This is a genomic window from Mesorhizobium sp. M0088 (assembly GCF_040322895.1).
In the GTDB taxonomy this organism is placed as follows: Bacteria; Pseudomonadota; Alphaproteobacteria; order Rhizobiales; family Rhizobiaceae; genus Mesorhizobium.
In genome coordinates, this window is the sequence record NZ_JAMYUI010000003.1 from 170,861 (window position 1) to 281,723 (window position 110,863).

Here is a 110,863-nt window from a genome sequence, read left to right on the forward strand (position 1 = left end):
CCACGGCACGCCAGCGATGTTGGCATCGAAGCGGACGGTGATCTCGCGGTCGAGCACGCGGCCGGCATACTGCTTCTCGGCACGTTGCGTCGTGCCGCCATAGCCGGTCGCCTGGCAAAACATCTTGTAGAGCGGGACCGCGGCATAGGCCATGCCGATCATGCCGGTGAAAAAGGCGAGGCAGACAGCCGCGACGATGACGTTGCCGTTCTTGCCAGCCGCTTTTTTGGAGGTCTCGACGCTCATCACATCGTGCCCAGATTGTGGCCGAACTTCACGATCGTCGCGATGTAGAAAATGACCACCAGCAGCGCCAGCGCCACACCGATGGCGATAGAACGGCTGCGCTGCGCCTTCTTCTGACGCTCGGTCAACGTGACGGTCTCGAGCTTTTCCTCGATCATGGTCATGCTCCACCCATGGCAAGCGCGCGTTCGACAACGCTGTCGGCCAGATAGGCAGCGAAGATGGCGAAGAGATAAAGCAGCGAATAGGCGAACAGGGCCTTGGCCGGTTTCATGACGCGGTCATCGTCGGCCATGCCAAGCACTTTCCACGCGTACCAGACAAAACCGACTCCCAGAAGCAGGGCGGCCACGCCATAGAACGGCGTGGTGTAGCCAAGCAGCCACGGCAGCACGCCGACCGGGGCCAGCACCAGCGCATAGGCGAAGATCTGGCGGCGGGTCGAAGCGTGGCCGGCGACGTTGGGCATCATCGGAATGCCGGCCTTGGCATAGTCCTCGGACTTGAACAGCGCCAGCGCCCAGAAATGCGGCGGCGTCCACAGGAAGATGATCAGGAACAGGACAATGCTTTCGAGGCTGACTGTCCCGGTCACCGCGGCCCAGCCGATCACAGGCGGAATGGCACCGGCGGCCCCGCCGATGACGATGTTCTGCGGCGTCCAGCGCTTCAGCCACATCGTGTAGACGACGGCGTAGAAAAAGATGGTGAAGGCGAGCAGCGTCGCCGCCAGCCAGTTGACCAGCACGCCGAGCGTCATCACCGACAGCACCGACAGCACCAGCCCGAAGGTCAGCGCTTCGTGCGGCTGGATGCGACCGGCCGGGACCGGGCGGTTGGCGGTCCTGGTCATCACGGCATCGATGTCGGCATCGTACCACATGTTGAGCGCGCCGGAGGCACCAGCACCTATTGCAATAGCCAGGATGGCGATCACCGCCAGCAGAGGGTTGATGGTCACGGGTGCGGCGACAAGGCCAACAAAGGCGGTGAACACCACCAGCGACATGACGCGCGGCTTCAGCAGCGCGAAGAAATCGCCCGCCGTCGCTTCCGACATGCGAAAGCCCGCTTCGTCAATCAATGGTTCGTCGACAAGGGCCATGCGTACTTAAGTCCATCATCCGTTGGCCAAAACCGCCGGCGGACCGGCGGTTTCGTATTCGAGCGGGCAGCCGCCTTACTTGATTTTCGGCAGCTGTTCCCACTGGTGGAAGGGCGGCGGCGAAGGCAGCTGCCATTCGAGCGTCGTTGCGCCCTCGCCCCATGGGTTGGCGCCGGCGATCCGCTTCTTCTGGAAGGCCTCGAACACACCATAGAGGAAGATCAGGACGCCGATGGCCGAGATATACGAGCCGATGGACGACACATAATTCCAGCCGGCGAACGCATCGGGGTAGTCGATGGTGCGGCGCGGCATGCCGGCGAGACCGAGGAAGTGCTGCGGGAAGAAGATCAGGTTCACGCCGACGAAGGTGACCCAGAAATGGGTGTTGGCGATGACGGGCGAATACATGTAGCCGGTCATCTTCGGGAACCAGTAGTACCAGCCGGCGAAGATGGCGAACACCGCGCCCAGTGACAGCACGTAGTGGAAGTGGGCAATGACGAAATAGGTGTCATGCAACGAGCGGTCGAGGCCGGCATTGGCCAGCTGGACGCCGGTGACGCCGCCGATGGTGAACAGGAAGATGAAGCCCAGCGCCCACAGCATCGGCGTCTTGAACGAAATCGACCCGCCCCACATCGTCGCGATCCAGGAGAAGATCTTCACGCCTGTCGGCACCGCGATGACCATGGTGGCGAAGACGAAATAGCGCTGCGTGTCGAGCGACAGGCCGGTCGTGTACATGTGGTGCGCCCACACGATGAAGCCGACGGCGCCGATCGCCACCATGGCATAGGCCATGCCGAGATAGCCGAACACCGGCTTCCTCGAGAAGGTCGAGATGACGTGACTGATGATGCCGAAGCCCGGCAGGATCAGGATGTACACTTCAGGGTGACCGAAGAACCAGAACAGGTGCTGGAACAGGATCGGGTCGCCGCCGCCGTCGGGCGCAAAGAAGGTGGTACCGAAATTGCGGTCGGTGAGCAGCATGGTGATGCCGCCGGCCAGGACCGGCAACGACAGCAGGAGCAGGAAGGCGGTGATCAGCACCGACCAGGCAAACAGCGGCATCTTGTGCAGCGTCATGCCAGGCGCGCGCATGTTGAAGATGGTGGTGATGAAGTTGATGGCGCCGAGGATCGACGACGCACCGGCAATGTGGATCGACAGGATCGCCAGATCCATGGCCGGCCCGGGCTGGCCCGAGGTCGAAAGCGGCGGATAGAGCGTCCAGCCGCCACCGACGCCAAAGGCGCCCGGCGCGCTCGGCACGAACATCGAGGTGAGAAGCAGGATGAAGGCCGGCGGCAGCAGCCAGAAGGAGATGTTGTTCATGCGCGGGAACGCCATGTCGGGCGCGCCGATCATGATCGGAACCATCCAATTGGCGAAGCCGCCGATCAGCGCCGGCATGACCATGAAGAAGATCATGATCAGGGCGTGCGCGGTGGCGAAGGCATTGTACATGCTCTTGCCGCCGTCGATCGCGGCGTCACCGTTCATGCCGTAGACCATCTGCGCCAGACCGCTGAAGATCTGGATGCCAGGCTCCTGCAACTCCATGCGGATGGCGACAGACAAGGCACCGCCGATGATGCCGGCCATGATCGCGAAGATCAGGTAGAGCGTGCCGATGTCCTTGTGGTTGGTCGAATAAACCCAGCGGACCCAGCCGTGATAAGGCTTGTGGTCGTGCCCGTCGTGAGCTGCAGCGTCTGCCATGTTCCGCTCCGTTCCCTAAATCTTGCTAACCCGCGGCATCAGTTGCCGGCGGCCGCTACCTTGTTCTGGCCGTCGACCTCGGCCATCAGCGTCTTGTTGGCGCCGGGCAGATCGGTCTTGGCTGCCGCCAGCCAGGTCTTGAACTGCGCATCGGAGACGACGCGGATGGCGATCGGCATGAAGGCATGGTCCTTGCCGCAGAGCTGCGAGCACTGGCCGTAAAAAATACCTTCCTTCTCCGCCTTGAACCAGGTCTCGTTGGTGCGGCCCGGAATGGCATCGATCTTGATGCCGAACGACGGCATGGCAAAGGAGTGGATCACGTCGGTCGCGGTGACGAGCACGCGGGTCATGGTGTTGACCGGCACCACCAGTTCATTGTCGACCGCGAGCAGGCGCGGATAAACCTTGCGGTCCTCCTTGCCGGCGGCGGCGCGGTCGGTGTCCTGAAGGATCGCGGAATTGAAGGAGAGCGTGTTTTCGGTCTGGTACTCGTAGTCCCAGTTCCACTGGTTACCGGTCGCCTTGACGGTCAGCTTCGCTTCTTCCGGCGGCGTGTATTGCGCGGTCAGCAGCTGGAACGAGGGAATTGCCAAGCAAAGCAGGATGACGACCGGACCGACAGTCCAGATCACCTCGATCAGCGTGTTGTGGCTGGTCTTGGACGGAACCGGGTTCGCGCTCGCACGGAATCTGACGATGCAATAAGCGAGGAGAAGCAGCACCAGGATGGTGATCGGAACGATGAACCACATCGTGTAGTTCCCGAACCACTCGATCTGCCGCATCATGTCGGTCGCCGGCGCCTGGAAGGTTGTCTCCCAGTTCTTGGGCTGGTCGGCATGGGCGGATGCGCCGGCGAAAAACGTGACAGCGGCACAAGCACTTAGAAACTTGGCACTTGCTGGAACCTTGGCGTTTGCCAGGAAATTTCTCATCGCCCTCATCGTCTCCCAGTTCCTCGCTGCGGTACCCACGAGAATAACGAACAATGCCGGGACGGGAATCCCGACAGTTTCAAGGTGGTTCAAACCATACTCTTTTTCCCTCCGCAAGAAAGGAGCGGACGAAACCGTGCGGCATTTTTGCGCGCAAGCCCGGATGTGCCTTTGGAGGCAGCCGCGGCAGCACCCAATCGCCTACAGTGAGCCCGCAGCAGCATTCCCGCGGGCCGCAGGTGCCGAACGTCGCAATTCGGGCGAAATTGGCAGGGAAAAGCGCCCAATTGGCTTTTTCGGGGCAGACCTGGTGCGGTCTCGTCCTTTACTTGGCTTTGGCGCGGCTTAAAGTGCCGTGATTCGCAATGGAGCCGTCATGAATTACTGGCTTTCGAGAAACTCTCGGTTTTCGAGAAACTGGGCGAAGGTCATCTTTCTCGCCGCCCTGTCTGGCATTGGCCTGTCCGCGATCGTGCTGTCCGGCACGGCCAACGCCGCGCAGCCGAGCGGCACCGTGCGTTCGACGCATGGCGCATGGTCGATCATCTGCGACACGCCGGCCGGTGCCACCTCGGAACAATGCGTGATGATGCAGAACGTCGTCGCCGAGGACCGTCCGGAGATGGGACTGTCGGTCGTGGTGCTGCGCACCGCCGACAACAAGGCGGAGATCCTGCGCGTGCTGGCGCCGCTCGGCGTGCTTTTGCCCAACGGGCTCGGCCTCAATGTCGACGGCAAGGACATCGGCCGCGCCTATTTCGTGCGCTGCTTCCAGGACGGCTGCTATGCCGAGGTTATCCTCGAAAAGCCGCTTCTCGACACGCTGAAGACCGGCACGTCGGCCACCTTCATCGTTTTCCAGACCCCGGAAGAAGGCATCGGCATCCCGGTCGACCTCAAGGGCTTTGCCGACGGCTTCGCCGCCCTCCCCTGAAAGCCCGGCGACATCACCGGCTTCAACCAGAAGTGACTTCGACGGGCTGCTGGCAAACCGCTTTTGTCTTCACAATGCGGCAGAGCGATTGTCTCGGCGCGCCTTCGCGCCTACATCGTGGCAAAGACCCATTCCTCCTGTGAACGGATGCGCCATGAACAGCCTGATCGGCCAATTCGACATTTCAGACGATCGCATCAAGCGGATCGTCGCCGATACCATCAACGGCGCCGATGACGGCGAGCTGTTCCTCGAATACAGCGAGAGCGAAGCGCTGATGTTCGACAATGGCCGCCTGAAGACCGCCAACTTCAACACCGACCAGGGGTTTGGCCTGCGTGCGGTTGCCGGCGAAGCCAGCGGCTATGCGCATTCCAGCGACCTCTCCGAAGCGTCGCTGCTGCGAGCGGCCGATGCCGTTTCAACCGTCAAGGGCGGTTATTCCGGCACGCTTGCCGCGGCACCTGCCCGCACCAACCGCCATCTCTATGGCGAAGAGAACCCGATCCCCTCGCCTTCCTTCGAGGCCAAGGCAAAGCTCTTGCAGGAAATCGACGCCTGGCTGCGCGCCGAGGATCCGCGCGTGCGGCAGGTTTCGGCATCGCTCGCCGCATCCTGGCAGCATGTCGAGATCGTGCGCGCCGATGGCCAGGTGGTGCGCGATATCCGCCCGCTGGTCCGCATCAACGTCTCCGTCGTGGTCGGCGATGGCGACCGCCAGGAGAGCGGCTCCTACGGCATGGGTGGCCGCAAGGCGTTTGGCGAATTCCTGGTCGAGGACAGCTGGAAGCACGCCGCCAAGGAGGCGCTCAGGCAAGCTCTGGTCAATCTCGAGGCCATACCGGCCCCGGCCGGCACTTTCGACATCGTCTTGTCCAGCGGCTGGCCGGGCGTCATGCTGCACGAGGCCGTCGGCCATGGGCTGGAAGGCGATTTCAACCGCAAGAAGACCTCGGCCTTCGCCGGCCTGCTCGGCCAGCAGGTCGCCGCCAAGGGGGTCACCGTCGTCGACGACGGCACGATGCCCGAACGGCGCGGCTCGCTGACCGTCGACGATGAAGGCACACCTTCGGCCCGCAATGTGCTGATCGAGGATGGCAAGCTGGTCGGCTACATGCAGGATCGCCAGAATGCCCGGCTGATGGGCATGAAGGCGACCGGCAACGGCCGCCGCGAAGGCTATGCCCACCAGCCGATGCCGCGCATGACCAACACCTATATGACATCTGGCGACATGGAGCCGGACGAAATCATCGCCTCGGTCAAGAACGGCATCTATGCCGTCTCCTTCGGCGGCGGTCAGGTCGATATCACCTCGGGCAAATTCGTGTTCGGCTGCACCGAGGCCTACATGATCGAGAACGGCAAGGTGACGCAGCCGATCAAAGGCGCGATGCTGATCGGCAACGGTCCGGACGCCATGCACCGCGTCTCGATGATCGGTAACGACATGAAACTCGACACCGGCATCGGCATGTGCGGCAAGGCCGGACAGGGCGTGCCCGTCGGCGTCGGCCAGCCGCATCTGCGCATGAACCAGATGACGGTGGGCGGCACCAGGGTTTGATAAGAACAGTCGACGAGCTTACTCGCCCATCTGAGTTGCCCTAAAGCCAGGATGCCGGCGATTTCGGCAGACGACGGTCGGGGTCGACGACCTCCAGGCGCGGCGCGCCATCCTCGTTCCAGCGCCAGAGCGCAACGCAGGTGCCGCCGGGCGACATGAAGGACGGATAGATCACGCCGTTCACCCCATCGGCAAGCAGGCGATCCCGCAGCTTGTGGGTCTCGGGCACAAGGCCCTGATCCAGCATGTCTCGCCATTCGCATTGGTGAATGCCCGCCGTCATGGCCAATTCGCTCAGCATTGCGGCATCGGTCAGATCGGCCAAGCGCGCGCCCGAGAGCTCAAGTTGGGCAATTAACGCCGGATGCTGGACAAAGCCCTGATTGTACTCCGCCCAGGCGGTGGACAATTCGCGCGCCGCATAGATCGTTGAAGCGCCAATTGGATTCCAGCGACCGCCGAAGTGGGCAGCGCCCACGCCCGAAAGCGGCAGATGCGCCCAACGCGGTACGAAGGCCCGCCACAAGGTCAGGCTGATCTCAGGCATACACGCCGGAGCGGACGGCCTCCAGATAGGCAAGCACCTTGTCCGTCTTGCCCTCGCGAACCAGGTCGTAGGCGGTCTTTCCCGCCCAGCCGGGGATCGGCTGGTGCTTAAACCAGATCGCCGCACGTTGCTCGCCGCCGGCCATTTCACCGGCCATCGACAGGATGCGGACGATCGGGCTGAGGGCGGCGTCGACCTTGCGCGCGCCGGCCTTGGCGGCAAGCGTGTTGCGCGCGACCCCGATCAGGCCGGCCAATTCGGTCAGGTTGACACCAAGCTGTTCCGCGACACGCCTTGCCGAAAGGTAAGGCGACCGTTCCTCGCCAAAGCGTGACGCCGGAACTTCGAGGGCTGCGGAGTTCATGACGATTACCTAGCATAGTTTGATGCGTACGGTATCAAAATAGGCCCAATTCACGCGCAACTCAAGCACAAGCGACCTACCGCCTCCGCTTCGGCTTCTCCAGCAACGCCACGGCCTCAACATGCGGCGACCACAGGAACTGGTCGATCGGCGTCACGCTTTTCAGGATGTAGCCGCCGTCTATGAGGATGCGCAAATCTCGCGCGAGCGTCACCGGATTGCAGGACACCGCGGCGACGTACGGCACATTCGAACGGGCGATCTGCTTCGACTGATCCTCGGCGCCAGCGCGCGGCGGGTCGAACACCACACCATCGAAGGCATTCAATTCCTTGAACGTCAACGGCCGCCGGAACAGGTCGCGGCGTTCACCCGTCACCCGCTTCAAGCCAGTGGCGAAACGCGATCCACGGTCGAGGGCCGAAAGGGCTGCCGCATCGCCCTCCACCGCATGGACTTCCGACTTCGCGGCCAGACGCAGAGCAAAGCTGCCGCAGCCGGCGAAAAGATCCGCCACCTTCTTGGCACGCTTCAGATGTCCGCCGACGATATCGGCCATCGCCTGTTCGGCGGCCTCGGTTGCCTGCAGGAACGCGCCCGGGGGCAAGGCGACAGCGACGCTGCCGAACATGACCACCGGCTTTTTCGGCTCGATGATGATCTCGTCATCGATGGACAGCCTGGCAAAGCCCTGCGCCATGACGAAATTGGCAGCGATGCGGCGCTGATGCTCCCCCAGCTTGCCGGATTCGTGAACCGCGACATCGAGACCCGAACCGGTCACGGTGACCGCTAGCCGGAACGATTTGGTGGTTGCGCAGACCAATTCGGCAAGCGCCTTCAAGCGATCAAGCGAAGCGACGATCTCAGGAAGCGAGATCGGGCATTCCGATATGGCTATGATCTCCGGCGACAGATGGCGATGGAAGCCGAGCAGCATGCCTGTATCGGTGCGCCGGGCGGCCAGCACGACACGGCGGCGCGTCTGCGGCGCGCAGGCGACCAGTTCGCCGATCTCGCAATCGATGCCTTTGCCCTTCAGGATGTGCGCCACTTTTTCGCGTTTCCACTGGCGATAGGCTCCGGCTTCGAAATGCTGGAGCGCGCAACCACCGCATTCGGTGAAATGGCGGCAGGCGGGATCGATGCGCAGCGGCGATGATTCCAGCACCGCCATCAGCATGGCGCGATCCCTTTCGCGCGCGGCGGTGACCGTTTCACCGGGCAGTGTGAAGGGAATGAACAGATCGCCTGTCTCGGTCTCGGCGACACCGTCGCCCTGAGCGCCAAGTTTCCTGATGCTGAAGCGCGCGCTCATCGGTCCTTGATCCCACCGAGCAGGAATTCGCGATTGCCGTCGCCGCCCTCGATCGGCGACAAATGCAGCCCCAGCGAGCGCCAGCCGGGAACGGAGTCTAGCCAATCCTGCAGCAGGCCGGCGACACGGGAGGCGTCGTAGGGATCTTTCAACAGACCACCCTTGCCGATCGCATCACGGCCCGCCTCGAATTGCGGCTTGACCAGAAACACGGCCTTGGCGCCAGCCTTCGCCAGACCAAGCGCCGGCGGCAGCGCCAGTTTCAGCGAGATGAAGCTGACGTCGGACACGATGAAATCCGGAATACGCCCGCTGAGATCGGCAACGGCGAGGTCGCGGGCGTTCAGTCCTTCGATCACCGTCACACGCGGGTCGCCGCCGATATCAGGATGCATCTGGCCATGACCAACATCGACCGCGGTGACATGGGCCACGCCGCGCTCGAGCAACACCTGGGTGAAGCCGCCGGTCGAGGCGCCGATGTCGAGCGCTTCAGAGCCGGCAGGGTCGAGGCCGAAATGATCGAGCCCACCGATCAGCTTGAGTGCCGCGCGCGACACATAGCCTTGCGCCGGATCATCGATGGTAACAAGGCATTGCGGCAAAACGCTCTGGCCGGGCTTGCGCGCAATGACGCCGTCGACGGTCACCGTGCCACGCTCGACCGCGTCGCGGGCACGTGAGCGGCTGGCAAACAGCCCGCGCTGGACGAGCAGGTCGTCGAGCCGCTGGCGTGCGCTGGCTGGCAGAGGGGAATTCATCGGCCTTCATGGCGAAAGCCGACGACGATGGCAAGAGCACCGGCCGGAAGCATCTCGTCTCACGTTCCCATCATCACGCCCAGCACATTGGACCGCGGCAATGGTGAGGCGTTCCGTCACGCCGACCACCCTATGAATATCTATCGTTGCGCCGGTTGAGACGGATGACCGCCGAAGCATGAGGTCTCGCCGCCTGCCGATAAGTGCCTAAAATCTAGAAAGCCTCATGATTTCTTAACCAATTTTCATCGCATTTGCTTGAGGACTTCAATGTTATGACCGCGACGACCGGAAAAACCGGATGAAGAGGCGGCAACCTTGGAAATGGCCAGCGATATCGTCTACAAGGTTCTTGACCGGATTTCCGGCGCCGGCCTGCTGGCGACCGGACTTCTGTTGCTGACTGCTTTGGTCAGCGCCCTGGTCGCCTACTGGCGCACGGTCGAGAAAAAGAGCTGGAAAGAGTTCTTCGAGTTCGCAGTCCCGCATGAGGTCATCACGCACCCTTCGGCGAAAGCCGACCTTTTGTTCTGGGTGACGCGGAAGGCGCTGATGCCATTCCTCATGCTGCCCGCCGGCGTCGTCTTCGTCAGCGCCGTCGGCTATGCGACGAACTGGTTGCTCTCCACGCTGCTGGCAATCCAGCCGCCCCTGATCGAAGGACCGGCAGGGCCGGTGACGGTGACGATCTTCACCATCACGATGCTGCTTGCCTACGACATTTCGTACTATCTCTATCACGTCGCCCAGCACCGCTACCCGGTGCTGTGGGAACTGCACAAGGTTCACCATTCGGCCGAGGTGATGGTCGGCATCACCAAGGATCGCGTCCACCCGCTCGACGAATTGATGAACCGGGCCTGGGACGGCGTCATTCCCGGCATCTGCTTCGGCATCTGGTCGCTGGTGTCGCTGAACCTCGTCGAGCTGACGGTCTTCGGCGTCAACGTCTACATCATACGCAACATCCTGATGATGGATTTCGTCAGGCACACGCATTTCAAGATCTCGTTTGGACCGTTGAACAATCTGATCCTGTGCCCGCACTGGCATCAGCTGCACCACAGCACCGACCCGCGCCACTACGACAAGAACTTCGGGCTGCTCTTCTCGTTCTGGGATCGGCTCTTCGGAACCCTGTGCGTTCCGAGACCCGACGAGGACTTCAAGTTCGGTTTGATCGAACGCAACGTGCGCGACTACCAGTCGCTCGCAGGCCTCTATGTCCTGCCGCTGAAGCGGATGTGGCGGCAGATCGCCAGACATTTCCGCACCGACAAGCCCGAGCCACAGCAATCGCCGCAAAGGGGGAAGCCATGAACGGACCCGCCGTGTTCCGGATGCCGCGAACGCACCGGATCGAAATTGCGACCTCGCCAGCGCGACTGGCAGAAATCGCGCCCGCCTGGGCAGCGCTCTGGCAACGCGCCGGCGGCCTCGTTTTCCAGCATCCCGACTGGATCTCGGCCTGGTGGCACACCACACCGCATCAGGACCGTCGCGGTCTCAGGATCGGCCTGGTCTGGAGCGGCGAGCGCCTCGAGGCCGTCATTGCGCTCGCGACCTTCTGGCGCTCGGGCATCCGTATGCTGGAATGGGCGGCGAAAGATCACTGCGACTATGGCGATGTCCTGGTTGCTCCCGATGCCGAGCCACAGATCCTGCCGCAACTCTGGCAACATATCCTCGACGATGGCGGCTTCGATCTTGCCTACCTCAATCGTCTGTTGCCTGATGCCCGATTCCGGACCCTGCTTGGTCCCGCCGCCCCAGGCCAGAGCAATATCTTGCAGCCAAGCCACCGCAGCGAGGTCAGCTATCGAGTTTCCGGCGCCGGGCAACGCGGCGCACAATGGTTTGAAAGCCAGTCGAAGAAAACTCGGCAAAACTATCGCCGTGGCTACAAATTCATGGAGGAAGGCGGCGCGCTGCGTTTCCGCCTGATGGATGCGCACGAAGCCCGCGAGCCGGTACTGGAGCGCGTCGCCGCGCTGAAGCGGTTGTGGCTTGCAAAACACGGCCGCGTTTCGGACCTCTTCGACGAAGGCTCCCCCGCGCTGGCGGCACTGATCTCCGTTCTGGCCAAGCTCGGATTGCTGCGCATCTTCGTGCTCGAACGCGAAGACGAGATCATCGCCATCTCGATCAATTTCGAGCAGCATGGAACGATGATGGCTTTCGTCACCACCTATGATCCGGCCTTCGAACGGGCCTCGCCGGGCATGGTCTTGATGATGGATTACATCCAGTGGTCGTTTGACCGGGGCTTGACCACGATCGATTTTCTCTGCGGCGGCGAGGATTTCAAGCGCCGCTTTGCGACGCATTCAGTGATCTTGTCGTCGGTGGTGGGTGGACGAAACCTGCGCGGACGCCTAGCCGCCCTGGCAGACCGCGCCCGCCACGCGGCGCAATCCTGGCGCCCCGAGAAATCGGCGCAGCAAGCGGAGCTGGTTGCGGCGGAGTAGCATTGCCGACGCTTTTTAGATCGCCTGCACAGCGGCAAGCGCGAAACGATCGGGCAATCCCGATCAAGGCTTGTTGGTCTTCAGCTCAGAATACGGTTCGCGAAACCGGGCGCTCGACGGCTGGAGACAAGCCATCCTCACGGCCGCCCGAAGCTTGCTCGCGTGCAGGCTCGATGGCACCCGCAGGCGCGGGAACAGGGGCCGGCAGAACCACCAATTGCGGCACCTGCTTGAAGGAAAAGCCGCCGCGGATGTCGCCCATCTTGCCGGCGATGATGCCCATCGCCGCCTTTTCAAGGCTGCGGTCATAGCGCGTTTCGGCTGTGGCCGGCGCGATGATAACGGCGCAAAGTGCTGCGCCGCACAGAAGCGTTTTCATTGTTGTTGTCTCCCTGCCTGATCACGATCTAGCAGGGCGCCATTGAAAAACGGCCAAGAGACACGGTAAGCAAAGCGCCAAACGGCAGCGTAAACAATGCCTTAAGATCGCTTGCCGGCAAACTGATTCAAGTCTTTGAGACTTTGATTCAGGCGCGCTGGGATTCAGGCGCGCTGGGCGTGGACTGTGTGCCCGAGTGCCACGAACACGGTGCGCACGATGCCGGCGGCATCGAGCCCGGCATCGGCATACATCTTTTCCGGCTTGGCGTGGTCGCTGAACGCGTCGGGCAGCACCAGCGGACGCACCTTCAGGCCGCTTTCCAGCAGGCCCTCATGGGCAAGGAACTGCAGCACGTGGCTGGCGAAGCCGCCGACGGCGCCCTCCTCCACCGTCACCAGCACCTCATGCGAGCGGGCCAGCCGCCGGATCAGATCCTGGTCGAGCGGCTTGGCGAAACGGGCGTCGGCGACCGTGGTGGACAGCCCGGCAGCCCCTAGCTCCTCCGCGGCGATCAGGCAATCCTGCAACCGCGTGCCGAAAGACAGCAATGCAACCTTGGTACCCTCCTTGACGATGCGGCCCTTGCCGATTTCGAGAACCGAGCCGCGCTCCGGCATGTCGACGCCGACGCCATTGCCGCGCGGATAGCGGAAGGCGATCGGACCCTCATCATAGCTCGCCGCGGTGCGCACCATGTGGCGCAGCTCCGCCTCGTCGGCGGCCGCCATGACGACGAAACCCGGCAGTGTCGCCAGGAAGGTGGTGTCGAAGGCGCCGCAATGGGTCGCGCCATCGGCGCCGACGAAACCGGCGCGGTCGATGGGAAACCGCACCGGCAGTTTCTGGATGGCGACGTCGTGGACGACCTGGTCGTAGGCGCGCTGCAGGAAGGTGGAATAGATGGCCGCGAACGGCTTGTAGCCTTCGGTGGCAAGGCCGGCGGCGAAGGTCACCGCGTGCTGTTCGGCGATGCCGACATCGAAGGTGCGCGATGGGAACGCTTCGCCGAACAGGTCGAGACCGGTGCCGCTCGGCATGGCGGCCGTGACGGCGACGATGCGGTCGTCCTCGCGGCCCTCCTGGACCAGGCTTTCGGCGAACACCTTGGTGTAGGCCGGTGCGTTGGCTGGCGCCTTGGCCTGCGCGCCGGTGATGACGTCGAACTTGTTGACGCCGTGATATTTGTCGGCGGCGGCTTCGGCCGGCGCATAGCCCTTGCCCTTCTGGGTGACGACATGGATGAGCACCGGGCCTTCGCCATTGTCGCGGACATTTTTCAGGACCGGGATCAGGTGCTCCAGATTGTGGCCGTCTATCGGGCCGATGTGATAGAAGCCGAGTTCCTCGAACAGCGTGCCGCCGGTGACATAGCCGCGTGCATGCTCGACCGCCCTTGTGATCGCACGATCCGCGCGCTTGCCGAGATAGGACGTCAGTTTCTTGCCGAAATCGCGCAGGCCGATATAGGCCTTGCCGGAGGCCAGCCGCGCCAGATAGGCGCTCATCGCGCCGGTCGGCGGCGCGATCGACATGTCGTTGTCGTTGAGAATGACGATCAGCCGTGCATCGAGCGCACCGGCATTGTTCATCGCCTCATAGGCCATGCCGGCAGACATGGCGCCGTCGCCGATGACGGCAATGACGTTGTTGCGGCCGCCGGAGAGATCGCGGGCGGCGGCCATGCCGAGGCCGGCCGATATCGATGTCGAGGAGTGGGCGGCGCCGAAGGGATCGTACTCGCTCTCGGCGCGGCGGGTGAAGCCGGACAGACCGCCTTCCTGGCGCAGCGTGCGGATACGGTCGCGGCGGCCGGTCAGGATCTTGTGCGGATAGGCCTGGTGGCCGACATCCCAGATCAGCCTGTCATCGGGGGTGTTGAAGACATAGTGCAGCGCCACTGTCAGCTCGACCACGCCAAGCCCGGCGCCCAGATGACCACCCGTGCGGGACACGGCGTCGACCAGCTCGGCGCGAAGCTCGGACGCCAATTGCGGCAGTTCGCTTTCCGCAAGCGTGCGCAGGTCGGCCGGGATGCGGACCTTGTCGAGAAGCGGCGTATGCGGCGTTGCGTTCACTGTGCTCGGGCTTTCGGTTGATGGGCGAAATAGGCCGCCGGCCGGCGAAAGTAAATGCGTGTCAGTGACGCGGATCAGGCCCTAGTCTTTTGTCTATGCATTTCGTTCTGCCACTTTCGGGCGACAGGCATCAGCTTTCCGGCAGCGGGATGAATTCTTCCTCGTCTCCTGGAACGATGTCGAAGCGGCCCGTCTTCCATTCTTGCTTGGCCTGTTCGATGCGCTCCTTCGATGAGGAGACGAAATTCCACCAGATATAACGCTTCGAACCAAGAGAGGCGCCGCCGAACAGCATGAAATGCGCGCCGGTCAGCGACGACACGACGATCTCGTCACCGGGACGGAACACCAGCAGCCGTTCGGCTGGGAACACATCGCCCGAAATCGAGACCTCGCCTTCCAGCGTGTAAATGGCGCGCTCTTCCGCGTCGGCAGGGATTTTCACGCTGGCGCCGGGCGCCAGGCGCAGGTCGGCGTAGAGCGTCTCCGAGTCGGCCCTGACCGGCGACCGCAACCCCTGGAAATCGCCGATGATGAGGCGCCCGTTGACGCCTTCGGCATCGATCTCGGGAAGCCTGAGCGCTCCTGTGTTCTCGAACACAGGAGCCACCTCTTCCTTGTCGTCCGGCAGCGCCAGCCATGTCTGCAGGCCGGATACCGACATCGGCGCGCCACGCAGTTCCTCCGGCGTACGCTCCGAATGGACGATGCCGCGGCCGGCGGTCATCAAATTCACGTCGCCGGGCTGAATGACCATTTCGGTGCCGAGTGAATCGCGATGCCGGATCTTGCCGTCGAACAGATAGGTGACCGTCGACAGGCCGATATGCGGATGCGGACGGACGTCGAGCGCCTGGCCGGCCCGCAGGATGGCAGGACCCATGCGGTCGAAGAAGATGAACGGCCCGACCAGCCGCCTTTTTGCCGTCGGCAGGGCACGGCGCACCTGAAAACCGCCGATGTCCTTGGCGTTCGGAATGACCATCAATTCGATCTGGTCGCTGGCAAAGGCGTCGCCTGCCTCAGGGTCTTTCCCGGGGAAGAAGCTCATGGACTCTCCTTGTCGGCCGTCGAAGGCCGCCTGGCCGCGTCAGGCAAAGCGGATCGCCGCCTTTGCCCGCAGCTTGGCCGCCACCTCTTCGCGATTACGCGGATGCTGATGGGTTTCCAGGGAATCGAGCAGTTCGCGCGCCGAGGCCGCGATGGCTTCGACGGCATGGTCGAAGGCGTGCTGGTTCTGCTTCGAGGGCCGCGTCGTTCCGCTCAGCTTGCGGACGAACTGAAGAGCCGCGTCGCGCACCTCGTCAGGGGTTGCCGGCGGATCAAAATTGAACAGGGTCTTGATGTTTCTGCACATCGCTTCCGTATCTCCTCTTGTCCTTGAGCTGTTTCAATCGGGACGAGTTATATCCTCGATCATGATCATGTCCAAAAACCGGTGAGGCGAGCCTATGTTCGGACCGGGCCTCAATCCGCGTCGAGCGGCTCCGTTCCGACCGGCTTGCCGTCGCGCGACAGCCTGATCTTCTCGACCTTGTCCTCGGCGGCCTTCAGCAGCCGGTCGCAATGCGCCTTCAGCGCCTCGCCACGTTCATAGATCTTGATCGACTGGTCGAGCGGCACGTCGCCACGCTCCAGATCATCGACGATCTTCTCCAGCGCATCGAGTGCCTGCTCGAAGCTCATCGCCTTGACGTCTTCGTTGGTCTCATCGGCCATCATTCATCCTTTCATCAGTCGCCCGACATGGGCGGCGACCGAAAATGCCAATCCCTGCAGATCGTAGCCGCCCTCGAGCAGGCTGACGAGCCGGTTGCCGCTGTGGCGTGCCGCGCGCTGCATCAGCTGGCCGGTCGCCCAATCGAAATCATCCTCGGTCAGATTGATCTCGGCCAGCGGATCGCGGTGGTGCGCGTCGAACCCCGCCGAAATGATAATCAGGTCGGGCGCGAAATTGTCGAGCGCGGGCAGGACGCGCGACAGGAAGGCATCGCGAAACACCTCGCTGCCAGTCTGCGGCGCCAGCGGCGCGTTGACGATGTTGCCGGCGCCCGTTTCGTTCTTCGCTCCGGTGCCGGGATAAAGCGGCATCTGGTGTGTCGAGCAATAGAGCACCGACGGATCGTCCCAGAAAATGTCCTGCGTGCCATTGCCGTGATGCACGTCCCAGTCGACGATGGCAACGCGTTCGACACCGTGTTTCTTCTGCGCATAACGCGCCGCGATCGCCGCCGTGTTGAACAGGCAGAAGCCCATGGCCGTGGTCTTTTCGGCATGATGGCCGGGCGGCCGGGCGGCGACGAAGACGTTGTCGGCGCGGCCCGAAAAGACGTCATCGACGGCGGCGTTAGCGGCGCCGATCGCGGTGATCGCCGCTTGCCAGCTCTTCGGACTGGCAGTGGTGTCGGCATCGATGCGGGCAATCCCCTCGTCGGGAATGGCGGCGCGCACGCGGGCGACGAAATCGGCGGGATGCGCGTAGAGGATGGTGGCCTCGTCGCCTTCCGGCGCCTGGATACGATCGAGCCCGGCAAAGGCTTCCTCATCGAGCACGCGCTCGATGGCACGCAAGCGGTCGGGCCGCTCGGGATGTCCGGGCGGCGTGAGATGCTCGAGGAAGATCGGATGGGTGTAGAGACGGGTGGTCATCGTCCTAATCTAGTGACCCGGATCGACAAAGGCCATGCACGGGCGGCCGATGACTGGGGAAAATCGCGACTGCGTCCATTCGCGTCGCTGCAAGCATTGGCGTCCTCAGCACTTCGGCGTAAGGTTTTTGGTACTGCCTGGTGCCCGCCGCAAGCGGGAGAATCGGGAACACGGTTGAATTCCGTGGCGTGCCCAACGCTGTGAGGGGGACCGCGCCGGTAAATGCCACTGTCGATGACGGGAAGGCACCGGACGCGGGTTGATCCCGAGCCAGAAGACCGGCCTGGCAGGCATCGTCATCCGCATGGCCAGGCGGATGATATCAATTGCAATCGCAAGGGGACAAGCGATGCCGGAACACCTGACCGCTGCTGTTGGCGACGGATTTGACCAGAGTGCGCGCGATGCGGTCTATCGCGCCATGTTCACACGGCGCGACGTGCGCAGCCATTTCCTGCCCACCGCGATCGATGACGACGTGCTGGCGCGGCTGCTGCTTGCTGCCCATCACGCGCCATCGGTCGGCTTCATGCAGCCATGGAATTTCATTGTCATTCGTGACATCGAGCGACGGGCGGAGGTGCGCGACCTGTTCCTGGCCGCGCGCGAACAGGAACTGCCGGCGATCGAGGCGGAAAAACAGGCACTGTACCGCAAGCTCAAGCTGGAAGGCATCTGCGAAAGCGCGCTCAACATCTGCATCACCTGCGATAGGCAGCGCTCGAAGGGTTCGCCGCTGGGACGCTGGCACAATCCGGAGATGGATCTCTACAGCACCGTCTGCGCGGTGCAGAATTTCTGGCTGGCCGCGCGTGCCGAGGGCGTCGGTGTAGGCTGGGTCAGCATCATCGAAGCGCAGGCGCTAAAGCGGCTGTTGGCCATTCCGGACCACGTAACGCCGATCGCCTATCTCTGCGTCGGCCGTGTTTCCGAGTTCGCTCCCAAACCGGACCTTGAAACGCATGGCTGGGGACGGCGGCTGCCGCTGCCGGAGCTGATCATGAGCGAGACCTTTTCCGGGCAAGGCGAGACACAGCTCAAATCCACCGTGGCGCGCCTCAACACCGTTTCTGCCTCACCAGACATCACCCGCCCGGCCGATCAGGGTGTGGCGCCGGCCGTAGCCCAGCGCGAACCGCCGAAGGAGGCGAGCGCCTTGTCCTTGAGCTCCCTGAACTTCGACGACGCCTCGGCCAGCCGGGCGTCCCAGGCCGGATCCGGCACCTGGCCCGCGATGGTCTTGAAATAGACCTGCATCAGGCAGGCGATGGCGAAGGGTTCAATGAATGCCGCCTTGAATGCCCAGGCGAAGACGATGGCGAGCACAAAAGCCCAGCCGGCGAGCTGGCCAGGCATCAGGAACAGAATCGCGCCGGCAGGCGCCAGCATCATCAGAAAGATGATGAACGACACGCCCCACATGATGACCGCCAGCCAGACGGCGTTCTTGACCATGACCTTGCCGTTCTGGGCATAGAGCACGACGCCCTGGCGCGCCGTCTCGAAGGGCGAGGCTGAATTGATGCGGATGTTGTAGCCGAGGATGATCTCGTCGACATAGGTCAGCGACAGGCGGATCACCGTGTTGATGAAGGAGACCAGGCCGCTCAGGCCCGGTATCGGCAGGAAGGCGGCGATGCCGCCGAGCAGGCCGGTGATGGCGCGGATGGCGCCCTTGACGAGTTGGTCGACGACGAAAAGGATGTTGGCCTCGGCGAAACGCTGGGTCACGATATCCCTGGCATAGGCGATCTGGTCCTGACCGCCGGGAATGTCGCGGCCGTCGATCAGATGAACCATGACGGCGATGTGGCCGGCCTTGACGACATAGAGGATGTATTCGCGGATCCAATACACAGCGATCGAGACGAGGCCAAACCCGACCACGCCGCCCCACAGGGCAAAGGACATGGGCCCGTCGGGATCAGTGGAGATATGGCCGACGCCATAGCCGACCGAGGCGCCGGTGCCCGTCGCCATAATGTAGGCCAGCGTGATGCCGAAATAGACGATCATGCGAAAGACGATGAACGGCCAGGTCCGCATCATGATGGACACCGACCGGCCGATCTCAAAATCCCACATGTGCCCCGAATCTCCGCCTCAGAGATGGTGGAAGAGGATGGACTCAACCCTGCGATTGTCAATTGCCGGCCCTGACGCCAAAAGGCAACGAATTCGGGCTAACGGGTTTCTTCGGAGCCTTCGCCGGCGCGTAGGCTGACGGAGCATCAAACGAAAAACCCGCCTGTGCGGCGGGTCACTGGCGCAAATCAGCACCATGGACGAATATGTACCTTAGCTGAGGTCACCGAGTCAAGAAAAAATTCCTATCGGGAACAGCTGCCGGCACGAAAGCTCCGGTGGGAACTTCAATTCGACTGCGGGTCCGGCTTCTTGAGCAGGCCTTCGAGCAGTTGCTTGAACGCCGTCACCACCTTCTTCGACGTCGCTTCGGGGTCGCTCGAATTGGCGATCCGTTGCGCTGCCTGGCTGCTCGCTCCGTTGATCAATCGCGAGGCCGTCTCGGGGTCGAGGCTGGAGACAACGACCCCCTCGTCCTGCAGCGCGGTCAGATGGTCGGTCATTGAAGCGATGCACGCACTGCAATTCGGCCATTGCGCTGGATCCCCCAGCACGGCCGGGCCATCCCGGAACATGATGCGCTGGATTTCCGGCTCCAGCGCCATCTCGATATAGGTCGAGCACTCGTCGACGAAATGTTGCCAGCGGGTCGGCGCTCTCGACGCGACCTCATTGATGCGCGCCGCCATCTCGCCGTCAATCTGGGCTATGACCGCCTGCAGCAGCCCCTTCTTGTCGCCGAAATGATGATAGAGCGCGCCGCGCGTCAGCCCGGCCGAAGCGGTGAAATCATCCATCGAGGCTTCCGCATAGCCTGTTGTGCCGAAGGCATGACGGGCCGCCGCGATCAGCTTGGCGCGCGTCTCGGCGATCATCTCCTTGCGGGGTCTGTGCATGGCTTCTGGCCCTATTCACATACGCAACGTATGCCAATTGACATACGCGACGTATGGTCTATTTAATGATCATACGCTCCGTATGTAATTGTCCAATCGTCCTTTGTCGAGGAACCAACCGATGCAAAATCCCTACGCGGAAATCTTTCGTGCCCCCGGAGCCAAGGGCTTTGCGGCCGCCGGCTTCATGGCGCGCCTGCCGATCGCCATGGCGCCCATCGGCATCGTGGCGATGCTGTCGCAGACGCGTGGCGAATACTGGCTGGCCGGAGCCGTCTCGGCGACATACGCGCTGGCCAACGCCTTCGTCGCGCCGCAGATATCGAGACTGGTGGACCGCCTGGGCCAGACACGAATCGTGGTGCCCACCACCATCATCGCGGTGCTGGCTTTCGCGGTCCTGATAGCGGCGGCCAACCAGGACTGGCCGGTTTGGACGCTGTTCGTATCGGCACTGCTGGCCGCCGCCATGCCAAGCATACCTGCGATGGTGCGCGCGCGCTGGACGGAGATTTTCCGGGGGCGGCCGCAGATGAACACCGCATTCGCCTTCGAGTCCGTGGCCGATGAACTGGTCTATATCGCCGGGGCATCGCTATCGGTCGGCCTGAGTGCCGCCCTATTCCCGGAAGCCGGCGTTCTGGTGAGCACATTATTTCTCGCATTCGGATCAGCGGCCTTCATCCTGCAACGCTCGACCGAGCCCCGGGTGCGGCCGGTCGACCATAACTCAAGCGGCTCGGCGATCCGCCTGCGGCCGGTTCAGATCATCACCCTCGCCCTGATCTTCATCGGCGCAACCTTCGCGACGACGGAAGTGACCACCGTGGCGATCACCAAGGAGCTTGGCCAACCGGGCGCCGCCAGCCTCGTCATCGGCGTTTATGCGCTGGGATCGTTCGTACTCGGCATCATCGTCGGCGCGCTCAGCCTGAAGGCGCCGCTGCAACGCCAGCTGGCCATCGCAGTCGCCCTCGTCGCGCTCGGCACGCTGTTGCCGCTCACCGCCGACACCGTGCCACTGCTGGCGCTGACCGTGTTCATCAGCGGTGTGGCGATCTCGCCGACCTTCATCACCGCGTTCGGCCTGATCGAGCGGCATGTGCCGGAAGCGATGCTGACCGAAGGCATCACCTGGGTCATGACCGGCATCGGCATCGGCATGGCGCTGGGCTCGTTCGCGGCCGGCGCGATGGTGGATGCGTTCGGCGCCCAGAGCGGGTTCTGGGTGTCGGTGGCTTCAGGCACGATCGCACTGGCCACGGTGCTGCTCGGCCAACGCAGCCTTGCCACGACTGAGTGCGAGATGGACGGATGCGAAGCAGCCGCGATTGCCGCGGAATAGTTCCGGCGCGTCCGGGCTTTAGGACCGGGCGCGCCGCTCTAGGCGGCCGGGCCTGAAATATTGGCTTTTCCCGGGTGCGCCAATGCCAAAAGTATCGTTGGCGCCCCGCGCAGCATCACCTCTTTTTCGAAGGCGAAGCCACATTTCTCCAGCACCCGTCGCGAGGCCGGATTGGCGGGGCGGACGAGGCCGACAACCCGATCGGCACGCAAGGGGCCGAACGCGGTGCGCAGTGCTTCCATCACCAATTCCGTGGCATAGCCATGTCCCCAGGCCGCCGGATGAAGATGATAGGACAGGTTCAGACCGTCGAAATCCGCCGATACCGTGACGCCGCCGAAGCCGATCAACTTTCCATCCGCCTCGACCGCCCAGCGGCCAAAGCCGTGCTTGTCCCAATGACCGATGTCGCGCCTCAGCCGCGCGGCGCTCTGCTGGGCTGTATCCGGAACAGGGTCGGGTCGATGCGCAACAAGCTCCCCGCGCGAAAAGAGATCGATCAGGAAATCCAGATCAGCCTCTGCCGGGCGGCGCAGCAAAAGCCGCTCGCTGCGCTGGCTGGAAGGCAGGGGCGCATTCATCCGTCTTCTCCGGCAACCGGATCGGCGGGAGGCTCAGAGGATCTCGGTCTTGGCGATGTGGATGCCAAAACCTTCGAGGCCGACATAGTGGCGTTCGCGCGAGGCGATCAGGTTGATCGAGGAGATGCCGAGATCCTTGAGGATCTGCGCGCCGAGCCCGATCTCGCGCCACTCGTTTTCGCGGCGGCGGGCCTCTTCGTGATCCTCGCGGTCGCCGCTTGCCGGTCGTTTGCGCTCCTGATGCGCAACGCCGACGGAGCCTTCTCTGAGATAGACGATGACGCCGCGCCTGCGCTCGCCCATTGCCTTCATAATGGCGTCGAGCCGGTGGCTGGTGCCGAACACATCGGTCACCACATCCTCCGAATGCAGGCGCACCGGGACCTCCTCGCCGTCACGAATGTCGCCGAAGACGATGGCGACGTGGTGCATGGAGTCCCACGGCAGCGTGTAGGTGAAGACCTGTGCCTTGCCGCCGAGCGTGTCGATTTCCGAGCAAGCGACGCGTTCGACCAGAGTTTCCTTACGTTGCCGGTAGGCGATGAGGTCGGCAACCGAAACCTGCTTCAGCCCATGCTCCTCGGCGAAAGCCTGCACCTGCGGGCCGCGCTTGACGGTGCCGTCATCATTGACCAGCTCGGAAATGACGCCGACCGGCGGCAGGCCGGCGAGCTTGCACAGATCGACCGCTGCTTCGGTATGGCCGGAGCGCATCAGCACGCCGCCTTCGCGCGCGATCAGCGGGAAGATGTGGCCGGGGCGGACGAAATCCGAGCCACCGACATTGCCGTTGGCAAGATTTCGAACGGTCAAAGTGCGATCTTCGGCCGAGATGCCCGTCGTGGTGCCATGCTTGAAATCGACGCTGACGGTGAAAGCGGTGGTATGGGCGGAATCGTTGTCGGCGACCATCGGCGCAAGGTTCAGCCGCTTGGCTTCTTCGCGCGGCATCGGCGTGCAGACGATGCCGGAGGTGTGGCGCACGATGAACGCCATCTTTTCGGGCGTGCAGTGGACGGCGGCAACGATCAGGTCGCCTTCGTTCTCGCGCCCGTCATCATCCATGACGACGACGATCTCGCCGCGTTCGAAAGCACGCAGGGCTTCGACGATCTTCTTCTGGTCGTAAGGCATAAGTGCTCGCTTTGCTCGCAGGGAATAAGGGAGTAGGGCAGTACGGGAGTAGGGAAAAGCAAAAAGATTTGGCCGGCCGCGCTAAGAGCGCAACATATTCCCTTATTCCCCTATTCCCTTCCCGTCTGTCCCCGATGCCGCAGATAGTGGTCGGCGATCGCACAGGCAACCATTGCTTCGCCGATCGGCACGGCGCGGATGCCGACGCATGGGTCGTGGCGACCCTTGGTCATGATCTCGACGTCCCTGCCGTCCTTGTCGATCGACTTTCGCGGCGTCAGGATCGAGGAGGTCGGCTTGACGGCGAAACGAGCGACGATCGCCTGGCCGGTCGAGATGCCACCGAGGATGCCGCCCGCATTGTTGGACAGGAACACCGGCTTGCCGTCATTGCCGATGCGCATCTCGTCGGCATTCTGCTCGCCGGTGATACGGGCGGCCTCGAAGCCGTTGCCGATCTCGACGCCCTTGACCGCGTTGATCGACATCAGGCCGGAGGCGATGTCCTGATCGAGCTTGGCATAGATCGGCGCGCCGAGGCCTGGCGGAACGCCGTCGGCGACGATTTCGATCACCGCCCCGACCGAGGAGCCCGCCTTGCGGATGCCGTCGAGATACTGGGTGAAGACGGGTACGGAGGCCGGATCGGGGGTGAAGAACGGATTTTCGGCATCGCCGATGAAATTCCAGTTCCAGTTGGCGCGGTCTATGGATTTTTCGCCCATCGACACCAGCGCGCCGCGCACCACAACGCCCGGAACCACCTTGCGCGCCAAGGCACCGGCCGCCACCCTGGCTGCCGTCTCGCGGGCCGAGGAGCGGCCGCCGCCGCGATAATCGCGCACGCCGTATTTGACCTCATAGGTGTAGTCGGCATGGCCCGGCCGGTATTGGCGGGCGATCTCGCCATAATCCTTTGAACGCTGGTCGACATTCTCGATCAACATCGACACCGGCGTGCCGGTGGTGATCATCGTCTCGCCGTCCTCGTCGAAGATGAAGCCGGACAGCACCTTCACTTCATCCGGTTCGCGACGCTGCGTGACGAAACGTGATTGCCCCGGCCGGCGCTTGTCGAGTTCGGCCTGGATGTCGGCTCGAGTGAAGCGGATGCCGGGCGGGCAGCCGTCGACCACGCAGCCGAGCGACGGGCCATGGCTTTCGCCCCAGGTGGTGACGCGGAAAAGGTGCCCGAACGTGTTGTGAGACATGAAATGACCCTGCCCGGCAGCGGAGCCGGCTTGGCGCATGACCCCGAAAATCGGAGCGATTTTCGGAAAGGATCATGCGCAAAATCAACAATGCTACAGCGTCCTTTGCGCGTCCAAGAGGACGCGCGGCGCTGTAGGTTGCCTTCTATTGGCGTTTTTCACAGGGGTCAAACTGTGATCTGGCGGATTTAGTTTTGACACATTCGGTTGGTTTCTGCTCTGCTCCATCCGCCGTTGAACGCCCGCCGCCATGCCGGCGCAATGATAAAGAGGAACGATCATGCGTACCCTGATTGGCGCCATTGCCGCCACGCTGCTGCTTTCCACCGCCGCTTTCGCCGGCCAGACCGAAGGCCTGATCAAGAAGATCGACAAGGATACGGCGACGCTGACGCTGGATGACGGCAAGTCCTACAAGCTGAACGCCGAGCCCGATCTCGACGCGCTGAAGCCGGGCATGGACATCGTCATCGCCTACGATGTGACCAATGGCGAAAACATCGTCACCGACATGGAACTGCCGGACAGCTCTGCCAACTAGAGCTTCCAACCTCAATTGAATGCTGTGTTTGCGGTTCAGCTTTCGCCGAGCCGCCTGCCAATGGCCTAAAGCGTGTCGCGTCTGAACGGATTCAGGCGACCCGCTTTAGGTCTTTGTTTTATGCATGTCGTTCTCCCAAAACCGGGGTCACTTTTGGGCGACATGCATTAAAGCCACTCCAGACTCTTGCCTTCGAGCTTGAGCAGGCGATCCTGCGGTATTTCCAGGTTCGCGGCCTCGTCCTCGGCCAGCCCCAGAACGAAGCGAAACAAGGTGCGCATGACGCCGCCATGGGTCACGCATATCGTCTGGCGTTCGATCGCGTCGAAGCATGGCCTCACCCGTTCGAGCAGCATCTGATAGCTCTCCGCACCTTCGCCGGGCGGCTGAAAGTTCCACTTGTCCAGAGCACGCGTCATGCTCGCTCCGGGATATCCTGTCTCGAGCTCGGGAAAGGTAAATCCCTGCCAATCGCCGAAATTGACTTCGACGAGGCGCGGATCGGTTCGATAGGCATCCGGATCGAGCTTCATCGCGGCGCGAATACGCTGCATCGTTTCGCGCGTCCGTTTCATCGGACTGGCGAGGAAATCGAATTCCCAGGGATTTGGGACCAACGCGGCTAGCCGAAGCCCGTTGCCGGTCGCCTGTTCGCGGCCAAGAGCGTTGAGATCGGTATCGGCCTGCCCCTGAAGTCGCATTTCGGCGTTCCACGCGGTCTGGCCGTGGCGCGCGATATAAACCAGCGGGTACATCAGGTCTTCCGGTGCGGGATCGGGACGGACGACGGTTGGCCGGGCGTTAGTCCTTGACCGTCGAAATATCAGGCGCGTCGACCGCCTTCATGCCGACGACGTGGTAGCCCGAATCGACGTGATGCACTTCACCGGTGACGCCGCGCGACAGGTCGGACAGGAAATAGACGCCGGAATCGCCGACTTCCTCCTGCGTGACCGTCTGCTTCAGCGGCGAATTGTACTCGTTCCACTTCAGGATGTAGCGGAAGTCGCCGATGCCGGAGGCGGCCAACGTCTTGATCGGGCCGGCCGAGATGGCGTTGACGCGGATCTTCTTGGCGCCGAGGTCGACCGCCAGGTAGCGCACGCTGGCCTCGAGCGCCGCCTTGGCGACACCCATGACGTTGTAGTGCGGCATCACTTTTTCGGCGCCGTAGTAGGTCAGCGTCAGCAACGAGCCGCCATCGGTCATCAGCGCCTCGGCGCGCTTGGCTATGGTGGTGAAGGAATAGACCGAAATGTCCATGGTGCGCAGGAAATTGTCGCGCGTCGTCTCGACATAGCGGCCGGTTAGTTCATCCTTGTCGGAGAAGGCGATGGCGTGGACGAGGAAATCAAGCTTGCCCCAGTGCCTGGCGACATTGGCGAAAACCTCGTCCAGGCTCGCCGGATCGGTGACGTCGCAATGGCCGGCGACAAAGGCGCCCAGTTCCGCCGCCAGCGGCTCGACGCGCTTCTTGAACGCCTCGCCCTGATAGGTCAGCGCGATCTCGGCGCCATGGTCGACGCACGACTTGGCGATGCCATAGGCGATCGACCTATTGTTGGCGACGCCAAGAATGAGGCCGCGCTTGCCGGCCATTAGGCCCTGTCCACCCGCCATGTGAGCGCTCTCCGCAAGATTTCAGCTTTGTGGGTTGCCCTATCGCACAGGCACAGAGCCCCTTCAAGCGTCCAAACCGGACAGTTCGGGGGACAAAAGCCGCCGATCAGCCTTTTTGGCCGCGCAACAGCTCTTCGAGCGCGCTGTCGCCGCCTTCCGGCAGCATGATACGCACATGAGCGTAGAGATCGCCGTGGCCGCCGGCCTTTTCCGGCAGGCCTCTGCCCTTCAGCCGCAGGACCTTGTCGGAGCTCGACCAGGCCGGAATGTTGACCGCAAGCCTGCCGGTCGGCGTCTCGACCGGCACCTTGGCGCCGAGCACCGCATCCGCCAGCACCACCGGCAGATCGGCGTGCAGGTCGCGGCCCTCGATGCGGTAGCGTGGATGTCGGCGCAGATGGATCTTGACCAGCGCGTCGCCTGGCTGGCCCGGCCCCTGCTCGCCTTGGCCCTTGAGGCGGATGGTCTGGCCATCCTCGACATAGGCCGGCAGCTTGACCGCCACCTTGCGGCCGTCGGGGAACATCGCCGTCACCTTTTCGGCGGTCGCCGCTTCCTCAATGGTGATGTCGAGCGTCACGTTCAGATCGGCTGCTGTCGTTTGCTGGCGGCGATCGCCCGCGCCGGGACCGCGCGCGCCCGAAAAAGTGTCGCCAAAAATCTGGCTGAAGATGTCGCTGTTGCCGTCGAACGGATCGCCACCCGGTCTGCCGGAGCGGAATTCGAACCGCGAACCGCCCGGACCCTGCTGCCGGCGGAAGCCGCCGAAGGGATCGCCGCCACCGGCAGCGCCCTCAAAGCCCTGGAATCGCGGCTTGCCGTCGGCGTCGATCTCGCCGCGATCGAAAGCGGCGCGATTCTTTTCGTCGCCGACGATCTCGTAGGCCTGGTTGGCCGCGGCAAAACGGTCCTTCGCCTTGGGATCATTCGGATTCTGGTCCGGATGATGTTTCTTGGCGAGTTTCCGATACGCCGACTTTATGTCCTTGGACGATGCGTTCCTGGCAACGCCCAGCACCTCATAGGGGTCGCGCATACTTACTGCCCTGGAGAAGAGTTGAGTCTCTGGTTGCCACCTATATGCGCTCGCATAGGAAGAAATTCCAGTGCTGGAGCAGCATATCAGACGCGGAAAATCAGAGTGCCTTGAAGTCCTGCATGCGCCAGCCGCCGGCGCTGGCCAGGCACAGTTCGCCTTCGAACATGGCAACGCCGTCAAAGCTTTCGCGTGAGGCCTTGAAGCGGCGGCAGGTCTGGCCGTTGTCCTTCAATTCCGCCAGGTCGGTGATGGAACCGCGCGAACCGGTGCCGGCATTGGCCCACGGCACGGCCTGCCCGCCGAGCTGCTCGATATCGGCCGAGGAAACCGCATTGCCGATCGTCGTCTGGTCGGAGTCGCGATCCAAATTGGCCGGCGCGGCCGAGGCCGACGTGCTGCTGGTCAGGATCGAGCGGTCGACTTCGGCTTTTTCCAGGCTGAAGCCGCCGGCGCCACACGCGGCAAGCGGCAAGGCGACCGCCACGATCGCGGCTTTCGCGCTGGCCGAAGCGATAACGCTCCATTGCCTGCTGTCAAAAGCTTGCGCGATACGCGACAATCGGCAACCTCCCCCTTGCTTCGTAAAGAATCTTGGTTTTGTAAGAATCTTGGCTTCGTGACAATTTGAGAAAAACTATGAGTGACACTGAGTTAACAAGCGGTGACTTTACCGAGGCTGCCGAGCCGTTTCGCCTCTTTGCCGCATGGCTGGACGACGCCACGAAAAGCGAGCCGAACGACCCCAACGGCGTGGCTCTGGCGACCGTCGATGCCGACGGCATGCCGGATGTGCGTATGGTGTTGCTCAAGGGGTTCGATGAAAGCGGGTTTGTCTTCTACACGAATTTCGAGAGCGCCAAGGGCCAGGAGATTCTTGGCAGCATGAAGGCGGCGATGTGTTTCCATTGGAAGTCGCTGCGCCGCCAGGTGCGCATTCGCGGACCGGTGGAGATCGTCAGCGACGCCGAAGCCGACGCCTACTACGCGACGCGGCCACGCGGCAGCCGCATCGGCGCCTGGGCCTCGAAACAGTCGCGGCCGCTGGAAAGCCGCTTTGCGCTGGAGAAGGCAGTGGCCGAATACACGGCACGCTATCCGATCGGCGAAATCCCGCGGCCAAAGCACTGGTCCGGCTTCCGCATCGTGCCCAGCACCATCGAGTTCTGGCACGACAGGCCGTTCCGGCTGCACGACCGGCTCGTTTTTACGCGCAGTGCGAAGGACGGCTGGGACAAGACACGGCTTTATCCCTGAGGCTCAGGCCTTCTTTCTCGTCATGAACGCGGTGAGCGCGGCGCGCGCCTCATCGGACTTCAGCCGCTCGCGAAAATGCTCGCTTTCCTCGCCGATGCGGGCGACGAGATCGTCGCGCGAACCACGCATCAGGTTGCGCGCGATCTTCAACGCCTGTGGTGGCTTGGCGGCGATCTGGCCGGCTGCCGCCAATACCGAAGCCTCCAGTGCTGCTTCCTCGACCACCTCGTAGATTAGGCCGGCGGCCTTGGCGCGCTCGGCCGAAAAGCCTTCGCCGAGGCCGAGCAGCGCGAAGGCACCCTGCTGCCCGAGGATGCGCGGTGCCAGCAGGCTCGATCCCGCCTCAGGCACCAGGCCAAGGTCGACGAAAGGCGTCCTGAACACGGTGCGTGGCGTGGCGAAGGTCAGGTCGCAATGCAGGTTGAGCGTCGTGCCGATGCCGACCGCGATGCCGTCGACGCCTGAAATCATGGGCTTTTCGACCTTGGCCAGCGCCATCAGGAAATCCCAGACTTCGGTGCCGCCGTCGCCGCCGGTGGCGACGACCATGAAGTCGGCAAGGTCGTTGCCTGAAGAGAAGGCGCCGGGCACGCCGAGAAAGACATGGACGCGGATGGCCGGGTCGGCGTCGCCCTCGGCCAGGGTTTTTGACATTTTCGCATACATGGCGCGCGTCAGCGCGTTCTTCTTGTCCGGCCGATTCATGCGGATGATCTGGATGGCGCCCTGGCGCTCGACGAGGATATGGTCTGTCACGGTGTTTTCCTTGTGAAACGTCAGGCAGAGACGAGCGTCTTGCCAGCAGCGGCGAGGCTTTCGGCGCCATCAATGACGCGCGCCCTCAAGGCGCTGACCTCGCCGAGCAGGTTTTCGGCAAAGAAACGGCAAAGCGCTATGCGGTTGTGATCGGCAAGAGCACCGCGCGCCAGATAGGCGCCGCCGGCGGCAAGCGAGATCAGCCTGAGATAGGGCGTGGCGCCTGCCAGCGCCTCTTCCGATCGGCCATCGGCCGTCAGTTTTTGCAGGAAGCGGGTCGCTTCGCTGAGATCGCCAAGTGCCGCGTCGAGAGCGTCGGCGGTGCGGCCGAAACCCTGCATGTTCGAGGTCCGCACCGCTGCGGCCATATCAGCCAGTTCGGCGATGTAACCATGCACATGGTCGCCACCGCCGAGCGGCAGCTTGCGCATCACCAGATCGATCGCCTGGATACCGTTGGTGCCCTCGTAAATCGGGGCGATGCGCGCATCGCGATAGAAGGCGGCCGCTCCCGTCTCCTCGATGAAGCCCATGCCGCCATGAACCTGGAGGCCGAGCGAGGCAACCTCGACGCCGATATCGGTCGAGAACGCCTTGGCCAGCGGCGTCAGCAGATTGGCGCGATCGCGCCAGTATGCCGCCTCGTCACCGGCGGAGACACGGGCCATGTCGATGGCGTGGGCACAGGAATAGCTGATGGCGCGTGCGGTCTGGGTCAGCGCCTTCATGGTCAACAGGTTACGCTGGACATCGGGGTGATGGACGATAGGCGCCATACCCGTGCCAGTGTAGCTCGCGGCCTTGCCCTGCCGGCGCTCATTGGCATAGGCGATCGCCTTCTGCGTTGCGGCTTCCGCGACCGCCACCCCCTGCATGCCGACACAAAGCCGCGCATTGTTCATCATGGTGAACATGCAGGCGAGCCCCTTGTTCTCCTCGCCGATCAGCCAGCCGACGGCGCCGGGTTCGGCCCCTTCGAAGCCGTCGCCATAGATCATGGTGCAGGTCGGCGAGGCATGGATTCCGAGTTTATGCTCAAGTCCGGAACAGAAGACGTCGTTGCGGGCACCGAGCGCGCCATCGTCGCCAACCAGGAATTTCGGCACCAGGAACAACGATATGCCGCGCGTGCCGGCCGGCGCATCGGGCAGCCTTGCCAGCACGAGATGGATGATGTTGTCGGTGAAATCGTGCTCGCCATAGGTGATGAAGATTTTTTGGCCGAAGATGCGATAGCTGCCGTCAGCCGCCGGCTCGGCGCGGGCGCGCAAGGCGGCGAGATCCGAGCCGGCTTGCGGCTCGGTCAGGTTCATCGTGCCCATCCACTCGCCGGAGACGAGTTTTTCGAGATATTTGGCCTTGAGGTCTTCGGAGGCGTGTTTGTCGAGCGCCTCGACCGCGCCCATGGTCAGCGTCGGGCCGATGCCGAAGGCCATGGCGGCGGAGTTCCACATTTCGAGCGCGGCGACGCCAAGCATGGTCGGCAGCGCTTGGCCGCCATATTCCTCAGGCCCGGAGAGCGCGTTCCAGCCGCCATCGATCCAGCGGCGATAGAGTTCCTTCCAGCCGGGCGGTGTGGTGACGGCAGCGTCCTTCAGCACCGCACCCTGCCGATCGCCGATCGTGTAGAGCGGTGCGACCTCTTCGGTGGCGAAACGGCCGGCCTCGCCAAGAACGGCATCGACCAGGTCCTCGCCGAGATCGCCGAAGGTGCCGGCATCGAGCGCCGACTTCATGCCGGCCACGTGCTTGAGCGTGAAGGCGATATCCTCGACCGGTGCCCGATACATGCCGCTCACTCCTCCTGATGCCTCGGCCTGCCCAACCCTAGAACCGGTGCCGCTGCAAAACCACCCGCCGTATCAGCGGTCTCCCATCTTTCCTCAAAAACGGCAACTAAGGCTCGCGATACCAGGACTACGAAGACATCGCCGTCCCCGCTAATTGCTCGCTCCCAACACTTTGTCCCACGGCGCGCCCCGCGCCACACCACGAGATCGCTCCGACGACAAACGCGCCGTTGTTAGCGCGCGTCCTTCGCCTTGGCATAGCCGTCGTTCGCGACGCCCATGCCCCGAATGCTTGCTGGCGTCGGGCGTGTAGCTGAACCAACGGCGCGCCGTTGGTAGACTGCGCAGCGCATTCGTGGCGCGAGATCGGCGGCCATGGCCGAAGCATCCGCGCCGTACTCGTCGCGCAGCACCTCCAGGTCGGGCGTATGGGGGCAATGACAGTGGAGGAGATGCGCCATGATCTGCATCCCTGCCTTATCAAATGAGCCGACGTCCAAGCCATGCGGTGAACACAGCGAGAAGATGGCTCGCGATCAACGGAGGTGACTACTTGTGGGTGACCCACCCAACAAATTAACTTCGATCTGCTCGTACCGAAAGCGCCAGAACTTATTAAGACTAGCTCAATCTGCGATAGCAATTGCTGGTTTTCGACTAATGTTGCCTTGCCCACCGCAAAACCCTAAAGACCGATGCTGGCAACCGCTTCGGTGTACAGTTCTTGTTCCATGGTGCCGGTTATCTCGGCGGATAGGTGAGATCGTGACAAAATCAAGATGGACTGCGCCGGAGGATTACGAAATTGGTCCCGCCACGCCATGGCTGAACTCGACCAAACAGCGCAGCTGGATACCAACCAAAGCGGCTCTTTGGCTTGGTCTACTTGGGGCAACGCAGTCATGAGTCCAAAATCCGGCAATGAAATTCGCTCGATATGCATTGTCCAAACAAAATTCCTTGGTGATGTCACGCTGACGTCTGCTTTGGTCCGCAATCTACGCCTCGCCTATCCCAACGCTTCGATAACAATGGTATGCGCGCCTGGCCTTAAGCAGTTCATTGTCGCGCAACAGATTGCCGACGTGGCTGTTGGCTTTGAAACCGGTGGCAGAGGAAGGACTCCGCTTAAGCGATTGACCGACTATTATGCCGTCATTTCTGCTCTGCGCGGTGAAAAATTCGATCTCAGCATCGATCTTACCGATACAAAAACCTCACGGATCATGCACCGTTTGACCGGCGCCCCACTTCGCGTTGGCTTCAATCCTCCCGATCGTCCGTTCAAGTTCTGGGAAATCCAGATGGCAAACGTTCTCGCCGCGCCATTCGGCCATGGTGGGTCCCATTATCTCTACAGATACCTGTCTCCACTGGGCGCCCTCGGATTAGCGATTCAAGATCCAACCCCTCGACTGCGGCCGACAAAGAGTGCCCAAGAGGAGTGTGCCAAGCTTCTTTCGGAAAACGCCTTGGCGAAGAAATCATATGTGGCTGTGCATGCGGGCGCGAGGTCCGAGGGGCGTCGTTGGCCACCGCAACATTTTGCCGCCGTCATCGATGAAATCTACGCCAAAACCGGACTGCGGTCTCTGATCGTCGGTGGCCCTGATGAAAGGCCCGTTGCGCAAAGCATAATTGAAACGGCAACGTCGCCGGTGGCCACCGGCGTCGGAAAGGCTTCGCTTGAAGTCCTTGTCGCGTTGTTGGCAGAAGCGGCAATTTTCCTTGGCAATGACAGCGGCCCAATGCACGTTGCAGCTTCTGTTGGAACTCCGACGGTGGGATTGTTCGGTCTGCAGTCTCCTGATCTATGGGGCCCGTTTGGTGTCCCCAACAAAACGCTCCGGCCGCCCGTGCCTTGTTCATGTGTCGCTCCAGGTGTTTGTAAAGAATACGACCCCGGTGGGGTCCATTGTGTTCAGCGGCTTCAGGTTGCTGAAGTCGCAGAAGCGACATTCGACCTCATCGAGATCATGAACGGCTCTCGACCGACCCAAACTACGATGCACGTACTGCCTCGCATTGATCCCTGACGTCATCGAACAGACGTGCCCCTCGATGCTGTTAGATCATCCACGCGATGCGAGATCGTCTCTTCGGCCGTCTCGTACGTCCGCTCGTCGCCCAGATACTCGGGCAAGCTCTACCTGAACCCATAAACGGCCACGTCGCCGGGCTTCAGAGAAGATATACGCCGTATCCGATCCGGGAGGCAAACTGCTCCCGGAGTATGGTCGTGGCGCGCACATTTTTTACGTACCGTCAAATTTTGTCACGCGGATTTTGCAATCGCGGCGGCGCGTATTAAGTTCAACCCATGCCGGATCAAGTCGACCGGCGATGGATCAGACCAGCCAACCGGAACCGCCCATGCTTGCCAGACCCGACGCCTACCGCTGCATCGAATGCGGCCTGCCCTATCGAGCGGAGGGGTTCTGCTACCATGGGGGCAGACTGGACCACGGTGCCGCCTACTGGTCGGATCGCGGCATTTTGTGCTCGCCGCAATGCTCGCTCGCCCACCACCGCAAACGCGCCGCCGAAGGCACGCTGCGGCAAGAGCCGGCGCCTGACCCGTTTGAATTCTAGCAGCTGATGCGTCGCCAGCTTTTCTGAGGCCAGCCCCCGAAAGCACTTCCTTAACCATAGCCGTTCAGGATTTGTTTTTGATCAACGGGGATTCCCTGTTTTGAAAAGGACGGCGCGCCTCCTTCGCCGCTTGAAGAGTGTCGTACCGACACCCTTCAAGCCTCTGTTTCCTGCGCATGTCGTTGCCCCAAAACCGCTGCATACTTTTGGCCGGCATGCGCTGGCGATCCTCGCTCTTGCGGCGACGATGGCGCTTTCGACGGCGGCAACGGCCTCGGATTTTTCCGAGCCGTGGAAGAACGCCGACCGCGCTCTGGTCGTCGATGCCTACGAATATAATTCCATCGACTGGGCCCAGCTCGCCACCGACAAGCGGGTCGTCGGCTTCATCAACAAGGCCTCCGACGGCATGCCGCCGGCCTATTTCTGCCTGGGCAACGACATTGAGGTAAAGCTTTGCAAGGCGCTGTGGAAACGTCATGCGGTGACGCGCGAACTGTTCCAGACGCGCCGGGTGGTGGCCAAGGCACTCGGCCTGAAATGGGGCGCCTATCACCTTGCCCGTCCCGGCAATCCGGTCGAGCAGGCGAACAATTTCCTCGATTTCGCCGAGCCTGCGCCGGACGATCTCATGGCTCTCGACATCGAGGGCAATGACCCCTCGCAATGGATGTCGCTCGACGATGCCGAGGAGTTCGTACGCCAGGTGCATCGGCGCATCGGCCGTTTCCCGGTGCTGTACACCAACGGCAAGACCGCCCGCTACATTGCCGACAACAGCTACCGATACCGGCTCCTGTCGCGGCTGCCGCTTTGGTATGCGCGCTACACCAACGACATCGACGTGCATTTTCCGATGGGCAACTGGCAAGGCTACGCGCTGTGGCAGTTTTCGGCGCAAGCCAATTGCGGCCGTTTCCGCTGCCCTTACAGGGTTGCCGGCACGCCTATCGACATAGACGTGAATGTCGCGCCGACAGACGCCGCCACGCTGCGCACGCAATGGCCGTTCGGTGGGCTTATCGACGTGCCACCGGACTATCTCGCCTCGATACCGCTACCGGTTTCACGCGAGGCCGGCCTCGCCGGCAATGTCACCATCACCTATGCGTCTGTGGCCGCGCCGCCGACTCTCGAGGACATGGTTACAGCGTTGGGCACACGCTGGTCCCGTTTCCGCGACGGCTTCCGCATGCCAGTCGTGAAGACGGTGCCGCGACGGCCAAGCTTCGGCATTGTCCAATATGTCGCCTGGAAGCGGACCGAACGGCGTTCACCCGCACAACTCGACGCTGCCTTTGCCGTGTCCGATCCACTCAGCACCGCTTCCACCGAACTCGATCGCGGCCAGCGGTGAGCCAATGCGGAACTTCAGGTTCCCTGTTCGCGCGCTACGGCCTGCCAGCCGATATCGCGGCGGCAGAACCCGTCCGGCCAATCGATGCGGTCAAGCGCGGCATAGGCTCGTTTCTGTGCCTCGCCGACCGTGGCGCCTGATGCCGTCACGTTGAGGACGCGGCCGCCATTGGCAACCAGCGCGCCGCCATTGATGGCGGTACCGGCGTGGAAGATCTGGACGCCGTCGCTCGCCGCGTCTTCGACGCCGCGGATGACCGAGCCTTTTTCCGGCGTGCCGGGATAGCCTCTCGCCGCCATTACTACGGTGAGCGCGGCCTCGTCGCGCCAGCGCACCGAAGTATGCGCAAGCTGGCCGTCGGTCGCCGCATTGAGCAGGACCAGCAGATCATCCTTCAGCCGCATCATCAGCACCTGGCATTCCGGATCGCCGAAACGGGTGTTGTATTCGATCAGCTTCGGTCCCTTGTCGGTGATCATCAGCCCGGCAAACAGCACGCCGGAGAACGGCGCCCCCAGTTCGGCCATGCCGCGCATGGTCGGCTCGATGATCTCGCGCATGGTGCGCGCGACCAGTTCCGGCGTCATCACCGGTGCCGGCGAATAGGCGCCCATGCCACCGGTGTTGGGACCGGTGTCGCCGTCGCCGACGCGCTTGTGGTCCTGCGCGGTACCGAAGGGCAGTGCGGTGGTGCCGTCGCAGAGGCAGAAGAAACTCGCCTCCTCGCCGGTCATGAACTCCTCGACCACAACTTCCGCGCCGGCGGCGCCGAAGGAACCGTCGAAGCAGGCATCGAGTGCTGCCTGTGCTTCACTGGGCGTCATGGCGACGGTGACGCCCTTGCCGGCAGCGAGCCCGTCGGCCTTGATGACGATCGGTGCTCCGGTCTTTTCGACATAGGCCTTGGCCGAGGCCAGGTCACTGAAACGGCCATAGGCGGCGGTCGGGATGTTGTAGCGGGCACAGAGGTCCTTGGTGAAACCCTTCGAACCTTCCAGCTGCGCAGCGGCCTTGGATGGCCCGAAGACGCGGATCTTTTCGGCGCGAAGATCGTCGGCAATGCCGACGACCAGCGGCCCCTCCGGGCCGACCACGACGAGGTCGATTTTTTTCTCCCGGCAGAACGCGGCCACGGCGGCATGGTCGGCTAAATCCAGCTTCACCAGCTCAGCCTCGCTGCCGATGCCCGGATTGCCGGGAGCCGCATAGAGCTTTGTCAGCAGCGGTGATGCGGCGATCTTCCAGGCGAGCGCATGTTCGCGGCCGCCGGAGCCGAGAAGAAGAACGTTCATGGCCACCTCTTGATGCCGACTATCCGTTAGAGCACCCGCTATTGCTCTCTGGGCGACGGGTCAAGGCATCCGGGCGCATTGATGGGAATTGCGCACGGGAACGTTACCCCAGCCGAAAATCGGCGGCGCACATCGGCGTCGATTTTCTGGCCTCGCTTCAGCCCTGGTAGACCACCGGAAACCAGTCCTCGCGCAGCCTCTCGCCCGGCTGCATGCCGTGGCCATGATAGGGCGGCGAGGTGCGGCCCGGCCGCTCGACATAGCGCGCATCGTCACCCACCCAGCGCAGCGACAGCGCCCGGCGCCGCGCCGCGGTCAGGTTGCCGCGCGCGCCATGCGCGGTCCTGAAGTCGAACAGGATGGCGTCGCCCGGCTCCATTTCCCATTCGAGCACCTTCATCGACGGATCCTTGTCGGGATCTGGCACCGGCAGATAGTCGCCCTCGCCGGCATAGAAATTGCTGTCGTCGAGCCAGCGCACTGGCAGGATCATCTTGTCCCATTTGTGCGAGCCGGCGATCAGGCGCAGCGTCGCCTCCTTCACCGGGTCGATGGGAATCCAGAAGCTCACGGTCTGCTGGCCATCGACGAAGTAATAGGGGATGTCCTGATGCCAGGGCGTCGGCTTCTGCGTGCCGGGTTCCTTGACCAGCACGTGATCGTGGAAGAACTGCGCGGTCCGCGACTGCATCACCGCCGCCGCCAGTTCGGCGGCCGGTGATTCCCGCACAACCTCGACGAATTCGGGAATGCGCTCCCAGTTGCAGTAATCATCGAAGAAACTGCCGCGGCCGTTGGCGATGTCGGATGCGGTGACGCTGCGGTTCTGCATGTTGCGTTCGATGCCGGCGGCAATCGTGTCGACCCAGCCCTTGAAGGCGCCGCGAATGCAGACAGCGCCGTCACGCTGATAGTCGGCAATCGTGGACGCGCCGATCATGGTGGCGTCGATGGTGGCAGTCTGGGAAGCCATGGCGTTCTCCTCTGGAATGAAGCCACTATCGCAACACCTCTTCATTCGGTAAAATAATAACTTTCGATCTGACATATAGAGCGCCCTTATGAGTGTGACCCTCACGCAGCTGCGCTACCTGGTTGCCGTGGCGCGTCACGGCAGCGTCACCGGCGCGGCAAAGATGCTGAACGTTTCGCAGCCGTCGATCTCGGTGGCCATTGACGCGGTCGAAAAGAATTTCGGCCAGAAGCTGTTCGCCCGCCAGCGCGGAAGCGGCGTGTCGCCGACATCGTTCGGCCGCGCCGTCGTGGCCAAGGCAAGGCAGGTTCTCACCGAAACGGACGAACTCGTCGGCTTGGGTTCAAGCAAATCGGCTGTCAGCGGTGAGTTGGTGCTGGGATGCTTCGAGGATCTGGCGCCGTTCTTCGCGCCGGCTTTGATCCGCGCCTTCTCCGAACGCTATCCGGCCGTCAAAATCGTCGTTCGCGACGAGACGTTCGAGACGCTGGGACGACGGCTGGGGGATGCGGCCATCGATCTCGGCCTGACTTATGATCTCAGCCTGCCGACGCATTTCGCCCGCATCCTGCTGCGCGAACTTCGTCCACACGCGCTGTTGCCGGCAGGCCATGCCCTGGCGGACCGGCCAACGGTCAGCCTTGCCGATCTGGCCGCCTATCCGCTGATCACGACGGATCAGCCGCACAGTTGGCAGCACATGCTCGACCTGTTCCGCAGCCGCGGCCTCTCGCCGGTGGCCGATACGACGACAAAGCTCGTTCGAACTGCAGCGTAGCATGGTCGCCAACGGCTTCGGCGTCGCGGTCAGCTATACCCGCCCGCACGGCGACCGCAGCTATGACGGCCTGCCGCTTATCTGCAAGCCGCTGTCCGATCCGCTGCCCATGCAGCGGATCCTGCTGACCTATGACACGCATCAGCGTGTGTCGAATGCAGCGCTGGCCTTCGTCGAGGTGGCCAAGGACTGGTTCGCCACCCGCGACATCTTTGCCTCGTGAAAGGCTGACAGGCGCCGCGTCTCCGCTTGCCGCTTGACGGTTTCTGCCGCTGCTGCCACTCCATGGACATGGAAAATATCCAGTCGAAAGCGGCCCAGGGCCGTGTCGCCGATGCGCCGAACGGCCATTGGGTCTACCGCGTGCTGCCGCGCTCGATATGGCCCTATGCGCAGCTTGCTCGATGGGACAGGCCGATCGGCTGGCAGTTGCTGCTGTGGCCGTGCTGGTGGTCGGCAGCCTTGGCGGCAAGCGCCTATCCGCGTCCGGGCGACCCGCTGCTCTCACTGCTGCCGGCGCCTTTGTATCTCGTGCTGTTCCTGGTCGGGGCCATCGCCATGCGCGGCGCCGGCTGCACCTACAACGACCTCGTCGACGAGGACATCGACAGCCAGGTGGAGCGCACGCGCTCGCGACCGTTGCCGTCGGGCAAGGCGACGCGCCGGCGGGCATGGCTGTTTCTCGTCCTGCAGGCCCTGGTCGGCCTCGTCGTGCTCATCCAGTTCAACAGCTTCGCCGTCCTGCTCGGCATCTGCTCACTGGCGGTCATCGCCATCTATCCATTCATGAAGCGGATAACCAACTGGCCGCAACTGGTGCTTGGCCTTGCCTTTTCCTGGGGCGCGCTGATGGGATGGGCGGTCGAGTTCGGCGATCTCGATGGGCCTGCCATCATGCTTTATATCGGCTCGATCCTGTGGGTGATCGGCTACGACACGATCTACGCACATCAGGACAAGGAAGATGACGCCATTGTCGGCGTGCGCTCGACGGCACGCCTGTTTGGCGATAACACCAAATCGTGGCTGGCCGGGCTTTATGGCGGCGCGCTGATCTGCTTCGCCATCGCCTTCGCGTCGGCGCAAGCGCCGGTGGTGGCGCTGGCCGGACTGATCGCCGCCGGCGCCCATATGGCGCGGCAGATCGCCGTGTTGGATATCGACAATCCGGACCAATGCCTGCGGCTGTTCAGGTCGAATAACCAGGTCGGCTGGCTGATCTTCCTGGGCCTGATCGGCGGCGCTGTGTGGGTGGCTCTGAAGCCGCTGGTTTAGTCTTCCTTCTCCCCGTCACTATACGGGGAGAAGAAGGCTAATCCCTCGAAATAATCTCCTGGCCGTCGATGACCAGCCTGAGACCGAGGGCGCCGGCCCTGCGGCGAGCGAGGAAACGCGGGCGGCGCGTGTTCGAAATCCGCCCCTTGCGCCGATCCTGCGGCGGCAGCGTCTTGATGGCGGCGCCGAGCGATTCTTCCAGGGTGCGGGCAACGCCGTCCGATTCGATCAGCAGCATCGGCAGACGGTAAGCGTCGGCCCAGGCGCGCCAGTCGGCTGCGACATCGTCGAGATCGTCGGCCACCAGCAGCGGCACCGACAGCATCGGGTCGTTGTGCAGGAGTTCCAGGGTCACCGTGACATTGCCGTCCGGGTCTTCCATGGCGCGGGCGGCAACGCCGCGGAACGCATTGGAGGGCAGAACGATGATCGCGGGCAGGCCGCTCATCTCGAGCAAGCGGCGGATCACGGCGCCGCGCTGGTCGATGGTGAAGGTTACATCGCCGTAGTCGTCGCGAGTCGCGTAGCTCACCACTTGCGGCAGGCGAAATGGGTCGAGACGCATGTTGCGTCCCGCCCAGACTGGCTTCAGTCCGGTGTTCATAGAGTGGCCTTCCTGTCTGTCTCCTGAGAGCCGGTGTCCGGTTCTCTCCGGGCCGGTTTTTCCAGCCTCGTTTGTATGGAGACAGTAGCGCGGGCTCCTTACCGCCCCGCTTAAGAAAGTCGGTTAAATTTTGCTGATCTCAGGGATGGTTATCGGAATCCCACCAGCCGCAACTTGTCGAAAGGATCAGATAACCTTACCCGGATTCATGATGCCGGCCGGGTCGAAAGCGGCCTTCACCCTTCGCATCAGATCGATCGCCATTGGCGGCGCGGTGGCGATCAGTTCGTCGCGCTTCAACTGGCCGATGCCGTGCTCGGCCGAGATCGAACCGTGCAGGCTGCGCACCACACCGTGCACCGCCTTGTTCATGGGGTGATAGAGAGCGAGGAACGCCTCATCATCGCCGTCGACTGGCCGCGAAATGTTGTAGTGGAGATTGCCGTCGCCCATATGACCGAAGCAGACCACGCGGGCGCCTGCACTTACCGACGCCACGGCGCCGGCGGCTTCTTCGATGAAGCGCGGGATCGATGCAATAGGCACCGAAATGTCGTGCTTAATCGAGGCGCCTTCCGGCTTCTGCGCCTCGGGCAGCAGCTCGCGGAAATTCCAGAAGGCATCCCCCTGCCCGAGGCTCGCCGCAATGACGGCGTCGCCGACGAATTCCTGTTCAAGGCCGGCCGAGAGCACGTCCTCGATCAACGCCCGCGAATCCTCCGACGAACGGCCTGATGAAATCTGCATCAGCACATACCACGGCCAGTCCTCGATCAGCGGCCGCACCACGCCCTGGGCATGCGCCAGCGTGAAATCATATGGCCGCCTGCCGATCAGTTCGAAAGCGGTGAGCGCTGCCCCGGCACGGTCCATGGCCAGGCTGAACAGCGAAAGCGCTGCCTCGGGTGACGAAAGGCCGGCGAAGGCGACTTCGCGCCCCTTCGGCTTCGGGAACAGCTTGAGCACGGCGGCGGTGATGACGCCGAGCGTACCTTCGGCGCCGACGAACAGGTTTTTCAGATCGTAGCCGGTGTTGTCCTTCTTCAGCTTGCGCAGGTCGTCGAACACCTCGCCGGTCGGCAGCACCACCTCGACACCGAGGCAAAGTTCGCGCGCATTGCCATAGGCAAGCACGCCGGTGCCGCCGGCATTGGAGGAAAGATTGCCGCCGATCTGGCAGGAGCCTTGCGCGGCCAGCGACAGCGGAAACAGCCGGTCGGCGGCGTCGGCTGCCTCCTGCAGCGTCTGCAGGATGACGCCGGCCTCGACCGTCACCGTGTTGGACAGGACATCGATCTCGCGGATGCGGTTCAGCCGCGACAGCGACAGGACGATTTCGCGCCCGGACCTGTCCGGCACCTGGGCGCCGACCAACCCGGTGTTGCCGCTTTGCGGCACGATCGGCGTTCCCGTCTCCGTCGCCAGCCGCATGATCCGGCTGACTTCGTCGATGCTGCCCGGCCGCAGCACCAGCGATGTCGCGCCGTGCCAGAGCCCGCGCCGCTCAATGAGGTAGGGCGCGATGTCCTGTTCGTCGCGCAGCGCATACTTGTCGCCGACGATCGCGGCAAAGCGATCGATGAGAACAGGGTCGAGGGTCTCTGGAATTTCGGTCATGTGGAAAGCTATGATGTGGCTTGCGTGTTGTCACGAGGGGCGGCCGCGCGCGACAGCCGATCGTTGATCGCTTCGCCGAGCCCGTCGAAGGGAATAGGTTCGACGGCGATGGTCTGCGCGCCGCAGCGGTCGAGCTCCTGCATATAGGCAAACAGATTGCTCGCCGCTTCGCGCAGGTCACCGGTTTCGGATAAATTGAGGAAGGCTTCGGCGCGGCGCCAGCCTTGCGCCCTCTGGCTGCCGAAGCCTAGCAAAGCCTCGCCCTCGCCGACCGTGCCGGCATTGAGCCGCATCGCAGCACCTGGCGCATAGTGCGAGGCGAGCATGCCCGGCGCCTCGACGCCGGCGGCGCCGCCGCGCAACAGCTCCATGCCGATAGCCGCCTCGATCTCCTCGGCGGCGATGCCGCCGGGCCTCAGCAGCCGCAATCTGTCCCCTTCGGCCTTGAGAATCGTCGATTCCAGCCCGATCGGCGTCGCGCCGCCATCGACCACCAGCTTTATGCGCGTGCCGAGATCCGCCGCTACCGCTTGCGCGGTCGTTGCGCTGATTTTGCCGGATGAATTGGCGCTGGGCGCTGCAAGCGGGCGGCCGAGCCTGGCGATCAGCTCGCCGCCAAAGCCCCTCGGCATGCGCAAGGCAATCGTATCGAGCCCGGCGGTGACCAGCGGATGGATGCCGTTGCCGGGCCGTTGCGGCAGCACCAGCGTCAGCGGACCTGGCCAGAATGCCAGCGCCAGTTTCCTGGACAGCGGATCGAACAACGCGAGGCGCTCTGCCATCGCCATATCCGCGACATGGGCGATCAGCGGGTTGAAGCGCGGGCGCCCCTTGGCTTCGAAGATGCGCGCGACGCCGATGCCGTTGGTGGCGTCGCCGGCCAGCCCGTAGACGGTTTCCGTCGGGATGGCGACGACATCGCCTTCCATGAGCAGCGCCAGCGCCCGCTCCAGCGCCTCGCCCGAGCCAAGTATTTCAGCCACTCTCGTCACCTCACAGATGCGGGGTGCGTAGTACGATGGCGGCCGTTGGGCAAGCCGCTGTTGGGTAACGTATTGTTGGCGAGCAGGAGCATTGGCGATTTATCAATCCCTAAAATGCTATGTTTCCGCGAAAGCCGGCATCAATTCCGGCCTGCTATCGAACAGCTTCTGGGCAAAGGGGAGCGACATCAGTGTCTGCGCGTATCCTGCTGGGTATCATTCTTGCTGTTGCGGCCGGCGAAGCCCAGGCGTCATCCCTGGTTTTTCCAGGCACGCCATCCTCCACACCATCGATCGTCAGGATCGGCGCCCCCAACCAGCCTGGAACCGTCGATGCGGTCAAAGCCAGCGATGCGCGGTCGGTGGTGGCAATAGGGGAAACGCCGCCCGACGTCACCGATGAAAAAGTGGCGGCGATCCCGGACAAGCCCGCGACCGGGCACGGCTTCCAGCCAGGCCCGATGGTCATTCGTGGCGGCGTTACCGGTCCCGATTTCCCCGCACCGGCGCCAACCGCTGCACCAGCGGCCGGTGCCGCGCCGGCCGATGGCACCGCGCCGGCGGCAGGCACAGCGCCGGCAACGGCCACCGCCTCCGCAGCCCCCTCAGGGAACGCCGAGAACCAACCCACGCCGCCGAGCGCTCCGGCGCCGGCAGCAGGGCAGCACATGCCTCCCAACGGCTATACCAAATAGCCCCGGCTCAAAGACAGCTGACATCGATGGCGTGACTTGACGGTGGTCTGGCGCCCGGCGCACCATTGCCAGGCAAATCCCGTTCTAGGTATTTCTGGCAGACGGGATTTCATCGCTAGGGGTAAAGGGGGGTGATCATGAGAAAATCTGGAATCGTAACCGGGGCAGGCCTTCTGCTGGCGTCATTGCTTGGCGTCGTCGCGGCTCATGCCGACGACATGCTGGGATCCTATGTCGCGCGCATTTCCGATCGGGATCATCAGGCGAGTGACGGCTATGCGCTGGACAATGCCGCGCAGATGGTGCGACAGGACCGCGCCAACTGGCACAAATTCCACCGCCGTGACAGCGACGACGAGGGCGATGGCTGGTTCAGGACCAACGGCCAGCGCGCCGACCTGCAACGCATGCTGGAACGCGGCGGTGCGATGAGTTCCTCGACCAAGCGCGCCATCGTCAATGGCGAACCGCTGATCCAGGTCGATGTCTACGAAAACAGCGTGCGCGTCAGCATTCTCGAGAACTGACCGTCGCCGGGACGGCTGACCGTCGGCTTCGGGGACGGCTGATAGGAAAAGGCGGCGCCTCAGCGCCGCCTTGCCATCGATAGACTCGGCGGCCGAAAAAAATCAGGCCGCTTCTTCCTTGTCGTCATCTTCTTCGGACTCGTCGCCGTCAGCCTTCACGCTGTCCTCGGCGTCGTCCTCGTCTTCTTCGTCTTCATCTTCGTCGTCATCAGACAGGTCAGCGGCTTCGACCGCTGCTGCGGCGGCATGATCGAGGATGGTTTCGGAAGCGGATTCAAGCGCCTCGGCGGGAGCCGGGGTTTCTTCTGTCACTTCGATTTCGTGATCGGAATTCATGGAAGCCTCCGTGGGGTTGGGGAACATGTCCCTTTTTCCACGGAGAGATCATCGCCATATGACTGTAAGCCGGCTCGAACGGCAGGTAGCAGAGAATATTTTCTTCGCCTTAACCTGCGATCCTGGAGAAATCCGCGACCTGGCCGGTGGCCGCGCGGATGCGGGCGAGCAGCGCGAGGCGGTTGGCACGCACCGCCTGATCCTCATCGTTTACAAGAACATGCTCAAAGAATGAATCAACCGGCTCGCGCAACACGCTAAGCGCCAGCAGGGCGCCGGAAAAGTCATCGTTTTGAACCGCTTCGCCGGCTTGCTTCTCAGCCTGATTCACCGCCGCAAACAGCGATTTCTCGGCATCCTCGCGAAACAGCGCCGACTCAACGGTTTCGGCGACCACCGTTTTCTTCTTCTCCTCGGCGGCCAGAATGTTGGCCGCACGCTTGGTGCCGGCGAGCAGGTTCTTGCCATCCTCCGTGTCGAGGAAGGAGCCCAGCGCCTCGACCCGGCGCACGATCTGCAGGAGGTCGTCGTTCGGCGATTGGCCAATCTCCCCCCTTGTGGGGGAGATGCCCGGCAGGGCAGAGGGGGGCGCTTCGCGCTGAGAGGTCGGCGGGACAGCGCCCCCCTCTATCGGCTTCGCCGACATCTCCCCCACAAGGGGGGAGATTGGGTGCGAACCTGCCGCCAACACCGCATCGATGAGATCATGCCGTGCGCCCTGGTCACGGAGATAGACCTTCAGGCGGTCGTGGAAGAAGGAGAGGAGGTCGAGCACTTCCACCCCAACCTCCCTTCCTTTGAATTCCCTCAATCCTCGCCCCATTGCGAAACCTCCGCGCTGTTTGCGCAGCACGTCGGCAATGGATTCATGAACCAACGGGATATGCGCTTCGGCTGTTTCGACGATATTCAGGGGTATACCATTTTCTACCAGAATTCTGACTACTCCGAGCGCGGCTCTTCTCAGCGCATAAGGATCCTTCGAACCCGTCGGCTTTTCGTCGATGGCCCAGAAGCCGACCAGCGTATCCAGCTTGTCGGCAAGCGCCACAGCAACGGATACCGGATCGCTCGGCACATAGTCGGAGGGTCCCTGCGGCTTATAGTGTTCCTCTATGGCCGCGGCCACGGAAGGATGCTCGCCCTGAAGCAGCGCATATTTGCGGCCCATTGCGCCCTGCAGTTCCGGAAACTCGCCAACGACTTCGGTGGTGAGATCGGCCTTGGCCAGCACAGCGGCACGACCTGCGAGCGCGATAATCTCCCCCCTCGAGGGGGAGATGTCGCCGAAGGCGACAGAGGGGGTCGGCACGACCGGATGCGACGCCCCATCGCGGTCAGAGGACGCCGGCGCTTCACGCGCGGCGACCCCCTCTGGCCTGCCGGCCATCTCCCCCTCAAGGGGGGAGATTGACTGCGCCACGATCGGCGCCAGTTCTTCCGCCAATCGCTTGATCCGCTCCACCCGTTCGCCCTGCGTGCCGAGCTTGGCGTGGAAAGTCACGCCGAGATGGTCGAGGCGGGCCATGCGCTGGTCGAGCGGCTTCTTGAGATCAAGCCCGAATTTTTCCGCCGATGCCTCGAGCTCAGCCAGGTCAGGCAAATCGCCCTGGTCGGTCGTCCAGAAATAAAGCGCGTCGGACAGGCGGGCGCGCACCACCTTGCCGTTGCCGTGGGCGATCTCCTTGCCGCCATCCCTGGCTTCGATATTGGCGGTGAGGATGAAGCGGTTGGAAAGCGCGTCGTCGACACCCTGCGGCCGCGTCACAAAGCACTTCTGATTGGCGCGAATGGTCAGTCGGATCACTTCGGCTGGAATGGTCAGGAATGCCTCCTCGAACTCGCCCATCAGCACGACAGGCCATTCGACCAGCCCGGACACCTCCTCCAGCAGCCCGTCGTCCTCGACCAGGTCAAGCCCGTTGGCGAAGGCGAGATTGCGGGCATCGGCAAGGATGATCTCCTTGCGCCGATCAGCATCGAGCACGACCTTGGCCGCTTCCAGCTTGGAAACATAGTCGTCGAAGCGGCGTACCGTGATGGCGTCAGGCGCATGAAAACGGTGGCCATAGGTGGTGTTGCCGGAGCGGATACCGTCGATCTCGAAATCGACCACGACAGGCTCCTCGGTCTCCGGGCCGAACGTGCACAGGATCGATTGCAGGGGCCGTACCCAGCGCAGCGAGCCGGGCTTGGCCGAGGCCGGCCCCCAGCGCATCGATTTCGGCCACGGGAAATTGCGGATGATCCCCGGTACCAGTTCGGCGATGATCTCTTCCGCCGCCCTGCCCGGCCTCGAAATGTGGGCGACATAAAAATCGCCCTTCTTCGGATCGGAATGGACATGGGCCTCGGCGATCGAGGAAAGTCCGGCCTTGCGCAGGAACCCCTGGACCGCCTGTTCAGGCGCCGATGTCGAAGGCCCCTTGATCTCTTCGCTTATATCTTTCGAGCGCGCGGTGAGGCCCCTGATATCGAGCGTCAGCCGGCGTGGCGTCCAGTACTCGCGCGCCGCTTCATAGGTCAGCCCCGCCTCGACCAGGCCGTCGGTCAGCATCTTCCTGAGATCACCCGCCGCCTTGCGCTGCATGCGGGCAGGAATCTCTTCCGAGCGGAGTTCTAGAAGCAGGTCAGGCATGGATGGGGCTCACGCGGCAAAATGGTCCGGGCGGGGGCATAGCAACTCGGCTGGCCGCTGTCACCCTTTCCGCGCGGGGATCGCCGATTTGCGCCCGTTTCCAGAAATTTTGGCCGCCCTGTCGGGACAAGACCGCGCCACCCGTCCTTGGATCAAAGATTTCCATGAACCGAACGCAGCGCTGAAGCGACCCACGCTCAGGCAGGAAACTATTGGCTCAACGACCATGAAAACGGCATCCAGACTTCTGCAGATCCTCGCGCTCGGCGCCTGCTTCACGGCGCAGGCTCACGGTGCCTTCTCGATGCCGGGCGTTCGACAGGCATTGCGCACGATCGACGGTGCCGGCGGTCAGGCCGTACCGCCGATCAACGTTTCCCTCGAGATGATGAAGCGGGCCTGAAGCTCAGGCCGCCAAGCCACCCGCCTGCGTCTTCAAAAACGCTTCGCCGCAGGCCTTGGCCAGATTGCGCACCCGCAGGATGTAGCTTTGCCGTTCGGTGACCGAAATCACACCACGCGCATCGAGCAGATTGAAGACATGGCTGGCCTTGATGCACTGGTCGTAGGCCGGGAAAACCATGCGGTGCATCGGCAGATTGTCGTTCAATGCCGGCGCGCCGGCATCGAGCAGCGCCTTGCATTCGGCCTCGGCGTCCTCGAAGTGTCGCAGCAGCATGGCTGTGTTGGCATATTCGAAGTTGTGACGCGAATATTCCTGCTCGGCCTGCAGGAAGACATCGCCATAGGTGACCTTATCGGCGCCTTCTCGGCCGTTGAAATTGAGGTCGTAGACATTGTCGACGCCCTGCACATACATGGCCAGACGCTCCAGCCCGTAGGTGAGTTCGCCGGCCACCGGCGCGCATTCGATGCCACAGACCTGCTGGAAATAGGTGAACTGCGAGACTTCCATGCCGTCGCACCAGCATTCCCAGCCGAGACCCCAGGCGCCCAGCGTCGGGCTTTCCCAATCGTCCTCGACGAAGCGGATGTCGTGCAGCAGCGGATCGACGCCGATCGCCGCCAGCGAGCCGAGATAGAGTTCCTGCAAATTGGGCGGGTTCGGCTTCAGGATCACCTGATACTGGTAATAATGCTGCAGCCGGTTCGGGTTCTCGCCATAACGCCCGTCCTTGGGGCGGCGCGAGGGCTGGACATAGGCAGCGTTCCAGCGTTTTGGGCCGAGCGCGCGCAGCGTCGTTGCCGGATGAAAGGTGCCGGCGCCGACTTCCATGTCGTAGGGTTGCAGGATGACGCAGCCATAGGCCGCCCAATAGTTGTGCAAGGTCAGGATCAGCCCCTGGAACGAGCGGCTGGGATGCATATGGGCGGGGATTTCAATTGTCACGGATGGCCTCGACAGCACAGGCTAGCTTGCCGGCACGTCCTAGAGACCCGGCAGCAAAGCGTCAAGCAAAGCACGCCGATGCGGTCGCGCCGACAGCTTTGCAGGGGCTGGCCCATTGCCCATCTCTCGGGCCTGCGCTCTGTTCGCCTGTGCAGCAACGACAACAGGTTTCAGCCATGCCCAGCCCGATCGTCATCCGCCCTGTCGCGCGACAGGATTTCGAGCAATGGCTGCCGCTGTGGGACGGCTACAATGCATTTTATGGACGCTCGGGCGAAACGGCCCTGCCGGGAGAGATCACCCAGATGACATGGTCTCGTTTCTTCGATGCCTATGAGCCGGTCCACGCGCTGGTGGCCGAAGGCGAGGGACAGCTTCTCGGCCTTGTGCACTATCTCTTCCATCGCAGCACCACGGCGATCGCGCCGAATTGCTATCTGCAGGACCTTTTCACCACGCAGGCCTCGCGTGGCAAAGGCATCGGACGGGCGCTGATCGAGGGCGTCTACGAGCGCGCGCAGGCGGCCGGCTCAGGCCGGGTATACTGGCTGACGCATGAGACCAATCACACGGCGATGAAGCTTTACGACAAGGTCGCCGAACACTCCGGCTTCGTCGTCTATCGCAAGCTCTTCTGAGGCAGCCAGCCGAATCCGGTTCAAACGAAAACGGGACTCCGAAAAGAGCCCCGTTCGCCTTGAATTCAAATGGCTGACGTCACCCCTTCGGGGCGGGCACCGGCTCTGGCTTGACCTTCGGAGTTTCCTGCGCCGTGTTGGACTCGATCGGCGGCAGGCCCTTCATCAGCTTCTGCTGCAATTTGGCCAGCACATCGGGATCCGGCTTCAGGTCGCGAGCCTGGTTCCACTGGAAGGTGGCTTCCAGCTTGCGGCCGACGCGCCAGTAGGCATCGCCGAGGTGATCGTTGAGAACCGGATCTTCCGGCTTCAGCGACACGGCGCGTTCCATTTCGCGCACCGCGTCGTCGAACCTGCCGAGGCGGAAATAGGCCCAACCCAGCGAATCGACGATGTAACCGTCGCTCGGCCTGAGGTCGACGGCCTTTTGAATCATCGCCAGGCCTTCCTTGAGGTTCATGTTCATGTCGACCCAGGAATAGCCGAGATAGTTCAGCACCTGCGGCTGGTCGGGGAACAGTTCCAGCGCCTTGCGGAAGTTCGGCTCGGCCTTGGGCCATTCCTTCAGACGCTCATAAGCGATGCCGCGCTGGTAGAAGATGTTCCAGTTGGCCGCGGTCGGCGCCTTCAGCACCTCGACGGCCTTATCGTAGAGAGTGGCGGCCGAACGGAAATCGTCCTTCGAGGAGTAGACGCCGCCCAGCGCCAGATAGCCGCGCATGTCATTGGGATGGGCGTCGACCAAGGCTTTCAGATGGGTGATCGCCTCTTCGTGACGGTCCAGATCGGCAAGATTGAGGCCGAGTTGCAGGTCCGAAAGCTCCTTCAGCGGCGAAGCGGCGGGAATCCGGCGATAGAGCGCGATGGCACCTTCGCCGTCCTTCAATTGCTCGGACACGGCGGCGAGTTGCACAAGGGCAGCGTCGCTGTCAGGCTTCAAAGCAAGCGCATATTGCAGATAGAGGCGGACGAAGGGCTCGCCGCCGCCACGGTTGAGCGCGGTGGCGAGGTCGAGCAGGATTTCGGAGGCGCCATCGGATGGGCCGGCAACCAGCGGCGCAATCTTGTCGCCTTTTGCAATTCGGTCGCGCAAGGCGACGATTTCCAGCTTGCCCGGCGAAAACGCCTCGGCCTGGTCGAGCACCGACAGCGCCTTGGTCTTGTCGCCCTTGCGGACCAGGAACGAGGCGTAGGCCTGGGCATTGCGCATCCAGGTTTCGGGAGCGGCACCGCCGGCGGCGGTATCCTGCATGGTCGCGGCATAGATCGCCTCGGCCTTTTCGGGCATGCCGGATGCATCAGCGATCAGGGCGCGGTGGAACGACTTGAACAGGCCGAACCAATCCGGCCCCTGCAGCTTGTCGATGGACGCCATCGCATCGGCAGGCTCGCCGGCGCCTTGCTGCGCCCAGCCGGACATAACCCCGGAGATCAACCGGTCGAGATCGGATTCCAGCGACAGCTTGAGCCAGTACTGCGCCTTGGTGAAATCCTTCTTGTGGAAAGAATCGACGGCGAGCGCCAGGCGCGAGAAACGCTCGACGTCAGGCACTTCCTTGAGCTTGTCGGCATAGACCAGGGATTCGTCGAAGCGCCCTTGCGCGATCAGCGACAGCATCAGGCTCTGCTGCAGGCCGGTGTCGCTCGGGTCGAAGGCCAATGCTTGCTTGTAGTAGGCGATGGCGCTGTCGAGGTCGTTGTCGCCTTCGGCGATCCGGGCCGCCAGATAAGCGCCCGAAAACGACGTGATCTTGACCGGTTCGGTGGTTTGCTTGGCATAGGCCGGCAAAGCCGAGATCGCCATGCCGGTCACAATTGCCAGCCTTGTCAGCCAGCGCGCACGTCCTTGCCGCATCATATCCCTTTCAGCCAGGCGCCATCTCCGCATCAGCGGGATCGGCGTAGACTCGATCTTTCCAGGCAAAGCATGGCCTTTTTGGGGTCGCGCTTCAATCCGCCTCGAATTCACAATCCGGGCACCCGATTAACAAATCATGGCGACAGGCACCAGTTTTCCGGTCTTGAATTTTCGGTGTTGGCCCTGCGCGGCGCCGAAGATATCGCAGATTCGACCCTTGAGCTCGGCTTCGACCGCTAAGGCTCGGGGCCAATATCAACCCTCGGCTGGCGCGGCGGACCGCTGCACCAGCGTGTCGCTGTATCCACCGGCCGCTATCGTGCTGCACAGTTCGTTCCATTCGCAGCCGCCGCAGGCCTTGCGTACAAGGCCAGCCGAAAACGCCTGCCGCATCCGGGCCAAGGTCCCCGTGTCGAGATCGAGGTGGGTGCCGACCCGGATTGGCCGCGCCAGCAATTCCTCTACGTCCAGCCCGGCGAGCCGGTCCCGCTCGACGACGCTCTCGTTGAGGCAGTGAGGTTCCGGCTCGTCGAGCAATGGAGCGCAGACATCGTCGGGGCCGGAAACGAGGAGGATGTCCTCGCCCCGGCTCAGGCGCTCCGCGACGCGATCATAATTGGCGGTGAAGGCGGGGCTGTATCCCTTGCCCACATAGGTGAGCAGGCAAAGGAGATGATGGGCGCGCAGCCTGATCGTCACGGATTGGCCGGCTTGGCCTTGCCGCCGGGAAGGGCCATGAGGGTCGCGGCACCCAGCGCTGACTTGAGCAAGCCGCCGACGATGAACGGCAGGAAGCCGAAGGTAACGGCCTGTTCGGCTCCAATCATGACGGCAAGCCATGCTGTGCCCAGCACAAGGCAGGCAAGGTTGCCAAGCAGCATGGCGACAAAAGCAAGCATCACCCTTTTGCCGTTCCAGCCGCGTTCTGCTAGCCAGCCGACCAAGGCGCCGACAAGCGGGAAGGCGAAGAGATAGCCAGCCGTCGGCCCGACGAAATGCGCCGCACCCGCTGCCCCTCCGGACAGAACCGGAAAGCCGACTGCACCCTCGACCAGCCAGGCGACGATGGTGAGCGCGCCAAGCCGCCAGCCATAGAGCGCGCCGATCAGGGTCACGGCAAAGGTCTGCATGTTTACCGGGACCGGCACCATCGGCACCTCGATATAGGACGCCAGCGCCAGGAACAGGGTGCCAAGCACGACGGCTCCAACCTGCCAGGCAAGAGAACGATCCTGGAGCCGGAGCGGACTGAACGACGGCTTGCCGGGGGAGAATGCGACGTCTGTCATTGGGATTCCTTTGATCGATTGAAAATTATAGATAATTTCTCTTTCCGATCTATTATCGAATCCACACTTCCCTGGAGATTGCAAGCCCTGGCTTTGGCGGAGGCCGTCTAACCTACGATGGCAAAAGCTTCGCGCGTCGTCCCGGAGGCCGTCCTGACCGGCTTGCGGCCAATCCATTGGACGTGCCGCCCCAGTGTGACGGCCGCGGATTCGGTGTTTCCCTGCCGCAAGGCGGAGAGGATCGCGCGATGGTCCTGATCGGTGCGCGTCTCCCACTCCGACCGCCATGCCGCGAACAGGAAACGGGCGCTTGCCGCGTGCAGGTCGTCGATGGTCGCGAGCAGGCGCGGCATGCCGCATGGCGACAGGATCAAGCGGTGGAAAGCGCGGTTGGCCTCTTCCCACGACCTGACATCGCGGGACTTGTCGCCGGCCTTGGTCGCCTCCTCGGCGAGATCGAGAATGGCCGATGTCAGGTGCGGCGCGGCGTGGCGCAGCGCCAGCACTTCGAGTGCTGCCCGCATTTCGGCGACTTCCTTGACCTCGCCCAAATCAAAAGACGCCACACGCACGCCGCGGCGCGGCTCGCCAATGGCCAGCCCTTGCGCCTCCAGACGCCGGAAGGCCTCGCGCACCGGAACATGGCTGGTTTGGAATTCCTCGGCGATATGATCCTGCCGAAGCCTGGCCCCCGGCTCGATCGCGCCGGAGATGATGCGGTCCGCCAGCACCTTGCTGATGCGCACCGCGATGGTGTCGTCTGTGCCCTTTGCCATGTTTATAGATAATTTGCGGCAGGGCAGCTTGTCGAGCCAATTGCAGTCGAAATCGCGAGGCGCCAGAAGCAAGACTCAAGGCTGTGAGACGAAACCGTCGAGCGCAGGCATCGCCACGGTGACCAGGTCATGCAGCCGCTTCTTCGGCACCCCGTCGCGCGCCTGCACAGAGAGGCCAAACAACAGTGTGGTGTAGTAGTCGCCAAGCGCTTCCGGATCAGTATCCGGCTTGAGGTCGCCGTCGCGAACACCCTTTTTCAAGCGCTCCACAATCAATGCATTGCGCGCCAGTCGGCGCTCGGCCAGCCAATGCAGCACGCCGTCATTTTCAGTAGCGCAGTTGGTGGCGGCCGAGACAACCATGCAGCCCTTCGGCAGATCCGGCCTTGTATAGATGTCGATCGCATCGCGCAGCAGCCGCTCGACAAACCGCCGAGCGGTTGGTTCTTCGGCAAGGGCACTGGTGGCGAAGCTTCCTTCGCTGATTTCGTAGAGAACAACGGCTTCGCGAAACAGATCCTCCTTCGAGCCAAAGGCGGCATAGATGCGCGCCGAGGCCAGGCCAAGCATGGAGACGAGGTCGGCCATCGAGGTGCCCTCGTAGCCGCGCATCCAGAAGGCATCGCGCGCTTTCTGCAGAGCCTGGGCTCTGTCGAACTCCCTTGGCCGTCCCGCCATCGCAACCTCCATTTCTTTATCGATCCACAAATAATCCGCTTGACTCAAGATTGCAAATTCAATTCTTTGTCGATCGATAAAGAATGGAAAGGAGACTGGCATGAGTTCACTCGATCAAGGGCTGCCATTCGGCGCCACTGCGACACAGGGAGGGATTGGCGCGAAGCGCGGCGCCACGCTGGCATTGCTCGCCTTCGCCCAGCTTATCATCGCTCTCGACATCAACATCGTCTTCGTGGCGCTGCCCGAAATCGGGGCTGGACTGGGCTTTTCCGGCCAGACCTTGCAATGGGTGGTGAGCGCCTACACCGTATTTACCGGCGGTTTTCTGCTGTTCGGCGGCCGCGCCGCCGACCTTATCGGTCAGCGCCGCATCTTCATCTTCGCGCTCTGGCTCTATGCGCTTTCGTCGCTGGTCGGCGGCCTCGCCTGGTCGCCGGAAATCATCATCGCTGCGCGTGCCGTGCAAGGCATCGGCGGCGCTTTCCTGTTCCCGGCGACGCTCTCGCTGATCAACCGCCTGTTTGCCGAAGGACCGGAACGCAACAGGGCGCTGGCGGTGTGGGGCGGTGCCGGCGCGAGCGGCCTTACCCTTGGCTCACTGGCCGGTGGAATCCTGACAGGCGCCTTCGGCTGGTCGTCGGTCTTCTACGTCAATGTGCTGCTGGCTGGCATCGCCATCATCGCCGCATTTGCCATCATTCCGCGCGATCCCAAGCGGCACCAGCACCGCAACTTCGATCTGCCGGGCGCGCTGACCGTCACCGCAGGCGCCACATTGCTGGTCTTCACGCTGGTCCAGGGACCTGAATATGGCTGGGGTTCGCCAGCGATCATCGCCAGCGCCGCACTGGCAGCGATCTTCATTATCGCCTTCGCGCTGATTGAGGCGAAGAGCGCTGACCCGCTGATGCCGCTGCGGCTGTTCCGCAATCGCAGCCTCGTCGCCGGCATGACGATCACCTTCCTGTTCATGGGAACGTTCGGAGCCCTGCCCTATTTCCTGACCGTGCTGTTGCAGACCGTACATGGCTTCACCGCCCTGCAAACAGGCCTGGCGTTCCTGGTGCCGTCGATCGCCATCGCCGCCGGCACGCAGCTCGGTGAGCGCCTGGCGACGCGCTTTTCTACACGCTCGACCCTGGTCGGCGGCATGATAGTCGGCGCAGCCGGCACAGCGCTGATGGTCCTTGGAGCATCAGCCGACAGCAGCTATGCCGCCATCGTTCCCGGCCTGATCATCTCCGGTGTCGGACAGGGCATCGTCTGGACCGCCATGTGGATCGCGGCCGCGTCGGGCGTGGCACACGACGAACAGGGCGTTGCCTCGGGAATGGCCTGCACGACGCTCAACATCGGCAACGCGATCGGCATGGCAACATTGATCGCGATCGCCAACAGCCATGTCGGCGGATTGACTGGCGATGCACTGAAGGCCGCGATCGCCGACGGCATACAGATCGCCTTCTGGCTGGCGGCGGCGGGCATCTTTGTCAGCCTGCTGGCCGCGTTCGCTTTGCCGGGAAAGGCGAAGCAGCGGGCAACCGGGTGACGCCGCTCAGTTCACCCGGCTGATGCAGAAATCGATGACGTCGATCAGCGCCGATTTCTGCGGCGTCGCTTCCAGCGGCGCCAGCGCGTCGCGGGCGATCTCGCCGAAATGGCGGGCTCGTCCGATCGTGTCGGCGATGGCGCCATGGCGAGTCATCAGGCCGATCGCCTTTTCCAGGCCGGCGTCATCGGTGACATTGTCCTCGATGGCACGCTTCCAGAAAGTGCGCTCGGCCTTCGTGCCCCGCCGATAGGCGAGAATGACTGGCAAGGTCACCTTGCCTTCGCGGAAATCGTCGCCGACATTCTTGCCGAGATCCTTGCTGGTGCCGCCATAGTCCAGCGCGTCATCGATCAGCTGGAAGGCAAGGCCGAGATTCATGCCGTAGGAGCGCAGCGCCGCACGATCGTTGCGGGTCGCCTGGGCAATGACGGGCCCTACCTCGGCAGCAGCCGAAAACAGCGCCGCGGTCTTGGCCTTGATGACGGCGAAATGCTCGTCCTCGGTGGTTTCGAGGTTCTTGGCGGCGGCAAGCTGCATAACCTCGCCCTCGGCGATGATCGAGGCAGCACTCGACAGGATATCGAGCGCTTCGAGCGAGCCGACATCGACCATCATGCGGAAAGCCTGGCCGAGCAGGAAGTCGCCGACCAGCACGCTTGCCTGGTTGCCCCAGATCATGCGGGCGGTCTTCTTGCCGCGCCGCATGCCGCTCTCGTCGACGACATCGTCGTGCAGCAGCGTCGCCGTGTGCATGAATTCGACGGAGGTAGCGAGCTTGACGTGGCCTTCGCCAGCATAGCCGAACATCTGCGCGGCGGCGAGCGTCAGCATCGGCCGCAGCCGTTTGCCGCCGGACGAGATCAGATGATTGGCGACCTCCGGGATCATCTCGACGTCGGAGCCGGCCTTGGACAGGATCAATTCATTGACGCGCCCCATATCGGCCGCTGTCAGATCGATCAGATCCTTGATGGAGGCGGGCTCCCGCTTCCCGTTTTCGATGTTGAGAACGACACCCACGACAATCACTCCCGTCTTGGTATAGAGCGTGCGACGGCACCCTTAGTCCCTGCGTGGACTCTAGGGCGGCGGACATGGCCACGGCAAGTGGCGAATTGGCGCGGCGTCGATGACGGAATGTCAACGACCACAGAGGGAACGGGGCTCTGCCTCGGAATCCCCTGCCCGTTTACATCAATAGCGCAAACTGCGAGTTTCATACGATGATAGAACTTGTCCGCACCAACGATGCCGTGATCATCTCCTTTGTGGAATCGCTGATGCGCGACGCCGGCATCGCCTGCTTTGTCGCCGATCAGAATATGAGCATTCTCGAAGGATCGATCGGTCTTTTGCAGAAACGCGTCATGGTCGACGCCGACCAGGCCGACGCGGCACGGCGCATCCTCAGGGATGCCGGCATCGCCAACGAGATCCGCGGAAAATAATGCCCGCCGCGCCCGCCGCCCTTGTTCCGGACACGCCGGCCCATACGGTCGACGCCTTCCATCGCGGCCGGTTCTGGCTCGTCCAGCCCAAGCAGGGCGGCCATCGCGCCGGCATGGATGCGATGATGCTGGCGGCATCCGTGCCATCGACCTTTAGCGGGCGCCTGGCCGATTTTGGCGCCGGAGCCGGAGCTGCCGGACTGGCGGTGCTGTCACGCTGCCCGGCGGCAGAGGCGGTGCTTGTCGAACGCGCGCCGGAAATGGCGGCCTTCGCGGCGGCGACGCTTGCCCATCCCGGCAATGCCCATCTTAGCGATCGCGCATCCGTGCTGGTCGCCAATGTCACCGTATCGGGCCGGGCGCGGGCGGCCGCCGGCCTCGCCGACAACGACTTCGACTTCGTCATCATGAACCCGCCTTTCAATGCCCCCCAGGACCGCGCCACATCGGATCGCCTGCGAAAGGAAGCCCATGTCATGGAGGACGGGCTGTTCGAGAGCTGGATCAGAAGTGCGGCGGCGGTGGTGAGGCCGCGCGGCGGGCTCGCCGTAATCGCCCGGCCCGAACAGCTCGGCGCCATTCTCGATGCGATCGCCGGCCGCTTCGGCGATGCCGAGATGCTCGCCGTCCACCCTCGTCCCGATGCGGCGGCGATCCGCATCGTCGTGCGGGCAGCGCTCGGGGCGCGGGGAAAGCTTGCCATACGCCCGCCCCTAATGCTCCACACGCAGTCAGGCAACGGCCCCGACGAGCGCAGCGAAATGATCACCAACGGCCTCGCCTCGCTGTTCGGAGATTGAGCTATTCTGCCCGGCGACATTGCCGTTGGCCGGGAAATCCCTACATGCCTGCAACCCACCGACCGGAGACCGCGCCCTCGTGAAACGCCTTATCAACCGCCTGCTGCCGAAATCCTGGCGCTCCACCGTCGTCACCATTCCGGTCATCCGGCTGCACGGCACCATCATGGCAGGCGGTGGCCAGTTTCGGCCGAGCCTGTCGCTGGCTTCCACCGCCGGCCTCATCGAGAAGGCGTTCTCCTACGACGCGCCGGCGGTCGCCATCTCGATCAATTCGCCGGGCGGCTCGCCGGTGCAGTCTCGGCTGATCTTCAAGCGCATCCGTGACCTGGCCACGGAAAAGAACAAAAAGGTACTGGTCTTCGTCGAGGATGTCGCGGCGTCGGGCGGCTACATGATCGCGGTCGCCGGTGACGAGATCTTCGCCGATCCGTCGTCCATCGTCGGTTCGATCGGCGTGGTATCGGCCTCGTTCGGCTTCCCTGAACTGATGAAAAAGATCGGTGTCGAGCGCCGTGTCCACACCGCCGGCCAGAACAAGGCGGTGCTCGATCCGTTCAAGCCCGAGAAGAAGGAAGATGTCGAACGGCTGAAGGCGCTGCAGCTCGAGGTGCACGCAACTTTCATCGACCTCGTCAAGGAGCGGCGCGGCACGAAACTGAAGGACGACCCGGACCTGTTCACCGGCCTGTTCTGGACAGGCATCAAGGGCCTCGAACTCGGTCTGGTCGATGCGCTCGGCGACATGCGCACTGTGCTCAAGACCCGTTTCGGGGCGAAAACCCAGCTCAGGCTGATCACGACACCGCGCGGTTTTCTTAGCCGCTTCGGCCTGTTCGGCTCAAGCAAGGGCTTTTCAGCGCCCGATATCGTAGCCGCTGCCGCCAGCGGCGTGATCGATGCGGCGGAAGAGCGCGCATTGTGGTCTCGCTTCGGGCTTTGAAAACCCGGCAAAACCGTCTAGCATGAGAGCTTGAGTTTCATGCATGTCGTGTTCCCAAAAGCGGGTCGGCATGCATCAACCGACCCGACCGGCCGCCTTCGCCGGCCCAGCGTGGGAGGAGTTTTGGCATGCCGCAGATCATTTTCTTCGCCGTCGTTGGCGTTGCCGCTTATTTCGGCTACCGCACCTTCATTAGGGAAGCCGAGCGCGTGACCGCCAAGGTGCGGCGCACAGAAAAGCAGACGGCCAACGGCGCGATCGGCACTTTGGTCAAGGATCCGAAGACCGGCGAATACCGGCTGGCCAAGGACTGAGCATCATCCCGCAGACGATTGTGGACACCGACATCGGGTCGCGTAGCTGGCACGCACACGCCAAAATCAATCTTGCGCTGCATGTCACAGGCAGGCGCCCTGACGGCTATCATCTGATCGAAAGCCTGGCGGTGTTCACGCGTTTCGGCGACAGGGTCGAAATCGCGCTCGCCGATAGCGATGAATTTACCGTGTCCGGCCGTTACGCTCCGGCCGTTCCTCTCGACGCCAGCAATCTTGTGCTCAAGGCGCGCGATGCCCTGCGGCAGACAGCCGGGCACGAGAGAACACCGCCGGTCGCTATCCGGCTCGAAAAGAACCTGCCGGTTGCCTCCGGCGTCGGCGGCGGTTCGAGCGACGCGGCGACCGTGCTGCGCGGGCTGGTGGAGACATGGGCGCTGGACATCGACGGCGCAGAGCTGGCGCGGATCGGCCTTTCGCTTGGCGCCGATGTGCCGATGTGCCTGGCGGCAAAGCCGCTGGTGGCGCGCGGCATCGGGGATGAACTGTGGATGGTGCCGGATTTTTCGGCGCTTGGCCTGGTGCTGGTCAATCCAGGCACCCCGGTGTCGACGGCGGATGTCTTTGCAGCGCTTTCCCGGCGCGACAATGAGGCCTTGCCGCCGCTGCCGCGCGGCATCGATTTTCACAGCCTGCGCAACTGGCTGGAGATTACTCGCAACGATCTCGAGCCCGCGGCGCTGGCGATGCAGCCCGCCATCGGCAGGGCGCTTTCCTGGCTGAACAAGGCCGGATCGGGTTTTTCACGGATGTCCGGGTCCGGCGCCACCTGCTTCGGCCTGTTCGAGACCGGCAATGTCGCCAAGCGCGCCGCTGCCGAGATCCGCGGCCGCCAGCCCGACTGGTTCGTTGCCGCGACGCGCAGCATCGCATCGGAGGGCGCAGATGTCCAGAATTGACGAGAGCCGCTCCTTCATTCCCGTGCGCATCGCGGTGCTGACCGTTTCGGACACGCGCAGCCTCGCCGACGACAAATCCGGCCAGACGCTGGCCGACCGCATCACCGAGGCCGGCCATCGGCTGGCGGCCCGCGATATCGTCACCGACGACCGCGAGAAAATCCGCGACACGGTTCTGGCGTGGTCACAGGACAAGAATATCGATGTCGTCATCACCACCGGCGGTACCGGCTTCACAGGCCGTGACGTGACGCCGGACGCGCTGGAGCCGATCTTCGAAAAGCGCATGGATGGCTTTTCGGAAGTGTTCCACCGGATTTCCTACGACAAGATCGGCACCTCGACGATCCAGAGCCGGGCGACCGGCGGCGTCGTCAACGCCACCTTCGTCTTCGTGCTGCCGGGTTCGCCAGGCGCCTGCAAGGACGCGTGGGACGGCATCCTGAAAGCGCAGCTCGACTACCGGCACACGCCATGCAACTTCGTCGAGATCATGCCGCGCCTGGACGAGCATTTGCGGCGCGGCAAATCGGCTCCGTAAAAGCCGAGGCAAAGCGCCGGTTCCACGCCGCGTTCGCCAGGCAAAACAGCACCGGCGCCTTTGAAACCCCATTCCAAACCGGACCTCGGAAAAGTACCTTCTCTGAAGGCGATCATCGCCGTTCACGACAAGGCAGCTACGATGACCGTGCACACCGGTGGATGCCATTGCGGCAACATACGCCTTGAATTTTCAACCGAGCTCGAGCCACCGCAAACCGAAGTTCGCGCTTGCCAATGCTCGTTCTGTGTCAGACATGGTTCGCGCGCCGTTGCCGATCCGAATGGCAGACTGGTCATCTCGGTCAAGGACGAGACGCAATTGCGGAGATATCAGTTCGGGCTGAGGACGGCCGACTATCTGATCTGCCGGCGGTGCGGTGTCTACGTCGCCGCAATCGCCAGAGATGACGATGCAAGGGCGATCGTCATCATCAACGCCCTGGACGACCGCGAACGGTTCAACCAGGAGCCGGTCCGCGTTGACTTCGATACGGAAAACAGGGCGCAGCGCCAAGCCAGACGCCGCACACACTGGACACCTGTCGAGATGAGCTTCGGATAGGCAGCTCTCAGCGGATAACCGGCTCGCCATGAAACCGTCGGCGCGACGGCGGCGATACGCCGAAGCCGACTTCCATCATCAGTCGCGGCGTGCGTGCCGGCACGGTGCCCATATGAAAGCCAAAGGGGTCCTCGACGAAGCCGAGACCAGCCTCGCCGGTCAGCGTCACCGGGCTCTGCTCGCCATAGACATCCAGAACCTGCTGCGCGGGATGACCGACCAGAAGGGTAAGCTGGTGCTTGAGGCTGCGGCGCTTGTGGCTGCCCCTGACATAGACATGCGGACCGGTGTCGGCGTCGACCGGCTTGAGGTAGAAGAAGAATTTCAGCATGCGCCAATCATCGAGGTCGAAATGATACTTGCCGAGCGAGGCGAGGTTCTTGTCGGCGTCCGAAGCCGCACCGGTTGGAAAACTCCACCAGACGCGCGTCGTGATCAGTTTTGCCTGGCCGCCGAGATAGTGCGCGGCAATATCCAGAAGCAGCGGATCGCGCTGGATGGCAAGCGCCGCCGGGCAGTCGAGGATGCGCTCGAAAAAATGCCCGCTGAGCAGCGAGCGGCCAAGGCGTTTCTCGGCCTCGGCATGTTCCCCCGGCATGAATTCGAGACGGCGGTCGAAATTGCCGAAGCAAGGCGTGCGCCCGGCGAAGTCGGCGATCTCTTCATGGATATCAGGCGGCAGGACCAGGCCTGAGAACAGCCCGTCGGAGCGCAACGCATCGACGACCGCTCCCCGTTCGACACCGGCAAACATCGTATCCCCGGCATTGGCGACCGGGCGGGCGCGTTTTGCGCCCAGCCAATGCATGCGGCGTCCGGGCATTGTGCGCGCCAACACGAACATCGGCAGCCAGGCAGGGTTCTCCCGCAGGTCCGTCAGATAGGTTGGAATACGCACGGCGATGCGCCGCAGCAGGCTGCCGTTGCGCGCAATGGCCTCGAGACTGGCCGCGCCGGATGTGTCGGGGGTTGAAAGCTTCATTGGGTCCTCGGCTATGAGAGCACCACCGATGCCGCATCGGTGCTCGCCTCTCGGCATGTCCCAAACCCAATTCCCGCTTGAACGGAAGCTAACCCCGCGTCAGATTTTGTGCAATGCACAATGACCTGAGCAACTGCAAAAATCACGTCGACGAGCGGCGCTCCTGCTTGGCCGGCGCCATCCAGATCTCCGCGTCGAGCCGCTTCGTCGCGAGGCCGCGGGCGATGGCCTCGGCACTGCCGGCACTCTTGGCCGCGGCCGCCGCCTGACGCTTGCTGATCAGCAATCCGTCGGCCAAGGCGCGGTTTCCCGAAAAGACCCGGGCCAGGAATGGCGTGCGGCTGGCTCGCGTGCGCGAAAACCGTGCCGCCATGGTCTGCCTTGCCGTATGGGCGACAACCTCATCGATCCAGCCCTCCGCCATCCGCGCGCCCGGTTCCAGGAGCAGCAACCAATCCCCCTTGGCCTGGCGGATACCGGCAGCGACACCGTCCGTCACGTACTGACAGCCGGCATGCTCGGCCACACGATGCGTCTGATCGGTGGAGCCTGTGTCGCAAACGATGACTTCACGCACCACGCCTTCGACCGCGCCGCCGATCAGCGAGGCGAGCGTGCGGGCTAGGCCCTCCTCGTCATTGCGGGTTTCGATGAGAACACTGAGCATCCTTAGCCGAATAGCGGAAAGCGCCGGACAGCGCCAGTTTTTGCATCGCACCATAGAAAGTTCTTGCTTTGTTCTCTTCAACGAAATAGGAATAATTTCATGAGCAGAGCGATTCGACACAACATGGACAGTCCCTGGGAGCGGGCGAAGATGGAACAGATCGTGCGCGCCGACATTGCGGCTTTCGGAGCAGGAAGAGCCGAGATGGCCAACGCGATGGTCGAGCAGAGCGGCCTGCGTGTCCGCCCGGACCGCAACCGCGGCAGGTCAGCGGGCATCAATCCGTCCGGCCGGTTCGAGCCGGTCAGCCGGCACGTGTTCGACGATGGCTGGAATTCGCTGGAGGAACTGCCACCCTTCAAGACCGAAGTGCAGGTCGAGAAGCCGCGCACAATCATCACCCGCAACGAATCGCCCGACATTTCCTTCGACCGTTCCATCAACCCCTATCGCGGCTGCGAGCATGGCTGCGTCTATTGCTTTGCCCGCCCGACGCACGCTTTCATGGGCCTGTCGCCGGGTCTGGATTTCGAATCGAAGTTGTTCGCCAAGCCTGATGCGGCGCGCTTGCTTGACAAGGAGCTTTCGAAAGACAGCTATCAGCCGCGCACCATCGCCATCGGCACCAACACCGACCCCTACCAGCCGATCGAGAAGCAATACCGGATCATGCGCGAAATCCTCGAAGTGCTGGAAGCGCGCGGCCATCCAGTCGGCATCGTGACAAAGTCCGCTCTGGTGACGCGCGATATCGATATCCTGTCACGCATGGCCGAACGCGGGCTCGCCAAGGTGGCGCTGTCGGTGACGACGCTCGACCGTATGCTGGCGCGCACCATGGAGCCGCGCGCGTCGACACCGACCAAGCGGCTGGAAGCGATCCGGCAGCTTTCGGATGCCGGCATCCCGGCCTCGGTCATGGTGGCGCCGATCATTCCGGGCCTGACCGACTCGGAAATGGAACGCATCCTCGATTCGGCACGTGCGGCCGGCGCGCGCGAAGCCGGCTACGTGATCCTGCGCCTGCCATTGGAGGTCAGCCCGATCTTCAAGGATTGGCTGCTGCGTCATTATCCCGACCGCTACCGCCATGTGATGTCGCTGGTCCGGTCGATGCGTGACGGCAAGGACTACGATTCGGAATGGGGCAAACGCATGAAGGGCGCCGGTCCCTATGCCTGGCAGATCGGCCGGCGCTTCGAGATCACAGCCAAGCGGCTCGGCCTCAATGCCGAACGGCGCACGCTGCGGACCGACCAGTTCGTTGCCGCCGGGAAAGACCAGGTGCAGCTGACGCTGCTTTGAGAGACAATTCATCGCGGTGGTTTGATCCGTCGCGGCACCAGAATCCCGTCCGGCCTGCCCCGGCCTGCAGACGGTGCCCTCCCGGTCCGGCGCCCCACCCGACCCGGAGGGACTTGCGGAGAATCAGAGCCGATGCGAACCTCGCCGCAACATGGCTCGCGCGCGTTCTGATTCTCCGCCTCTCTTTGAGATCATCGAGAAGCCCGACTTCTCCTTCGAGACGAAGGCGATGGCGGAGGGGCTGTGGCCGGTTGCCGGGATGGACGAGGCCGGCCGTGGCCCCCTGGCCGGGCCGGTAGTCGCCGCGGCCGTGGTGCTCGATCCCGCCAACATTCCCGACGGCCTCGACGATTCCAAACGCCTCAGCCATCTGCAGCGTGAAGCCTTGTTCCTGCGAATTCTCGGCTCTGCGCAGGCGATCTCAATGGCCTCCATCAGTGCCGAGGGTATCGACGGCAGCAACATCCTCAAGGCAAGCCTGGAAGCCATGCGCCGCGCCCTGGTAGGGCTGTCGGTCAGACCGAAGCTCGCCCTTGCCGATGGACGCGACGTGCCGCCTGGCCTGCCTTGTGAAGGGCGCGCGCTGATCAAGGGCGACCAGCGTTCGCAGTCGATCGCCGCCGCCTCGATCGTCGCCAAGGTGATGCGCGATCGCATGATGTGCGGCTGCGGCAACCATCACGACCGCTACGGCTTCGAAGTCCATATGGGCTACGCCACGCTTCGCCATCGCACGGCAATCGAGGCGCATGGCCCGGTGGCGCGGCTGCATCGCGTATCGTTTTCGCCGTTCAGGCTGGGTGGCGCTGAAGTGGTTGAGGAAGAGAGCTTCGTCGGAATGGATAGCTGATCTCCCCCTCGAGGGGGAGATGGCCGGCAGGCCAGAGGGGGTCGCCGCGCGTGAAACGCCGACCTTATCTGCGCTGCAAAATGACGTCGCGCCCGGTCGAGCCGACCCCCTCTGTCGCCTTTGGCGACATCTCCCCCTCAAGGGGGGAGATTATCCCCGCCCACAACAAAAAAGCCGCCAGGTTGCCCGGGCGGCTTTCGATGATTGGCTAGAGGGACCCTCTAATTCAGCTTCGACTTCACGTCCGCAAGCGATGCCTTGAACAGATCGGCACCGGCCTTGGCGTCGATCTTGCCGGCAAGCAGCGCGCGCGCTGCCTCTACGGCGATGTCGACGGCGCTGGCGCGGACTTCGCTGATGGCGTCACGCTCGGCCTGGCCGATCTTCTGCTCGGCAAGCGCGGTGCGCCTGACAACATAGTCCTCGGTCTTCTTGTGCGCTTCGGCGGCAAGCAAGTCGGCTTCGCGCTTGGCGGCGGCGACGATGTCGGCGGCCTCCTGCTCGGCTTCCTTGCGCTTGCGCTGATACTGGCCAAGCAGTTGCTGGGCTTCCTCGCGCAGCCGGCGCGCTTCGTCGAGTTCGTTGCTGATCCTTTCGGCGCGGGCGTCGAGCGCCTTGGCGATCAGGCGAGGCACCTTGATGTAGACGGCAATGCCCAGGAAGATGACCAGGGCAACCGTGGCCCAGAGCGTCGCGAGAGATGTGGCGTCCATGATGCGCTCCTCACCGGGCCACGGATTTGACCGCGGCCGCGATCTCTGCCTTGCTGGCCTTGCCGCCAACCAGGGCTTCGACAATCGCCGAAGCGGTGTCCTCGGCGATGCTGCCGACTTCCTTCATGGCATTGGCCTTGATGGAAGAGATGCGGGCCTCGGCTTCGCCAAGCTTGGCGTCGAGCGCGGCCTCGACCTTCTTGCGAGCGGTGTCGGCCTCGGCCTTAGCCGCGTCGTTGGCCTGCTGGCCGATCGCGTTGGCCTTGGTCTTGGCTTCCGCCAGTTCCTGCTCGTAGGCAGCAACGGCAGCGTCGGCCTCGCCCTTCAACTTGGCCGCCTGATCGAGATCCTGCGTGATGCGATCGTTGCGGACATCGATGATGCCGCCGACGCGCGGCATCACAACCCGCTTCAGGAAGAGATAGAACAGCCCGAAGGTGATCGCCAGCCACAGAAGCTGCGACGGGAACGTCGCCGGATCGAATGGCGGAAACGTGCCATGCGCTTCAGCAGGCACACCGGTGCTGGAATGCGTGTCGCCTTCCGTAGCAGCGTGGCTGGTATCGGCTGATGGCGCGGACTCTTGCGCAAAGGCAGATGTCACGAACATGGACTATCCCCGAAATTCAGGCCCGCCGCTCGCGCGGCCGGCCTGTCCAATCTTCCCGAGTGCTCAGCCGAACAGGGCCAGAAGCGCGATGAGAAGCGAGAAGATGCCCAGAGCTTCGGTCACGGCGAAACCGAAGATCAAGCGGCCGAACTGGCCATCGGCAGCCGACGGGTTGCGCAGTGCGCCCGCGAGGTAGCTGCCGAAGATGTTGCCGAGGCCAATGCCCGCACCACCCATGCCCAGGCAAGCGATGCCGGCGCCGATGTACTTTGCTGCTTCTGCGTCCATTTGTTCAACTCCTTTGGATCTAAAATTCCGTTGCGATTCCATCCGGCGCCAATGTTGGAAATTCTTGGGCCGGAAACTTTTGGACCTAGTGCCCGGGGTGCAGGGCGTCGTTGAGATACATGCAGGTCAACACGGCAAAGACGTAGGCCTGCAGGAAGGCGACCAGCAGTTCCAGTGCCGTCAGCGCCACCGCCATCGCCAGAGGCAGGATCGAGCCGGCGACGCCGACCGCGCCGAGCGCACTCAGGCTGACCACGAAGCCGGAAAACACTTTCAGCGTGATGTGGCCGGCGAGCATGTTGGCGAACAGACGAACCGAGAGGCTGACCGGGCGCGACACGAAGGAGATCACTTCGATCAGCACCACCAGTGGCAGCAGGAAGACCGGCACGCCATGCGGCACGAACAGTTTCAGGAAGCCAAAACCATGCTTCATGAAGCCGTAGACGACCACGGTTGCGATCACCAGCACGGCAAGGCCGAAGGTGACGATGATGTGGCTGGTGACGGTGAAGAAATACGGGAACAGGCCAAGCAGATTGGCGACGAGCACGAACATGAACAGCGAGAACACGAGAGGGAAGAACTTCATGCCTTGCGTGCCGGCGGCATCGCGCAACATGTTGCCGACGAACTCGTAGGCCATCTCGGAGACCGACTGAAGCCGCCCGGGAACCAGGCTGCGGCTCGACGTCGTGAGAAACAGAAATCCAGCCGCGACGATAACGGTTGCGACCATGAACAGTGCCGAATTGGTGAAAGACAGGTCATAGCCGCCGATGTCGATCGGAATCAGCTTGTTGATATGGAACTGGTGGATCGGATCGACCTTGTCAGCTGCCACGTTCAAACCCCGTCAATGCCGCGTACGGCCTCGTTACCATTACCGCACATGGTGCGCGGTCATTTCTTGTCGTCTTGGCCACGGCGCGATTTATCGCCCTGTCCAAATTCTGCCACAACGCCGGCGGAACGCATCACATTGAGCACTCCGGCGCCAAAACCAAGCAGCAGAAACACGATCAGACCCCATGGCGATGTCCCCGCCAGACGGTCGATGATCCAGCCGATGCCGGCACCCACCACCACCCCGGCGATAAATTCGCTGGAGAGTTTGAGCGCCTGACCGTAACCGGCCACACTGCCCGCTTTCGCGTCGTCTTTCCCCTCGAGCCGGCCCGGCCGCCTTGTCGCAAGCGAAGCTTCAAGGTCACGGCGGCGGCGCTCAAGATCGTCGTCGCGGATGTCGGGCTCATGCTGATTGCCGCGGCCGGTTTTTCCGGTTCCGTCTGGCCCATTCTTGTCGGCCATCGCAACCCCCCTGCCCGGTCAGACCGTCACCGTCCGTCCGCTTCTAAAGTCGCCGGCAACATAGTTAGAGGGTTTGCGCCCGTCAAGCCACGGGCGGAAGTTCATTGCCATGTATTTTAGGCAATAAAATCAATGAATTAGAAAGGTGCGACATCGTGCCCGCCATGATGACGAAGATGCATGGCGCGAATCCCCCGCGCAATGGCCCTTTGATTGGCTGCGCGCCACATCAAAGATCAGCGGCTACTCCGCACTCAGCTCCAGCCGCCGCCATAGGTCCGATAGAAGATGTGCAGGCCGATCTTGGTCATCTTCTGCATCGTGCGCGCCCAGCCGGGATGGACATATTGCGCATAGTAGTGGGTCGACGATCCGACCTCCGGGATGAAGATCTTGCCGGCAGTGACGGCCATGGCGATCTCCTTGGCGGTCTTGTAGGCGGCTGGGCTATCGATGCGCTTCTTCCTGCCGTCGCAGGCGAAGGAGAACTGGCAGCGGTTGAACCAGCTGTCGTTCTGGTAGACGACGCCGCAGATCGAATTCGGATAGGTCGGATTGCGGACGCGGTTGAGGATGACCTGGGCGACGGCGGCCTGGCCGCGCACGGATTCGCTCCTCGCCTCGAAATAGATGCCGTTGGCAAGGCATGCCTGCTCCTTCTGGGAGAAGACACTGGCGGGCAGCGGGTTCTGGATCCACGAATGATCGCCCTTGGCCATCGGCGGAATGAAGCGGCCCTCATTGGGCTGCTCGTCCTGAAGCAGGGCTTCGAAGGGCGATGCCTTGGCATAGTCAGGCTCGGACTGCGCGTAGGCGGTGGCCAGCACGTCCGGATGGTCGTTGTTGACCAGCGCTGCCAGCATGGCCGGCACGCCGGGATCCGGCTTCTTCTCCTCGCGCGCATGGAATGCCGCGGCGATCTGGATTTCCTTGCCTTTGATCTGCGGCTTGGCGAAAGCCATTTTCAGGCCGCTGTCCATGCTGGGCCGCAGCAAGGAGGAGGTGCGCTCGAAGATCGAGCCGGCGTTGAAGTTCTTCGGCGGTGCGACGGGAGACATCTGGACGATGCGCCCTTTCTTCTCGGCGCGCACGACGCGGTCCTCATCGGGCGTGCCGCTGACCTTGCCGCCCTTTCCGCGAAACGACACGTTGCCGACACCGGCCAGGTGGACACCCGATCCGGAGATGGAGCCGGTGACATCAGAATCGACAAAGGGCATCTCGGCAGCATGGGTCGAGCCGGCGACGGATTTCTCGACATAGGAATTCCAGCGGGTGTTCGCTTCGAGGCCGGAGACAAGGCTCGTCATGTCCTGATAGGCGACGATGGTCGGAAAGCCGATCCAGATGCCGAGACCGATGACGAACGGGGGCAGAAAGCCACGTCTTCTCTCACCGGCGGCGGCAACCAGCCGCTTCAACACACGTCGATGCACGGAACACTCTCCAGGAACGCGACAGACCCCACTGGAGAGCAAAATGATGCATTAACCTTGATGGGACGTTAACGGCTTCGATCGGACTGTTCTCAGCCGGCTTCAGGTCGTGGTTCCGAAGTCGGGCGGTTTTGCGGCCGAACTCAGGCCGGACGCAGGAAGATCGGCCGGGCGATCAGCGCGCAGATGGCGGCCGCCAGCCAGACGCCGGACCAAGACCAAAGGTGCAAGAGCCCCGGAATGGCCACCGGCACCAGGAAGAAGCCTACGAAAACAAAGGTGTTGGCAAGGCTGAGCGCGGTCCCGACATGGCTGGCCCCGGCAAGGGTGGCAAGCTCGGTGTAGGCGACACCGTGCCAGGCGGAGACCGAGATGCCTGCGACAATAAGCACGACTGGAAGGACAGCCAACCAGATGAGCTGGCCGCCCGGAACGGTTGGGCCGAACAGGACCAGCAGCCAAAGCATGGCGAAGGCAAGGGCGCTGAACGCGCTGCACAAGCGAAGAAATTGGCGGCGGTTGCCGTGACGGTCGGTGAAGCGGCCGCTCCAGATGCGCATGACCATGGCGCCGATCTGAACGGCGGCGAGGCTCGCGCTGATTGCCGCCGTTCCCAACCCAACGAAATCGTGCAGGAACACGGAGGCGAAGGTGAGCACGGCCACCTGCGGAAAGCAGAGCAGGCCGATGGCGGTCGCGATACGCCAGACATCGCGATTGCGCAGCGGCGCCGGTCCGACCGCAGCCGAAGCGAGATGGCCCTCGCCCGCCGTCGGCGGCTCGTGCAGCCAGCGCCAGGCGAACAGGGCAGACAGAGCGGATGCGCCCGCCAGCACCCCGAACACCGCGCCAAAGCCGAAAGCCAGCGCAAGCGAGGGCAGCACGAGCGCGCCAAGGCCACCGCCAAGCGGCACCGCCGTCTGCCTGATGCTCATGGCAAAGCCGCGCTCGTTTTCCCGAAACCAGCCCATGATGGCGCGGCCGCTCGAACCGTTGACGCTGCCGCCGAGCAGTCCGGTGATGAGCAGGCTCGCGGAAAGCAGCGTGACGCCGGGAATACCGGCCTTTGTCGGCACAACCAGCATCGCCATGGCCACGAGCCACACCGCCGTCGCGCCGAGCCCGATCAGGAGCACGCGGCGATCGCCCCAGCGATCGGTAAGCAGGCCCCAGGGCAGCTCGCTGAGCGCGACCCCCAGCCCGAGAAGGCCGAGCGCCAGGCCGAGCTCGGCATTGCCCAAATGATAGCCCTGGCGAAGAACGACCGCCGTCGCCGGGATGCCGGAGAACGTAGCCGAGAAGGCGGCATTGGCGGCAACGCCGATGCCCAGAACCTTCCAGCGATGGCCCGGCTTGAAAACCCTCCCGGCGGAACCGGTACCTTCCAGGAGCTTCGGCGACTGCCGATCGGTGCAATTGACGATGGCGGACATGATTTCATTTCCCGTGCTGGCCAGTGGTCCGGCCTTGACGATCTGTCCCTACCGCCATAATTTCATCCTGAAAATCAGGAAGTTTTGAACTAACAATCCTGAAAATCGGGACTTCAGACATGCGACGCGTAACTTTCGACCTCGACGTCCTGCGCAGTTTCGTCACCGGTATGGAGCTGGGCAGCTTTGCCAAGGCCGCTGACCGGCTTGGCCGGTCGACGTCGGCGGTCAGCGCGCAATTGAAGAAACTGGAAGAACAGGCGGCGACGCCGATCTTCCGCAAATCAGGACGCGGCCTCGCTTTGACCGAGGCCGGCGAGACCATGCTCGGCTATGCGCGCCGGCTGATCGAATTGAATGACGAGGCGGCATCCGCCATCCATGATGTCGAGCTGGAAGGCTGGGTACGGCTCGGCTTGCAGGAAGATTTCGGCGAGGCGGTGCTGCCGGACGTGCTCGGCCGATTTGCCCGGGCGCACCCCAAGGTGAAGATCGAAGCCAGGATCGCACGCAGCCACGACCTTGCCGAAAGGGTCATGTCAGGCAGCCTCGACATCGCGCTCGCCTGGCACTGCGGCGAAACGCTGCCCTACAGCCAGCATGTCGCCGATGTGCCGATGCGCTGGATCGGGCCGGCAAAGCGCATCGAGACCAGCCTGCGCGACGGTGAGCCGCTGCCGCTGGTGGCGCTCGAAGCGCCATGCCTTCTGCGCACGGTGGCAACCGAAACGCTCGACCGCGCCGGGCTGTCGTGGCGGATGGCCTTTTCCAGCCCGAGCCTTGGCGGCATCTGGGCAGCCGTGGCGGCGGGGCTGGGGCTGACGATCCGCACCGACATCGGCCTGCCGGCCAGCGTCAGCGCAATGACGCCGGAGATCGCCGGGCTGCCGGCATTGCCCAAAATGGCGTTGGTACTGCACCAGAAGGATGCTGAACTGGATCCGGTGGCAGCGCGGCTAGCCGACATATTGTTGCAGGCGGCGTTGCAGGCGCTGCCACGGGACGAGCGGTTGAAGGAGGTCGCTTAGACAGCCGGAAAGGTATCCAGTGTCGCGTTCCGTCCCCTCTGTCCTGCGGACATCTCCCCCGCAAGGGGGGAGATTGGATGTCGCGAGTGCTCTCGCGAATCTTCAACGTTGCAAGAAAGGCGCCGTCAGAACGAACTGCTGATCTCCCTCCTTGCGGGGGAGATGGCCGGCAGGCCAGAGGGGGGTGCTGTCCCGCCAACGTTGCGGAGAATTCGCGCGAGCAAAGGGGCTCATTCGAGCCCGACCGCTTATTTGCGCTTGTTGGACCTGCCGGCGAATGGATTGTCCGATGTGCGCAGCGCGATGCGGATCGGCACGCCGGGCATGTCGAAGGCTTCGCGCAGGCTGTTGGAGAGATAGCGGACATAGGATTGCGGCATCGCATCGGGCCGCGAGCACTGGACAACGAAACCCGGCGGCCGGGTCTTGGCCTGGGTGACGTATTTGACCTTCAGCCGGCGCCCGGCCACGGCAGGCGGCGGGTGGTGTGCCAGGATGCCTTCCAGCCAACGGTTGAGCTTGCCGGTCGAGACGCGGCTGTTCCACACCTTGTGGGTCCTGATGACGGCATCCATCAGCTTGTCGAGACCGCGCCCGGTCTCGGCCGATACGGGTACGGCCTGGAGGCCGCGCGCCTGCGGAAGAAGCCGTTCCGTCTTCTCGCGCAGTTCGGCCAGAAGCTCCTGGGGATGATCGATCAGATCCCATTTGTTGAAGGCGATCACCGGAGCCCGGCCTTCCCTGATGATCAGGTCGGCAATCTGCAGATCCTGCTTCTCGAAGGGAATGGTGGCGTCGAGCACGATGATGACGATCTCGGCAAACCGGATGGCGCGCAGACCGTCCTGAACCGACATCACTTCCAGCTTTTCGTGGATCCTGGCCTTGCGGCGCATGCCGGCCGTGTCGAACAGTTTCAGCCGGCGGCCATGCCATTCCCAATCGACGGAGATGGAATCACGGGTGATGCCGGCTTCCGGTCCGGTGAGCAGCCGCTCTTCGCCGATCAGCGCGTTGATCAGCGTCGACTTGCCGGCATTGGGACGGCCGACGACAGCGATGCGCATTGGCTTGGTGTCGTCATAGGTGTGCTCGGCATCCGGATCGGCGATATCCTCGCCGATCAGAACTTCTCCGGCAGCGACTTCCAAGTCTTCGCCATCTTCATTTTCGTCGAAAGCTCGCGCTTCGCCGAGCGCTCCGATCACGGCGTCGCGCAGGTCAGGCAAGCCCTGGCCATGCTCGGCCGAAACCGGGATCGGCTCGCCAAGGCCGAGTTCCCAGGCCTCCAGCATGCCGCCCTGGGCGCCCTTCGCCTCGGCCTTGTTGGCGACCAGCACGACCGGCTTGCCGGACTTGCGCACGATCTCGGCGAAGGTCCTGTCGTCGGGCAACAGGCCGGACTTGGCGTCGATGGTGAAGAAGATCAGGTCGGCCTCGCGGATGGCGATCCCGGTCTGCGCACGCATGCGGCCGGGCAAGGTCGAGGCGCCTGCGTCCTCGAAGCCGGCGGTGTCGATGACGTCGAAATGCAGGTCGTAAAGCTTGGCGGCATGGACGCGACGGTCGCGGGTGACGCCCGGCGTGTCGTCGACGAGCGCCAGCTTCCTTCCCACCAGCCGATTGAAAAGAGTCGATTTGCCGACGTTAGGCCTGCCGATGATGGCGACTTTGAAGGTCACGACGCACTGCCCGACCCGCGGATCAGCTCGGACATCAATGTTGCGCGCTCGCGGGTGTTGCGCGGCGCGCCGTCATCGGCGGCGATCTGGTCGAACAGTTTCAGCGCATCCTGCGTCTTGCCTTCCTTCCAGGCGGAAAGGCCAAGCGCCTCGCGCGCCGTGTGGCGTAGCGTGTTGGTGTCGGATGTCAGCGCCTCGACACGGCTGGAGACGTCGGCAAAGGAACCATGGTCGACGAGCAGCAGCGCTGCCCGCAGCCGCGCCATGTCGCGAATTCCCTGGGGAATGGCCGTATCCGCGGCGACTTCGTCGAAATCCTTGACGGCGGCGGGGACATCGCCCTTGTTCGCTTTGACGGTCGCGCCGCGCATGCGGGCGAGCAGCGGATAGGCGCCGTAGCCATCCTTCTCCAACTGATCGAGCGCAGTCAGCGCCTCATCGTTCTTGCCGTCATTGGCGAGCTTCAGCGCCTGCGAGAACGCATCGCCCGAGCGGTTGGCGCGCGTCTCGTCCCAATAGCGATAGCCGACGAAGGCGGCGGTGCCGAGCACCACGAGGACCGCAATGACAATCAAGGCCGGGCCAAAACGGTCCCACAGCGCCTGCGCCTGCTCGCGACGGATCTCGTCGTTGACTTCACGGATAAAACTGTCGTCGGACATCAATCAAACCATTCCTGCCCCGTCGGGCCTTTGTCAGCCCGCGTTTTAGCGAAATTTTGCCGGCATGGAAGGGGTTCAACCGGAAAATCGCCTATTGTCCGGGGCAAACGGATGTTTGCCCCGGACAAGCAGCCGAAAAGGCCAATCGCACCCACGCCACATTTAGGCGATAGCCGGCTTGCAGACGTTCCCCGAGTGAAGATCAGATTGCCTATGCTTCGTCCGTTCCGCGTTGTTGCGTTTTCGCTTGCGGCACTCGCCGCCGCCGGTGGGGCTTTGGCCGATCCACCGGCGCCGGCAAAGCCGAAACAGGTCGTCATCATCTCGTTCGACAGTGCCCGCGACATTTCGCAGTGGAAACGCAGCCGGGCACTGGCTGAGCGCACCGGCGCGCACTTCACCTATTTTCTCTCCTGCGTCTTCCTGCTGTCGACGGAGACACGCAAGGAATACACCGCACCCGGCAAAGGCGCCGGCAAATCCAACATCGGCTTTGCCGCCTCGAAGCAGGAAGTCACCGAGCGGCTCGAACAGATCGGGCTTGCCGCGCATGAAGGCCACGACATCGCCAGCCATGGCTGTGGCCATTTCGACGGCAAGGACTGGAGCAAGGCCGACTGGCTGAAAGAGTTCAGTTCGTTCGAGCACATTCTCGAGAACGCCTATGCGATCAACGGCATTGCACCCGAACCACAGGGCTGGCGCGATTTCGCGCGGCATGCGGTGGTCGGCTTTCGCGCGCCGTATCTGTCGACCGGCAAGCCGCTCTATGAAGCGCTGCCGGCGGCCGGATATCAATTCGATGCCAGCGGCGTCTCGCAAGGCCCTGCCCGACCGACGGCCAGCAACGGCATCGTGCACTTTTCGCTGCCGCAGATTCCGGAAGGACCGAAGTCACGGCCGGTGATCGCCATGGACTACAACCTCTATGTCAGGCATTCCGGCGGCTTCGAACGGCCAAGCCAGGCGGACGAGTTCGCCAACCGGACCTATGCTGCCTTTCGCGCCGCCTTCGACAAGCAGTATGCCGGCAAGCGCATTCCGCTTGAGCTCGGCTTCCACTTCGCGCTGATGAATGACGGCGCCTACTGGAACGCGCTTGAGCGCTTTGCCGGCGAGGTCTGCGTCAAAGCCGATGTCGAATGCATCAGTTTTCGCGATTATGTTTCGCGCCAGGATGCTGGCCAAAGGCAGGTCTCGGTCGACGGCTGAGCCGCCGACCCGGTTCGATTTCCAAAACCTTAGGCTGGGTCCTCGGCGCTCTGTCTTGCCAGATAGCGCTGGTCGATTTCAGGCAACGGCTCGCCTTGCAGCGTCGCTTCGAAGGCACGCAGGCGCTTGTGGACCGATTGCAGCTCGACGATGGTCGACCAGGACGTGAGCAGAAACTGCAGCGACCCCGTCACCTTGCCGAATGCGTTCGAAATCTGGTTCAGCGCGCCGAACGTTATCTTGTGCGCCACCAGTGAGGGACCAAGGATCAGCAGCGAGAAAATGTTGTCGGCCTGCAGGTAGGTGTAACGGACGACGTTGAAATAGATGTAGTGGAAATACAGCCTGAAATAATTGTGACGAACATTCTCGAACAGCTCGGCGGTGGTGGCCGGCTGGGCGCGGTCCGCATGATCCTCGCCGTAGACGAGTTCCTTGCGGTAGGCGGCTTCGACACGCTGGTTGCGGAACTGCAGCCCTGGAAGTTTCAGACCGGCAACCATGACCGAGATCGTCCCGAACAGACACCAGGCAAGGGCCGCGACAACCAATGGCTGCGGGATCGCGCCGATAATCGGCAACTCAGTGATATGGGCCTGCAACTGGATCATGACCGGCAGGAATGCGATCAATGTCATGATCGACTGGACGAAGCTGGAGCCGAGATCTTCCATGATTTGCGAGAACCGCATCGTGTCTTCCTGGATACGCTGCGAGGCACCTTCGATATGGCGTAGCCTGCCCCAGTTCTCGACGAAGTAGTTATTCATCGCCGTGCGCCAACGGAAGATCCAGTGACTGACGATGAAGGCATTGACCACCTGCACATTCATGCCGACCAGGGCGAGCCACGAGAAATCGGCCAATCCGATATAAAATTCGCTGTTGGTCGACTTTCCAGTCCCCGACATCAGTCCCTGCACATAGTCGAAGAATGGTCCGTACCAGGCATTGACGGCGACACTGACCTGCACATTGAAATAGATGAAGAACAGGATGACCGCGGTCATCAGGATCGACCAGCGCTGCCACGGATGCGGCGAATACCAGCTCCAGAATGCGTAGAAGACGGCCACGCAGAACACGAAATAGAGATAAAACCATAGAAACGGCGGCGACATGAGGATCGCGATGCCGATGATGGGCGGCGCGCCGGCCGCAGCCGGCGGCAATCCCAAAACCGCCCCCAATTGTTCACCACCGAAAAACCAGAACAGGATTGCCGCAAGGCTCCAGAGGGCGGCCGAAGAGAAGAAGAGCTTCGGCTGCGGGAAAAAGGATACGAACACTGTGGCGAATTCCTCGATCTAGGCGCAAATCAGCTGACGGCAGCGGGCATAAAGTCACACATTAGTAGGAAAGAAAATGCCTGTGCCCGATGCCCGGCACAGCAAGCCCACAATCATGGCGATTTTGGCGCAGCCGACCATGTGATGGCGCCGGAGACGACCAGCACGATTGCGGCGGTGATCGAGGCGAGGAAGAAATCGCCGGACATTTGCGCCAGAAATCCGGCCGCGACCGGCCCGTTGATCTGGCCAAGGCCGAACGCAGCCGTCATCAGGGCAAAGATCCGGCGCGGCGCGCTTGGCGCCTGCTGCCGGGCGGCCTGCAGGCCAAAGGCGGTGATGGCAATGAAGGTGCCGCCGAGCAGCACGCCGGCAAGCAGCGGCCCGGTGGCGCCGCCGATGGCGACGCTGGCGGTGACGCCGGCAACTTCGATGAAGCACGCCAGCGCATAGGCGGCATAGAGGCCGGTCCGCGCCGCGATCTTCTGCCAGAACCAGACCGAGGGAAAGCCCGCAAGACCGGCGACCATCCACACAATGGCCTCGAAGACGCGGCTGCCGCCGCCTTGCCGGACGATGGCGACCAGGAATGTCGCCGTCACCACATAGCCAAAGCCGAACAGGCCGTAGGCGATGATGACCTTGACCAACGACCGGTCCATCCGCAGTGCCGGCTCGCGGGGGACTTCGCCGTTGCCGAGCGGACCCTCATTGACCAACAGAGCGACGAGGACGAAACCGCAGGCCGAAATCGCCGCCGACCACAGCCAACCTGCCGCCCAGCCCGAATGCTCGGCGACCAGCACCGCCATCATCGCCGCCGATGCCGCTATGCCGAGCCCGACGCCGCCGAAATGCCAGGCCTGCAGGTCGTTGCGACCGGCAGCCGCGATATGGCTGAAAACGATGCTGGCCATGAACACCATGACGAAGGCGCTGGCCAGACCGGCCAGAAAGCGGATGGCGAGAAAGGCCGCCATCGCTTCGGTCAGCCCCATCAGCGCGGCAAGGACCGCACTGGCGCCAAGCCCCGCCAGCATCAGCAGGCGCTCGCGCCCATGCGCCCAGCCGCCCGCCGCTGCCAACGCGCCGACGAGGTAGCCGAGATAATTGGCAGAGGCGATCCAGCCGGCATCGGCCGGCGACAGATGCAGTTCCTGCATCATGCCGGGCAGGATCGGCGTGTAGACGAAACGGCCGATGCCCATGGCAATCGCCATGGCAATCATGCCGGCGAAAGCGAAACGCAGCGCTGTCGAGTTGGCTGATGTCATCGCACTGCACAATAAATGCAGGGGTCGCTGAAACAATCGCCATCTGTTGGGCCAGTGCGTACGCGGGACGTGCTCGCCTCGACTTCCTATGTCGGAACGCTTGGCGCCTGCTCAGCAGCGACCGCCGGCGCGCAACGAACCCCTCTCGTGCACCGTCCGCCGTGCCGTCAGCCTGAACGGCACATCGCCCAGTTCGCGCTCCGACATGGTGTTCAGCACCGGATGCGAAAGCGGATCGATCAGCCATCTCTGCGCCTCGCCGTCCGGGCGCGGCTCATACGGCCTGCTCGCAGTGAAAAAGACCTTCAGCGACGACGACAAAATCCTCAGCATTTCCGGCTCCCCAGGTCTGTCTCTCCCGACAAAATCTGCCGTTTCGATATGCCTTTCAATTGAGATTTCAGCCGGATCGGTTTAGAAAAACTCAATGGCCATGCTCAACCGCGTCCATCTCAACGGCCTCCGCGCCGTCGAAACCGTTGCCCGTCTCGGATCGCTGGCGGCCGCGGCCGGTGAACTCAACGTTTCCGTCAGCGCCGTCAGCCAGCAGATAAGCCGTACCGAAAAACAGCTCGGCCAGGCGCTGTTCGAGCGAACGGCGAGCGGGCTGGTGCTGACCGAATTCGGCGCCGTCTTCGCGGCCCGCCTCGGTGCTGGATTTCGTGAGCTTGCCCAGGCCGTGGCGCTGGCCGACGAGACTACGCAATGCACATTGGTGGTCTCGGTGGCGCCGGCCTTTGCCTCGAAGTGGCTGTTGCCCAGGCTATCTCGCCACTTCGACCGGCATCCCAACGTGCTGCTGCGCATCGACGCTTCGGTGCGGCTGGCCAATCTCGATCACTCGGACATCGACATCGCCATCCGGCTCGGCGACGGCAAATGGCCGGGCGGACGCACGGAACTGCTCTTGGCGCAGGAAGTCTTCCCGGTCTGCGCGCCGGCGATCGCCCAAAAACTGAAGTCGATCGAGGATCTTGCCCAGACCTGCGCGATCACCGACGAGCGGGCAATGATCAACTGGGAAAGCTGGTTCGAGACAGCAGGCGTTCCGCCTGTTGCCTTCCTCAAGGGTGCGCGTTTCACCGACCCGATGCTGTGCCTGGAATCGGCGATTGCCGGTCATGGCGTGATGCTGGGCTGGCAACTGCTCGCCGCCGACGCGCTGGCCGACGGGCGGCTGGTGGCGCCTTTCGGAATCCGCGCCCAGAGCGGGCTCGGCTATTGGCTGGTGACCTCCAGCACCAAGGCGGAAAGCCGTAAGGTCCGTGATTTCAAGCTCTGGATCAGGGAAGAGATCGAGGCAACCATGGCGCGGTTCGGGTCCGTAAACCCAGAACCCGCCGGCGCGATCGCGGTGGAAAGGACGGAGGCACCGAGCTATGTAGGGTCGGACATCAAACTACGACAGGCAGGATCATGACCACACATTCGCGCGGCGTTTCCGCATCGATCGACCCGGTGAAGCTCGACAGGCTGGCGGAAGTCGCCATCAAGGTCGGACTGCAATTGCAGCCGGGGCAGGATCTGGTGCTGACGTCGTCCATCGCGGCACTGCCGCTGACCAGGCGGATCGTCGAGCATGCCTACAAGGCCGGCGCCGGGCTGGTGACGCCGATCTTCAACGATGACGAGATGACGCTGGCACGCTACCGCTTCGGCGCCGATGCGAGCTTCGACCGCGCCGCCGGCTGGCTCTATGAAGGCATGGCGAACGCCTTTTCCAACAATGCGGCCAGGCTTGCCGTGCGCGGCGAGGATCCGTCGCTGCTCTCCGCACAAGATCCGGCGAAAGTGGCGCGCGCCAACAAGGCGAATTCGATGGCCTACCAGCCGGCGCTGGAAAAGATCACCGGCTTCGACATCAACTGGAACATCGTCGCCTATCCGGACCTCGCCTGGGCCAGGCAGGTTTTTCCCGGCGATGCCGAGGATGTTGCGGTGGTGAAACTCGCCGACGCCATCTTCGCCGCCTCGCGGGTCGATGTTGAGGACCCGATCGGCAATTGGAAAGCGCACAACGCGGCGCTGCGCAGCCGCACCGAATGGCTCAACGGCCATAATTTCCATGCGTTGCACTTTACCGGACCCGGCACCGACCTGACGGTTGGACTGGCGGACGGCCATGAATGGATGGGCGGCGCCTCGACCGCCAAGAACGGCATCACCTGCAACCCCAACATCCCGACCGAGGAGGTCTTCACCACGCCGCATGCAAGGCGGGTCGAGGGTCATGTCTCCTCGACCAAGCCGCTGTCCTACCAGGGCACGCTGATCGACGACATTTCGGTGCGTTTCGAAGAAGGCAGGATCGTCGAGGCCAAGGCATCGAAGGGCGAGGATGTGCTGAAGAAGGTGCTCGATACAGATGAGGGCGCGCGCCGCCTCGGCGAAGTGGCGCTGGTGCCGCATTCCTCGCCGATCTCGGCAAGCGGGCTGTTGTTCTTCAACACGCTGTTCGACGAGAACGCCGCCTGCCATATCGCGCTCGGCCAGTGCTATTCGAAGTGCTTCGTCGACGGCGCCTCGCTCAGCCAGGACGAGATCGCGGCGCGCGGCGGCAACAAGAGCTTCATCCACATCGACTGGATGATCGGTTCGGACAAGATCGACATCGATGGTGTCCACAAGGACGGCGCCCGCGTGCCCGTCATGCGCAAGGGCGAATGGGCTTGACCGTACGGAGGGTGCGATGGCCTTCGACCTGGCGGTCAAGCGTATCTACGAGCCACCCTCCCCCGATGACGGGCAGCGGGTTCTGGTCGACCGCATCTGGCCGCGCGGTGTCAGCAAGGAAGACGCTGCGCTGACGCTGTGGTTGAAGGACATCGCACCGAGCGACGACCTGCGAAAGTGGTTCGGCCATGCGCCGGCGCGCTGGCCGGAGTTTCAGGAGCGGTATCGTGCTGAGCTGGACGGGAACGGCGAGGCGGTGAGTGAATTGCGAGGCTTGATCAGCCACGGCAAGGTGACGCTGCTCTATGGCGCGCATGATGAAGCGCATAACAATGCGGTGGCGCTGGCGGGGTATCTCAGCGCAAGCGCTCACAATTAGCCATCGTTAGCCAGACCTTCGTCATCCTCGGGCTTGACCCGAGGATCCATGCCGCGACCTCAGTCGAAAGGCGCAGCGGAGCAGAATCTGCACCGTTGCAACACGGATAGATCACGGCATGGATCCTATGGTCTGCGCTGCGTCGCTCCGCTCCTTGCTTCGCCATAGGATGACGAAGTGAGGTGTATGCGCTGCCCTACTTCACCACCGCCTCATAAACATCAGCCTTGAACCCCACCAGAATCCGATCCCCAACCTCCAGCACCGGTCGCTTGATCACGGTCGGCTTGGCCAGCATCAGCGCCTTGGCCTTCTTTTCGTCGAGGCTCTGCTTGTCGTTGTCCGGCAGCTCGCGAAACGTGGTGCTACCCCTGTTGAGCAGCTTTTCCCAGCCGACCTTGCCCGCCCAGCCATCCATCCGCTTCGCATCCAGTCCCTCTGCCCTGAAATCGTGAAACCTGTAGGCCACGTCATGGCCTTCCAGCCAGAGGCGCGCCTTCCTGACCGTGTCGCAGGTGGTGATGCCGTACATGGTGATCGTCAAAACAGTGACCTTCCGATTTCGAATCTGACCGCAGATTAAGGACGCTCTGCGCGCTTTGCCAGCGCTCCCCGGCATGCCTTCGGTTTTGCCCTTGCCAACACTAAGGAATTTCCCTAAGTATTTTGACAGCGCCTCAGGACCAACCAATGACAAGCCTTCAGACCCCAACTCCGAGCCCTCCGCCGATCGACGGCATCTTTCGCGCACTGTCCGATCCGACGCGGCGACGCGTGGTGGAGCGGCTGAACCGCAGCCCTGCCTCGGTCAGCGAGCTTGCCCAACCGTTCGACATGGCCCTGCCCTCCTTCATCGAACATCTCAAAATCCTCGAAGGTTGCGGGCTGGTGCGCTCGCAAAAGACCGGCCGGGTCAGGACCTATCAACTGGCGCCCGAGCCGCTGAAGCTTGCCGAAAACTGGCTGGCCGAACAGCGCACGCTTTGGGAGCGTCGCCTCGACCAGTTCGACGCCTATGTGATGACCCTCAAGGAGACAGAAAAATGAACTATCCCCTCAAGCCGGATCCCAGACTGGACCTCGTGCTGGAGCGCGCCATCGACGCGCCGCGCGAATTGCTGTGGCGCGTTTGGACGACGCCGGAGCATGTCAAGCAATGGTTCACGCCGAAGCCTTGGATGATCACCGACTGCGAGATCGACCTCAGGCCGGGCGGGCTGTTCCGCACGCGCATGCAGTCGCCAGACGGCAAGGAGGTCAACGACCGCCAATGCTGCTATCTCGAAATCGTGCCGAACGAGCGGCTGGTGTGGACGGATGCATTGTTGCCGGGTTACCGGCCGTCAGGGGAACCCTTCATCACCGCTGTTATCTCCTTGCAGCCGGACGGCAAGGGCACGCGCTACACCGCCACCGCCATCCATCGCGACGAGGCGACCCGCAACAACCATGAAGAGATGGGCTTCTTCGACGGCTGGGGCACGGTGGCCGACCAGCTTGCGCAGTATGTGAAGACGATCTGATCTTCCCACATGACGGCCAGGACGTTGTCTTGGCCGTCATGCTTGTTTTCAACCCGGGAGCGAAGAGAGCAGTCTCCCGGTGGCATTTCCGCCTCAATAATAGAAGCGCTCTTCGGTGATCTTGCCGTTCTTGACCGTGTAGAGGCCAACTTCATCCATGGTGACGCGCTCGCCGGTGGCCTTGGGCGTGATGTCGAACTTGAAGCGCACCGCGAACTGGTCACCGTTGACATAGGGACCCTCGACCGACCCTCCATGCACTTCATTGTTCTCCTGCCACCACTGGCCCTTCTGCTTGAGAGCCTCCTTGCCATGGGAGATGGCCATCGGCCCCGCCATGGCTTCGAGACTGACGATATCATCGGCGTTGTACTTCTCGGCAGCAGCTTTGTTATCGCCCTGCTTGAGCAGTTCGGTGAAATCCTTGGCAATTTCCGCGATGGTCATTTGTGTTCCTCCTGTTCAGACGCACTGCAAATAGGGAAGCGCTTACCGGCCCGCCACCGTTGCCGGCACTACAGCTGACAAGCCGTGTCAGGACGATTGGTATAGCCGCTGTGTGGCCACGATTTCTCATATGCCGGCTAGGGAATCGTCCTGACCGGTCAATCGCCAGGTCGCCGGACATTTGTATTCACCCTGGTGGCTGCGGATCAGCGAAAAACTCCGCACTGTCCAGGATATCGGCTCAACGATCCGTTCCCGCACTTTCGGAACGCCCCTCCTGTCGCGAAGCAGCGTGACATGTGGCTCCAGCGAGGTCGTGATGAATGGCTTTAGCGGGCTGTCGTCAATCACGGCAGAGAGCTTGCGCCAGAAGGCTTGCAAGGTCGGCGAATGGTCGCTGCTGCGAAGCACCAGCGCCCCGCCGCCGAAAGCCGACAGGCGGTCGAAGCAAACATCGAATGGTGTGGCTTGCATCAGCAAGCCGACATGGCGGGCGATCTCCACCACACGCTTCTGTTTGCCGTCGCCAAGGCCGATCAGGGATATGTGCATTTGATCGGTTGGCGTCAGCCATCCCCGCAATCTCAGTTCCTGATTGTAGTGCTCAGCCCTGCGCCGCAGCATGGCATTGACCGGGTCTTCAACGAGAAATCCGTAAAACAGATGCGGCTCCCGGATCGGGCTCTGTCCTTCAAATCGGAAAAAGGTCTGACCGTTCTTCGCGGTTCCGTATGAAAATTGCCCACTCACAACCGATCTCGTCCGGCAGATTGTATCAAGCCGAGAAGTTTAGAACAAAAAGGGAACGAATCAAGTGAAAACAAAACCGGCGCTAATGGTTTCCGCATCAGCGCCCGCAAGCTTAACGGCGGAGCAAGCATTTTCGAGCAGGGGCCGAACCCTACGATCCGTAGCCGATGATGCCCTGACCTCCCGAAAATCGTGGATCGACCAGTCGACATACCCCCGGCCGTTGACCGACGGCTTGTAGCCACCGCGCGGCGTGTGCTCCGGTTATTTAACGTCGACAAAATTAGCTTGGTAGCACCGGGCAGTTGGCACCACGGCGCAGGCTGATATGCGCCACGTCTCCGACGCTGAATTGGGAACCCTCGGCCTGGCGCGGCGCATCGATGACAACAGGCGCGCCCTGCCCGAGTTCGGCATGAAGGCGCAGCGTGCGACCGTGAAAGACGACGCTGTTGACGCGCGCCGGTGCGGTGCCGGGCGCGGCCTCGGTCATCGCCAGCAAATCCTCCGGACGCACGCCGATGGTGCGGGTGGCGCCCTCGGCAGGTGCCTCGCTAGTTTCAGAAATAGCCTCCAGCGGCAGGGCGCCGGCGGCGAAGCGCAGGCGATCGCCGTCTCGGCCGACGAAGCGCGATTGCAGGAGATTCATGGTGCCGATGAAGCTCGCCACAAACTTCGTGGCGGGCCGGTCGTAAAGGGTGGCCGGCGGCGCGATCTGCTCGATGCGGCCCTTGTTCATGACGACGATGCGGTCGGAAATCGACAGCGCTTCGGTCTGGTCGTGGGTGACCATGACGAAGGTGGTGCCGAGCCGCGACTGCAGCCGCTTCAGTTCAACCTGCATCTGTTCGCGCAGATGCGCATCGAGCGCCGACAGCGGCTCGTCGAGCAGCAGCACGCGTGGTTCGCAGACGATGGCACGCGCCAGCGCGACGCGCTGGCGCTGGCCGCCCGACAGTTCGGAGACGCGGGCGCCAAGCTTGTCGGCGAGACCGACCATGTCGAGGGCTTCGCCGGTGCGCTTTGCCTGCTCAGATCCAGACAGTTTGCGCAGCGACAGACCGAAGCCGACATTTTCGGCGACATTCATGTGCGGGAACAGCGCATAGTCCTGGAACACGGTGTTGACCGGCCGGTCGAACGGCCGAAGGGCCGTGATATCGCGACCATCGAGCAACACCTTGCCGCTCGACGGGCTTTCGAAACCGGCGATGACGCGCAGGCTGGTGGTCTTGCCGCAACCCGACGGCCCGAGCAGCGTAACAAACTCGCCGCTGATAATGTCGAGGTCGACGGCGTCGAGCCCGACGATGCCGCCAGGAAAAATCTTCGAGACCGCCTGCAGCCGCACAAGTGGATCAGGCGCCATCGCGAACCTCGGACGGCTTCGTGGTGTTGACCCAGAGGATCTGGCAACGCTCGGCGCCCGGATTGCGGAAGGCATGCAAAAGCGTGCTCTTGAACGCAAAACTGTCGCCGGCCTTCAGCACGTAATTTGTCGAATCCACCACCAGTTCGACCTCGCCGGCCAGCACGAAGCCGAATTCATGGCCGGCATGGGCATAGGCCTCGGCCGTGCCGCCGCTGGCTTCCACCGTCACCAGCATGCCGGTCAGCGTCGCGCCCGGGGGTGACAGCAGCGCCTTGGCAATGCCTTCCGACTTCACCGGGATCTGCCGCCGCTTGTCGGCGCGCACGCAATAGAGATCGTTGGCCGCATCGTTGCCGTCGGCGATCAGCGCCGACGGCTCGATGTCGAGGGCGGCGGCGAGCGGCCAGATCACCTTGACGCGCAGCGAGGACATGCCGCGCTCGATCTGGCTGAGCGCCCCGATCGACACACCAGCTTTTGCCGCAAGATCGGCCAGCGACAGATTGCGCTCCAGCCGCAGCGCCCGCACGCGCCGGCCGACCCGCACATCGGCATCGTCCTTCGGCTTCTCAGCCGGTTCGTCCAGCATGTCCATTTGTTAGTCCTTATTGCAGTGCTTAGGGCCGGTGGCGACCAAGGCCGGCTTCAGGGTTGGATAGCTATCGGGCGTCAGTGCTGCCCCTCATCGCCCTGCCGGGCACTTCTCCCCGTATAGTGACGGGGAGAAGTGGCTGGCCGCAACCTCGGTGCCCTTCTTGGGACGTCAGCGACTGGCGAAACCGGCGATGAGAGCGTCCCTCTCCCCGTCACTATACGGGGAGAGGATGCCGGCAGGCAGGTGAGGGGCGGCGCAAACTTCAACAATAGTCGTCCAATACAACTGAAACTCACCCGCCTGCCTTGACCTTTTCAAACATCTTGGCGAGGTCGTCATTCTGTTTCATCGGCCCGGTGAAGATGGTGGTCTTCAGCAACACCTCGGGATCGGATGGCAGCTGCAATTTCTCCAATTCCGCCTTCGGCACGGTGGCGAAGGCGGAGCTCAGCGAGCTGCCGTAACCATAGGCCTGGATCAGGTATTTGCCGGAGTCGGCATCCAGCCGGCTGTTGATGAAGTCATAGGCGAGGTCGACATTCTTGGCGTCCTTGAGCATGACGAAGCCGCAGGCCCAGGTCAGCATGCCCTCCTTCGGCTTCATGAACTCGACCGGCACGCCCTGCTTCTTCAGCGACGTGGCCGACGCGTTCCAGGTCATGGCGGCGACCAATTGGCCGCTGGCCAACGCCTGTTCGACGGAGGTCATGTCGGTGGTGTAGTTGGAGAGCAGCGGGCGCTGCTCGCGCAGCTTCTCGGCCACCTTGTCCATTTGCTCCGGTGTCATGTCGAACGGATCGACGCCGGCCAGCAGTGCGGCAACGACCGGCGTGTCGTGCACGGCGTCGATCGTCGCCATGCGGCCGGCATACTGCTTGTCCCACAGAAGGTTCCAGCTCGCTTCCGGGTTCTTCACCAGATCGGTGCGGTAGAGGATCGAGGTGTTGCCCCAGTCCCATGGCACCATCCAGACCTTGCCGTCGCCGGCCTGCAGGTCGGGCAGGTTCTTGAACACCGGGAAGATCGAATCCCAGTTCTTGATGCGCTTGGTGTCGATCGGCTGCAGCAGGCCTTCCTTGTTCCAGCGCGCCACCTTGTCATAGCAGGGATGCGCGATGTCGGGGCGGAAGCCGGCCTTGACCTTGGTGAAGGCATCGTCGTCGTCACCGAAGATGGAGGCCTCGACGCCATCGGGATGCGCGGCGAGGAAGCTCTTGTTGAAATCGGGCAGTTCGTAGCCCGACCAGGTGAAATATTGCAGCTTGTCGCCGGCGAAAGCGACGGTCGACGACAGCGCCAGCGCGAACGCCGTCAATCCAGCGCAAACAGTCTTTGCAGAGATCGATTTCAGGTCGAATGCCATTGCAGTTCTCCTCTCTTGGTTTGTTTTGGTTGTGATGGATCCGCGGGCTTTGGCGCCGTGGCGGACAGGCCGCGATGGCGTAGGATTTCAGCTGCTGCAGCGATGACGAAGGACACAGCCAGGATCGACGTGCCCAGCGCCATCACCGTCGGCAGCGACTTTGGAAAACGCAGCTGGCTCCAGATGTAGAGCGGCAGCGTCGGCTCGGTGCCGGCGAGGAAGAAGACAACGATGAATTCGTCGAAGGAGATCAGGAAGGCCAGCATGAAGGCCGAAATGATGGCCGGCAGGCTGAGCGGCAGCATGACCCGCCGGAACGTCGTCCAGTCGGAGGCGCCGAGATCGAGCGCCGCCTCGCGAATGGTTTTCGGGATGGCGGCGAAGCGGCTGCGCATGATCACCACGGTCGTCGGCAGCGCGACCAATATGTGGCCGAGAACGATGGCAATGCGCGATGGCCCCAGACCAATGAGGTTGATGAGGATCAGCAGCGATATGCCGACGATGACGCCCGGGATCAGGATCGGCAGCCTTGCGATGGCGCTGATGGTGGCGGCCAGCGGCGAGCGGCCGTAGAGGTCCATGTAGGATACGGTGATGCCGCACAGCGTCGCGCCCGTGGCGGCAATGGCGCCGATGACGAGGCTGTTCAAGAGTGCACCCGTCAGCGCCGAATTGCCGAACAGTGTCGCGTACCATTGCAAGGTGAAGCCTTGCAGCGGAAACGCTGCCTGGATCGAGTTGTTGAAGGAAAACAGCGGGATCAGCAGCACTGGCAGATAGAGAAAGACCAGATAGGCGACGACGTAGACGCCGAGCCAGCGGCCGCCTCCCTGCGCGCGTGCAGTGCTCATGTGCGGCTGCCAAATCTGCGGTCGGCGAAACGCGCGACCAGCACCACGGCAAGGATGACCAGCATGACGGCGACGGAGAGTGCGGCGCCGAACGGCCAGTCATTGGCCTTGCCGAATTGCGCCTGGATCAGCGTGCCGATCATGGTGCTGGCCGGGCCGCCGACGAGCGCCGGCGTGACATAGTCACCGACCGTCGGCACGAAGACGACAAGGGCTGCCGCCAGCACGCCCGGCATCGAATTGGGCAGCACGACCCGGCGGAAGGAGGTGAAGGGCCGCGCGCCGAGATCGGAAGCGGCCTCGATCAGCGATTTCGGGATGGTGTCCAGCGCCACGTAGATCGGCAGGATGGCGAAAGGCGCATAGGCGTGCGCCAACGTGACGACGACGGCGGCCGGCGTGTTGAGAAAGGCCAATGTCGGCTCGGACCAGATCCCGCTTTCGATCAGCGCCGAGTTCAAAACGCCATTGTAGGCGAGCACGATCTTCCAGGCGAAGACGCGCAGGAGATAACTGGTCCAGAACGGCAGCGTCACCAGGAACAGCAGCAGGCCACGCCGCCGGCCGGCGTGGAAAGCGAGGTAGTAGGCGACGGGATAGGCGGTGATGACCGTCGCCAGCGTGACCAGAGCGGCAATGATCAGCGAGCGCAGCGTCACCGTCCAGTACAGCGGATCGGACCCCACGGTGACAAAATTCGCCACGGTGAAGCCGGAGCCGAGCAGCGAGCCGTCATTGCCGCGGAAGGCGAGGAAAAGCACGAGGCCGAGGGAAAACAGGATCAGCAGGAAGGTGACAAGAGCGCCCGGCAGCAACATGGCGAACCGGAAGCCCTGAGAAGACCGGGCCTCTGGCGCTGATGTTGCAACTAGGGTCGACATCGACCTGCCTATCGGAATTTGAAATTAGCTTAGAGTTTTTCATATTCATGAAACTGTCAAGTAGAATCCCCTAACAGAACCCCAAGGAGATGAAGCGCCCGGGTCAGCGCTCCAACGCATCGAGCAGCCGGTACCAGGCGATGGTCGCGGCGACGCCGACCTGGCGGAAGGCGTGAAACGGGATCGGCCGGATCGGCGAGACCGGGAAAGGCAATTGCCTGGCGTCGCCACTTTGGAGGTAGCCGGCGATGCGCTCGCCAAGCGCGGTCATCAGGCCGACACCACGACCCTGGCAGCCGACCACGGCGAGCAGGCCTTTCTCCGGCTCGTGGATGTGCGGCAGGTGGTCCGGGGTCATCGCCACCCGGCCGAACCAGTGCTTCTCGATGGCGACGCCGGACAGCATGGGATAGAGCCGCCGCAGCGCCCGCTCGAGATGCGCCCAGTCGCTGGCGCTCGTCGGCAACGCCATGCGACCCCGGCCGCCAAGCACCAGCCGGCCGTCGGCGCTCTTGCGGTAGTAGACGAGGATGCGCCTGGAGTCCGACACCGCCTGCCCTTCCGGCAGGATCGTGGCCGCCAGATCGGGCGACAGCGGCGCTGTGGCGATCTGAAAGGAATGCAGCGGCACGATCGTCTGAGCGAGACCGGGGATCAGACCGTCCGTATAGGCGTTTGTCGCCAGCACGACCGCCTTTGCCTGCAATTGCACCCCGTTTTCAGTTGAAACACGCCAAACGCCGGCGCTGTTGTCTAGCCGAACCACCTTCTGGTGTCCGGCTATCCTCACTCCAGCCGCGGTCGCGACCCGGGCAAATTCCAACGTGTAGGCAAGCGGATCGATGACACCGGCGCGGCGGTCGAGCCAGCCGCCGAGATAGCCCTGTGCACCGGTCTTGGCCGCGATCTCCGCTGCATCGAGCAACCGGACGTCGGCACCACGCGCGTGCCATTGCCGGTCGCGGTTCGCCGCCGCCTTCAGCGCGGCCTCCGTGTGCGCCGCCTGGATCCAGCCATTGCGGACGAACGGCACCGCCAGTTTCTCGTCGCGGATCAGCTCGAACACCGCATCGGCGGTCGACGCCGCGAAATTGACGAGCGCCTCGCCGCGCTCCGGGCCAAAATGCTCCAGCAGCCATTCCGGATCGTATTTCAGGCCGGGAATGACCTGACCGCCATTCAAACCTGATGCGCCCTGGCCGATCTCGCCGGCGTCCAGCACCTGCACCGACAGGCCAAGCCGGGCGGCATGCAAGGCGGTCGACAAGCCCATGATGCCACCGCCAACGATGGCGAGATCGACACGTTCGCCATTGGGAAGCGATTGAAACGTGGAAGCTGTCTGTGGCTTGCGCCAGATCGGATCGGAGAATGCTGTCGCCAAAAGTCACCTGAATGCGCTGCGATTGGTGAAAATCCTAGTCAGAATTTCACAATTTTGAAAGAGCGCCCTGGCTTTCGTCTGTGGACTGCCGCCGAGACGATCGGAGACCAGAGTTCCGATCGCCCGCGACGGGATAGACCTTTGACGGGAATCCGGTGAAAGTGCCGCGCCGATCCGGCCAACCCACATTGACGATCACTTCGCCACATTGTCGATCACGCAGAGGACAGAGCGCTATGACGAACCCGACCCACCTGCCCACAGAGGGCCTTTTTGTCGGACGCGCCAGAAGCAGCGATGCCGCATACCCGCTGGTCGTCGCGGTGCGCGATGGCACGGTCTTCGACATCACCTCGCGTGCGGCACCAACCATGCGCGACCTTTGCGAGATGGCCGACCCGGCTGGGCATGTCCGCTCGGCCGAAGGCAGACCGATCGGATCGCTCGATGACATCGCCGCCAACAGTTTTGAAACCGGGCGCGATCCAGCAAAACCCTACCTGCTCTCCCCGGTCGACCTGCAGGCGGTCAAGGCATCGGGCGTCACCTTCGTCGTCAGCCTGCTGGAACGGGTGATCGAGGAACAGGCGCGTGGTTCGGCTGAAAAAGCCGATGCCATCCGCGCCGACATTGCCGGACTGATCGGCCACGACCTGTCGAAGCTGAAGCCCGGTTCGCCCGAAGCGATGGAGATCAAGGCCAAGCTGATTTCGCGCGGCGCCTGGTCGCAATATCTGGAAGTGGGCATCGGCCCCGATGCCGAGATCTTCACCAAGTGCCAGCCGATGGCCTCGGTGGGCTTCGGCGCCGATGTCGGGCTGCACCCGGTGTCGACCTGGAACAATCCGGAACCCGAGATCGCCATGATCGCCGCCTCCAGCGGCCTGATCGCCGGCGCCACCATCGGCAACGACGTCAATCTGCGCGACGTCGAAGGGCGTTCGGCGCTGCTGCTCGGCAAGGCCAAGGACAACAATGCCTCGGCCTCACTCGGCCCCTTCATCCGCCTGTTCGACGACAAATTCTCCATCGATGACGTCAAGCGCGCCGTCGTGCACCTGAAAGTCGAGGGCGAGGACGGGTTCTCGCTGGAGGGCGCAAGCTCGATGGCCGAGATCAGCCGCTCGCCGGAGGAACTGGTCGCCGCGGCCATGGGGCCGCACCACCAGTATCCGGACGGGCTGGCGCTCTATCTCGGCACCATGTTCGTTCCGTCCAAGGACCGCGGCGAGAAGGGCAAGGGATTTACCCACAAGGTCGGCGACATCGTCACCATCTCGTCGGAGAAATTCGGTGCGCTGGTCAACCGGGTGCGGCTCTCGCCCGACTGTCCGCACTGGACCTATGGCGCCAGCCATCTGATGCGGGAGCTGGCCAGAGCCGATCTGATCTAGCAACTGGTGTCGTCGACGCCCTGCCAAGCGCTGCGGACCTGGTCCCGTGGGCGCAGGATGGTCGCCGGCGTGACCCTTGTCGGCGCAGGCCGCGTTCGCGCGACCCTAAACAATCACGCCAATTATCCGACAGTCGGAAAATCACCTCAGCTGATGCAATCTGATGGGACCGCTGATGACGCCCCGTCAGACGCCCACTACACCTGCAGATGGAGGCTTGGCAGATGGAGGCTTGCCATCCGTCGAAAAAGGGGATGCTCTGACGCATTCAACCGGCGCTGGCAAAAAGACGCGGAACAAGGGACGGATTTTGAACTGACGATCTACAAACGGGAGGAAATCAAATGCTGACACGGCTAAGACTCGTTCTATACGGCCTGTTGGTGGCGCTGATGGTGGTACCAGCAGCGGCACAGGCCAAGACGTTCTACTGGATTTCGCACGGCGGTCCGGCCGATCCGGTCTGGACCTACTTCCTGGCCGGCGCCAAGCAATGGGCCAAGGACACCGGCAACACGGTCAACACCTCGTTCCACAATGGCGATGTCGCCTCGCAGCAGGAAGCGGTTCGCGCCGCCCTCTCCGCCAAGGCCGATGGTATCGTCACGACGAGCCCCGATCCGGGCAGCCTGATCGAGATCGTCAAGGAAGCGCGTGCGGCGAAAGTGCCGATCATCAATTTCAACACGCCTGATCCGAAGGCCGACTTCAACGCCTATGTCGGCGGCGACAATGTCACCTTCGGCAAGCATTGGGCGCAGTATCTGGTCGACAAAGGCCTGGTGAAGAAAGGCGACTTCGTCTGGATGCCGGTCGAAATCCCCGGCGCCACCTATGGCGTGCAGGAAGAAGAAGGCATCAAGAGCGTCTTCGAGCCGCTCGGTATCACCTATGAAATCACGGAAGCCACGCTTGATCAGGCTGAAGTGATCAACCGCATGGTCGACTACCTCACGGCCAACAAGGCCAAGGTCAAGGCGATCATCGGCCTGGGCGATCTCGTCACCGGCTCGATCAAGCGGGTGTTCGACCAGGTCGGCATCAAGCCGGGCGAAATCCCGGTCGTCGGCTGGGGCAATTCGCTCGACACCACCCAGGAAGTGCTGAACGGCTATGTCAATGCCGGCCAGTGGCAGGACCCGCAGGCGACCAGCTATGTCGCGCTTTCGCTGGCCAATATGGCCGCCGGCGGCATTCCTCCGGGCTTCAACGTCATCACCGGCGCGCTCTACGAAAAAGACACCGCGCAAATCTACGATGACATCCTGTCCGGCAAGTAACATCCAATCCTAGCAGTCGCGGCCGCCCAACGGTCGCGACTGGCTCTCCATTTCGCCGAGCCCTTCGCACGCGATGTGCAACGCTCAGCCTTCCACTCATGTCGCGGATTGCCTGTGGAAAATCATTCGCTCGTCCAACGCCTGATCGCACGGCCGGAATTCGGCCCTTTCGTGCTGCTCGTCGTCGAGATCGCCGTTTTCTGGAGTTTCAACCACGACTTCCTGTCGCCGCAGAACATCTCCAACACGCTGGCCTTCACGGTCGAGCTCGGCCTGATCGCGCTGGCGATGACGCTGTTGATGACATCGGGCGAGTTCGACCTCTCGGTCGGTTCCCTATTCGGCTTCTCGCCGGTCTTGATGTGGACCCTGTTCAACAGCGGCCTGACCTCGCTCGAGGTCGGCTTTGTCGCCGCGCTGCTGGTCGCCGCCTTCATCGGGCTGGTCAATGGCTGGTTCGTGACGCAGCTCAAGATCCCGTCCTTCCTGGTGACGCTCGGCATGCTGCTGGTGGTGCGCGGCACCGCTCTTTTCGTCACCGATGGTTTTCCGCAGCGCACCTGGACCGCGGAAGGCAGCTGGCTGGCGGAAGTGCTGGTCGGCGATTTCTTCATCGGCCCGTTCCGCATCTACATGTCGCTGTTCTGGTTCATCGCCGCGGCGATCGGGCTCGGCTATGTGCTGACGCAAAGCCGCACCGGCAACTGGATCCAGGCGGCCGGCGGCAACCCGAGTGCTGCAAGGGCGCGCGGCGTCAATGTCAGCGGCGTCAAGATCGGCCTGTTCGTGCTGTCGTCGGTCATGGCCTCGCTTGCCGGCGTCATCTCTTCGCTGCGCACTTCCGCCGCCAACCCCAACAGCGGTACCGGCTATGAGTTGGAAGTCATCGCCATGGTGGTGATCGGCGGTACCGCGCTGACCGGCGGGCGCGGCACGATCATCGGCACCGTGCTCGGCATCCTGATCCTGCGCGTGATGCGCAACGGCATCGTGCTGATCGGCGTGCCCGGTCTTGCCTACAACATCTTCATCGGCGCCATCATCCTCGGCATGATGGCGCTGCATTCATGGCTGGAACGCCGGCACCAGGCGGGGACTTGAACCATGGCCGAGCCACTGATCCGCATGACGAGCATCCGCAAGTCCTATGGCCGCGTGCAGGCGCTGGAGGATGCCAATTTCCATGTCAATGAACGGGAGATCGTCGGCTTGCTCGGCGACAACGGCGCCGGCAAGTCGACGCTGATCAAGGTGCTCTCGGGTGCCGTTCCGCTGACCAGCGGCGATATCTTCATCCGCGGCAAGAAGGTGAGCCTGCGCAGCACCAGCGACGCCATCGCCCACGGCATCGAGACGATCTACCAGGACTCGGCGCTGGTGACGCAACTGTCGATCGCCCGCAATCTGTTCCTCGGGCGCGAGCCGATCAAGCCGCCGCGCTTCCTCAACCGGATGGACCAGGATGCGATGAACACGGTTGCTCGCGACTTGCTCAAGCAGGTCGGCATCTCGAAGAACATCCCGCCGACGACGCCGATCGGCTCGCTCTCCGGCGGCGAGCGCCAGGCGGTGGCGATCGCGCGCGCCATGCATTTCGACAGCGACCTGATCATTCTCGACGAGCCGACCAACAATCTCGGCGTCGCCGAAACACAGGGTGTGCTGAGCTTCGTGCGCAGCGCCCGCGATTCCGGCCATTCCTGCATTTTCATCGCCCACAACATCCACCATGTCTTCCAGGTGGTCGACCGCATCGTCGTCATGCGCCGCGGCAAGGTGGTCGCCGACGACATAGACCCCAAGAAGACCAGCGTGGCGGAGGTCGAACGGATCATCACCGGCATGTCGGACAAGGAGATCCGCGATGCCATCGCCGATGGCAAGCCATCGCACTGAGAATGGTGATGGGCGGCAATCACCCGTCACCTCAGATCGCATCGCTTGTCTGACGCGCCATCGCATGGCGAACAGGATTGCAGCATGAAAGCCACAGTTTCGGATACCGCACGCAACTGCGGGCTGTGGGTTACGGCATGAAAGCCACTGTCTCCGATATCGCTCGTAGCTGCGGGCTATCGACCGCAACGGTCGACCGGGTGCTCAATAACCGGCCGGGTGCGAGTGCGGCCAACCGCCAGCGCGTCATGGAGGCGGCCAAGCAGCTCGGCTATCTGCCGGTCGCCGATCAGGTAACGCTACCCTCGCGGCCCGCCCACCTTGAATTCCTGCTGCCGATCGGCAGCAATGCCTTCATGCGCGATCTCGCCGGGCATATCGAGGACTACGCCGCGCGCCTGCCGCTTGTCGCCTCGTGCCGGATCCACAACCTCGCCGGTATCTCGCCGAACGCGCTGCAGAGCGCTGTCGAAAACCTGTCGCTCAGGGCCAATGGCGTCGGCGTGATCGCCGTCGATCATCCGCGTACGCGCAACATCCTGCGCGACATCGTCGATGCCGGGATGCGTCTGGTGACGCTGGTGTCCGATGTTCCGGCGGCACCGCGCGCGGCCTATGTCGGCATCGACAACCGGGTGGCGGGACGAACGGCGGCGCTGCTGATGGGACGCTTCCTTGGCGGCCGCACCGGCCATCTGGCGATGGTCGTCGGCTCACGTTCCTATCGTGGCCACGAGGAACGCGAGATGGGTTTCCGCTCGGTGCTCAGTGAGGAGTTTCCCAATCTGACCGTCAGCAGCGCCGTTGAGGTCAACGACGAGCCCGATGCCAGCTACACCGAGACCATGAAGGCGCTGCACGACGAGCCGGAACTGCTTGGCATCTATTGCGTCGGAGCTGGACATTCGGGCGTTGCAAAGGCGATCCGCGAGGCCAGGCCGAACCGCAAGCCGGTGTTCATCTGCCACGATCTGACCAAGGACACGCGCGGTCATCTCGTCGACGACCTGCTCGATATCGTCATCGACCAGAATGCACGGCTGATCGCGGAGCAGTCGGTCATCCGCCTGCTCGGCTCGATCGCCTCCTCGGCACCCTATCTGACGCGCAAGTTCATCGAACCGCGCTTGATCTTCAGGGAAAACGTCCCGGGGCAGTAATGCGAAATGGCTTGGCTAAACCGGGTTTCCGGATTTGTACGATAATTGGCACGGCAAATCTGCACAGCAGCTATGCAAGTTTCTTTGTTGCCGAATCGTTGGGCAACTCGTAGGTTCTGGTTGTCGGCCATCTACTCCTCCCAGATGCGATGCCGACGCTGAATGGGGTGCACCTCCTCCCGCGCCACATTCGAAAATCGAGCCCGCTGCCACCTCCTCCCGGCAGCGGGCTTTTTTCGTTTGGCCGACAGGGATGGCAGCACAGCGACACCAAAGCGCGCCCAGTCATCACGCGATGAATGGCGCACATGGACAGGCGACAGGTCACCTCAACCGGCGGCGGCGCCCCTGAAAGAAACGATCAATCCTTCAGCCATGCGCACGAACTGCGTGCTCGGACCTTCCGACCCCACGGTCTGCACGCTAACCCGCGCGCCCTCGAGCAGAAGCGACAGCGTATCGGCGAGCAGTTCAGCCTGGCCGATGCCCGCATCCCGACATAGCGTCACAAGGCGCTCGCGCTGGGCTTCCTTGAGCTCCTTGATCACCAGCCTGGCCGGATGGTCCGGCTCGGTCAGCTCAGCGGCGGCGTTGGCCATGTCGCAGCCGCGCCCATCCGCATTGAGCATGGCAGCCGCCTTGCGAACCCAGGCATGCAGCTGGGCAAGCTTGTCACCAGGAAATTCGGCCTCGAACGCATCCCACATAGCGCCCGCCTTGGCCGCATTGGCGCGCAGGCATTCGACGATCAGTTCGTCCTTGGATTCGAAGTGACGATAGAGCGTCATCTTGTTCGTGCCGGCAGCTTCGGTGATGGCGTCGACGCCGACACCCTTGATGCCATGCTTGTGGAACATGTCGCGTGCCGTCTCCAGGATCCGATCCCGGGGACGAGAGCGCTCCACGATGCCGTCTGCCATCATGATCTCCTTTCGTTTCCAAAAAACCCTCGGCCACCTCTTGACTAGGGTGTTACCGGTCTGTAACTTCCAGAATGTTACTTACTGGTAACACCTATATCGTCCACCGTCAATAACAAGGCCGTGAACTGGCCCTGCCGACGAGAGGGACAAGAAACTGCCAATCATGCGGCCTCGGCCGGTGAAAAGATGAAAACGGTTCGCGAGCACGTGCTGCGAATCGACAGACAAGGAGCCGGCCAATGCCACAGCGCCGCGATCTTACCATAGATGAAGCCGTCCGGGATCCGATGATCCGGCTGGTCATGAGAGCCGATGGCGTCGACCCGCGCGCCTTCGAGACGATGCTGCGCTCGCTTGCCGATGCGCAGCGCAACGAGGTGCCGTTGCTGCATTCGCGGGACGACCTCGGTGACAAGCGCGGTCAAAGACTGTCCAGCGTCGCCAGCGCCTTCGGGCGGGCAAGAGCAGCCGGGGAGGCTTGCGTCTCGTGGTAAACTTTTTCATCCACCGTCCGATCTTCGCCTCGGCGATCGCCATCATCATGGTGCTCGCCGGGTCGATTTGTTATTTCCTGCTGCCCGTCTCGCAGTTTCCCGACATCACGCCGCCGCAGGTCGTGGTCAGCGCCCACTATCCAGGCGCCAGCGCGCAAGTGGTGGCCGATACGGTGACGACGCCGCTGGAGCAGCAGATCAACGGCGTGCAAGGGATGACCTACATGTCGTCGACGAGCTCCAATGACGGCTCCTCGACCATCACCATCACCTTCGATGTCGGCTATTCGCTGAGCACCGCCGCCGTCGACGTGCAGAACCGCGTCTCGCAGGCCGCCTCGTCGCTGCCGGCGATCGTCAACCAGGGCGGCGTGACGATCAAGAAGCAGAACCCGAACTTCGTCCTCATCGTCAACCTGACTTCGCCCGACAGTTCGGTCGATCCGGTGGCGCTGAGCAACCTTGCCTATCTGCAGGTGGTCGATCCGCTGAAGCGCCTGCCCGGCGTCGGCGATGTGCAGATCTTCGGCGAGCGGCGCTATTCGATGCGCGTCTGGCTCGATCCCGACAAGCTCGCCAATCTCGGCATCACCGCGGTCGATGTGCAGAACGCCATCGCCGAGCAGAATGTCCAGGTGGCGGCCGGCAAGATCGGCCAATCGCCGGCACCCGCCGGCACCGCCTTCGAGATGCAGGTCAACGCCGTCGGCCGGTTGAGCGATCCAAAGGAATTCGGCGACATCGTCGTGCGCGCCAACACCGACACCGGCTCGCTGGTCAGGCTGCGCGACGTCGCCCGCATCGAGCTCGGCGCACTGCAATATTCGTCGTCGGCCTTCTTCGGCAAGGACCCGACCGTGGTGCTCGCCGTCTACCAGATGCCCGGCTCCAACGCGCTCGATCTGCAGCAGCGCGTCAAGGACAAGATGCAGGAGCTGTCGGGCCGCTTCCCGAAGGGCGTGTCCTATGCGATGCATTACGACACCACCCGCTTCGTCTCGGCGTCGATGCATGACGTGCTGATCACGCTCGGCGAAGCGCTGGTGCTGGTCGTCGCCGTGGTGTTCCTCTTCCTGCAAAGCTGGCGCACGACGATCATCCCGACCATCGCCATTCCGGTGTCGCTGGTGGCGACGCTGGTCGTCATGGAGATGCTCGGCTTCTCGCTCAACATGCTCTCCCTGCTCGGCATGGTGCTGGCGATCGGCCTGGTCGTCGACGATGCCATCGTCGTGGTTGAAAATGTCGAACGACAGCTGGAGGCCGGGCTCAAGCCGCTTGCAGCGACCAAGGCCGCCATGCGCGAGGTCACCGGACCGATCATCGCCACCACCGCGGTGCTGATGGCGGTGTTCGTGCCGGTCGCCTTCATTCCCGGCGTCTCCGGCAAGCTCTACAACCAGTTCGCGCTGACGGTGGCGATTTCCGTCGGCATCTCGGCCTTCAACTCGCTGACGCTCAGTCCCGCGCTCAGCGCGGCCTTCCTGCGGCATCGCGGCGAGACGCAGTTCGCCCCGTTCCGCTGGTTCAACACCGGCTTCGACAGGCTATCGCACGCCTACGCCAATGGCGTACGCATTCTCATCCGCTTGCGCTGGATCATGCTCGGCCTGTTCGCGGCCGGCCTGGTCGCCACCTACTTCGTCTGGCAGCGCCTGCCCTCGACCTTCCTTCCGGTCGAGGACCAGGGCTATTTCTTCGTCGTCATCCAGTTGCCCGACGGCGCGTCGCTGGAACGCACCGACGCGGTGGCGCAGAAGGCGCGTGACATCCTGCAGGCGACGCCCGGCGTCGAGATTGTCGGCTCGATCAGCGGCCTGAATTTCCTGACCAGTGCGGCGCAGTCGAATTCGGCGGTTGAATTCGCCATCCTGAAGCCGTGGGAGGAGCGCGGCCCCGACCAGAGCGCATCGAAGCTCGTCGCCGATGTGCGCGGCAAGCTGATGCAGATTCCAGAAGCCTTCGCGCTGAGCTTCGATCCGCCTTCTATCCCGGGTATCGGCACCACAGGCGGCTTCGAATTCGTCGTCGAGGATCTGACCGGCCGCGGCAGTTCAGCCCTCAACGATGCGACCCAAGCCGTGATCGCCGAGGCGCGCAAGCAGCCGGAAATCAACCCGCAGCAGCTGTTCTCGCCATTCTCGACCTCGACGCCGCAGTTCAACTACGACCTCGACCGCAGCAAGGCCAAGCTGCTCGGCCTCAATCTGCCCGATGTCTTCAACACGCTGCAGATCTATCTCGGCTCGCTCTACGTCAACGACTTCAACCTGTTCGGCCGCACCTTCCGGGTGACCATCCAGGCCGACAAGGATGCACGTGCGGGTGCCGCCGACATTTCGCGGCTCTATGTGCGCAATGCCTCCGGCGGCATGGTGCCGCTCTCGACGCTAGGCAAACTCGTGCCCTTCGTCGGCCCGGAGACCGTGCCGCATTACAACAACAATGCCTCGGCCTCGATCAATGGCGGTGCCGCACCCGGCTTTTCCTCGGGCCAGGCGGTTGCCGCGATGGAACGGGCCGCCGCCATTGCGCTGCCAAGGGATTTCGGTTTCGAATGGACCGGCATCACCTTCCAGGAGCTCAAGGCAGGATCGATCGCGTCCGTCGTCTTCGGCCTCGCCATCGTCTTCGTCTTCCTGATCCTGGCGATGCAGTATGAGAGCTGGGCGATGCCGTTCATGGTGCTGTTGGCGGTGCCACTGGCCCTGTTCGGCGCCTTCGTGGCCCTGTTGCTGCGTGGCATGCAGATCGACGTCTACTCGCAGATAGGCTTCGTCATGCTGATCGGCCTGGCGGCCAAGAACGCGATCCTGATCGTCGAGTTCGCAAGGCGACGGCGCGAAGAAGGCCTCAGCATCGTCGACGCGGCGATGGAGGCGGCACGGCTCAGGCTGCGGCCGATCCTGATGACGGCCTTCGCCTTCATCCTCGGCGTGCTGCCGCTGATGTTTGCGACCGGCGCCGGTGCGGCAAGCCGGCAGTCGATCGGCACCACCGTGTTCGGCGGCATGGTCGCGGCGACCATCCTGTCGCTGGTGTTCGTGCCGGTGTTCTACGCGGTCATCGAACAGCTGCGCGAACGCCGCGGCAATGACGAGCCCGCCTCTCAAGACAATGAACCAACGACTGAGCCCGCCTTGCGCCCCCTGGCGGAAGCGGCCGAATAAGATTGGAGACTGATCATGCGTAAATGGAAAATCGCGTTGGGAACGGCCGTCGCGCTGGGAGCGATCTCGGTGGCCAGCGTCCACCTGCTCGACATGGGCAACCTCAGCCTCAATGCCGGCACGGCCGCGGCGACGCCTGCTCCGGCGGCATTCGTCATGCCGGTGCCGGTGGTTAGTGTCGTCAAGAAGACGATCCCGATCTACCTGGACTATGCCGCGCGGACGGAACCGATCCGCAGCATCACCTTGCAGGCCAGGATTCCGGGCTATCTGCAGGAGCAGACCGCAGCCGACGGCGTCGACGTCCGGCAAGGCGACCTTCTCTACAAAATCTCGCCTGACGACTTCCAGGCGGCTCTCGACCAGGCCAAGGCGCAAGTGCAGCGCGATACGGCGACGCTCGACTATGCCCGCTCCAACCTCGGTCGCGGCACCGAGCTCGCCAAGAGCGGCTACCTCGCCAAGGACGGCTTCGACCAGCGCACCAGCACCTTGCGCGAGGCACAGGCGTCGCTGGCGGTCAACCAAGCGGCGGTCCGCACGGCAGAGCTCAATCTGAGCTACGCTGAAATCCGGGCGCCGTTTGGCGGGCGTCTCGGCCGCAACCAGGCTTCGGTCGGAACGCTGGTCAGCGTTGCCGGCACCGTGCTCAACACGCTGGTGCAACTCGATCCGATCTACGTCACCTTCAACCCGAGCGAAACGGATCTGGCCGAGATCGAGCAAGCCCGCGCGAACGGCCCGATCGAAGTGGAGGTGCTGCTCCCCGGCCAGACCGAGGCCAGCCAGAAGGGCGAGCTTACCTTCATCGACAATTCGGTCGACCGCTCGACCGGCACGATCACGGCGCGCGCAACGATCGGTAACGGCAAGTTCACGCTGCTGCCCGGCCAATATGTTCGTGTCCGGCTGCATGTGAGAGAGCAGGCCGACGCGCTGATGGTGCCGCAGACGGCGCTGGGCTCGAGCCAGCTCGGCAAATATCTCTATGTCGTCGGCAAGGACAACACGGTCGACCAGCGGCTGGTTTCGCTCGGACCGACGAGCGGCGGTCAGGTCGCCATCCTCAGCGGCGTCGCCGAGGGCGACCAGGTGATCACGGGCAATCTGCAGAAGATCGGACCCGGAGCGCCTGTATCGCCGATACCGGAAAAGCCGGCCACCTGAACACCCCCGTCAGGCCCCGGCTTCAGCGCGGCGCCCCGACCATCCCACAGGTCGCGGGGGTCGCTCGACTGAGCAGTTCCACCAGACCGGCAACATCGGCGCGATCGGCCTTGGCCGGCGGCATGAATGCACAGTAGGGATGCCCGAGGCGCACGGAGACGGAGGAGAGCGCAATCAGCCGACCGGCCTCCAGATCGGCGCGCGCCATGACCCGCTGGCCAAGCGCGATGCCCAGGCCGAGCCTTGCCGAGGCGATCGCAAGGCTGGACAGGCCGACGCGCCGCCCGTGCGACGGGTCGGGTGAGCGGCTGCCGCCGGAGGCCGCAAACCAGTCAGCCCAGGTCGGGTGCGAGGCATAGTTCGGCCCCCAATTGGTGTGGATGAACTGGCTCTCGTGCAAATCCGCCAGACTCGGATCGCCATTGCCGTGCCGGTGCCAGAATTCCGGCGCACAGACCGGCAGGACATCATCATGGACGAGACGAACAAGTTTCAGCCCGGAATAATGATAATCGCCATAGCTGATGCGCAGGTCGATGTTCTGGCGCATCAGGTCGACCGGATCGTCCTCGACACGGACATCGATGGCCATCTGCGGGAAGGCATCGAGGAGCGTGGCCAGCCTCGGCGCCAGCCACAGTTCGGCCAGCGAGAACGGCACGCTGACGACAGGCGCGTCCGCATCCCGCCCTCCAGCATGCGCTGGCCTATAGCGGCGATGTCTCCCAAAGCCTTCGCGGTCTGCGGATAGATAGCGTGGCCGGCGTCGGTGAGCGCGATGCGGTTGCCGGTGCGCACGAACAATTGCTTGCCGAACCAGTTCTCAAGATTGCGTATCTGCTGGCTGACCGCTGCAGAGGACACGCCGAGTTCAGAAGCGGCCAAGGTGAAGCTGCCGGCACGGGCGGCAACTTCAAAAGCCTTGATCGCATTCAGCGGCGGCAACCGTTCCACAACAGATCCATAAGTTTTTCTTGCTCAATCCTAATTATTTTCGACGTTGAGAGAAAGATTTTTTTGCCGTCTCATAGGCTCGAAACCTTCGGAGCCATGACGATGAAAGACATCCTTGATCTCGACCGCTATCCGCTCGACCGCGAAGGCAGCGCCGAATGGCAGCGCCTTGTCGAACAATCCGTCGCCGCGCTCGAAGCCGACGGCATGTTCAATCTGGAAGGGTTTTTGCGCCCCGGCGTGGCGGAACAAGCCGTGCGCGAAATCCAGCCGGTGATGGCTGCGCGGTCGCATGTGCACAAGCGGATGCACAACATCTACTTCAAGCCTGACATTCCCGAGCTTGCACCCGACCATCCGGCGCTGCGCAAGGTGGAGACCATCAGCCACACCGTCTGTGCCGACCAGATTCCGGCCAGCGTCGTGCTCGCCATCTACGAATACGAACCGCTGCTGCGCTTCCTGGCGGCCACGATGGGCAAGACCAGGCTGCATGTCATGCAGGATCCGCTGGCGCGAACCAATGTCATGGCCTATCGCGCCGGCGAAGCTTTGAACTGGCATTTCGATCGTTCTGAATTCACGACGACGCTGCTGCTGCAGGCAGCGGAATGTGGCGGCGACCTCGAATACCGCACCGATCTGCGGTCGGACGACAATCCCAACTATGACGGCGTCGCAAGGCTGCTGGACGGGCGCGATCCCGATGCAAAGATCCTGCGCATGAAGCCCGGCACGCTGAATGTCTTCCGCGGCAAAAACACCGCGCATCGCGTCACCACGGTCGAAGGCGAGCGCGAGCGCATGATCGCGGTGTTTTCCTACTATGAAAAGCCCGGCGTGATGTTCAGCCCCGAGGAGCGGGTCGGCTTCTACGGCCGTGCCGCCTGAGACCGAAAGGCCGACATGCCAACGGCCCCCAAGAATCCGAAGATGACCTCTTGTTAGATTGTCGACAATCTGCTTGTCTTGCTTTCGATTTCCCTGGGAGTGGCCGAATGGCGAAAGCGGATTTCAGTCCGATCGCGGACACGACGCGACGCGCCGAGATCGTCGCGCTGTTGCGGCGCGCGATCCTGACCGGGCAGCTCGCACCCGGCCAGAAGCTCAACGAGCTGCGGATTTCCGAACAGATGCGGGTCAGCCGCGCGCCGTTGCGCGAGGCAATGCGCGAACTGGTCCAGGAAGGCATCCTGACCAGCATCCCCTATGCCGGCACCTTCGTCATCGAGGTCACAGCCAAGGACATCGACGATGCCTATTCGTTCAACAAGGTGATGGACGAGCTGGCCATCGAGCGGGCGTGGCCGCTGCGCGACCAGCGCTTCTTCGACGAGCTCGACCGGCGTCACGAAGCCGTGAAGCAGGCGACCCGTGCGTTGGACACGACACGCCAAATCGAAACCGCGCTGCAACTGCATGGCCTGATCTACGAATGGGCCGACAATTCGGTGCTGCTGGAAACCTGGCAGCGGCTGACCAGCCGGCTGCAGATGTATTTTGCGCTCCACCAGCATGCCCGCAATGAGCCGGTGCCGGCCGAAGACGTTCACGAAACCTATGTGCGGTTGCTGAAGGGCAAGGACATGCGTGCAGCCCAGCGCCATGCCAGGGAGCACATCGATCTCGATTTCGAGGAGTTGCTTGCCTATGCGCGCGGCCTCGAACAACGCCCGTCGAGGGGCGCCTGACCCGTTCCCCACCATCACAGACAGCGGACAAGACACGTGCAGATCGAAACCATCAAGGCCTACCATGTCGTGCAGCCCTTCGTGGACGGGCCATACCGCATGTCGAAGGGGCGCGAGGCCGACGCTTTCGACGCGGTGATCGTGTCCATTGCATCAGACAGCGGTATCACCGGCTGGGGCGAGATGGCGCCGCTCGGCAATTTTTACTCGGCAGCCTTCCCGGCCGGCGTTCGCGCCGGGGTGGTCGAGATCGCGCCGCATCTGATCGGCCATGATCCGCGCGGACTAGCCAGCATCGGCCGGCTGATGGACACGGTGTTCAAGGGTCATCCCTACATCAAGTCGGCCCTCGACATGGCCTGCTGGGATCTGGCGGGGCGCGCCGCCGACGTGCCGCTGGTAACGCTGCTCGGCGGCAAGGAAAGCGACACCGCAGAACTCTACAAGGTCGTCACGCACGGCAGCGTCGACGCCATGGCCGCGCTGGCCAAGCGCATCGTCAAGGACGGCTTCCACCGGCTACAGGTCAAGGTCGGCGGCAATGTGCATGACGACATCGAGCGTGTCACCGCGGTCGCCGCCTCGGTGCCGAAAGGCACGGTCATCTTCTGCGACGCCAATGCCGGCTGGACGCCCTATCAGGCGCGCCAGTTCGCCGACGCCACGCGCGCCATCGACTACACGTTCGAGCAGCCCTGCACCACGATCGACGAGAACATGTCGGTGCGCCGCATGCTCGACAAACCGATGGTGCTCGACGAATCCGTCACCTCGCTCGAGGCGATGCTGGAAATTCATCGCCTGGGTGCGGCCGACGGGCTGACCCTGAAGATCTCGCGCCTTGGCGGCGTGACGAAGACGCGCCAGATCCGCGACGTTGCCGTCGACCTCGGCTTCATGATCACGGTCGAGGACACGGGCGGCGCCGAGATCGACACCGCGGCCATGGCGCATCTGTCGTTGTCGACGCCGGAAGAGCGCCGGCTGCATGCCATCGCCTTCCATGAATGGGTGACGGTGCGCACGGCGTCGAACATGCCGCCGGTCACCGGCAGCCGCATGGGCATTCCGGACGGACCGGGCCTCGGCATCGACGTCGTTCCCGACCTGCTGGGCAAGCCTTTCTTCGAGGTCGGCCGCTGAGATGAAGATCCGCAGCATCAAAGCCACGCCGATCAATCTGCGCCTCGAAGCACCCTATGCCTGGGTGTTCGGCGAACTCGACGGATTTTCGCCGACCATTGTTGAAGTCGAGACCGAGGATGGCTTGATTGGCCTCGGCGAAGCGCCGACGCCAGCGGCGGCCGCGATTATCAACGATGTCCTGGCGCCACGGCTGGTCGGCCGCGATGCCTTCGACATCGCCGGCGCCGAGCATGTCTGCCTGCCCTTCTGGACCGGCGTGCAGTCGATCAACGACCGCACCCGCATCATGGCCTTCGGCGCCATCGAGATGGCGTTGTGGGACCTGCGCGGGAAGGCGTGGAACCAGCCGCTCTACCAGTTGCTTGGCGGCGCCGTGCGCAAGGACATCCCGTTCACCGACTATTTTTCGCTGCGCGGTGACGGGCCGAAGGTGAAGGGCGAGACGACGCCCGAGGAAGTCGCCGACTATTGCGTCGAATTGCACGAGACGCATGGAACGACCTTCTTCGAAGGCAAGTTCTCGACCGAAGATCCGAAAGTCTCGCTCAGGATGGTCGAGCTGATCCGCAAGAAACTCGGCGACGATGCGATAATCCGTATCGATTCCAACCAGGCTTATTCACTCAGCACCGCGCGGCGGCTGGCGCGCCCGCTGGAAGAGTTGGGCGTGCGCAACTGGGAGGATCCGGTGGCGACGATCGAGGAGATGCGCGAATTGCGGCGCCATTGCTCGATCCCGTTTTCGACCCACAACATCGACATTGCGCGCGCCATGGAGACCAAGGTGCCGGACGCGTTCGTCGGCAACCCGACGACGCATGGCGGCATCGGCCGGCTGCTGCGCTTCGTCGGCGCCTGCGAGCATGCCGGCATCGATTTCTGGTGCTACAGCGGCGACAGCGGCATCGGCAGTGCCGCCTATCTGCACCTGTGCGCGGCACTTGGTTGGATCAGGGAGCCGAACCAGTCGCTGTTTCGCATGCTGCCGATGGATGTCACCGAGGAAGGGCCGTTTTCGCCAAGGAACAATTTCGTGCGCGTTCCGGAAGGTCCCGGTCTCGGCGTCACCTTGTCGCGCGAGAACCTCGCTGCCTGTCACAGAGACTTTACCGAGAAAGGACCGTGCAACAAGTATCATGACCCGGCAAAGCCCGGAACCTATCGCCGTTTGCCGCTGAACTAGACGGCGGCAGCGGTGCAGCCAGGAATCCGGCACGTCCACGTCACGACTGGATGGACCGGACAAAACCGCATGCTAAAGTTTCGGTCGACAGACCTCTCTGGCGGCCGAAAAATGGAGCAATCCACGAAATTTCGTCAACCATAAGAAATAGGGGAAAGGGTAAAAACCCATGAGCAAGAACTTTGGCATTCTCGACCTGATCCGGCGCAATCGCACGCCGCTTGAAAATCACCTGATCGACGGCCTTGTCGACGGTCGTGTCAGCCGCCGCGACTTCGTCCGTCACGGCAGCCTGCTCGGCCTGTCGCTGCCGCTGCTGGGCCGTATCGGCATGGCCGCCGGCCTCGGCGGCATGCCGTCGCTGGCGCGTGCCCAAGGCGCACCCGGCGCCACCATCCGTGTCGCCAGCAGCGTGCCGGCAGCAACGATCGACCCAGTCACCATTGCGGACGCCGGCGGCCTGCTGGTGATGCAGCAGGTTGCGGAATTCCTTTGTGTCGACGGCCCCGACCTGGTGCTGCAACCGGCGCTGGCCGAGAGCTGGAAGCCGAACGACAATGGCACGGTTTGGACCTTCAAGCTGCGCAAGGGCGTAAAATTCCACAGCGGCGGGGAGATGAAGGCCGACGACGTCGTGGCCAGCATCGACCGCCTTGCCGATCCGGCAAACTCGTCGAACGCGCTGTCGGTGTTCAACGGCATCCTGCAGAAGGGCGCTTCCAAGAAGGTCGACGACTATACGGTGGAATTCCACCTCGACGCCCCGAACGGCAACTTCCCCTACATGCTGTCGTCCGACAACTACAACGCCGTCATCATCCCGGCGAGCTACAAGGGCGACTACGAAAAGAGCTTCGACGGCACCGGGCCGTTCAAAATTGAGAAATACACGGCAAAGGTCGGCGCCTCCTTCGTCCGCAACGAGGATTATTGGGGTCCGAAGGCATTGCCGGAACGCACCGAATTCACCTTCTTCACCGATATGCAGCCACAGATCCTGGCATTGCAGGGTGGGCAGGTAGACATCATCAACCAGATGCCGGTGCTGGCCGGCGTCGCTCTGCTCAACGACCCGAACGTCGACATCATCAGCCTGAAGTCGTCGGCCCATCAGCAACTGCACATGCGCTGCGACGAGGGCCCGTTGAAGGATGCGCGCGTGCGCCGTGCCATTGCGCTCTGCCTCGATCGCGACAAGCTGGCCGCCGGCCTGATGAAGGGACGCTCCGCTCTGGGCAATGACAGCCCGTTCGCCGCCGTCTACCCTTCGACCGATACGAGCGTGCCGCAACGCAAGCAGGATATCGCCCAGGCCAAGCAGCTCATGGAAGCAGCCGGCCTTGGCCAGGGCTTCAAGATAACCCTGACCACCGAACGCTACCTGGAAATCCCTGAATACGCCCAGCTCATCCAAAACTGGGTCAAGGAGATCGGTGTCCAACTCGACCTCAACATCCTCGACCAGAGCGGCTATTACGGAGACGCGGTGTTCGGCAAATCGAACTGGCTGGATTCGGTGATGGGCATCACCGACTATGGTCACCGCGGCGTGCCGAACGTCTATCTCGCGGCACCGCTGAAGAGTGAAGGCACCTGGAACGCGGCACACTTCAAGAACAAGGACTATGACGCGCTGGCGACCAGCTACATCGCAGCCCTCGACCTCGAGGCACAGAAGGCCGACGCCGGCAAGATCCAGAAGCTGCTGCTCGAGGAAACGCCTGTCATCTTCGGCTATTTCTACGACTATCTGACGGCGACGGCGAAGGGTGTGGCCGGCGTGCAGCCGACCGCCATGTCGCAGCTGTTCCTCGACAAGGCATCGAAGGCCTGAACGGAAGGGAAAGCCAATCCTCTAACAGCCAGCTCCCGCATGGGGGCTGGCTCCACAAGGAGTCCTAGCCATTCTCTCCTTCCTTGTCCGGCGTGTCTCGCTGTCGCTCGTCACGCTGTTCCTGCTCAGCATCATGGTGTTCCTGGGCGGCCAGGTGCTGCCCGGCAATGTCGGGCGCGCCATATTGGGCCCGTTCGCCGACCAGCGCGCGGTCGACGCGCTCAATCACACGCTCGGCGTCGATCGCCCGCTGCTAACGCAATACTGGAGCTGGATCTCCAACTTCGTCCAGGGCGACATGGGTACGTCCTACATCTTCCGCTCGCCGGTCGCGCCTTTCGTCATCGATGCGCTGGGCAATTCGATGAAGCTGGCGGCGGTCGCCTTCGTGCTGGTGGTGCCGATCGGCATCCTCGGCGGCGTCGTCGCCGCACTCAACCTCAACCGCCCGCTCGACCGCATCATCAGTCTCGGCGGCCTGTCGGTGACGGTGCTGCCGGAATTCGTCACCGGCATCATCCTGATCCTGATCTTTGGTGTCTGGCTGCGCTGGCTGCCGATATCGGCCGCATGGCCGCGCGACGCCGGCTTCTTCACGCAGCTCTATTACCTGATCCTGCCCTCGCTGCCGCTGTTCCTGGTGCTGTTCGGCTACATCGCCCGCATGGCACGCTCCGGCATGATCGAGGCGCTCGATTCCGACTACACGCGAACGGCCGTGCTGAAGGGCCTGCCCTGGCGCACGGTGATCTGGCGGCATGTGCTGCGCAATGCGCTGCTGCCGACCATCACCGTCATCGCGACGCAGACCGGCTACCTCATCGGCGGCCTTGTCGTCATCGAAACGCTGTTTCGCTACCAGGGCATCGGGTCGCTGATCTTCACCGCCGCGCGCGGCAAGGATTTCCCGATGCTGGAGTCGGGCATCCTCACCATCGGCATTGTCTATGCCGTGGCCACCCTTGTCGCCGACTTCCTCTATTCCGTGCTCAATCCGCGTATCCGTCTGGGGTCAGATCAATGAGCGCCGTCCAAACCAGCTCTCCTACACCAGACGACACGCGCCGGCGCAGCCCGCTGGCGGAGGTCTTTTTCTCGCTGCTGCGCTCGCGAACATTCCTTGTCGGTTTCGCCATCGTGCTGTTCTGGGTTGCCTGTGCGCTGTTCGGCGAGCATTTCGCACCTTACGATCCGCTCGCCGACGACATCATCAACGCGCTGGCGCCGCCCTCTTCCGAACACTGGTTCGGCACCGACCAGATCGGCCGCGACGTCTTCTCGCGCGTCATCGTCGGTTCGCGCGACATCCTGACCGTCGCCCCGCTGGCGACCTTGCTGGCAACGGTGGCCGGCACGGCGCTCGGCCTCGTCACCGGCTATTTTCGCGGCCTCGTAGACGATGTCGTCAGCCGCATCCTGGAAGCCTTCATGGCGATCCCGGTGGTCATCGTCGCGCTGCTGGCCATCGTCGCGCTCGGCACCTCCAAAACCACGGTCATCGTCGTCATCGGTCTCAGCTTCGCGCCAATCATCGCGCGCACCGTGCGCTCCGCTGTGCTGGCCGAGCGCGAGCTCGACTATGTCGCCGCCGCACAGCTTCGGCATGAAAGTGCGCTGCATACGATGTTCGTCGAGATCCTGCCCAATGTCATCCCGCCGATCCTGGTCGAAACCACCGTGCGGCTCGGCTATGCCATTTTCGCCGTCGCCACGCTCTCCTTCATGGGCTTTGGCATCCAGCCGCCCTCGCCCGACTGGGGGCTGTCGATCTCCAACAATTACGGCATGATCGGCGGCGGCTTCTGGTGGACGGTGCTGTTCGATGCGCTCGCCATCGCTTCGCTGGTGATCGGCGTCAATCTGGCGGCCGACGGCGTTCACGGAGCGCTCAATGACTAACTCCGCCAAGGCCGAAAACGCACTCGAACTCACCGATCTTTCGGTTGCCTACCGCGTCGCCGGCCGCAATCGCGCCGTGCTGCGCAACCTCAGCCTCACCATCGGCCAGGGCGAAGCCTATGGGCTGGTCGGCGAATCCGGTTGCGGCAAGTCGACAGTGGCGCTCACCGTCGTGCGCTATCTGCCGAGAAATGGCTCGATCACCGGCGGCGCGATCTCGCTCGACGGCCAGAATGTGATGAAACTTGACGCCGAAGCGCTCAGGCGGGCGCGCGCGGAAAGCGTCTCCATGGTCTATCAGGACCCGGGCAAGGCGCTGAACCCATCGATCCGCGTCGGCCGTCAGCTGACCGAGATTTTTGAACTCGGCGGCGTTTCGGGACGAGCGGCCACTGACCGGGCGATTGCGATGCTGAACCGAGTGCGCATCTCCGACCCCGTCAGCGTCATGCAGCGCTACCCGCACCAGCTTTCCGGCGGCATGCAGCAACGCGTGGCGATTGCCATGGCGCTGGCCAACGATCCGTCGATGCTGATCCTCGACGAGCCGACCACCGGCCTCGATGCGACGGTGGAGGCCGAAGTGCTCGACCTGATCGCACAGCTCAGGCAGGAACTGTCGGCCTCGATCCTGTTCATCAGCCACAACCTCGCCGTCGTTTCCAACATGTGCGACCGGGTCGGCGTGCTCTATGCCGGCATGCTGGTCGAGGAAGGGCCGACGGAGGTCGTGTTCAACGATCCGCGCCATCCCTACACGGTCGCCCTGCTGCGTTGCCTGCCGCGCGGCGGCCAACGCAAGGATCAGGGCCGGCTCGACACCATTCCGGGTTTCCTGCCCGGCATCGGGGCCGACATCAAGGGCTGCGCCTTCGCCGATCGCTGCGCGCTCGCCGACGATCGCTGCCGCAGCGAATTGCCGCCGCTCTATGATCTGGGCGGCCGGCTGTCGCGCTGCTTCCATCACGACAAGGCGCAAGCGCTGCCGCGTGCCACACCGAGCGATGTGGCGCCCGCCCCAAAGCCGGCGGCA

115 protein-coding genes, 2 pseudogenes and 1 riboswitch (2 of these 118 cut by a window edge) are annotated in these 110,863 nt (G+C 63.0%); of the genes and pseudogenes, 50 read left to right on the plus strand and 67 right to left on the minus strand.

Features of this window, described 5'->3' with window-relative positions; translation table 11 throughout:
* From NKJ67_RS05100 to coxB, 5 genes are all read right to left on the minus strand, one after another.
* Positions 1-246 carry the start of a cytochrome c oxidase assembly protein gene (locus NKJ67_RS05100; protein WP_127395869.1) on the minus strand. The gene continues 387 nt to the left of window position 1, outside the view, so 246 of the gene's 633 nt are visible here — the first part of the coding sequence; the start codon lies at positions 244-246; its stop codon lies beyond the left edge, outside the window.
* Positions 246-410 carry a cytochrome c oxidase system small membrane protein gene (locus NKJ67_RS05105; protein WP_024503613.1) on the minus strand — a complete coding sequence of 55 codons (165 nt, stop codon included), beginning with the start codon at positions 408-410 and terminating at the stop codon, positions 246-248. Before NKJ67_RS05105 ends, NKJ67_RS05100 begins: the two co-directional genes overlap by 1 nt.
* On the minus strand, positions 407-1,351 hold the full coding sequence (locus NKJ67_RS05110) for a heme o synthase (RefSeq protein WP_352580710.1): 945 nt from the start codon (positions 1,349-1,351) through the stop codon (positions 407-409). Before NKJ67_RS05110 ends, NKJ67_RS05105 begins: the two co-directional genes overlap by 4 nt.
* 75 nt (positions 1,352-1,426) lie before the next feature.
* Positions 1,427-3,079 carry a cytochrome c oxidase subunit I gene (ctaD, locus tag NKJ67_RS05115; RefSeq protein ID WP_023808611.1) on the minus strand — a complete coding sequence of 551 codons (1,653 nt, stop codon included), beginning with the start codon at positions 3,077-3,079 and terminating at the stop codon, positions 1,427-1,429.
* A 38-nt stretch (positions 3,080-3,117) separates the two neighbouring features.
* Complete coding sequence (coxB, locus tag NKJ67_RS05120; protein ID WP_127327253.1) at positions 3,118-4,017, minus strand: cytochrome c oxidase subunit II; 900 nt, start codon at positions 4,015-4,017, stop codon at positions 3,118-3,120.
* A 376-nt stretch (positions 4,018-4,393) separates the two neighbouring features.
* Here coxB and NKJ67_RS05125 point away from each other — a divergent pair, with 376 nt between their 5' ends.
* Together NKJ67_RS05125 and tldD are read left to right on the plus strand one after the other, a co-directional pair.
* Entirely contained in the window at positions 4,394-4,951 is a 558-nt protein-coding gene (locus NKJ67_RS05125) for an invasion associated locus B family protein (RefSeq protein ID WP_127380620.1), read from the plus strand.
* 154 nt (positions 4,952-5,105) lie between these two features.
* Positions 5,106-6,518, plus strand: coding sequence for a metalloprotease TldD (tldD, locus tag NKJ67_RS05130; RefSeq protein ID WP_352580711.1), 1,413 nt, complete (start codon positions 5,106-5,108; stop codon positions 6,516-6,518).
* Positions 6,519-6,558: 40 nt separating this feature from the next.
* On the opposite strand, the gene NKJ67_RS05135 is transcribed toward tldD, so the two are convergent.
* The 4 genes from NKJ67_RS05135 to NKJ67_RS05150 all read right to left on the minus strand — a co-directional run bounded on the left by NKJ67_RS05135 (position 6,559) and on the right by NKJ67_RS05150 (position 9,508).
* Positions 6,559-7,065 (minus strand): RES family NAD+ phosphorylase, encoded by a 507-nt coding sequence (locus NKJ67_RS05135; protein WP_352580712.1) that lies wholly within the window; start codon positions 7,063-7,065, stop codon positions 6,559-6,561.
* A complete protein-coding gene (locus NKJ67_RS05140; RefSeq protein WP_127270326.1) occupies positions 7,058-7,429 on the minus strand; it encodes an antitoxin Xre/MbcA/ParS toxin-binding domain-containing protein in 372 nt (123 codons plus the stop codon). Before NKJ67_RS05140 ends, NKJ67_RS05135 begins: the two co-directional genes overlap by 8 nt.
* 76 nt (positions 7,430-7,505) lie before the next feature.
* Positions 7,506-8,747: a class I SAM-dependent RNA methyltransferase gene (locus NKJ67_RS05145; RefSeq protein ID WP_352580713.1), complete on the minus strand. Its 1,242-nt coding sequence runs from the start codon at positions 8,745-8,747 to the stop codon at positions 7,506-7,508.
* Positions 8,744-9,508, minus strand: coding sequence for a TlyA family RNA methyltransferase (locus NKJ67_RS05150; protein ID WP_352580715.1), 765 nt, complete (start codon positions 9,506-9,508; stop codon positions 8,744-8,746). The genes NKJ67_RS05145 and NKJ67_RS05150 overlap by 4 nt, the downstream gene beginning before the upstream one ends.
* A 324-nt stretch (positions 9,509-9,832) precedes the next feature.
* On the opposite strand from NKJ67_RS05150, the gene NKJ67_RS05155 reads away from it, so the two are divergent.
* Positions 9,833-10,828 (plus strand): sterol desaturase family protein, encoded by a 996-nt coding sequence (locus NKJ67_RS05155; protein ID WP_164748752.1) that lies wholly within the window; start codon positions 9,833-9,835, stop codon positions 10,826-10,828.
* Positions 10,829-11,094: 266 nt separating this feature from the next.
* The gene (locus NKJ67_RS05160; protein ID WP_236382844.1) at positions 11,095-11,976 is read left to right on the plus strand and encodes a GNAT family N-acetyltransferase; all 882 of its coding nucleotides are present in this window, start codon (positions 11,095-11,097) and stop codon (positions 11,974-11,976) included.
* An 85-nt stretch (positions 11,977-12,061) separates the two neighbouring features.
* Here NKJ67_RS05160 and NKJ67_RS05165 read toward each other — a convergent pair whose 3' ends face one another.
* The 6 genes from NKJ67_RS05165 to NKJ67_RS05190 form a co-directional block, all read right to left on the minus strand.
* Positions 12,062-12,355, minus strand: coding sequence for a hypothetical protein (locus tag NKJ67_RS05165; protein ID WP_127268717.1), 294 nt, complete (start codon positions 12,353-12,355; stop codon positions 12,062-12,064).
* A 164-nt stretch (positions 12,356-12,519) separates the two neighbouring features.
* On the minus strand, positions 12,520-14,433 hold the full coding sequence (dxs, locus tag NKJ67_RS05170; protein ID WP_352580716.1) for a 1-deoxy-D-xylulose-5-phosphate synthase: 1,914 nt from the start codon (positions 14,431-14,433) through the stop codon (positions 12,520-12,522).
* 130 nt (positions 14,434-14,563) lie between these two features.
* Positions 14,564-15,484: a pirin family protein gene (locus NKJ67_RS05175; RefSeq protein ID WP_256745785.1), complete on the minus strand. Its 921-nt coding sequence runs from the start codon at positions 15,482-15,484 to the stop codon at positions 14,564-14,566.
* Positions 15,485-15,523: 39 nt separating this feature from the next.
* Positions 15,524-15,790: a DUF2277 domain-containing protein gene (locus NKJ67_RS05180; protein WP_127268719.1), complete on the minus strand. Its 267-nt coding sequence runs from the start codon at positions 15,788-15,790 to the stop codon at positions 15,524-15,526.
* 110 nt (positions 15,791-15,900) lie between these two features.
* Positions 15,901-16,152 carry an exodeoxyribonuclease VII small subunit gene (locus NKJ67_RS05185; protein WP_127268720.1) on the minus strand — a complete coding sequence of 84 codons (252 nt, stop codon included), beginning with the start codon at positions 16,150-16,152 and terminating at the stop codon, positions 15,901-15,903.
* A 3-nt stretch (positions 16,153-16,155) separates the two neighbouring features.
* The gene (locus NKJ67_RS05190; RefSeq protein ID WP_127270331.1) at positions 16,156-17,082 is read right to left on the minus strand and encodes a histone deacetylase family protein; all 927 of its coding nucleotides are present in this window, start codon (positions 17,080-17,082) and stop codon (positions 16,156-16,158) included.
* 121 nt (positions 17,083-17,203) lie between these two features.
* Positions 17,204-17,383: riboswitch (cobalamin riboswitch) on the plus strand.
* Positions 17,384-17,431: 48 nt separating this feature from the next.
* On the opposite strand from NKJ67_RS05190, the pseudogene bluB reads away from it, so the two are divergent.
* Positions 17,432-18,061 (plus strand): annotated as a pseudogene (bluB, locus tag NKJ67_RS05195) (5,6-dimethylbenzimidazole synthase); the annotation flags it as partial.
* A gap of 122 nt (positions 18,062-18,183) precedes the next feature.
* On the opposite strand, the gene NKJ67_RS05200 reads toward bluB, so the two are convergent.
* Positions 18,184-19,167 (minus strand): hypothetical protein, encoded by a 984-nt coding sequence (locus NKJ67_RS05200; protein ID WP_245481765.1) that lies wholly within the window; start codon positions 19,165-19,167, stop codon positions 18,184-18,186.
* Between the two features lie 287 nt (positions 19,168-19,454).
* Positions 19,455-20,063 carry a TetR/AcrR family transcriptional regulator gene (locus NKJ67_RS05205; protein WP_352580717.1) on the minus strand — a complete coding sequence of 203 codons (609 nt, stop codon included), beginning with the start codon at positions 20,061-20,063 and terminating at the stop codon, positions 19,455-19,457.
* Between the two features lie 121 nt (positions 20,064-20,184).
* On the opposite strand from NKJ67_RS05205, the gene NKJ67_RS05210 reads away from it, so the two are divergent.
* Positions 20,185-21,408 carry an MFS transporter gene (locus NKJ67_RS05210; RefSeq protein WP_292560750.1) on the plus strand — a complete coding sequence of 408 codons (1,224 nt, stop codon included), beginning with the start codon at positions 20,185-20,187 and terminating at the stop codon, positions 21,406-21,408.
* Positions 21,409-21,446: 38 nt separating this feature from the next.
* Here NKJ67_RS05210 and NKJ67_RS05215 read toward each other — a convergent pair whose 3' ends face one another.
* The 3 genes from NKJ67_RS05215 to aroC form a co-directional block, all read right to left on the minus strand.
* Positions 21,447-21,989: a GNAT family N-acetyltransferase gene (locus tag NKJ67_RS05215; protein WP_352580718.1), complete on the minus strand. Its 543-nt coding sequence runs from the start codon at positions 21,987-21,989 to the stop codon at positions 21,447-21,449.
* A gap of 33 nt (positions 21,990-22,022) precedes the next feature.
* A complete protein-coding gene (gene ribB, locus NKJ67_RS05220; protein ID WP_127268178.1) occupies positions 22,023-23,123 on the minus strand; it encodes a 3,4-dihydroxy-2-butanone-4-phosphate synthase in 1,101 nt (366 codons plus the stop codon).
* Positions 23,124-23,233: 110 nt separating this feature from the next.
* Positions 23,234-24,334, minus strand: a complete 1,101-nt coding sequence (aroC, locus tag NKJ67_RS05225) for a chorismate synthase (protein WP_127268177.1) — start codon at positions 24,332-24,334, stop codon at positions 23,234-23,236.
* Between the two features lie 280 nt (positions 24,335-24,614).
* Here aroC and NKJ67_RS05230 point away from each other — a divergent pair, with 280 nt between their 5' ends.
* Complete coding sequence (locus NKJ67_RS05230; protein WP_352580720.1) at positions 24,615-24,875, plus strand: DUF1344 domain-containing protein; 261 nt, start codon at positions 24,615-24,617, stop codon at positions 24,873-24,875.
* A 167-nt stretch (positions 24,876-25,042) separates the two neighbouring features.
* Here the strand turns inward: NKJ67_RS05230 and NKJ67_RS05235 are convergent, their stop codons facing one another.
* The 4 genes from NKJ67_RS05235 to NKJ67_RS05250 form a co-directional block, all read right to left on the minus strand.
* Positions 25,043-25,630, minus strand: coding sequence for a histidine phosphatase family protein (locus NKJ67_RS05235; RefSeq protein WP_127268176.1), 588 nt, complete (start codon positions 25,628-25,630; stop codon positions 25,043-25,045).
* Between the two features lie 46 nt (positions 25,631-25,676).
* Positions 25,677-26,495: an enoyl-ACP reductase FabI gene (gene fabI / locus NKJ67_RS05240; RefSeq protein ID WP_127268175.1), complete on the minus strand. Its 819-nt coding sequence runs from the start codon at positions 26,493-26,495 to the stop codon at positions 25,677-25,679.
* A gap of 106 nt (positions 26,496-26,601) precedes the next feature.
* Positions 26,602-27,531, minus strand: a complete 930-nt coding sequence (locus NKJ67_RS05245) for a DnaJ C-terminal domain-containing protein (protein ID WP_352580721.1) — start codon at positions 27,529-27,531, stop codon at positions 26,602-26,604.
* A gap of 100 nt (positions 27,532-27,631) precedes the next feature.
* Entirely contained in the window at positions 27,632-28,093 is a 462-nt protein-coding gene (locus NKJ67_RS05250; protein WP_027035968.1) for an RT0821/Lpp0805 family surface protein, read from the minus strand.
* Between the two features lie 77 nt (positions 28,094-28,170).
* On the opposite strand from NKJ67_RS05250, the gene pdxH reads away from it, so the two are divergent.
* Entirely contained in the window at positions 28,171-28,788 is a 618-nt protein-coding gene (gene pdxH, locus NKJ67_RS05255; protein WP_127270335.1) for a pyridoxamine 5'-phosphate oxidase, read from the plus strand.
* A 3-nt stretch (positions 28,789-28,791) separates the two neighbouring features.
* On the opposite strand, the gene NKJ67_RS05260 is transcribed toward pdxH, so the two are convergent.
* The 3 genes from NKJ67_RS05260 to NKJ67_RS05270 all read right to left on the minus strand — a co-directional run bounded on the left by NKJ67_RS05260 (position 28,792) and on the right by NKJ67_RS05270 (position 31,795).
* Positions 28,792-29,544 carry a crotonase/enoyl-CoA hydratase family protein gene (locus NKJ67_RS05260; protein WP_352580723.1) on the minus strand — a complete coding sequence of 251 codons (753 nt, stop codon included), beginning with the start codon at positions 29,542-29,544 and terminating at the stop codon, positions 28,792-28,794.
* A gap of 20 nt (positions 29,545-29,564) precedes the next feature.
* Positions 29,565-31,334, minus strand: coding sequence for an acyl-CoA dehydrogenase family protein (locus NKJ67_RS05265; protein WP_352580725.1), 1,770 nt, complete (start codon positions 31,332-31,334; stop codon positions 29,565-29,567).
* A 233-nt stretch (positions 31,335-31,567) separates the two neighbouring features.
* Positions 31,568-31,795, minus strand: coding sequence for a hypothetical protein (locus NKJ67_RS05270; RefSeq protein WP_352580726.1), 228 nt, complete (start codon positions 31,793-31,795; stop codon positions 31,568-31,570).
* A 360-nt stretch (positions 31,796-32,155) separates the two neighbouring features.
* Here NKJ67_RS05270 and NKJ67_RS05275 point away from each other — a divergent pair, with 360 nt between their 5' ends.
* From NKJ67_RS05275 to NKJ67_RS05285, 3 genes are all read left to right on the plus strand, one after another.
* On the plus strand, positions 32,156-33,370 hold the full coding sequence (locus NKJ67_RS05275) for a glycosyltransferase family 9 protein (RefSeq protein ID WP_352580727.1): 1,215 nt from the start codon (positions 32,156-32,158) through the stop codon (positions 33,368-33,370).
* 337 nt (positions 33,371-33,707) lie between these two features.
* Positions 33,708-33,926, plus strand: a complete 219-nt coding sequence (locus NKJ67_RS05280) for a hypothetical protein (RefSeq protein WP_013532811.1) — start codon at positions 33,708-33,710, stop codon at positions 33,924-33,926.
* A 247-nt stretch (positions 33,927-34,173) separates the two neighbouring features.
* Positions 34,174-35,283, plus strand: coding sequence for a glycoside hydrolase family 25 protein (locus NKJ67_RS05285; RefSeq protein WP_164761764.1), 1,110 nt, complete (start codon positions 34,174-34,176; stop codon positions 35,281-35,283).
* Between the two features lie 14 nt (positions 35,284-35,297).
* On the opposite strand, the gene purD is transcribed toward NKJ67_RS05285, so the two are convergent.
* Together purD and NKJ67_RS05295 are read right to left on the minus strand one after the other, a co-directional pair.
* Positions 35,298-36,575: a phosphoribosylamine--glycine ligase gene (gene purD, locus NKJ67_RS05290; RefSeq protein ID WP_352580728.1), complete on the minus strand. Its 1,278-nt coding sequence runs from the start codon at positions 36,573-36,575 to the stop codon at positions 35,298-35,300.
* A 157-nt stretch (positions 36,576-36,732) separates the two neighbouring features.
* The gene (locus tag NKJ67_RS05295) at positions 36,733-37,548 is read right to left on the minus strand and encodes a phytanoyl-CoA dioxygenase family protein (protein ID WP_127396940.1); all 816 of its coding nucleotides are present in this window, start codon (positions 37,546-37,548) and stop codon (positions 36,733-36,735) included.
* An 88-nt stretch (positions 37,549-37,636) separates the two neighbouring features.
* On the opposite strand from NKJ67_RS05295, the pseudogene NKJ67_RS05300 reads away from it, so the two are divergent.
* Both NKJ67_RS05300 and ubiA read left to right on the plus strand, forming a co-directional pair.
* Positions 37,637-38,549 (plus strand): annotated as a pseudogene (locus tag NKJ67_RS05300) (LysR family transcriptional regulator).
* A 68-nt stretch (positions 38,550-38,617) separates the two neighbouring features.
* The gene (gene ubiA, locus NKJ67_RS05305) at positions 38,618-39,601 is read left to right on the plus strand and encodes a 4-hydroxybenzoate octaprenyltransferase (RefSeq protein ID WP_164749081.1); all 984 of its coding nucleotides are present in this window, start codon (positions 38,618-38,620) and stop codon (positions 39,599-39,601) included.
* A 37-nt stretch (positions 39,602-39,638) separates the two neighbouring features.
* Here ubiA and NKJ67_RS05310 read toward each other — a convergent pair whose 3' ends face one another.
* The 3 genes from NKJ67_RS05310 to NKJ67_RS05320 all read right to left on the minus strand — a co-directional run bounded on the left by NKJ67_RS05310 (position 39,639) and on the right by NKJ67_RS05320 (position 42,805).
* Positions 39,639-40,205: a DUF6101 family protein gene (locus NKJ67_RS05310; RefSeq protein ID WP_127328402.1), complete on the minus strand. Its 567-nt coding sequence runs from the start codon at positions 40,203-40,205 to the stop codon at positions 39,639-39,641.
* Between the two features lie 186 nt (positions 40,206-40,391).
* On the minus strand, positions 40,392-41,822 hold the full coding sequence (locus NKJ67_RS05315; protein ID WP_127328404.1) for an FAD-binding oxidoreductase: 1,431 nt from the start codon (positions 41,820-41,822) through the stop codon (positions 40,392-40,394).
* 8 nt (positions 41,823-41,830) lie between these two features.
* Positions 41,831-42,805: an L-threonylcarbamoyladenylate synthase gene (locus NKJ67_RS05320; RefSeq protein ID WP_352580729.1), complete on the minus strand. Its 975-nt coding sequence runs from the start codon at positions 42,803-42,805 to the stop codon at positions 41,831-41,833.
* A 191-nt stretch (positions 42,806-42,996) separates the two neighbouring features.
* Between NKJ67_RS05320 and NKJ67_RS05325 the strand changes: the two genes are divergently transcribed.
* Positions 42,997-43,500: a hypothetical protein gene (locus NKJ67_RS05325; RefSeq protein ID WP_352580730.1), complete on the plus strand. Its 504-nt coding sequence runs from the start codon at positions 42,997-42,999 to the stop codon at positions 43,498-43,500.
* Between the two features lie 137 nt (positions 43,501-43,637).
* Positions 43,638-44,027, plus strand: a complete 390-nt coding sequence (locus NKJ67_RS05330) for a hypothetical protein (RefSeq protein WP_352580731.1) — start codon at positions 43,638-43,640, stop codon at positions 44,025-44,027.
* 102 nt (positions 44,028-44,129) lie between these two features.
* On the opposite strand, the gene NKJ67_RS05335 is transcribed toward NKJ67_RS05330, so the two are convergent.
* Both NKJ67_RS05335 and glyS read right to left on the minus strand, forming a co-directional pair.
* Complete coding sequence (locus tag NKJ67_RS05335; RefSeq protein ID WP_127322278.1) at positions 44,130-44,363, minus strand: ATPase; 234 nt, start codon at positions 44,361-44,363, stop codon at positions 44,130-44,132.
* Between the two features lie 109 nt (positions 44,364-44,472).
* Entirely contained in the window at positions 44,473-47,001 is a 2,529-nt protein-coding gene (gene glyS, locus NKJ67_RS05340) for a glycine--tRNA ligase subunit beta (protein ID WP_352580732.1), read from the minus strand.
* 88 nt (positions 47,002-47,089) lie between these two features.
* On the opposite strand from glyS, the gene NKJ67_RS05345 reads away from it, so the two are divergent.
* The gene (locus tag NKJ67_RS05345) at positions 47,090-47,404 is read left to right on the plus strand and encodes a hypothetical protein (RefSeq protein WP_127270002.1); all 315 of its coding nucleotides are present in this window, start codon (positions 47,090-47,092) and stop codon (positions 47,402-47,404) included.
* A gap of 3 nt (positions 47,405-47,407) precedes the next feature.
* Here the strand turns inward: NKJ67_RS05345 and NKJ67_RS05350 are convergent, their stop codons facing one another.
* A complete protein-coding gene (locus NKJ67_RS05350; protein WP_256745856.1) occupies positions 47,408-48,328 on the minus strand; it encodes a glycine--tRNA ligase subunit alpha in 921 nt (306 codons plus the stop codon).
* A 200-nt stretch (positions 48,329-48,528) separates the two neighbouring features.
* On the opposite strand from NKJ67_RS05350, the gene NKJ67_RS05355 reads away from it, so the two are divergent.
* On the plus strand, positions 48,529-48,990 hold the full coding sequence (locus NKJ67_RS05355; RefSeq protein WP_023808656.1) for a GNAT family N-acetyltransferase: 462 nt from the start codon (positions 48,529-48,531) through the stop codon (positions 48,988-48,990).
* 79 nt (positions 48,991-49,069) lie between these two features.
* Here NKJ67_RS05355 and NKJ67_RS05360 read toward each other — a convergent pair whose 3' ends face one another.
* From NKJ67_RS05360 to NKJ67_RS05380, 5 genes are all read right to left on the minus strand, one after another.
* Positions 49,070-50,845, minus strand: a complete 1,776-nt coding sequence (locus NKJ67_RS05360) for a tetratricopeptide repeat protein (protein ID WP_352580782.1) — start codon at positions 50,843-50,845, stop codon at positions 49,070-49,072.
* A 258-nt stretch (positions 50,846-51,103) separates the two neighbouring features.
* Positions 51,104-51,547 (minus strand): DUF1284 domain-containing protein, encoded by a 444-nt coding sequence (locus NKJ67_RS05365; protein WP_127320253.1) that lies wholly within the window; start codon positions 51,545-51,547, stop codon positions 51,104-51,106.
* Entirely contained in the window at positions 51,544-52,137 is a 594-nt protein-coding gene (locus tag NKJ67_RS05370) for a biotin transporter BioY (RefSeq protein ID WP_352580733.1), read from the minus strand. The genes NKJ67_RS05365 and NKJ67_RS05370 overlap by 4 nt, the downstream gene beginning before the upstream one ends.
* A gap of 107 nt (positions 52,138-52,244) precedes the next feature.
* Positions 52,245-52,913 (minus strand): GntR family transcriptional regulator, encoded by a 669-nt coding sequence (locus NKJ67_RS05375; RefSeq protein ID WP_127272279.1) that lies wholly within the window; start codon positions 52,911-52,913, stop codon positions 52,245-52,247.
* Between the two features lie 75 nt (positions 52,914-52,988).
* A complete protein-coding gene (locus tag NKJ67_RS05380) occupies positions 52,989-53,693 on the minus strand; it encodes a TetR/AcrR family transcriptional regulator (protein WP_352580734.1) in 705 nt (234 codons plus the stop codon).
* Here NKJ67_RS05380 and NKJ67_RS05385 point away from each other — a divergent pair.
* Positions 53,692-55,143 carry an MFS transporter gene (locus NKJ67_RS05385; RefSeq protein WP_127268977.1) on the plus strand — a complete coding sequence of 484 codons (1,452 nt, stop codon included), beginning with the start codon at positions 53,692-53,694 and terminating at the stop codon, positions 55,141-55,143. The genes NKJ67_RS05380 and NKJ67_RS05385 overlap by 2 nt on opposite strands.
* A gap of 6 nt (positions 55,144-55,149) precedes the next feature.
* Here the strand turns inward: NKJ67_RS05385 and NKJ67_RS05390 are convergent, their stop codons facing one another.
* Positions 55,150-56,166 carry a polyprenyl synthetase family protein gene (locus tag NKJ67_RS05390; RefSeq protein ID WP_127272280.1) on the minus strand — a complete coding sequence of 339 codons (1,017 nt, stop codon included), beginning with the start codon at positions 56,164-56,166 and terminating at the stop codon, positions 55,150-55,152.
* A gap of 203 nt (positions 56,167-56,369) precedes the next feature.
* On the opposite strand from NKJ67_RS05390, the gene NKJ67_RS05395 reads away from it, so the two are divergent.
* The 7 genes from NKJ67_RS05395 (at position 56,370) to NKJ67_RS05425 (ending at position 60,676) form a co-directional block, all read left to right on the plus strand.
* Positions 56,370-56,594: a putative signal transducing protein gene (locus NKJ67_RS05395; RefSeq protein ID WP_063167652.1), complete on the plus strand. Its 225-nt coding sequence runs from the start codon at positions 56,370-56,372 to the stop codon at positions 56,592-56,594.
* Positions 56,594-57,394 carry a tRNA1(Val) (adenine(37)-N6)-methyltransferase gene (locus NKJ67_RS05400; RefSeq protein WP_352580735.1) on the plus strand — a complete coding sequence of 267 codons (801 nt, stop codon included), beginning with the start codon at positions 56,594-56,596 and terminating at the stop codon, positions 57,392-57,394. The genes NKJ67_RS05395 and NKJ67_RS05400 overlap by 1 nt, the downstream gene beginning before the upstream one ends.
* 79 nt (positions 57,395-57,473) lie before the next feature.
* Positions 57,474-58,337, plus strand: a complete 864-nt coding sequence (locus tag NKJ67_RS05405) for a S49 family peptidase (RefSeq protein WP_127272776.1) — start codon at positions 57,474-57,476, stop codon at positions 58,335-58,337.
* Positions 58,338-58,465: 128 nt separating this feature from the next.
* On the plus strand, positions 58,466-58,651 hold the full coding sequence (locus tag NKJ67_RS05410; protein ID WP_023808667.1) for a membrane protein: 186 nt from the start codon (positions 58,466-58,468) through the stop codon (positions 58,649-58,651).
* Between the two features lie 20 nt (positions 58,652-58,671).
* Positions 58,672-59,571, plus strand: coding sequence for a 4-(cytidine 5'-diphospho)-2-C-methyl-D-erythritol kinase (locus tag NKJ67_RS05415; RefSeq protein ID WP_352580736.1), 900 nt, complete (start codon positions 58,672-58,674; stop codon positions 59,569-59,571).
* Entirely contained in the window at positions 59,558-60,112 is a 555-nt protein-coding gene (gene moaB / locus NKJ67_RS05420; protein WP_352580737.1) for a molybdenum cofactor biosynthesis protein B, read from the plus strand. Before NKJ67_RS05415 ends, moaB begins: the two co-directional genes overlap by 14 nt.
* Positions 60,113-60,253: 141 nt before the next feature.
* Positions 60,254-60,676, plus strand: a complete 423-nt coding sequence (locus NKJ67_RS05425) for a GFA family protein (protein ID WP_127269627.1) — start codon at positions 60,254-60,256, stop codon at positions 60,674-60,676.
* Positions 60,677-60,683: 7 nt separating this feature from the next.
* Here the strand turns inward: NKJ67_RS05425 and NKJ67_RS05430 are convergent, their stop codons facing one another.
* Complete coding sequence (locus tag NKJ67_RS05430; protein WP_023808671.1) at positions 60,684-61,658, minus strand: hypothetical protein; 975 nt, start codon at positions 61,656-61,658, stop codon at positions 60,684-60,686.
* Between the two features lie 142 nt (positions 61,659-61,800).
* Complete coding sequence (locus NKJ67_RS05435; protein WP_352580738.1) at positions 61,801-62,325, minus strand: glycosyltransferase; 525 nt, start codon at positions 62,323-62,325, stop codon at positions 61,801-61,803.
* Positions 62,326-62,475: 150 nt separating this feature from the next.
* Between NKJ67_RS05435 and NKJ67_RS05440 the strand changes: the two genes are divergently transcribed.
* Both NKJ67_RS05440 and rnhB read left to right on the plus strand, forming a co-directional pair.
* On the plus strand, positions 62,476-63,630 hold the full coding sequence (locus NKJ67_RS05440; protein WP_352580783.1) for a PA0069 family radical SAM protein: 1,155 nt from the start codon (positions 62,476-62,478) through the stop codon (positions 63,628-63,630).
* A 151-nt stretch (positions 63,631-63,781) separates the two neighbouring features.
* A complete protein-coding gene (gene rnhB / locus NKJ67_RS05445; protein ID WP_127811029.1) occupies positions 63,782-64,480 on the plus strand; it encodes a ribonuclease HII in 699 nt (232 codons plus the stop codon).
* Positions 64,481-64,701: 221 nt separating this feature from the next.
* On the opposite strand, the gene NKJ67_RS05450 is transcribed toward rnhB, so the two are convergent.
* The 7 genes from NKJ67_RS05450 to NKJ67_RS05480 all read right to left on the minus strand — a co-directional run bounded on the left by NKJ67_RS05450 (position 64,702) and on the right by NKJ67_RS05480 (position 70,271).
* Positions 64,702-65,193, minus strand: a complete 492-nt coding sequence (locus tag NKJ67_RS05450; RefSeq protein ID WP_127270951.1) for a F0F1 ATP synthase subunit B — start codon at positions 65,191-65,193, stop codon at positions 64,702-64,704.
* A 10-nt stretch (positions 65,194-65,203) separates the two neighbouring features.
* Positions 65,204-65,803: a F0F1 ATP synthase subunit B gene (locus tag NKJ67_RS05455; RefSeq protein ID WP_127272329.1), complete on the minus strand. Its 600-nt coding sequence runs from the start codon at positions 65,801-65,803 to the stop codon at positions 65,204-65,206.
* A 63-nt stretch (positions 65,804-65,866) separates the two neighbouring features.
* Entirely contained in the window at positions 65,867-66,091 is a 225-nt protein-coding gene (locus NKJ67_RS05460) for a F0F1 ATP synthase subunit C (protein WP_006206606.1), read from the minus strand.
* A gap of 85 nt (positions 66,092-66,176) precedes the next feature.
* The gene (locus NKJ67_RS05465; protein ID WP_023808677.1) at positions 66,177-66,935 is read right to left on the minus strand and encodes a F0F1 ATP synthase subunit A; all 759 of its coding nucleotides are present in this window, start codon (positions 66,933-66,935) and stop codon (positions 66,177-66,179) included.
* Positions 66,936-66,994: 59 nt separating this feature from the next.
* Positions 66,995-67,402, minus strand: a complete 408-nt coding sequence (locus tag NKJ67_RS05470; RefSeq protein WP_127272330.1) for an AtpZ/AtpI family protein — start codon at positions 67,400-67,402, stop codon at positions 66,995-66,997.
* Between the two features lie 254 nt (positions 67,403-67,656).
* Positions 67,657-68,838 (minus strand): cell wall hydrolase, encoded by a 1,182-nt coding sequence (locus tag NKJ67_RS05475; protein WP_352580739.1) that lies wholly within the window; start codon positions 68,836-68,838, stop codon positions 67,657-67,659.
* A 143-nt stretch (positions 68,839-68,981) separates the two neighbouring features.
* Positions 68,982-70,271: an MFS transporter gene (locus tag NKJ67_RS05480; protein WP_352580740.1), complete on the minus strand. Its 1,290-nt coding sequence runs from the start codon at positions 70,269-70,271 to the stop codon at positions 68,982-68,984.
* A gap of 119 nt (positions 70,272-70,390) precedes the next feature.
* On the opposite strand from NKJ67_RS05480, the gene NKJ67_RS05485 reads away from it, so the two are divergent.
* Entirely contained in the window at positions 70,391-71,299 is a 909-nt protein-coding gene (locus NKJ67_RS05485; protein ID WP_027036003.1) for a LysR substrate-binding domain-containing protein, read from the plus strand.
* Positions 71,300-71,547: 248 nt separating this feature from the next.
* On the opposite strand, the gene der is transcribed toward NKJ67_RS05485, so the two are convergent.
* The gene (gene der, locus NKJ67_RS05490) at positions 71,548-72,981 is read right to left on the minus strand and encodes a ribosome biogenesis GTPase Der (protein WP_352580741.1); all 1,434 of its coding nucleotides are present in this window, start codon (positions 72,979-72,981) and stop codon (positions 71,548-71,550) included.
* Positions 72,978-73,643, minus strand: a complete 666-nt coding sequence (locus NKJ67_RS05495; RefSeq protein ID WP_127811033.1) for a tetratricopeptide repeat protein — start codon at positions 73,641-73,643, stop codon at positions 72,978-72,980. Before NKJ67_RS05495 ends, der begins: the two co-directional genes overlap by 4 nt.
* 213 nt (positions 73,644-73,856) lie before the next feature.
* Here NKJ67_RS05495 and NKJ67_RS05500 point away from each other — a divergent pair, with 213 nt between their 5' ends.
* Positions 73,857-74,855 (plus strand): polysaccharide deacetylase family protein, encoded by a 999-nt coding sequence (locus NKJ67_RS05500; protein WP_352580784.1) that lies wholly within the window; start codon positions 73,857-73,859, stop codon positions 74,853-74,855.
* 29 nt (positions 74,856-74,884) lie between these two features.
* Here the strand turns inward: NKJ67_RS05500 and sbmA are convergent, their stop codons facing one another.
* The 3 genes from sbmA to NKJ67_RS05515 form a co-directional block, all read right to left on the minus strand.
* Positions 74,885-76,144: a peptide antibiotic transporter SbmA gene (sbmA, locus tag NKJ67_RS05505; RefSeq protein ID WP_352580742.1), complete on the minus strand. Its 1,260-nt coding sequence runs from the start codon at positions 76,142-76,144 to the stop codon at positions 74,885-74,887.
* Between the two features lie 113 nt (positions 76,145-76,257).
* The gene (locus tag NKJ67_RS05510) at positions 76,258-77,418 is read right to left on the minus strand and encodes a YbfB/YjiJ family MFS transporter (RefSeq protein ID WP_352580743.1); all 1,161 of its coding nucleotides are present in this window, start codon (positions 77,416-77,418) and stop codon (positions 76,258-76,260) included.
* Positions 77,419-77,529: 111 nt separating this feature from the next.
* Positions 77,530-77,751 carry a hypothetical protein gene (locus tag NKJ67_RS05515; protein ID WP_352580744.1) on the minus strand — a complete coding sequence of 74 codons (222 nt, stop codon included), beginning with the start codon at positions 77,749-77,751 and terminating at the stop codon, positions 77,530-77,532.
* Positions 77,752-77,845: 94 nt separating this feature from the next.
* On the opposite strand from NKJ67_RS05515, the gene NKJ67_RS05520 reads away from it, so the two are divergent.
* The 3 genes from NKJ67_RS05520 to NKJ67_RS05530 are packed head-to-tail and all read left to right on the plus strand — an operon-like array spanning position 77,846 to position 80,470.
* Entirely contained in the window at positions 77,846-78,838 is a 993-nt protein-coding gene (locus NKJ67_RS05520) for a LysR substrate-binding domain-containing protein (RefSeq protein ID WP_352580745.1), read from the plus strand.
* Positions 78,835-80,091 carry an aminopeptidase gene (locus NKJ67_RS05525; protein ID WP_352580746.1) on the plus strand — a complete coding sequence of 419 codons (1,257 nt, stop codon included), beginning with the start codon at positions 78,835-78,837 and terminating at the stop codon, positions 80,089-80,091. The genes NKJ67_RS05520 and NKJ67_RS05525 overlap by 4 nt, the downstream gene beginning before the upstream one ends.
* A 16-nt stretch (positions 80,092-80,107) precedes the next feature.
* The gene (locus NKJ67_RS05530) at positions 80,108-80,470 is read left to right on the plus strand and encodes a DUF488 domain-containing protein (protein ID WP_352580747.1); all 363 of its coding nucleotides are present in this window, start codon (positions 80,108-80,110) and stop codon (positions 80,468-80,470) included.
* Positions 80,471-80,666: 196 nt separating this feature from the next.
* Here the strand turns inward: NKJ67_RS05530 and NKJ67_RS05535 are convergent, their stop codons facing one another.
* The gene (locus NKJ67_RS05535; RefSeq protein ID WP_352580748.1) at positions 80,667-81,014 is read right to left on the minus strand and encodes an ArsC family reductase; all 348 of its coding nucleotides are present in this window, start codon (positions 81,012-81,014) and stop codon (positions 80,667-80,669) included.
* A gap of 146 nt (positions 81,015-81,160) precedes the next feature.
* On the opposite strand from NKJ67_RS05535, the gene NKJ67_RS05540 reads away from it, so the two are divergent.
* Complete coding sequence (locus tag NKJ67_RS05540) at positions 81,161-81,517, plus strand: ArsR/SmtB family transcription factor (protein ID WP_352580749.1); 357 nt, start codon at positions 81,161-81,163, stop codon at positions 81,515-81,517.
* On the plus strand, positions 81,514-81,993 hold the full coding sequence (locus NKJ67_RS05545; RefSeq protein ID WP_352580750.1) for an SRPBCC family protein: 480 nt from the start codon (positions 81,514-81,516) through the stop codon (positions 81,991-81,993). The genes NKJ67_RS05540 and NKJ67_RS05545 overlap by 4 nt, the downstream gene beginning before the upstream one ends.
* A gap of 93 nt (positions 81,994-82,086) precedes the next feature.
* On the opposite strand, the gene NKJ67_RS05550 is transcribed toward NKJ67_RS05545, so the two are convergent.
* The 8 genes from NKJ67_RS05550 to NKJ67_RS05585 form a co-directional block, all read right to left on the minus strand.
* Positions 82,087-82,440 carry a SnoaL-like domain-containing protein gene (locus NKJ67_RS05550; protein WP_352580751.1) on the minus strand — a complete coding sequence of 118 codons (354 nt, stop codon included), beginning with the start codon at positions 82,438-82,440 and terminating at the stop codon, positions 82,087-82,089.
* Between the two features lie 126 nt (positions 82,441-82,566).
* Complete coding sequence (locus NKJ67_RS05555; protein WP_352580752.1) at positions 82,567-83,064, minus strand: 2'-5' RNA ligase family protein; 498 nt, start codon at positions 83,062-83,064, stop codon at positions 82,567-82,569.
* 409 nt (positions 83,065-83,473) lie between these two features.
* Positions 83,474-84,559: an ABC transporter ATP-binding protein gene (locus NKJ67_RS05560; protein ID WP_352580753.1), complete on the minus strand. Its 1,086-nt coding sequence runs from the start codon at positions 84,557-84,559 to the stop codon at positions 83,474-83,476.
* Positions 84,549-85,157: a cupin domain-containing protein gene (locus NKJ67_RS05565; protein ID WP_352580754.1), complete on the minus strand. Its 609-nt coding sequence runs from the start codon at positions 85,155-85,157 to the stop codon at positions 84,549-84,551. The genes NKJ67_RS05560 and NKJ67_RS05565 overlap by 11 nt, the downstream gene beginning before the upstream one ends.
* A 292-nt stretch (positions 85,158-85,449) precedes the next feature.
* Positions 85,450-86,520, minus strand: coding sequence for an ABC transporter substrate-binding protein (locus NKJ67_RS05570; protein WP_292456607.1), 1,071 nt, complete (start codon positions 86,518-86,520; stop codon positions 85,450-85,452).
* A complete protein-coding gene (locus NKJ67_RS05575) occupies positions 86,505-87,374 on the minus strand; it encodes an ABC transporter permease (protein WP_127328459.1) in 870 nt (289 codons plus the stop codon). Before NKJ67_RS05575 ends, NKJ67_RS05570 begins: the two co-directional genes overlap by 16 nt.
* A complete protein-coding gene (locus tag NKJ67_RS05580; RefSeq protein WP_352580755.1) occupies positions 87,371-88,255 on the minus strand; it encodes an ABC transporter permease in 885 nt (294 codons plus the stop codon). The genes NKJ67_RS05575 and NKJ67_RS05580 overlap by 4 nt, the downstream gene beginning before the upstream one ends.
* Positions 88,256-88,358: 103 nt before the next feature.
* Positions 88,359-89,639: an NAD(P)/FAD-dependent oxidoreductase gene (locus NKJ67_RS05585; protein ID WP_352580756.1), complete on the minus strand. Its 1,281-nt coding sequence runs from the start codon at positions 89,637-89,639 to the stop codon at positions 88,359-88,361.
* Between the two features lie 236 nt (positions 89,640-89,875).
* Between NKJ67_RS05585 and NKJ67_RS05590 the strand changes: the two genes are divergently transcribed.
* The 5 genes from NKJ67_RS05590 (at position 89,876) to NKJ67_RS05610 (ending at position 95,369) form a co-directional block, all read left to right on the plus strand.
* Positions 89,876-91,033: a fumarylacetoacetate hydrolase family protein gene (locus NKJ67_RS05590; protein WP_352580757.1), complete on the plus strand. Its 1,158-nt coding sequence runs from the start codon at positions 89,876-89,878 to the stop codon at positions 91,031-91,033.
* A 344-nt stretch (positions 91,034-91,377) separates the two neighbouring features.
* On the plus strand, positions 91,378-92,313 hold the full coding sequence (locus NKJ67_RS05595; RefSeq protein ID WP_013532868.1) for a substrate-binding domain-containing protein: 936 nt from the start codon (positions 91,378-91,380) through the stop codon (positions 92,311-92,313).
* 114 nt (positions 92,314-92,427) lie between these two features.
* Positions 92,428-93,414, plus strand: a complete 987-nt coding sequence (locus NKJ67_RS05600) for an ABC transporter permease (RefSeq protein WP_127269325.1) — start codon at positions 92,428-92,430, stop codon at positions 93,412-93,414.
* Positions 93,415-93,417: 3 nt separating this feature from the next.
* Positions 93,418-94,209, plus strand: coding sequence for an ATP-binding cassette domain-containing protein (locus tag NKJ67_RS05605; protein ID WP_127269326.1), 792 nt, complete (start codon positions 93,418-93,420; stop codon positions 94,207-94,209).
* Between the two features lie 137 nt (positions 94,210-94,346).
* A complete protein-coding gene (locus tag NKJ67_RS05610) occupies positions 94,347-95,369 on the plus strand; it encodes a LacI family DNA-binding transcriptional regulator (RefSeq protein WP_127270236.1) in 1,023 nt (340 codons plus the stop codon).
* Positions 95,370-95,698: 329 nt separating this feature from the next.
* Here the strand turns inward: NKJ67_RS05610 and NKJ67_RS05615 are convergent, their stop codons facing one another.
* The gene (locus NKJ67_RS05615; protein WP_127270239.1) at positions 95,699-96,289 is read right to left on the minus strand and encodes a TetR/AcrR family transcriptional regulator; all 591 of its coding nucleotides are present in this window, start codon (positions 96,287-96,289) and stop codon (positions 95,699-95,701) included.
* 242 nt (positions 96,290-96,531) lie between these two features.
* Between NKJ67_RS05615 and NKJ67_RS05620 the strand changes: the two genes are divergently transcribed.
* From NKJ67_RS05620 to NKJ67_RS05630, 3 genes are read left to right on the plus strand one after another with little or no spacing between them, the layout of a single operon-like run.
* Positions 96,532-96,786, plus strand: a complete 255-nt coding sequence (locus tag NKJ67_RS05620; protein WP_127270242.1) for a hypothetical protein — start codon at positions 96,532-96,534, stop codon at positions 96,784-96,786.
* Positions 96,780-99,956 carry an efflux RND transporter permease subunit gene (locus NKJ67_RS05625; RefSeq protein ID WP_127270244.1) on the plus strand — a complete coding sequence of 1,059 codons (3,177 nt, stop codon included), beginning with the start codon at positions 96,780-96,782 and terminating at the stop codon, positions 99,954-99,956. Before NKJ67_RS05620 ends, NKJ67_RS05625 begins: the two co-directional genes overlap by 7 nt.
* 15 nt (positions 99,957-99,971) lie before the next feature.
* Complete coding sequence (locus NKJ67_RS05630; protein ID WP_127268585.1) at positions 99,972-101,123, plus strand: efflux RND transporter periplasmic adaptor subunit; 1,152 nt, start codon at positions 99,972-99,974, stop codon at positions 101,121-101,123.
* A gap of 22 nt (positions 101,124-101,145) precedes the next feature.
* Here the strand turns inward: NKJ67_RS05630 and NKJ67_RS05635 are convergent, their stop codons facing one another.
* Both NKJ67_RS05635 and NKJ67_RS05640 read right to left on the minus strand, forming a co-directional pair.
* Entirely contained in the window at positions 101,146-101,784 is a 639-nt protein-coding gene (locus NKJ67_RS05635) for a LysR substrate-binding domain-containing protein (protein ID WP_352580758.1), read from the minus strand.
* Positions 101,673-102,077: a LysR family transcriptional regulator gene (locus tag NKJ67_RS05640; protein WP_352580759.1), complete on the minus strand. Its 405-nt coding sequence runs from the start codon at positions 102,075-102,077 to the stop codon at positions 101,673-101,675. Before NKJ67_RS05640 ends, NKJ67_RS05635 begins: the two co-directional genes overlap by 112 nt.
* 102 nt (positions 102,078-102,179) lie before the next feature.
* Between NKJ67_RS05640 and NKJ67_RS05645 the strand changes: the two genes are divergently transcribed.
* From NKJ67_RS05645 to NKJ67_RS05680, 8 genes are all read left to right on the plus strand, one after another.
* Positions 102,180-102,968 carry a HalD/BesD family halogenase gene (locus tag NKJ67_RS05645; RefSeq protein WP_352580760.1) on the plus strand — a complete coding sequence of 263 codons (789 nt, stop codon included), beginning with the start codon at positions 102,180-102,182 and terminating at the stop codon, positions 102,966-102,968.
* A 107-nt stretch (positions 102,969-103,075) separates the two neighbouring features.
* Positions 103,076-103,768, plus strand: coding sequence for a GntR family transcriptional regulator (locus NKJ67_RS05650; protein WP_023808713.1), 693 nt, complete (start codon positions 103,076-103,078; stop codon positions 103,766-103,768).
* 36 nt (positions 103,769-103,804) lie between these two features.
* The gene (locus NKJ67_RS05655; RefSeq protein ID WP_292456580.1) at positions 103,805-104,911 is read left to right on the plus strand and encodes a mandelate racemase/muconate lactonizing enzyme family protein; all 1,107 of its coding nucleotides are present in this window, start codon (positions 103,805-103,807) and stop codon (positions 104,909-104,911) included.
* 1 nt (position 104,912) lies between these two features.
* Positions 104,913-106,097 (plus strand): mandelate racemase/muconate lactonizing enzyme family protein, encoded by a 1,185-nt coding sequence (locus NKJ67_RS05660; RefSeq protein WP_352580761.1) that lies wholly within the window; start codon positions 104,913-104,915, stop codon positions 106,095-106,097.
* A 169-nt stretch (positions 106,098-106,266) separates the two neighbouring features.
* On the plus strand, positions 106,267-107,931 hold the full coding sequence (locus NKJ67_RS05665; protein ID WP_127270250.1) for an ABC transporter substrate-binding protein: 1,665 nt from the start codon (positions 106,267-106,269) through the stop codon (positions 107,929-107,931).
* 70 nt (positions 107,932-108,001) lie between these two features.
* A complete protein-coding gene (locus tag NKJ67_RS05670; protein ID WP_127270253.1) occupies positions 108,002-108,955 on the plus strand; it encodes an ABC transporter permease in 954 nt (317 codons plus the stop codon).
* Positions 108,952-109,830: an ABC transporter permease gene (locus NKJ67_RS05675; protein ID WP_352580762.1), complete on the plus strand. Its 879-nt coding sequence runs from the start codon at positions 108,952-108,954 to the stop codon at positions 109,828-109,830. Before NKJ67_RS05670 ends, NKJ67_RS05675 begins: the two co-directional genes overlap by 4 nt.
* A protein-coding gene (locus tag NKJ67_RS05680; RefSeq protein WP_256745830.1) for a dipeptide ABC transporter ATP-binding protein crosses the window boundary here: on the plus strand, positions 109,823-110,863 show its 5' portion. It continues 990 nt past the right edge of the window; only the first 1,041 of its 2,031 coding nucleotides appear in the window; it begins with the start codon at positions 109,823-109,825; its stop codon lies off the right edge, out of view. The genes NKJ67_RS05675 and NKJ67_RS05680 overlap by 8 nt, the downstream gene beginning before the upstream one ends.

Coding starts and splice junctions, on each gene's coding strand:
- NKJ67_RS05105 (WP_024503613.1), bottom strand. CDS start 410: ATGACCATGATCGAGGAAAAGCTCGAGACCGTCACGTTGACCGAGCGT.
- NKJ67_RS05110 (WP_352580710.1), bottom strand. CDS start 1,351: ATGGCCCTTGTCGACGAACCATTGATTGACGAAGCGGGCTTTCGCATG.
- ctaD (WP_023808611.1), bottom strand. CDS start 3,079: ATGGCAGACGCTGCAGCTCACGACGGGCACGACCACAAGCCTTATCAC.
- coxB (WP_127327253.1), bottom strand. CDS start 4,017: ATGAGAAATTTCCTGGCAAACGCCAAGGTTCCAGCAAGTGCCAAGTTT.
- NKJ67_RS05125 (WP_127380620.1), top strand. CDS start 4,394: ATGAATTACTGGCTTTCGAGAAACTCTCGGTTTTCGAGAAACTGGGCG.
- tldD (WP_352580711.1), top strand. CDS start 5,106: ATGAACAGCCTGATCGGCCAATTCGACATTTCAGACGATCGCATCAAG.
- NKJ67_RS05135 (WP_352580712.1), bottom strand. CDS start 7,065: ATGCCTGAGATCAGCCTGACCTTGTGGCGGGCCTTCGTACCGCGTTGG.
- NKJ67_RS05140 (WP_127270326.1), bottom strand. CDS start 7,429: ATGAACTCCGCAGCCCTCGAAGTTCCGGCGTCACGCTTTGGCGAGGAA.
- NKJ67_RS05145 (WP_352580713.1), bottom strand. CDS start 8,747: ATGAGCGCGCGCTTCAGCATCAGGAAACTTGGCGCTCAGGGCGACGGT.
- NKJ67_RS05150 (WP_352580715.1), bottom strand. CDS start 9,508: ATGAATTCCCCTCTGCCAGCCAGCGCACGCCAGCGGCTCGACGACCTG.
- NKJ67_RS05155 (WP_164748752.1), top strand. CDS start 9,833: ATGGCCAGCGATATCGTCTACAAGGTTCTTGACCGGATTTCCGGCGCC.
- NKJ67_RS05160 (WP_236382844.1), top strand. CDS start 11,095: ATGCTGGAATGGGCGGCGAAAGATCACTGCGACTATGGCGATGTCCTG.
- NKJ67_RS05165 (WP_127268717.1), bottom strand. CDS start 12,355: ATGAAAACGCTTCTGTGCGGCGCAGCACTTTGCGCCGTTATCATCGCG.
- NKJ67_RS05175 (WP_256745785.1), bottom strand. CDS start 15,484: ATGAGCTTCTTCCCCGGGAAAGACCCTGAGGCAGGCGACGCCTTTGCC.
- NKJ67_RS05180 (WP_127268719.1), bottom strand. CDS start 15,790: ATGTGCAGAAACATCAAGACCCTGTTCAATTTTGATCCGCCGGCAACC.
- NKJ67_RS05185 (WP_127268720.1), bottom strand. CDS start 16,152: ATGGCCGATGAGACCAACGAAGACGTCAAGGCGATGAGCTTCGAGCAG.
- NKJ67_RS05190 (WP_127270331.1), bottom strand. CDS start 17,082: ATGACCACCCGTCTCTACACCCATCCGATCTTCCTCGAGCATCTCACG.
- NKJ67_RS05200 (WP_245481765.1), bottom strand. CDS start 19,167: ATGTGGGATTTTGAGATCGGCCGGTCGGTGTCCATCATGATGCGGACC.
- NKJ67_RS05205 (WP_352580717.1), bottom strand. CDS start 20,063: ATGCACAGACCCCGCAAGGAGATGATCGCCGAGACGCGCGCCAAGCTG.
- NKJ67_RS05210 (WP_292560750.1), top strand. CDS start 20,185: ATGCAAAATCCCTACGCGGAAATCTTTCGTGCCCCCGGAGCCAAGGGC.
- NKJ67_RS05215 (WP_352580718.1), bottom strand. CDS start 21,989: ATGAATGCGCCCCTGCCTTCCAGCCAGCGCAGCGAGCGGCTTTTGCTG.
- ribB (WP_127268178.1), bottom strand. CDS start 23,123: ATGCCTTACGACCAGAAGAAGATCGTCGAAGCCCTGCGTGCTTTCGAA.
- aroC (WP_127268177.1), bottom strand. CDS start 24,334: ATGTCTCACAACACGTTCGGGCACCTTTTCCGCGTCACCACCTGGGGC.
- NKJ67_RS05230 (WP_352580720.1), top strand. CDS start 24,615: ATGCGTACCCTGATTGGCGCCATTGCCGCCACGCTGCTGCTTTCCACC.
- NKJ67_RS05235 (WP_127268176.1), bottom strand. CDS start 25,630: ATGTACCCGCTGGTTTATATCGCGCGCCACGGCCAGACCGCGTGGAAC.
- fabI (WP_127268175.1), bottom strand. CDS start 26,495: ATGGCGGGTGGACAGGGCCTAATGGCCGGCAAGCGCGGCCTCATTCTT.
- NKJ67_RS05245 (WP_352580721.1), bottom strand. CDS start 27,531: ATGCGCGACCCCTATGAGGTGCTGGGCGTTGCCAGGAACGCATCGTCC.
- pdxH (WP_127270335.1), top strand. CDS start 28,171: ATGAGTGACACTGAGTTAACAAGCGGTGACTTTACCGAGGCTGCCGAG.
- NKJ67_RS05265 (WP_352580725.1), bottom strand. CDS start 31,334: ATGTATCGGGCACCGGTCGAGGATATCGCCTTCACGCTCAAGCACGTG.
- NKJ67_RS05270 (WP_352580726.1), bottom strand. CDS start 31,795: ATGGCGCATCTCCTCCACTGTCATTGCCCCCATACGCCCGACCTGGAG.
- NKJ67_RS05275 (WP_352580727.1), top strand. CDS start 32,156: ATGGCTGAACTCGACCAAACAGCGCAGCTGGATACCAACCAAAGCGGC.
- NKJ67_RS05280 (WP_013532811.1), top strand. CDS start 33,708: ATGCTTGCCAGACCCGACGCCTACCGCTGCATCGAATGCGGCCTGCCC.
- NKJ67_RS05285 (WP_164761764.1), top strand. CDS start 34,174: ATGGCGCTTTCGACGGCGGCAACGGCCTCGGATTTTTCCGAGCCGTGG.
- purD (WP_352580728.1), bottom strand. CDS start 36,575: ATGAACGTTCTTCTTCTCGGCTCCGGCGGCCGCGAACATGCGCTCGCC.
- NKJ67_RS05295 (WP_127396940.1), bottom strand. CDS start 37,548: ATGGCTTCCCAGACTGCCACCATCGACGCCACCATGATCGGCGCGTCC.
- ubiA (WP_164749081.1), top strand. CDS start 38,618: ATGGAAAATATCCAGTCGAAAGCGGCCCAGGGCCGTGTCGCCGATGCG.
- NKJ67_RS05310 (WP_127328402.1), bottom strand. CDS start 40,205: ATGAACACCGGACTGAAGCCAGTCTGGGCGGGACGCAACATGCGTCTC.
- NKJ67_RS05315 (WP_127328404.1), bottom strand. CDS start 41,822: ATGACCGAAATTCCAGAGACCCTCGACCCTGTTCTCATCGATCGCTTT.
- NKJ67_RS05330 (WP_352580731.1), top strand. CDS start 43,638: ATGAGAAAATCTGGAATCGTAACCGGGGCAGGCCTTCTGCTGGCGTCA.
- NKJ67_RS05335 (WP_127322278.1), bottom strand. CDS start 44,363: ATGAATTCCGATCACGAAATCGAAGTGACAGAAGAAACCCCGGCTCCC.
- glyS (WP_352580732.1), bottom strand. CDS start 47,001: ATGCCTGACCTGCTTCTAGAACTCCGCTCGGAAGAGATTCCTGCCCGC.
- NKJ67_RS05350 (WP_256745856.1), bottom strand. CDS start 48,328: ATGCATCCCAGCCGCTCGTTCCAGGGGCTGATCCTGACCTTGCACAAC.
- NKJ67_RS05355 (WP_023808656.1), top strand. CDS start 48,529: ATGCCCAGCCCGATCGTCATCCGCCCTGTCGCGCGACAGGATTTCGAG.
- NKJ67_RS05360 (WP_352580782.1), bottom strand. CDS start 50,845: ATGCGGCAAGGACGTGCGCGCTGGCTGACAAGGCTGGCAATTGTGACC.
- NKJ67_RS05370 (WP_352580733.1), bottom strand. CDS start 52,137: ATGACAGACGTCGCATTCTCCCCCGGCAAGCCGTCGTTCAGTCCGCTC.
- NKJ67_RS05375 (WP_127272279.1), bottom strand. CDS start 52,913: ATGGCAAAGGGCACAGACGACACCATCGCGGTGCGCATCAGCAAGGTG.
- NKJ67_RS05385 (WP_127268977.1), top strand. CDS start 53,692: ATGAGTTCACTCGATCAAGGGCTGCCATTCGGCGCCACTGCGACACAG.
- NKJ67_RS05380 (WP_352580734.1), bottom strand. CDS start 53,693: ATGCCAGTCTCCTTTCCATTCTTTATCGATCGACAAAGAATTGAATTT.
- NKJ67_RS05395 (WP_063167652.1), top strand. CDS start 56,370: ATGATAGAACTTGTCCGCACCAACGATGCCGTGATCATCTCCTTTGTG.
- NKJ67_RS05400 (WP_352580735.1), top strand. CDS start 56,594: ATGCCCGCCGCGCCCGCCGCCCTTGTTCCGGACACGCCGGCCCATACG.
- NKJ67_RS05410 (WP_023808667.1), top strand. CDS start 58,466: ATGCCGCAGATCATTTTCTTCGCCGTCGTTGGCGTTGCCGCTTATTTC.
- moaB (WP_352580737.1), top strand. CDS start 59,558: ATGTCCAGAATTGACGAGAGCCGCTCCTTCATTCCCGTGCGCATCGCG.
- NKJ67_RS05425 (WP_127269627.1), top strand. CDS start 60,254: ATGACCGTGCACACCGGTGGATGCCATTGCGGCAACATACGCCTTGAA.
- NKJ67_RS05430 (WP_023808671.1), bottom strand. CDS start 61,658: ATGAAGCTTTCAACCCCCGACACATCCGGCGCGGCCAGTCTCGAGGCC.
- NKJ67_RS05435 (WP_352580738.1), bottom strand. CDS start 62,325: ATGCTCAGTGTTCTCATCGAAACCCGCAATGACGAGGAGGGCCTAGCC.
- NKJ67_RS05440 (WP_352580783.1), top strand. CDS start 62,476: ATGGAACAGATCGTGCGCGCCGACATTGCGGCTTTCGGAGCAGGAAGA.
- rnhB (WP_127811029.1), top strand. CDS start 63,782: ATGGCTCGCGCGCGTTCTGATTCTCCGCCTCTCTTTGAGATCATCGAG.
- NKJ67_RS05450 (WP_127270951.1), bottom strand. CDS start 65,193: ATGGACGCCACATCTCTCGCGACGCTCTGGGCCACGGTTGCCCTGGTC.
- NKJ67_RS05455 (WP_127272329.1), bottom strand. CDS start 65,803: ATGTTCGTGACATCTGCCTTTGCGCAAGAGTCCGCGCCATCAGCCGAT.
- NKJ67_RS05460 (WP_006206606.1), bottom strand. CDS start 66,091: ATGGACGCAGAAGCAGCAAAGTACATCGGCGCCGGCATCGCTTGCCTG.
- NKJ67_RS05470 (WP_127272330.1), bottom strand. CDS start 67,402: ATGGCCGACAAGAATGGGCCAGACGGAACCGGAAAAACCGGCCGCGGC.
- NKJ67_RS05480 (WP_352580740.1), bottom strand. CDS start 70,271: ATGTCCGCCATCGTCAATTGCACCGATCGGCAGTCGCCGAAGCTCCTG.
- NKJ67_RS05485 (WP_027036003.1), top strand. CDS start 70,391: ATGCGACGCGTAACTTTCGACCTCGACGTCCTGCGCAGTTTCGTCACC.
- NKJ67_RS05495 (WP_127811033.1), bottom strand. CDS start 73,643: ATGTCCGACGACAGTTTTATCCGTGAAGTCAACGACGAGATCCGTCGC.
- NKJ67_RS05500 (WP_352580784.1), top strand. CDS start 73,857: ATGCTTCGTCCGTTCCGCGTTGTTGCGTTTTCGCTTGCGGCACTCGCC.
- NKJ67_RS05510 (WP_352580743.1), bottom strand. CDS start 77,418: ATGACATCAGCCAACTCGACAGCGCTGCGTTTCGCTTTCGCCGGCATG.
- NKJ67_RS05515 (WP_352580744.1), bottom strand. CDS start 77,751: ATGCTGAGGATTTTGTCGTCGTCGCTGAAGGTCTTTTTCACTGCGAGC.
- NKJ67_RS05520 (WP_352580745.1), top strand. CDS start 77,846: ATGGCCATGCTCAACCGCGTCCATCTCAACGGCCTCCGCGCCGTCGAA.
- NKJ67_RS05525 (WP_352580746.1), top strand. CDS start 78,835: ATGACCACACATTCGCGCGGCGTTTCCGCATCGATCGACCCGGTGAAG.
- NKJ67_RS05530 (WP_352580747.1), top strand. CDS start 80,108: ATGGCCTTCGACCTGGCGGTCAAGCGTATCTACGAGCCACCCTCCCCC.
- NKJ67_RS05540 (WP_352580749.1), top strand. CDS start 81,161: ATGACAAGCCTTCAGACCCCAACTCCGAGCCCTCCGCCGATCGACGGC.
- NKJ67_RS05545 (WP_352580750.1), top strand. CDS start 81,514: ATGAACTATCCCCTCAAGCCGGATCCCAGACTGGACCTCGTGCTGGAG.
- NKJ67_RS05550 (WP_352580751.1), bottom strand. CDS start 82,440: ATGACCATCGCGGAAATTGCCAAGGATTTCACCGAACTGCTCAAGCAG.
- NKJ67_RS05555 (WP_352580752.1), bottom strand. CDS start 83,064: ATGCTGCGGCGCAGGGCTGAGCACTACAATCAGGAACTGAGATTGCGG.
- NKJ67_RS05560 (WP_352580753.1), bottom strand. CDS start 84,559: ATGGCGCCTGATCCACTTGTGCGGCTGCAGGCGGTCTCGAAGATTTTT.
- NKJ67_RS05565 (WP_352580754.1), bottom strand. CDS start 85,157: ATGGACATGCTGGACGAACCGGCTGAGAAGCCGAAGGACGATGCCGAT.
- NKJ67_RS05570 (WP_292456607.1), bottom strand. CDS start 86,520: ATGGCATTCGACCTGAAATCGATCTCTGCAAAGACTGTTTGCGCTGGA.
- NKJ67_RS05575 (WP_127328459.1), bottom strand. CDS start 87,374: ATGAGCACTGCACGCGCGCAGGGAGGCGGCCGCTGGCTCGGCGTCTAC.
- NKJ67_RS05580 (WP_352580755.1), bottom strand. CDS start 88,255: ATGTCGACCCTAGTTGCAACATCAGCGCCAGAGGCCCGGTCTTCTCAG.
- NKJ67_RS05590 (WP_352580757.1), top strand. CDS start 89,876: ATGACGAACCCGACCCACCTGCCCACAGAGGGCCTTTTTGTCGGACGC.
- NKJ67_RS05595 (WP_013532868.1), top strand. CDS start 91,378: ATGCTGACACGGCTAAGACTCGTTCTATACGGCCTGTTGGTGGCGCTG.
- NKJ67_RS05605 (WP_127269326.1), top strand. CDS start 93,418: ATGGCCGAGCCACTGATCCGCATGACGAGCATCCGCAAGTCCTATGGC.
- NKJ67_RS05610 (WP_127270236.1), top strand. CDS start 94,347: ATGAAAGCCACTGTCTCCGATATCGCTCGTAGCTGCGGGCTATCGACC.
- NKJ67_RS05615 (WP_127270239.1), bottom strand. CDS start 96,289: ATGGCAGACGGCATCGTGGAGCGCTCTCGTCCCCGGGATCGGATCCTG.
- NKJ67_RS05620 (WP_127270242.1), top strand. CDS start 96,532: ATGCCACAGCGCCGCGATCTTACCATAGATGAAGCCGTCCGGGATCCG.
- NKJ67_RS05630 (WP_127268585.1), top strand. CDS start 99,972: ATGCGTAAATGGAAAATCGCGTTGGGAACGGCCGTCGCGCTGGGAGCG.
- NKJ67_RS05645 (WP_352580760.1), top strand. CDS start 102,180: ATGAAAGACATCCTTGATCTCGACCGCTATCCGCTCGACCGCGAAGGC.
- NKJ67_RS05650 (WP_023808713.1), top strand. CDS start 103,076: ATGGCGAAAGCGGATTTCAGTCCGATCGCGGACACGACGCGACGCGCC.
- NKJ67_RS05660 (WP_352580761.1), top strand. CDS start 104,913: ATGAAGATCCGCAGCATCAAAGCCACGCCGATCAATCTGCGCCTCGAA.
- NKJ67_RS05665 (WP_127270250.1), top strand. CDS start 106,267: ATGAGCAAGAACTTTGGCATTCTCGACCTGATCCGGCGCAATCGCACG.
- NKJ67_RS05675 (WP_352580762.1), top strand. CDS start 108,952: ATGAGCGCCGTCCAAACCAGCTCTCCTACACCAGACGACACGCGCCGG.